Source organism: Streptomyces sp. NPDC085946, assembly GCF_044540485.1.
Lineage (GTDB): Bacteria > Actinomycetota > Actinomycetes > Streptomycetales > Streptomycetaceae > Streptomyces.
In genome coordinates, this window is the sequence record NZ_JBITSF010000003.1 from 181,246 (window position 1) to 292,296 (window position 111,051).

General features: G+C 73.9%; 105 protein-coding genes, 7 tRNA genes and 2 pseudogenes (1 of these 114 only partly in view). 34 read left to right on the forward strand and 80 right to left on the reverse strand.

Annotation, left to right across the window (positions count from 1 at the left end; all coding sequences use genetic code 11):
• Positions 1 to 92: 92 nt before the first annotated feature.
• The 9 genes from ACIF8T_RS08700 to ACIF8T_RS08740 all read right to left on the reverse strand — a co-directional run bounded on the left by ACIF8T_RS08700 (position 93) and on the right by ACIF8T_RS08740 (position 8,615).
• Positions 93 to 164: transfer RNA gene (locus ACIF8T_RS08700), tRNA-Val, on the reverse strand.
• Positions 165 to 203: 39 nt separating this feature from the next.
• On the reverse strand, positions 204 to 662 hold the full coding sequence (locus ACIF8T_RS08705) for an SRPBCC family protein (RefSeq protein WP_400032630.1): 459 nt from the start codon (positions 660 to 662) through the stop codon (positions 204 to 206).
• A gap of 38 nt (positions 663 to 700) precedes the next feature.
• The gene (locus ACIF8T_RS08710; RefSeq protein WP_400032632.1) at positions 701 to 3,436 is read right to left on the reverse strand and encodes a Tat pathway signal sequence domain protein; all 2,736 of its coding nucleotides are present in this window, start codon (positions 3,434 to 3,436) and stop codon (positions 701 to 703) included.
• A gap of 99 nt (positions 3,437 to 3,535) precedes the next feature.
• Positions 3,536 to 4,135 (reverse strand): hypothetical protein, encoded by a 600-nt coding sequence (locus ACIF8T_RS08715; protein ID WP_400032634.1) that lies wholly within the window; start codon positions 4,133 to 4,135, stop codon positions 3,536 to 3,538.
• 10 nt (positions 4,136 to 4,145) lie between these two features.
• Complete coding sequence (locus tag ACIF8T_RS08720) at positions 4,146 to 5,021, reverse strand: carbohydrate ABC transporter permease (RefSeq protein WP_400032636.1); 876 nt, start codon at positions 5,019 to 5,021, stop codon at positions 4,146 to 4,148.
• Complete coding sequence (locus ACIF8T_RS08725) at positions 5,018 to 5,974, reverse strand: carbohydrate ABC transporter permease (RefSeq protein ID WP_400032638.1); 957 nt, start codon at positions 5,972 to 5,974, stop codon at positions 5,018 to 5,020. The genes ACIF8T_RS08720 and ACIF8T_RS08725 overlap by 4 nt, the downstream gene beginning before the upstream one ends.
• Before the next feature lie 14 nt (positions 5,975 to 5,988).
• Positions 5,989 to 7,152 carry an extracellular solute-binding protein gene (locus tag ACIF8T_RS08730; protein WP_400033095.1) on the reverse strand — a complete coding sequence of 388 codons (1,164 nt, stop codon included), beginning with the start codon at positions 7,150 to 7,152 and terminating at the stop codon, positions 5,989 to 5,991.
• Positions 7,153 to 8,009: 857 nt separating this feature from the next.
• Positions 8,010 to 8,081, reverse strand: a tRNA-Val gene (locus tag ACIF8T_RS08735).
• A 78-nt stretch (positions 8,082 to 8,159) separates the two neighbouring features.
• Positions 8,160 to 8,615: a TIGR02611 family protein gene (locus ACIF8T_RS08740; RefSeq protein ID WP_400032640.1), complete on the reverse strand. Its 456-nt coding sequence runs from the start codon at positions 8,613 to 8,615 to the stop codon at positions 8,160 to 8,162.
• 191 nt (positions 8,616 to 8,806) lie between these two features.
• On the opposite strand from ACIF8T_RS08740, the gene ACIF8T_RS08745 reads away from it, so the two are divergent.
• Entirely contained in the window at positions 8,807 to 9,220 is a 414-nt protein-coding gene (locus tag ACIF8T_RS08745) for an SsgA family sporulation/cell division regulator (RefSeq protein WP_004002642.1), read from the forward strand.
• A 307-nt stretch (positions 9,221 to 9,527) separates the two neighbouring features.
• Entirely contained in the window at positions 9,528 to 10,088 is a 561-nt protein-coding gene (locus ACIF8T_RS08750; protein WP_400032642.1) for a CGNR zinc finger domain-containing protein, read from the forward strand.
• Between the two features lie 82 nt (positions 10,089 to 10,170).
• On the opposite strand, the gene ACIF8T_RS08755 is transcribed toward ACIF8T_RS08750, so the two are convergent.
• Both ACIF8T_RS08755 and ACIF8T_RS08760 read right to left on the reverse strand, forming a co-directional pair.
• Positions 10,171 to 10,323 (reverse strand): hypothetical protein, encoded by a 153-nt coding sequence (locus ACIF8T_RS08755; RefSeq protein WP_400032644.1) that lies wholly within the window; start codon positions 10,321 to 10,323, stop codon positions 10,171 to 10,173.
• Between the two features lie 172 nt (positions 10,324 to 10,495).
• Positions 10,496 to 10,933 (reverse strand): hypothetical protein, encoded by a 438-nt coding sequence (locus tag ACIF8T_RS08760; RefSeq protein ID WP_400033097.1) that lies wholly within the window; start codon positions 10,931 to 10,933, stop codon positions 10,496 to 10,498.
• Positions 10,934 to 11,128: 195 nt separating this feature from the next.
• Here ACIF8T_RS08760 and ACIF8T_RS08765 point away from each other — a divergent pair, with 195 nt between their 5' ends.
• Positions 11,129 to 11,653, forward strand: coding sequence for a DsbA family protein (locus tag ACIF8T_RS08765; RefSeq protein ID WP_400032646.1), 525 nt, complete (start codon positions 11,129 to 11,131; stop codon positions 11,651 to 11,653).
• A 10-nt stretch (positions 11,654 to 11,663) separates the two neighbouring features.
• On the opposite strand, the gene ACIF8T_RS08770 is transcribed toward ACIF8T_RS08765, so the two are convergent.
• Genes ACIF8T_RS08770 through ACIF8T_RS08780 form a run of 3 tightly spaced genes read right to left on the reverse strand, consistent with a single transcriptional unit; the run spans position 11,664 to position 14,405 of the window.
• Positions 11,664 to 12,488, reverse strand: a complete 825-nt coding sequence (locus tag ACIF8T_RS08770; RefSeq protein WP_400032648.1) for a GNAT family N-acetyltransferase — start codon at positions 12,486 to 12,488, stop codon at positions 11,664 to 11,666.
• Between the two features lie 55 nt (positions 12,489 to 12,543).
• Positions 12,544 to 13,365, reverse strand: a complete 822-nt coding sequence (locus ACIF8T_RS08775; RefSeq protein WP_400032650.1) for an aminotransferase class IV — start codon at positions 13,363 to 13,365, stop codon at positions 12,544 to 12,546.
• Complete coding sequence (locus ACIF8T_RS08780; protein WP_400032652.1) at positions 13,362 to 14,405, reverse strand: chorismate-binding protein; 1,044 nt, start codon at positions 14,403 to 14,405, stop codon at positions 13,362 to 13,364. Before ACIF8T_RS08780 ends, ACIF8T_RS08775 begins: the two co-directional genes overlap by 4 nt.
• A 177-nt stretch (positions 14,406 to 14,582) precedes the next feature.
• Here ACIF8T_RS08780 and ACIF8T_RS08785 point away from each other — a divergent pair.
• The 5 genes from ACIF8T_RS08785 to ACIF8T_RS08805 all read left to right on the forward strand — a co-directional run bounded on the left by ACIF8T_RS08785 (position 14,583) and on the right by ACIF8T_RS08805 (position 15,047).
• A tRNA-Gly gene (locus ACIF8T_RS08785) sits at positions 14,583 to 14,655 on the forward strand.
• A 38-nt stretch (positions 14,656 to 14,693) separates the two neighbouring features.
• Positions 14,694 to 14,767 (forward strand) — tRNA-Cys (locus ACIF8T_RS08790).
• Between the two features lies 1 nt (position 14,768).
• A tRNA-Val gene (locus ACIF8T_RS08795) sits at positions 14,769 to 14,840 on the forward strand.
• Between the two features lie 19 nt (positions 14,841 to 14,859).
• Positions 14,860 to 14,931 (forward strand) — tRNA-Val (locus tag ACIF8T_RS08800).
• A 44-nt stretch (positions 14,932 to 14,975) separates the two neighbouring features.
• Positions 14,976 to 15,047: transfer RNA gene (locus ACIF8T_RS08805), tRNA-Val, on the forward strand.
• Between the two features lie 62 nt (positions 15,048 to 15,109).
• Here ACIF8T_RS08805 and ACIF8T_RS08810 read toward each other — a convergent pair.
• The 4 genes from ACIF8T_RS08810 to ACIF8T_RS08825 all read right to left on the reverse strand — a co-directional run bounded on the left by ACIF8T_RS08810 (position 15,110) and on the right by ACIF8T_RS08825 (position 17,303).
• Entirely contained in the window at positions 15,110 to 15,382 is a 273-nt protein-coding gene (locus ACIF8T_RS08810) for a zf-TFIIB domain-containing protein (RefSeq protein ID WP_400032654.1), read from the reverse strand.
• A 79-nt stretch (positions 15,383 to 15,461) separates the two neighbouring features.
• On the reverse strand, positions 15,462 to 16,400 hold the full coding sequence (locus tag ACIF8T_RS08815) for a phosphotransferase family protein (protein ID WP_400032656.1): 939 nt from the start codon (positions 16,398 to 16,400) through the stop codon (positions 15,462 to 15,464).
• Between the two features lie 233 nt (positions 16,401 to 16,633).
• Positions 16,634 to 16,831 carry a hypothetical protein gene (locus ACIF8T_RS08820; protein WP_400032658.1) on the reverse strand — a complete coding sequence of 66 codons (198 nt, stop codon included), beginning with the start codon at positions 16,829 to 16,831 and terminating at the stop codon, positions 16,634 to 16,636.
• Positions 16,832 to 17,027: 196 nt separating this feature from the next.
• Entirely contained in the window at positions 17,028 to 17,303 is a 276-nt protein-coding gene (locus ACIF8T_RS08825; RefSeq protein WP_400032660.1) for a hypothetical protein, read from the reverse strand.
• 196 nt (positions 17,304 to 17,499) lie between these two features.
• Here ACIF8T_RS08825 and ACIF8T_RS08830 point away from each other — a divergent pair, with 196 nt between their 5' ends.
• Positions 17,500 to 18,990 (forward strand): protein kinase, encoded by a 1,491-nt coding sequence (locus ACIF8T_RS08830; RefSeq protein ID WP_400033099.1) that lies wholly within the window; start codon positions 17,500 to 17,502, stop codon positions 18,988 to 18,990.
• 87 nt (positions 18,991 to 19,077) lie between these two features.
• On the opposite strand, the gene ACIF8T_RS08835 is transcribed toward ACIF8T_RS08830, so the two are convergent.
• The 9 genes from ACIF8T_RS08835 to ACIF8T_RS08875 all read right to left on the reverse strand — a co-directional run bounded on the left by ACIF8T_RS08835 (position 19,078) and on the right by ACIF8T_RS08875 (position 31,988).
• A complete protein-coding gene (locus ACIF8T_RS08835) occupies positions 19,078 to 19,896 on the reverse strand; it encodes a TrmH family RNA methyltransferase (RefSeq protein ID WP_400032662.1) in 819 nt (272 codons plus the stop codon).
• 19 nt (positions 19,897 to 19,915) lie between these two features.
• Positions 19,916 to 21,163, reverse strand: a complete 1,248-nt coding sequence (cobA, locus tag ACIF8T_RS08840) for a uroporphyrinogen-III C-methyltransferase (RefSeq protein ID WP_400032664.1) — start codon at positions 21,161 to 21,163, stop codon at positions 19,916 to 19,918.
• Positions 21,164 to 21,321: 158 nt separating this feature from the next.
• Entirely contained in the window at positions 21,322 to 25,755 is a 4,434-nt protein-coding gene (cobT, locus tag ACIF8T_RS08845; protein WP_400032666.1) for a nicotinate-nucleotide--dimethylbenzimidazole phosphoribosyltransferase, read from the reverse strand.
• Positions 25,756 to 26,123: 368 nt separating this feature from the next.
• On the reverse strand, positions 26,124 to 27,335 hold the full coding sequence (cbiE, locus tag ACIF8T_RS08850) for a precorrin-6y C5,15-methyltransferase (decarboxylating) subunit CbiE (RefSeq protein WP_400032668.1): 1,212 nt from the start codon (positions 27,333 to 27,335) through the stop codon (positions 26,124 to 26,126).
• Between the two features lie 157 nt (positions 27,336 to 27,492).
• On the reverse strand, positions 27,493 to 28,125 hold the full coding sequence (locus tag ACIF8T_RS08855) for a GNAT family N-acetyltransferase (RefSeq protein ID WP_400032670.1): 633 nt from the start codon (positions 28,123 to 28,125) through the stop codon (positions 27,493 to 27,495).
• 143 nt (positions 28,126 to 28,268) lie between these two features.
• Entirely contained in the window at positions 28,269 to 29,102 is an 834-nt protein-coding gene (locus ACIF8T_RS08860) for a MetQ/NlpA family ABC transporter substrate-binding protein (RefSeq protein WP_400032672.1), read from the reverse strand.
• A 66-nt stretch (positions 29,103 to 29,168) separates the two neighbouring features.
• Positions 29,169 to 29,906, reverse strand: a complete 738-nt coding sequence (locus ACIF8T_RS08865) for a methionine ABC transporter permease (protein WP_400032674.1) — start codon at positions 29,904 to 29,906, stop codon at positions 29,169 to 29,171.
• Positions 29,903 to 30,940 carry a methionine ABC transporter ATP-binding protein gene (locus ACIF8T_RS08870; RefSeq protein WP_400032676.1) on the reverse strand — a complete coding sequence of 346 codons (1,038 nt, stop codon included), beginning with the start codon at positions 30,938 to 30,940 and terminating at the stop codon, positions 29,903 to 29,905. Before ACIF8T_RS08870 ends, ACIF8T_RS08865 begins: the two co-directional genes overlap by 4 nt.
• Before the next feature lie 400 nt (positions 30,941 to 31,340).
• Entirely contained in the window at positions 31,341 to 31,988 is a 648-nt protein-coding gene (locus ACIF8T_RS08875) for an HAD-IA family hydrolase (protein WP_400032678.1), read from the reverse strand.
• An 84-nt stretch (positions 31,989 to 32,072) separates the two neighbouring features.
• Between ACIF8T_RS08875 and ACIF8T_RS08880 the strand changes: the two genes are divergently transcribed.
• The gene (locus ACIF8T_RS08880; protein WP_400032680.1) at positions 32,073 to 32,432 is read left to right on the forward strand and encodes a hypothetical protein; all 360 of its coding nucleotides are present in this window, start codon (positions 32,073 to 32,075) and stop codon (positions 32,430 to 32,432) included.
• Positions 32,413 to 32,880 carry a hypothetical protein gene (locus ACIF8T_RS08885; RefSeq protein WP_400032682.1) on the forward strand — a complete coding sequence of 156 codons (468 nt, stop codon included), beginning with the start codon at positions 32,413 to 32,415 and terminating at the stop codon, positions 32,878 to 32,880. Before ACIF8T_RS08880 ends, ACIF8T_RS08885 begins: the two co-directional genes overlap by 20 nt.
• Here ACIF8T_RS08885 and ACIF8T_RS08890 read toward each other — a convergent pair.
• The 3 genes from ACIF8T_RS08890 to ACIF8T_RS08900 form a co-directional block, all read right to left on the reverse strand.
• Complete coding sequence (locus ACIF8T_RS08890) at positions 32,867 to 33,364, reverse strand: GNAT family N-acetyltransferase (protein ID WP_400033100.1); 498 nt, start codon at positions 33,362 to 33,364, stop codon at positions 32,867 to 32,869. The two genes, ACIF8T_RS08885 and ACIF8T_RS08890, sit on opposite strands and share 14 nt — an antisense overlap.
• Before the next feature lie 57 nt (positions 33,365 to 33,421).
• Positions 33,422 to 33,913: an RNA polymerase sigma factor gene (locus tag ACIF8T_RS08895; RefSeq protein ID WP_400032684.1), complete on the reverse strand. Its 492-nt coding sequence runs from the start codon at positions 33,911 to 33,913 to the stop codon at positions 33,422 to 33,424.
• 74 nt (positions 33,914 to 33,987) lie between these two features.
• Positions 33,988 to 35,151, reverse strand: coding sequence for a glycerophosphodiester phosphodiesterase (locus ACIF8T_RS08900; protein ID WP_400032686.1), 1,164 nt, complete (start codon positions 35,149 to 35,151; stop codon positions 33,988 to 33,990).
• Between the two features lie 472 nt (positions 35,152 to 35,623).
• Between ACIF8T_RS08900 and ACIF8T_RS08905 the strand changes: the two genes are divergently transcribed.
• Positions 35,624 to 36,298: a lysophospholipid acyltransferase family protein gene (locus tag ACIF8T_RS08905; protein ID WP_400032688.1), complete on the forward strand. Its 675-nt coding sequence runs from the start codon at positions 35,624 to 35,626 to the stop codon at positions 36,296 to 36,298.
• Positions 36,299 to 36,673: 375 nt separating this feature from the next.
• On the opposite strand, the gene ACIF8T_RS08910 is transcribed toward ACIF8T_RS08905, so the two are convergent.
• From ACIF8T_RS08910 to argH, 4 genes are all read right to left on the reverse strand, one after another.
• A complete protein-coding gene (locus ACIF8T_RS08910; RefSeq protein ID WP_400032690.1) occupies positions 36,674 to 38,206 on the reverse strand; it encodes an MFS transporter in 1,533 nt (510 codons plus the stop codon).
• A complete protein-coding gene (locus ACIF8T_RS08915; RefSeq protein WP_400032692.1) occupies positions 38,203 to 38,754 on the reverse strand; it encodes a TetR/AcrR family transcriptional regulator in 552 nt (183 codons plus the stop codon). Before ACIF8T_RS08915 ends, ACIF8T_RS08910 begins: the two co-directional genes overlap by 4 nt.
• A gap of 79 nt (positions 38,755 to 38,833) precedes the next feature.
• Positions 38,834 to 39,805, reverse strand: a complete 972-nt coding sequence (locus tag ACIF8T_RS08920; protein ID WP_400032694.1) for an aldo/keto reductase — start codon at positions 39,803 to 39,805, stop codon at positions 38,834 to 38,836.
• 173 nt (positions 39,806 to 39,978) lie between these two features.
• Positions 39,979 to 41,412, reverse strand: coding sequence for an argininosuccinate lyase (gene argH / locus ACIF8T_RS08925; RefSeq protein WP_400032696.1), 1,434 nt, complete (start codon positions 41,410 to 41,412; stop codon positions 39,979 to 39,981).
• A gap of 339 nt (positions 41,413 to 41,751) precedes the next feature.
• Here argH and ACIF8T_RS08930 point away from each other — a divergent pair, with 339 nt between their 5' ends.
• From ACIF8T_RS08930 to ACIF8T_RS08955, 6 genes are all read left to right on the forward strand, one after another.
• Positions 41,752 to 42,195 (forward strand): hypothetical protein, encoded by a 444-nt coding sequence (locus tag ACIF8T_RS08930; RefSeq protein WP_400032698.1) that lies wholly within the window; start codon positions 41,752 to 41,754, stop codon positions 42,193 to 42,195.
• A gap of 143 nt (positions 42,196 to 42,338) precedes the next feature.
• A complete protein-coding gene (locus tag ACIF8T_RS08935; RefSeq protein ID WP_400032700.1) occupies positions 42,339 to 42,926 on the forward strand; it encodes a pyridoxamine 5'-phosphate oxidase family protein in 588 nt (195 codons plus the stop codon).
• A gap of 3 nt (positions 42,927 to 42,929) precedes the next feature.
• On the forward strand, positions 42,930 to 43,622 hold the full coding sequence (locus ACIF8T_RS08940; RefSeq protein ID WP_400032702.1) for a L,D-transpeptidase: 693 nt from the start codon (positions 42,930 to 42,932) through the stop codon (positions 43,620 to 43,622).
• Positions 43,623 to 43,701: 79 nt separating this feature from the next.
• The gene (locus tag ACIF8T_RS08945; protein ID WP_400032704.1) at positions 43,702 to 45,084 is read left to right on the forward strand and encodes a ferric reductase-like transmembrane domain-containing protein; all 1,383 of its coding nucleotides are present in this window, start codon (positions 43,702 to 43,704) and stop codon (positions 45,082 to 45,084) included.
• Positions 45,085 to 45,126: 42 nt separating this feature from the next.
• Positions 45,127 to 45,927, forward strand: coding sequence for an FMN-binding protein (locus ACIF8T_RS08950; RefSeq protein WP_400032706.1), 801 nt, complete (start codon positions 45,127 to 45,129; stop codon positions 45,925 to 45,927).
• A complete protein-coding gene (locus tag ACIF8T_RS08955) occupies positions 45,920 to 46,720 on the forward strand; it encodes an FAD:protein FMN transferase (RefSeq protein ID WP_400032708.1) in 801 nt (266 codons plus the stop codon). Before ACIF8T_RS08950 ends, ACIF8T_RS08955 begins: the two co-directional genes overlap by 8 nt.
• An 81-nt stretch (positions 46,721 to 46,801) precedes the next feature.
• On the opposite strand, the gene ACIF8T_RS08960 is transcribed toward ACIF8T_RS08955, so the two are convergent.
• From ACIF8T_RS08960 to argC, 5 genes are read right to left on the reverse strand one after another with little or no spacing between them, the layout of a single operon-like run.
• Entirely contained in the window at positions 46,802 to 47,347 is a 546-nt protein-coding gene (locus ACIF8T_RS08960) for an arginine repressor (protein ID WP_400032710.1), read from the reverse strand.
• A 7-nt stretch (positions 47,348 to 47,354) separates the two neighbouring features.
• The gene (locus ACIF8T_RS08965) at positions 47,355 to 48,563 is read right to left on the reverse strand and encodes an acetylornithine transaminase (protein WP_400032712.1); all 1,209 of its coding nucleotides are present in this window, start codon (positions 48,561 to 48,563) and stop codon (positions 47,355 to 47,357) included.
• A complete protein-coding gene (argB, locus tag ACIF8T_RS08970) occupies positions 48,560 to 49,474 on the reverse strand; it encodes an acetylglutamate kinase (RefSeq protein WP_400032714.1) in 915 nt (304 codons plus the stop codon). Before argB ends, ACIF8T_RS08965 begins: the two co-directional genes overlap by 4 nt.
• Positions 49,471 to 50,622: a bifunctional glutamate N-acetyltransferase/amino-acid acetyltransferase ArgJ gene (gene argJ, locus ACIF8T_RS08975; RefSeq protein WP_400032716.1), complete on the reverse strand. Its 1,152-nt coding sequence runs from the start codon at positions 50,620 to 50,622 to the stop codon at positions 49,471 to 49,473. The genes argB and argJ overlap by 4 nt, the downstream gene beginning before the upstream one ends.
• Positions 50,619 to 51,647, reverse strand: a complete 1,029-nt coding sequence (argC, locus tag ACIF8T_RS08980; RefSeq protein WP_400032718.1) for an N-acetyl-gamma-glutamyl-phosphate reductase — start codon at positions 51,645 to 51,647, stop codon at positions 50,619 to 50,621. Before argC ends, argJ begins: the two co-directional genes overlap by 4 nt.
• Before the next feature lie 453 nt (positions 51,648 to 52,100).
• On the opposite strand from argC, the gene ACIF8T_RS08985 reads away from it, so the two are divergent.
• A complete protein-coding gene (locus ACIF8T_RS08985) occupies positions 52,101 to 52,745 on the forward strand; it encodes a hypothetical protein (protein ID WP_400032720.1) in 645 nt (214 codons plus the stop codon).
• Between the two features lie 77 nt (positions 52,746 to 52,822).
• Here ACIF8T_RS08985 and ACIF8T_RS08990 read toward each other — a convergent pair whose 3' ends face one another.
• Positions 52,823 to 55,297, reverse strand: a complete 2,475-nt coding sequence (locus ACIF8T_RS08990) for an alpha-L-arabinofuranosidase C-terminal domain-containing protein (protein ID WP_400032722.1) — start codon at positions 55,295 to 55,297, stop codon at positions 52,823 to 52,825.
• A 150-nt stretch (positions 55,298 to 55,447) separates the two neighbouring features.
• On the opposite strand from ACIF8T_RS08990, the gene ACIF8T_RS08995 reads away from it, so the two are divergent.
• Complete coding sequence (locus ACIF8T_RS08995; RefSeq protein ID WP_400032724.1) at positions 55,448 to 55,900, forward strand: DUF6314 family protein; 453 nt, start codon at positions 55,448 to 55,450, stop codon at positions 55,898 to 55,900.
• Positions 55,901 to 55,910: 10 nt separating this feature from the next.
• Here ACIF8T_RS08995 and ACIF8T_RS09000 read toward each other — a convergent pair whose 3' ends face one another.
• The 3 genes from ACIF8T_RS09000 to ACIF8T_RS09010 form a co-directional block, all read right to left on the reverse strand.
• Positions 55,911 to 56,507, reverse strand: coding sequence for a histidine phosphatase family protein (locus ACIF8T_RS09000; RefSeq protein WP_400032726.1), 597 nt, complete (start codon positions 56,505 to 56,507; stop codon positions 55,911 to 55,913).
• Positions 56,508 to 56,624: 117 nt separating this feature from the next.
• Positions 56,625 to 57,062, reverse strand: a complete 438-nt coding sequence (locus ACIF8T_RS09005; protein WP_400032728.1) for a GNAT family N-acetyltransferase — start codon at positions 57,060 to 57,062, stop codon at positions 56,625 to 56,627.
• A gap of 100 nt (positions 57,063 to 57,162) precedes the next feature.
• Positions 57,163 to 58,596, reverse strand: a complete 1,434-nt coding sequence (locus tag ACIF8T_RS09010; RefSeq protein ID WP_400032730.1) for a PLP-dependent aminotransferase family protein — start codon at positions 58,594 to 58,596, stop codon at positions 57,163 to 57,165.
• Here ACIF8T_RS09010 and ACIF8T_RS09015 point away from each other — a divergent pair.
• Positions 58,595 to 59,548 (forward strand): DMT family transporter, encoded by a 954-nt coding sequence (locus ACIF8T_RS09015; protein WP_400032732.1) that lies wholly within the window; start codon positions 58,595 to 58,597, stop codon positions 59,546 to 59,548. The genes ACIF8T_RS09010 and ACIF8T_RS09015 overlap by 2 nt on opposite strands.
• A 90-nt stretch (positions 59,549 to 59,638) precedes the next feature.
• Positions 59,639 to 59,842, forward strand: a complete 204-nt coding sequence (locus ACIF8T_RS09020; protein ID WP_400032734.1) for a DUF1918 domain-containing protein — start codon at positions 59,639 to 59,641, stop codon at positions 59,840 to 59,842.
• Position 59,843: 1 nt separating this feature from the next.
• Here ACIF8T_RS09020 and ACIF8T_RS09025 read toward each other — a convergent pair whose 3' ends face one another.
• Positions 59,844 to 61,067 (reverse strand): glycoside hydrolase family 10 protein, encoded by a 1,224-nt coding sequence (locus tag ACIF8T_RS09025; RefSeq protein ID WP_400032736.1) that lies wholly within the window; start codon positions 61,065 to 61,067, stop codon positions 59,844 to 59,846.
• 205 nt (positions 61,068 to 61,272) lie between these two features.
• Between ACIF8T_RS09025 and ACIF8T_RS09030 the strand changes: the two genes are divergently transcribed.
• Both ACIF8T_RS09030 and ACIF8T_RS09035 read left to right on the forward strand, forming a co-directional pair.
• Positions 61,273 to 62,133 carry a 3-hydroxybutyryl-CoA dehydrogenase gene (locus ACIF8T_RS09030; protein ID WP_400032738.1) on the forward strand — a complete coding sequence of 287 codons (861 nt, stop codon included), beginning with the start codon at positions 61,273 to 61,275 and terminating at the stop codon, positions 62,131 to 62,133.
• 428 nt (positions 62,134 to 62,561) lie between these two features.
• Positions 62,562 to 62,819 (forward strand): hypothetical protein, encoded by a 258-nt coding sequence (locus ACIF8T_RS09035; RefSeq protein ID WP_400032740.1) that lies wholly within the window; start codon positions 62,562 to 62,564, stop codon positions 62,817 to 62,819.
• An 11-nt stretch (positions 62,820 to 62,830) separates the two neighbouring features.
• On the opposite strand, the gene ACIF8T_RS09040 is transcribed toward ACIF8T_RS09035, so the two are convergent.
• From ACIF8T_RS09040 to infC, 10 genes are all read right to left on the reverse strand, one after another.
• Positions 62,831 to 63,367, reverse strand: coding sequence for an NUDIX hydrolase (locus ACIF8T_RS09040; protein WP_400032742.1), 537 nt, complete (start codon positions 63,365 to 63,367; stop codon positions 62,831 to 62,833).
• A gap of 75 nt (positions 63,368 to 63,442) precedes the next feature.
• Positions 63,443 to 64,783 carry a transcriptional regulator gene (locus tag ACIF8T_RS09045; protein ID WP_400032744.1) on the reverse strand — a complete coding sequence of 447 codons (1,341 nt, stop codon included), beginning with the start codon at positions 64,781 to 64,783 and terminating at the stop codon, positions 63,443 to 63,445.
• A gap of 254 nt (positions 64,784 to 65,037) precedes the next feature.
• Entirely contained in the window at positions 65,038 to 66,153 is a 1,116-nt protein-coding gene (locus ACIF8T_RS09050; protein WP_400032746.1) for a PP2C family protein-serine/threonine phosphatase, read from the reverse strand.
• Between the two features lie 335 nt (positions 66,154 to 66,488).
• Positions 66,489 to 69,002, reverse strand: coding sequence for a phenylalanine--tRNA ligase subunit beta (pheT, locus tag ACIF8T_RS09055; protein WP_400032748.1), 2,514 nt, complete (start codon positions 69,000 to 69,002; stop codon positions 66,489 to 66,491).
• Complete coding sequence (gene pheS, locus ACIF8T_RS09060) at positions 69,002 to 70,123, reverse strand: phenylalanine--tRNA ligase subunit alpha (protein ID WP_400032750.1); 1,122 nt, start codon at positions 70,121 to 70,123, stop codon at positions 69,002 to 69,004. The genes pheT and pheS overlap by 1 nt, the downstream gene beginning before the upstream one ends.
• A gap of 137 nt (positions 70,124 to 70,260) precedes the next feature.
• On the reverse strand, positions 70,261 to 71,397 hold the full coding sequence (locus ACIF8T_RS09065) for an ATP-binding protein (RefSeq protein ID WP_400032752.1): 1,137 nt from the start codon (positions 71,395 to 71,397) through the stop codon (positions 70,261 to 70,263).
• A 56-nt stretch (positions 71,398 to 71,453) separates the two neighbouring features.
• Positions 71,454 to 72,314: a TrmH family RNA methyltransferase gene (locus ACIF8T_RS09070; protein ID WP_400032753.1), complete on the reverse strand. Its 861-nt coding sequence runs from the start codon at positions 72,312 to 72,314 to the stop codon at positions 71,454 to 71,456.
• A 158-nt stretch (positions 72,315 to 72,472) separates the two neighbouring features.
• Entirely contained in the window at positions 72,473 to 72,856 is a 384-nt protein-coding gene (rplT, locus tag ACIF8T_RS09075) for a 50S ribosomal protein L20 (RefSeq protein WP_365828504.1), read from the reverse strand.
• Positions 72,857 to 72,974: 118 nt separating this feature from the next.
• Positions 72,975 to 73,169 carry a 50S ribosomal protein L35 gene (gene rpmI / locus ACIF8T_RS09080; protein ID WP_003977225.1) on the reverse strand — a complete coding sequence of 65 codons (195 nt, stop codon included), beginning with the start codon at positions 73,167 to 73,169 and terminating at the stop codon, positions 72,975 to 72,977.
• 112 nt (positions 73,170 to 73,281) lie between these two features.
• Entirely contained in the window at positions 73,282 to 73,956 is a 675-nt protein-coding gene (infC, locus tag ACIF8T_RS09085) for a translation initiation factor IF-3 (protein ID WP_400032754.1), read from the reverse strand.
• 373 nt (positions 73,957 to 74,329) lie between these two features.
• Here infC and ACIF8T_RS09090 point away from each other — a divergent pair, with 373 nt between their 5' ends.
• The gene (locus ACIF8T_RS09090) at positions 74,330 to 74,707 is read left to right on the forward strand and encodes a DUF1844 domain-containing protein (protein ID WP_400032755.1); all 378 of its coding nucleotides are present in this window, start codon (positions 74,330 to 74,332) and stop codon (positions 74,705 to 74,707) included.
• A gap of 1 nt (position 74,708) precedes the next feature.
• Here ACIF8T_RS09090 and ACIF8T_RS09095 read toward each other — a convergent pair whose 3' ends face one another.
• Positions 74,709 to 75,440: an SseB family protein gene (locus tag ACIF8T_RS09095; RefSeq protein ID WP_400032756.1), complete on the reverse strand. Its 732-nt coding sequence runs from the start codon at positions 75,438 to 75,440 to the stop codon at positions 74,709 to 74,711.
• A gap of 151 nt (positions 75,441 to 75,591) precedes the next feature.
• Between ACIF8T_RS09095 and ACIF8T_RS09100 the strand changes: the two genes are divergently transcribed.
• The gene (locus ACIF8T_RS09100) at positions 75,592 to 76,560 is read left to right on the forward strand and encodes a serine hydrolase (protein ID WP_400032758.1); all 969 of its coding nucleotides are present in this window, start codon (positions 75,592 to 75,594) and stop codon (positions 76,558 to 76,560) included.
• 296 nt (positions 76,561 to 76,856) lie between these two features.
• Here the strand turns inward: ACIF8T_RS09100 and mycP are convergent, their stop codons facing one another.
• Positions 76,857 to 77,993, reverse strand: a complete 1,137-nt coding sequence (gene mycP, locus ACIF8T_RS09105; RefSeq protein ID WP_400033102.1) for a type VII secretion-associated serine protease mycosin — start codon at positions 77,991 to 77,993, stop codon at positions 76,857 to 76,859.
• Between the two features lie 89 nt (positions 77,994 to 78,082).
• On the reverse strand, positions 78,083 to 78,895 hold the full coding sequence (locus tag ACIF8T_RS09110; RefSeq protein WP_400032760.1) for a hypothetical protein: 813 nt from the start codon (positions 78,893 to 78,895) through the stop codon (positions 78,083 to 78,085).
• 1,188 nt (positions 78,896 to 80,083) lie between these two features.
• Here ACIF8T_RS09110 and ACIF8T_RS09115 point away from each other — a divergent pair.
• Complete coding sequence (locus ACIF8T_RS09115) at positions 80,084 to 81,286, forward strand: amino acid deaminase/aldolase (protein ID WP_400032762.1); 1,203 nt, start codon at positions 80,084 to 80,086, stop codon at positions 81,284 to 81,286.
• Positions 81,287 to 81,325: 39 nt separating this feature from the next.
• Here the strand turns inward: ACIF8T_RS09115 and ACIF8T_RS09120 are convergent, their stop codons facing one another.
• Genes ACIF8T_RS09120 through ACIF8T_RS09135 form a run of 4 tightly spaced genes read right to left on the reverse strand, consistent with a single transcriptional unit; the run spans position 81,326 to position 85,813 of the window.
• A complete protein-coding gene (locus ACIF8T_RS09120; protein WP_400033104.1) occupies positions 81,326 to 82,225 on the reverse strand; it encodes a DUF2510 domain-containing protein in 900 nt (299 codons plus the stop codon).
• Between the two features lie 47 nt (positions 82,226 to 82,272).
• Positions 82,273 to 83,055 (reverse strand): 3-oxoacyl-ACP reductase, encoded by a 783-nt coding sequence (locus ACIF8T_RS09125; protein ID WP_400032764.1) that lies wholly within the window; start codon positions 83,053 to 83,055, stop codon positions 82,273 to 82,275.
• On the reverse strand, positions 83,052 to 84,443 hold the full coding sequence (locus ACIF8T_RS09130) for an aldehyde dehydrogenase family protein (RefSeq protein ID WP_400032766.1): 1,392 nt from the start codon (positions 84,441 to 84,443) through the stop codon (positions 83,052 to 83,054). Before ACIF8T_RS09130 ends, ACIF8T_RS09125 begins: the two co-directional genes overlap by 4 nt.
• A gap of 11 nt (positions 84,444 to 84,454) precedes the next feature.
• The gene (locus ACIF8T_RS09135; protein WP_400032768.1) at positions 84,455 to 85,813 is read right to left on the reverse strand and encodes a glutamine synthetase family protein; all 1,359 of its coding nucleotides are present in this window, start codon (positions 85,811 to 85,813) and stop codon (positions 84,455 to 84,457) included.
• 117 nt (positions 85,814 to 85,930) lie between these two features.
• Here ACIF8T_RS09135 and ACIF8T_RS09140 point away from each other — a divergent pair, with 117 nt between their 5' ends.
• Positions 85,931 to 86,668 (forward strand): FadR/GntR family transcriptional regulator, encoded by a 738-nt coding sequence (locus tag ACIF8T_RS09140; RefSeq protein WP_400032770.1) that lies wholly within the window; start codon positions 85,931 to 85,933, stop codon positions 86,666 to 86,668.
• Positions 86,669 to 86,741: 73 nt separating this feature from the next.
• A pseudogene (locus ACIF8T_RS09145) lies at positions 86,742 to 87,422 on the forward strand (gamma-glutamyl-gamma-aminobutyrate hydrolase family protein); the annotation flags it as partial.
• A 76-nt stretch (positions 87,423 to 87,498) separates the two neighbouring features.
• Here ACIF8T_RS09145 and ACIF8T_RS09150 read toward each other — a convergent pair.
• Complete coding sequence (locus ACIF8T_RS09150) at positions 87,499 to 88,446, reverse strand: LysR family transcriptional regulator (protein ID WP_400032772.1); 948 nt, start codon at positions 88,444 to 88,446, stop codon at positions 87,499 to 87,501.
• Positions 88,447 to 88,612: 166 nt separating this feature from the next.
• On the opposite strand from ACIF8T_RS09150, the pseudogene ACIF8T_RS09155 reads away from it, so the two are divergent.
• A pseudogene (locus ACIF8T_RS09155) lies at positions 88,613 to 89,527 on the forward strand (C4-dicarboxylate ABC transporter); the annotation flags it as partial.
• A gap of 37 nt (positions 89,528 to 89,564) precedes the next feature.
• On the opposite strand, the gene ACIF8T_RS09160 reads toward ACIF8T_RS09155, so the two are convergent.
• Together ACIF8T_RS09160 and ACIF8T_RS09165 are read right to left on the reverse strand one after the other, a co-directional pair.
• A complete protein-coding gene (locus ACIF8T_RS09160; protein WP_400033106.1) occupies positions 89,565 to 90,317 on the reverse strand; it encodes a helical backbone metal receptor in 753 nt (250 codons plus the stop codon).
• The gene (locus ACIF8T_RS09165; protein WP_400032774.1) at positions 90,314 to 90,943 is read right to left on the reverse strand and encodes a helix-turn-helix domain-containing protein; all 630 of its coding nucleotides are present in this window, start codon (positions 90,941 to 90,943) and stop codon (positions 90,314 to 90,316) included. Before ACIF8T_RS09165 ends, ACIF8T_RS09160 begins: the two co-directional genes overlap by 4 nt.
• Positions 90,944 to 91,344: 401 nt before the next feature.
• Between ACIF8T_RS09165 and ACIF8T_RS09170 the strand changes: the two genes are divergently transcribed.
• Together ACIF8T_RS09170 and ACIF8T_RS09175 are read left to right on the forward strand one after the other, a co-directional pair.
• Positions 91,345 to 92,274 carry a 5'-3' exonuclease H3TH domain-containing protein gene (locus ACIF8T_RS09170; RefSeq protein ID WP_400033108.1) on the forward strand — a complete coding sequence of 310 codons (930 nt, stop codon included), beginning with the start codon at positions 91,345 to 91,347 and terminating at the stop codon, positions 92,272 to 92,274.
• 85 nt (positions 92,275 to 92,359) lie between these two features.
• Positions 92,360 to 93,202: a siderophore-interacting protein gene (locus tag ACIF8T_RS09175; RefSeq protein ID WP_400032776.1), complete on the forward strand. Its 843-nt coding sequence runs from the start codon at positions 92,360 to 92,362 to the stop codon at positions 93,200 to 93,202.
• A gap of 124 nt (positions 93,203 to 93,326) precedes the next feature.
• Here ACIF8T_RS09175 and ACIF8T_RS09180 read toward each other — a convergent pair whose 3' ends face one another.
• Positions 93,327 to 93,527, reverse strand: a complete 201-nt coding sequence (locus tag ACIF8T_RS09180; RefSeq protein WP_400032778.1) for a hypothetical protein — start codon at positions 93,525 to 93,527, stop codon at positions 93,327 to 93,329.
• Positions 93,528 to 93,682: 155 nt separating this feature from the next.
• Here ACIF8T_RS09180 and ACIF8T_RS09185 point away from each other — a divergent pair, with 155 nt between their 5' ends.
• Positions 93,683 to 93,961, forward strand: a complete 279-nt coding sequence (locus tag ACIF8T_RS09185; protein ID WP_400032780.1) for a hypothetical protein — start codon at positions 93,683 to 93,685, stop codon at positions 93,959 to 93,961.
• A gap of 989 nt (positions 93,962 to 94,950) precedes the next feature.
• Entirely contained in the window at positions 94,951 to 95,898 is a 948-nt protein-coding gene (locus ACIF8T_RS09190) for an RluA family pseudouridine synthase (protein WP_400032782.1), read from the forward strand.
• Between the two features lie 247 nt (positions 95,899 to 96,145).
• On the opposite strand, the gene ACIF8T_RS09195 is transcribed toward ACIF8T_RS09190, so the two are convergent.
• The 15 genes from ACIF8T_RS09195 to pafA all read right to left on the reverse strand — a co-directional run.
• Positions 96,146 to 97,699, reverse strand: coding sequence for a cytochrome P450 (locus ACIF8T_RS09195; RefSeq protein ID WP_400032784.1), 1,554 nt, complete (start codon positions 97,697 to 97,699; stop codon positions 96,146 to 96,148).
• Positions 97,700 to 97,755: 56 nt separating this feature from the next.
• Positions 97,756 to 98,376, reverse strand: a complete 621-nt coding sequence (locus tag ACIF8T_RS09200) for a GTP-binding protein (protein ID WP_400032786.1) — start codon at positions 98,374 to 98,376, stop codon at positions 97,756 to 97,758.
• Positions 98,357 to 98,755, reverse strand: a complete 399-nt coding sequence (locus ACIF8T_RS09205) for a DUF742 domain-containing protein (protein ID WP_400032788.1) — start codon at positions 98,753 to 98,755, stop codon at positions 98,357 to 98,359. The genes ACIF8T_RS09200 and ACIF8T_RS09205 overlap by 20 nt, the downstream gene beginning before the upstream one ends.
• Positions 98,752 to 99,159 (reverse strand): roadblock/LC7 domain-containing protein, encoded by a 408-nt coding sequence (locus ACIF8T_RS09210; protein ID WP_400032790.1) that lies wholly within the window; start codon positions 99,157 to 99,159, stop codon positions 98,752 to 98,754. The genes ACIF8T_RS09205 and ACIF8T_RS09210 overlap by 4 nt, the downstream gene beginning before the upstream one ends.
• The gene (locus ACIF8T_RS09215) at positions 99,156 to 100,796 is read right to left on the reverse strand and encodes a sensor histidine kinase (RefSeq protein WP_400032792.1); all 1,641 of its coding nucleotides are present in this window, start codon (positions 100,794 to 100,796) and stop codon (positions 99,156 to 99,158) included. The genes ACIF8T_RS09210 and ACIF8T_RS09215 overlap by 4 nt, the downstream gene beginning before the upstream one ends.
• A 504-nt stretch (positions 100,797 to 101,300) precedes the next feature.
• Complete coding sequence (locus ACIF8T_RS09220) at positions 101,301 to 104,150, reverse strand: DEAD/DEAH box helicase (protein ID WP_400032794.1); 2,850 nt, start codon at positions 104,148 to 104,150, stop codon at positions 101,301 to 101,303.
• Between the two features lie 181 nt (positions 104,151 to 104,331).
• Entirely contained in the window at positions 104,332 to 105,279 is a 948-nt protein-coding gene (tatC, locus tag ACIF8T_RS09225) for a twin-arginine translocase subunit TatC (RefSeq protein ID WP_400032796.1), read from the reverse strand.
• Between the two features lie 47 nt (positions 105,280 to 105,326).
• On the reverse strand, positions 105,327 to 105,608 hold the full coding sequence (tatA, locus tag ACIF8T_RS09230; RefSeq protein WP_400032798.1) for a Sec-independent protein translocase subunit TatA: 282 nt from the start codon (positions 105,606 to 105,608) through the stop codon (positions 105,327 to 105,329).
• A 260-nt stretch (positions 105,609 to 105,868) separates the two neighbouring features.
• Positions 105,869 to 106,063: a hypothetical protein gene (locus ACIF8T_RS09235; RefSeq protein ID WP_400032800.1), complete on the reverse strand. Its 195-nt coding sequence runs from the start codon at positions 106,061 to 106,063 to the stop codon at positions 105,869 to 105,871.
• A gap of 41 nt (positions 106,064 to 106,104) precedes the next feature.
• The gene (locus ACIF8T_RS09240) at positions 106,105 to 106,398 is read right to left on the reverse strand and encodes a hypothetical protein (RefSeq protein WP_400032802.1); all 294 of its coding nucleotides are present in this window, start codon (positions 106,396 to 106,398) and stop codon (positions 106,105 to 106,107) included.
• Between the two features lie 101 nt (positions 106,399 to 106,499).
• Entirely contained in the window at positions 106,500 to 107,522 is a 1,023-nt protein-coding gene (locus ACIF8T_RS09245; RefSeq protein WP_400032804.1) for a helix-turn-helix transcriptional regulator, read from the reverse strand.
• 18 nt (positions 107,523 to 107,540) lie between these two features.
• Positions 107,541 to 108,518 carry a helix-turn-helix transcriptional regulator gene (locus ACIF8T_RS09250; RefSeq protein WP_400032806.1) on the reverse strand — a complete coding sequence of 326 codons (978 nt, stop codon included), beginning with the start codon at positions 108,516 to 108,518 and terminating at the stop codon, positions 107,541 to 107,543.
• A 129-nt stretch (positions 108,519 to 108,647) separates the two neighbouring features.
• Complete coding sequence (locus ACIF8T_RS09255) at positions 108,648 to 109,019, reverse strand: FKBP-type peptidyl-prolyl cis-trans isomerase (protein WP_004002537.1); 372 nt, start codon at positions 109,017 to 109,019, stop codon at positions 108,648 to 108,650.
• 60 nt (positions 109,020 to 109,079) lie between these two features.
• Complete coding sequence (locus ACIF8T_RS09260; protein WP_400033110.1) at positions 109,080 to 110,081, reverse strand: FKBP-type peptidyl-prolyl cis-trans isomerase; 1,002 nt, start codon at positions 110,079 to 110,081, stop codon at positions 109,080 to 109,082.
• 129 nt (positions 110,082 to 110,210) lie between these two features.
• A protein-coding gene (gene pafA, locus ACIF8T_RS09265; protein WP_400032808.1) for a Pup--protein ligase crosses the window boundary here: on the reverse strand, positions 110,211 to 111,051 show its 3' portion. The gene runs 521 nt beyond the window's last position; 841 of the gene's 1,362 nt are visible here — the last part of the coding sequence; the start codon falls outside the window, past its right edge; the stop codon is at positions 110,211 to 110,213.

The window sequence follows — 111,051 nt, forward strand, 5'->3', positions numbered from 1 at the left end:
GGGGGGGGGGGGCCCCCCCCCCGGCGGGGGGGGCCCCCCCCGGCGGGGGCGGGGCCCCCCGGGGGGGGGCGGGGGGCCCCCCGTCGACAATGTGGGCGATACTGGGATCGAACCAGTGACCTCTTCGGTGTGAACGAAGCGCTCTCCCGCTGAGCTAATCGCCCGGGAACGCACTGAACAATACAGGCCCCGGCGCGCTTCCATCAAACCGCTCGGCGGCCACCGCTCAGGCGGGCGGCCAGCCCGCGCCGCCCCGCCCGCATCATCAGCGCGTGGTTGGCGTGGAAGAACGGCCGGCCGGGCACGGCGAGCCGCCGCAGCAGCGGCTTGCGGACGTCGACCTCCTGGTCGTAGCGGGCGAGGGTGCCGGAGCCCTCGGCGGTGATCGTCCAGCGCGCCCAGCCGTCGATGTCCCCGGACAGGCCGACCTCCAGGACCCCGGCCACCGGATCGCGCCGCCCCTCGTGCACGGTCTGCGTCAGGTCGTACGGCAGGAGGGAGCGGATCCGGACGACCCCGCCGGTGGCGTCGAGCCGGGTGACCTCCCGGACCTGGGGCCACCAGAGGGGGTAGTCCTCGATCCGCTCCAGCGCCGCGTACACGACCGGGACGGGTGCGGGCAGGGTCCACCGACTGCGGAAGCGGTAGTGGTTCCAGTCCATGGGCGGAGTGTGCCCGGCCCGTCCCGGTGCTCACGCGGTCACGGCATCCGGTCCCCGAGCAGGGCCAGGTTCTCGATGGCGGCGAGGCCGTACAGCGAGGTGTCGTTCGTGGACACCCAGGCCGCCTCGCTGCCCGGGACCAGCGTGAGCGGGCCGCTCAGCTTCTCCGTCCTCCAGGGCGCGGACTCCTTGTAGCCGTCGGAGTTGTAGAACTTGTCCCACGCGCGCCTGGCGAGCTTCTCGTCGCCGGTCTGGACGGCGGCGTACGCGTCGAGGCGCGAGTGGCCCTGGAAGAGGATCAGGGAGCCGAAGTTGCTGCCGTAGCGGGCCGCCTGCTCGGCCTTGGTGGCGTTGAAGTAGCGGCAGTAGTCGAGGTACGCCTCCTTGAACGCCGGCATGTCGACGAGGTCGATGAGCTCGGCGCACAGCTCGTTGAGGCCGAAGACCGCCGACAGGTGCGAGACGCCGACCACGGGCGTCTCCGCGACGGCGAACCTCCCGGTGTCGAGGTCGTACAGGCCGGTGCCCTGCACGAAGCCGTTGGGCTGGGCGGCGATGGTCTCCATCGTGGACAGCACGCGCGCCCTGGCCTTCTCCCACTTGGGGCCCCTGCGCTCCCACTCGGTGAGCCAGGCCGAGACCAGACCGCTCCAGTCCGTGCCGAAGCCGATCGACAGGGCGTGCCGATCGGGCGTGTACGGCTCGGTGCGGATCTTGCGGATCGGGTCGAGGACGAGGAACGTCTCGTCGGAGTCGACGTTGGCGTGCATGAGGTCGCCGACGCGTTCGTCGGCGGTGAGGAAGTAGTAGTAGCGGCGGTACGTGGTGTTGGCGATGCGCTGCTGCTTGGCGCTGTCGGCCCAGTGCTGCACGCCGTGCCGGGTGCCGAGGCCGGCCCACTTGCCCAGGTGGTAGACGTCGACCTCGCCGGTGTGCCGGGTCATCGCCTCGGCGAAGCGGAAGATGTCGGCGCGGCCGGAGCGCAGGTAGGCGTACCAGAGCCACAGGTCCGGGGAGAGTTCGGAGTTGTCCCAGGCGTAGCCGCCGACGTCGTAGCGCCACTGGTGCCGGACGGTGTCGTAGGTGTGCATGATGTCGCCGTAGTCCCAGAAGCCGTACCACCGGCGCATCTCCACCTGGTCCTTGTAGTAGGTGAAGAGGAAGTCGAGGTGGTCCTCGATCTTCGCCTTGGCCGGGGTGGACCGGTCGGGTTCGGCGAACAGGCCCTTGCCGAAGACGCCCGCCGCGATGAGCTGCTTCGGCGGGGCGGCGAGCTGCGGCAGCACGCGGACGGCCTCGACCTGCTCGGCGAGCGTCTCGGCGCTCGGGGTGGCGGCGTTGGCCCAGAAGAGCAGCTCGGAGGTGCGGGCGATGCCGTACGGGGTGCCGAACTCCGGCTCGTAGTCCTCGTAGGTGATGTTGAGGCCTTCGAGCTGCTCGGGGAAGGTGTCCTGGCCCATGCCGTCGTGGTAGAAGCGCAGGTCCATGGGCTGCGCCTCGGGCGACCAGAGCCAGAGGGTGACCTCGGCCTCCTCGGTGTGGGCGCCCCGGATGTCGAGCTGGGCGGGGAACTTCTCCCAGAAGTCGCGCAGGCCGAAGGAGAGGCCGCCGCTGACGCCGCCGACGTAGCCGAAGCCGGAGGCGCGCCGGCCGCCGCCCGCGGGGATCCAGCCGTAGCCCTTCTTGGTGCGCTTGCGCAGGGTGAAGCCGTCGGCGGAGAGCTGGGAGAGGGTGTAGTCGCCCCACTCGGGGATGTACTGGAGGCGGGTGGTGACCCGCTGGTCCCAGGTGGCCGGGTCGGGCAGCTTCCTGCCCTCGTACTGGGCCGCCTGGACGGCCGCGCCCGGGTCGCGGCGCAGGCCGGTGATGCCCTTGACGGCCTCGCGCAGCAGGCCGGTGCCCTCGCCGCCGATGCGGATGTGGCGGTCGTAGGACGCGTCGCGCATCGGCACGGTGAAGCGGACGCCGAGGCCGCGGATGAAGTCGCCGCTCGCCTTGCCGGGCTCCTGGGTGCCGTCGTAGGTGATGGTGTGCACCATGCGGAAGGAGTCGGCGCCCGCGTAGAAGTACAGGCGGACGGAGAACGGCAGCCAGCCGCGGTCGCCCTTGCGGTGCTTGCCGTCGATGCGGACCACCGCGCGGACCGGGCCCTCCTGCTCGACCTCGACCTTGGCGATGGCGCCGTCGAAGCGCTCGGTCTTCACCGCGGTCTGGTCGCCGTCCTCGAACTCGGGCTGGCGCAGCAGGACGAGCCGTCCGTTGCGGGCGATCTCGGTGGAGCCCCGGGTGACGGACTTGACGAGGGTGGCCCCGGAGGTGCCGATCCTGGCGGTGATGACGCCGGTGGAGACGTCGATGGTGCCGCCGCTCCTGTCGACGGTGACCTTCTTCTCGGGCGCGGCGGGCGTGCCGGCGGTCAGCGTGAGCCTGCCGTCGCCGGAACCGACGGCGTGCGCGGTCCACTTGAGCGAGCCGTCCGGCCAGTAGGCGATCGGCCAGGACTGCACGGGGACGGCCTTGCCGTCCGCGTCCGTCAGCGCGAAGTCCTGGTCCTGCCGGTACACGCCCTTCGGCCAGGGGACGCCGACGGTGGAGCCGGGCGCGGCGCCGAGGCCGCCGTCCTCCAGCCAGTCCAGGACCACCGGTTCGGCGCCGGCGGTCTCGGCTCCGGGTGCCGCCGCGGCGTTCTGCGCCCCCAGCGCCCAGCTGAACTGGGCGGCGGCGCCGGCGACGGCGGCCGCCTTGAGGAGGGACCTGCGGGGGATGGGGGACATGGCCTTTCCTTTCCGTACGGGTACGGTTTGCCAAGGGCATGACAGATGGAGGGGCGGCGCGCGGGGCGCCGGCCCGGTGGGGGGAAGGGGCACCACGGGTCAGCGGTGCCGGTAGCGCTCCTCCACGGCGACGGCGGCCGCCGCGACGGCCCCCAGCACGGGCACCGCCAGCGGCGGGACGAACCAGCCCGAGCAGACGACGACGGCGAACCCGCCGACCAGCAGCAGGGACCCGGCGGGGTCCAGGACCGTCCGGCGGACCGCCCGGGCGAACAGCGGACGCCAGGCCGCGCCCGGCGTCCAGGTCGCCGCCGCCCGTGTCCCGGCGACGGCGGCGGCGATGAGCGCGAGCAGGCCGACCGCTCCGACCAGCGGCCCGCCGGGAAGCCCGGCCCGCGCGGCATGGACGTCCACCCAGACCGCGGCCGCCACGGCCCAGCCGGCCAGGCCCACGAGCCAGCCGCCGCGCAGGGCCGCGCGGAAGTCGGCGGCGAACTCCCGCACTCCGCCGGCCGTGTGCGCGGTACGGCGGCGCAGGTGCCGCGCGCCAGCGGCGAACGCGGCGGGGTAGGTGACGACCCCGAGACAGGCCACGGCGATCCACACGCCGGTGAGCAGGCACTCGGCGAAGACACTGAACCGCTCGCCGAGGACCGGTTCCCTGCGCGGAGACCGGGCTTTCACGCGTGCTTGCGCCATGGTGACCGCCTCAGCCCTTCAGTCCGGACGTCGCCATGCCGTCGATGAGGTGGCGCTGGAAGGCCATGAAGAAGGCGATGACCGGCACCAGCGCCACCAGCGACATCGCGATCATGCTGCCGTAGTTGGAGATGCCCTCCTGGTCGCGGAACATCATCAGGCCGAGCGAGACGGTGTACTTCTCGGGGGTGTTGAGGTAGATCAACGGCCCCATGAAGTCGTTCCAGGCGTTGATGAAGGTGAAGATGGCGCTGGTGATGATGGCGGGGCGGCTCAGCGGCAGCACGATGGCCCAGTAGGTGCGCAAGTGCCCGCAGCCGTCGAGCTTGGCGGCCTCGTCCAGCTCACGCGGCAGTCCGCGCATGAACTGCACCATCAGGAAGACGAAGAACGCCTCCGTGGCCAGGAACTTGCCCGCGACGAGCGGCACCAGGGTGTCGGTGAGCTCCAGGTTCCGGAAGAGCACGTACTGCGGGATGAGCAGGACGTGGTACGGCAGCAGCAGCGTGCCGATCATCAGCGTGAACAGCAGGTTCCGCCCGGCGAACCGGATCTTGGCGAAGGCGTACGCGGTCAGCGAGCTGGACAGCACGACCCCGACGACGGCGAGGACCGCGTAGACCAGCGAGTTCCAGAAGAAGCTGCTGATGGCGATGCCGGAGATGCCGTCGGCGAGTCCGGAGAAGTTCGACCAGACCGGCTCGGTGGGCAGCAGGTCGAGGCTGGCGATGATGTCCTTGCTCGGCTTGAACGAGGCACCGACCACCCAGATCACGGGGTAGAGGACGACCGCGAGGACGACCAGCGCGCCCGCGTGCCAGGCGATCGATCCGGTGTGCCGCCGCTCGTCGGCGGCGCGCACGGCAGGGGTGGTGGCAGTGGTCACTTGGCGGCCTCCTCGTAGTGCACCCACTTCTTCTGCGACCAGAACAGGACCGCCGTGACGAGCGCCACCGCGATCACCAGCGTCCAGGCCATGGCGGAGGCGAAGCCCATCTGGGCCTCCTTGAAGCCCTTCTGGTAGAGGTAGCAGGTGTAGACGAGCGTGGCGTCGGCCGGACCGCAGCGGGTGTCGGAGACGACGTACGCGGAGCCGAACACCTGGAACGCGTGGATGGACTCCAGCAGCACGTTGAAGAACAGCACCGGGGAGATCATCGGCAGCGTGATGTTCCAGAACCGGCGCAGCGGGCCGGCGCCGTCCACCTCGGCGGCCTCGTACAACTCCTGCGGGACCTGCTTGAGACCGGCCAGGAAGATGACCATCGGCGCGCCGAACTGCCAGATGCTCAGGGCCACCAGGGAGTAGAGGACGTAGTCCGGGTTGCCGATCCAGCCTCCGACGTCGAACCCGAAGACCGTCTGCGTGCGATCCACGATCGCGTCGTCCGAGAACAGCGCCCGCCACACGAAGCCCACGGAGACGCTGGCGCCGATCAGCGAGGGCATGTAGAACGCGGCCCGGTACAGGCCCTGTCCGCGCCGTTTCTGCGCGAGCAGCAGCGCGACGCCGAGCGCGAGCAGCAGCTTCAGCGGCGTGGCCACGACGACGTACTTCAGCGTGACCTCGACCGACTTCTGCCAGCGCGGGTCCTGGAACATCGTCGTGAAGTTGTCCAGCCCAACCCACTTGGGCGGCGTGAACAGGTTGTAGCTGGTGAACGCGTAGTACAGCGACGCGATCATCGGCCCCGCCGTGAGCAGCAGGAATCCCACGATCCACGGCGACATGAAGAGGTAACCGGCGAGGTTCTCGCGGCGCCGCCCGCGCCGCCCCGCGGCGGGGGCGGCGGGCCGCTTCCCGGCCGGGCGCGCGGGCGCTTCCTTGACGAGCGTCATGGTGGTACGTCCCCTCAGCCCGCGAACGCGGCCTTGGCCTCGCTGAACAGCGCCTTGGCGGCGGCGGCCGGCTTGGTCTTGCCCTGGGCGACCTCACCGCCGAGACGCAGGAACGCCGCCTCGATGACGTCGGCGCCGGACGGGTGCGGGGTGATCTTCCCGAGCACGCCGGCCGCGGCGACCTCCTCCTCGTACGCCTTGACGCCCTTGTTGGTGTCGTCGGTGGGCGCGAACGCCTCGTACTGCTCGGTGGTGGCGAGGATGCCGCGGTCGTAGCCCATGATCTTGCCGACTTCGGGGTCGTGGACCATGAAGGAGATGAACTGGGCGACTTCCTTGGGGTGCTTGGTCCCGGAGAAGGCGCTGAGCATCAGCGAACCGAGATACTGGCCGGTGTCCTTGCCGTTGGTGGTGGGGATCGGCGCGAGGCCGTAGTCCGACTCGCCCTCGCCCTCGTAACGGATGGAGAAGTTGTCCCAGGTGAACTCGGAGGCGGCGAGGCCCGCCGACAGACCGGACTTGGGCGCGACCTGCTCGATCTTCTTGGGGTCGGCGACGAGCCCGGAGCGCACGCGCTTGTAGCCGTCCTCCCACCACTGCGTCAGGTCGTCCTCGGTGAAGCCGAGATCGGTCTCGGTGAAGAAGGCCTTGCCGTTCTGGCGCAGGTACAGGTCGTAGAGGTACATGATGCCGAAGTAACCGGTGTCACCGGCGATCTTCAGCTTGTCCTGGATCGTCTGGAGCGCGTCGAAGTACTCGTCCCAGGTCCAGCCGAACTTCGCCTCGACACCCGCCTTCTCGAAGGCCTTGAGGTCGACGACGAGCGCCATGGTGTTGGCGCCGACGGGGACGCCGAGCTGCTTGCCGTCGACCTGACCGTTCGCCAGAACGCCGTTGCGGAAGTTCTGCAGGTCCAGATTCCCGGCGTCCGCCTGCGTCTTGAGGTCCATGAGAACGCCGCGCTTGTCGTACTTGCGCAGGAAGCCGACCGCATTCTGGAAAACGTCCGGCGGATTTCCACCGGAGGCCTGGGTCTGGAACTTCTCCCAGAACGCCGCGTAGTCGGTGAATTCAGGCTTGACCTTGATCTTCGGGTGCTTCTTCTCGAAGAGCGCGATGGCCTTCTTCATGGCGATGGTGCGCGGCTCGCCGCCCCACCACGCGTAACGGATCGTCACGGTTCCGTCGGCCGACGCACCGCTGCCGCCACCACAGCCGGTCGCCGCGGCGAGCCCGAGAGTGGCCGCCGAGGCTCCCGCCACCTTGAGGACCGTACGCCTCTCCACATTTCTGCCTGCCACCGTCAGACCCCTCCCCGCGGCGTCCTTGCCGCTGCATGAATCGTTTCAAGTAAGCGCTTGCTGGCACAAGTTACGGAGGGCCCGAGAGTGCGTCAATGATTCGGACAGGAATTTCTTGCGGGAGCCTTCGGCCGGGAAGCGGCGGCCGGGCTCCGGGCGGTGGGCCCGGCGCGGTGAATTCGCAGGTGGAGGGCGGTGTGACCGAAGGGCCGAACAGGGGCGGGCGGGTGCGGCCGGGGATCGTTCGGCCGGAAGTGGTCGGGGTGGCGGGTGGCCGACACGCGTCGGGACGGGCGGGCGGAGGGGTGGGACGGGGTGACGGGCCGGGGGCTTCACGGCCGGCGGGCCGGGGGTGCCCGTCCCGGCGGAGGGGCGGGGCGGGCCTCGTGCCCGCGGACGCGCCACGGCACCCGCGTACGAGTGTGCGGGCGGCACAGGAGGCGAGGAGTGCGGGCCGGGCCTCCGCCGGCACCACCGCCAAGCGGCTCCGCCGCCCGGCGGCCCTGGGACGGCGCGTGACTCGCGCGCCCTCGCGGCACGGCCTCGAACTCCTTCGGCACGCCTTCTGCCCGGCCGGGCGGCGGAGCCGCGCAGGCACCTTCCTGCCGGGGCGCGCGGGGGCTGCCCCGGACCGGCCGCACGCCGAGGCGCCGCAGCCGCACCGCGGCGCCTCGGCAGCACGCGCAAAAACGGCGGCCCACCTGCTTGCCAGCAGATGGGCCGCCGTATCCGGGTGGGCGATACTGGGTTCGAACCAGTGACCTCTTCGGTGTGAACGAAGCGCTCTCCCACTGAGCTAATCGCCCGGGCGCAGGAAGAACATTACCCCATGTCAGGGGGTGCCTGTGACGGGCGCCGGACGGGTCCCGCGCCCGGCCCGCCGCTCACTGGTCCTCGATCTTCCACGGCATGACGATGCCGAACTTCCACAGGTAGATCCCGGCCAGGACACCGATGATCACCAGGCCGACCGTGGTCAGGATGATGTTGCGGCGCCGCACCTTCGGGTCGAGGGCCCGCTGGGCCGCCTCGGTGACCTTGCGCTTGGTCCAGCGCAGCACCAGCTGGGCCCAGACGAACTCGGTCGCCCAGATCGCCATGCCCCCGAAGATCACGACCCAGCCCGGCCCGGGCAGCGGCAGCATCACGATGCCGGCCGCCACGACCGCGAGCCCGATGACGAAGACCCCGACCTGCCAGCTCAGGTGCAGCACCCGGCGTGCCTTGACGAACTCCGGCGCCCGCGAGCCGAGCCCCCGCTGCTCGCTGCGCGCCCCTTCCGACCTGGTGTTGTCCGACGCCACGGCCACCTCACCCGGCCTGTTACTCCCCGTATTCATACGGCCAAACACTACCGGAGCGAAACCAGTCACCGGAATGGCGGCACAACCCGGACGATCTCTCGGCCGGAAGAGTTACGTAAACACACGCAAAACACTCAGAGGGGTTTACAACGGCACCGTAGGTGGCATGTCGATTTCGCCGACGTGCGAATCCCCGAGCGCACACTGAGCGAAAGGCCCTGGCGCTTATGAACACCACGGTCAGCTGCGAGCTGCACCTGCGCCTCGTTGTGTCGAGCGAGTCCTCCCTGCCTGTCCCCGCAGGCCTGCGGTACGACACGGCCGACCCCTACGCCGTGCACGCCACCTTCCACACCGGAGCCGAGGAGACCGTCGAGTGGGTGTTCGCCCGCGACCTCCTCGCCGAGGGACTTCACCGCCCCACGGGCACCGGCGACGTCCGCGTCTGGCCGTCGCGCAGTCACGGTCAGGGCGTCGTCTGCATCGCCCTGAGCTCTCCGGAGGGCGAAGCCCTGCTCGAGGCCCCCGCACGGGCCCTGGAGTCCTTCCTGAAGCGCACCGACGCCGCCGTGCCGCCCGGCACGGAGCACCGGCACTTCGACCTGGATCAGGAGCTCTCGCACATCCTGGCGGAAAGCTAGGTCGCGCCCCACGAAGCCGCCCGGCGCCGTCGACTCGGGGAGACGGCTCGGGCCAGGACAACCGCATACGGTACGCAAGCCGGTGCCACCCGCCCCGCGGGTGGCACCGGCTTGCGTGTGCGCCGGCTCGCGGGAGCCGGCGGCGCCGACCGGTCACGGCGGGTGACGGGGCGGGAACCACAGCGCGCCGCACGGCGTTGTATTCGAAGCCGTGTGCGGGCGGAAGGCGGTGCCGGGCCCCCGGGAGCCGTTACCATCGGCCAGCATCGGCGGGCGCCCGCCCGACCCCCAGGCCAGGGAGCGAAACGTGCTGATCACCCACGACACCCGGTGCGCCCTCGACACCGTGGTGGATCTGGTGAACACCGCCCCGGAGGACGACACCACTCCGGACGCGCTGCCGGACGTCGCGGCTCTCGAGGATTTCGTACGAAGCCACAAGATGAGCGATGTCGGCGTGCTCTCGGAGTTCGACCTCTCGGCGGTGCGCCGGGTGCGCGGACGGTTCGCGTCGGTCTTCGCGGCCCCCGACGCCCGCACGGCCGCGGGGCTGATCAACGACCTGGTCGCCGCGGCGGGCACGACGCCCCGCCTCACGGACCACGACGGTTACGACTGGCACGTGCACTACTTCGCCCCCGGTGCCTCCGTCGCCGACCACCTGGCCGCCGACTGCGGCATGGCGCTGGCGTTCTTCGTGGTCGCCGGGGAGCAGGAGCGGCTGCGGCGCTGCGAGGCGCCCGACTGCCGGCGCGCCTTCGTCGACCTCTCCCGCAACCGCTCACGGCGGTACTGCGACAGCCGCACCTGCGGGAACCGCCTGCACGTGGCCGCGTACCGGGCGCGCCGCAAGGAGGCGGCCGGCTGATCCCCGGCCGTGGCGGAGCGCCTCGGCAGGCCCGGGTGCCGACGCGGCCCCGGCGGGTGGCGCCGGGGACCGCGGGTACGGCTCACAGCAACAGCAGGTCGTGCAACGCCGCGATGAGCAGCAGACACCCGATCACCGCAAGGAAGATCATCAGCGGTGGCTGGGAAAGGGCGAAGAGGCAGCCGCGCGGCTCGTCCTGCGGCGGTGCGGCGTTGCTCTGTCTCGTGTCCAGCATCTCGCCGCGATGATGGCGCATGCGGCGCGCACCACGCGATCAGCACCCTCGGAACGAACGGGCCGTCACCGAAACCGTGATCTCCGGTTCGGATTGTGATCACTTCGGTGCGTCCAGGGACGCACTGTGTCGTTTCAGCCGATTCCGGCTGGACCCGTCATATCCGGACCCGTCATATGCCGTGCTTCTTGAGGATGGCCTCGATGTCGCTGAAGTCGTCGTCGCCCCGGGGCTGGGCGGGGGGCCGGGTCGCCGGGCTCGTACCGCCCCGGCCGAGGGAGGGCGCGGGGGCCGCCGGGGCGACCGCGTCCCGCTCGGCCGCCCGGGCCGCCCGGCGCTCCTTGCGGGTGCCGCCGCGCCGGCGCTCCACGGTGCGCGTGGTCGCGAAGAGCACCCAGGACAGGCCGAGCAGGCCGAAGCCCGCCCAGGCCGTCGGGCTGAACGCGGTACCGGCGAGCCAGTCGACGACCCCGGTCAGCACCAGGCCCAGGGGCACGAGGGCGTAGGCGGCGATGCGGGCCGCCGTGAGGAGGCGTTTGCGGTAGGCCGTCACCGCCGCGATGCCCAGGCCTGCCGCGGACACGGCGGAACAGACTGTCTCGGCGATCATCCGGTCCTCCAGCGGGCTCGAGCGGCGCGGCACGTCCGTCCCCTCCATCGTGCACCCCCTCCCGCTCCACGGGCCACGCCCGGGCCCGACATCAGGGACATCTCCGGGTCGCCTCCTCCGCGGGTGCCGGACGCGGGGCCGTGACCTGCGAGGTCGGATTGGGCCGCGCGGGGCGGGGCTGGAAGACTTGGGGGCATGAGCGACTCCTCCCCCGTCCGTCCCGCCGCGCCCGTCCTCGACGTCTGGTGCGAGCTCCAGTGCCCGGACTGCCGCAGCGCCCTGGGCGACCTGCGTGCCCTGCGCGCCCGCTACGGCGACCGTCTGGAGCTGCGCCTGCGGCACTTCCCGCTGGAGAAGCACCGGCACTCCTTCGCCGCTGCGCAGGCCGCCGAGGAGGCGTGGGAGCAGGGGCGGGGCTGGCCGTACGTGGAGACCGTGCTGGAGCGGGTCGAGGAGCTGGACCGCGGGGGCGAAGCCTTCCTGGTCGAGGTCGCGCGCGAACTCGGCCTGGACGCCGAGGAGTTCGACACGGCGCTGATCGACGGCCGGCACATCCTGATCGTGGACGCCGACCAGGCCGAGGGCAAGGCCATCGGCGTGACGGGGACGCCGACGTACGTCATCGGCGGCGAGCGGCTGGACGGCGGCAAGAGCCAGGAGGGGCTGCGCGAGCGCGTCGAGGAGATCGCCGACCGGCTGCTCGCCGAGCGGCGGGACTGACCGCCGTCCGCTAGAGCAGCGGCTTGTACAGGGTGTACTGCGTCGTCTCGTAGCCGAGCGACGCGTAGAGCCGCTCGGCCGGGGTGTTGCCCGCGAAGACGTTGAGACCGAGGGTCCGCTTGCCCTCGGCCAGGGTCTGCACCTCGGCCAGCAGCATCAGCGTGCGCCCGTGCCCCTTGCCGCGGTGGCCGGCGTGGGCCTCGACGTCGAACACGAAGGCGCCGTCGTCGCGCACCGCCAGCCACAGGGTTCCCACGGGTGTGCCCGCGTGCTCCAGGACGCTGAGGAACATGCCGGGGGTGGTGCGGCCCTCCGGCAGCAGGGTCGCGTGGTCCCGCTCCGACTTGGCCCGTGCCTCGTCCTCCGGGACCCCGCGCTCGGCCCAGTCCCTGGCGTAGTCCCGCCGGGCCTGGTCGAGCCACGGACCGAACTCCGCCTCCGTCATGGGCCGCGCCGCGCTGCCCGCGGGCAGGACCGGCGGGACGTCGCCGAGCGTCTTCTCCATGGTGCGGTTGCGGACGACGTAGCCGAGCGCCGTGGCCAGGCGCAGTGCCGCCTCCGCGGTGGCGGGGACGGTCGCCTCGATGCGCCGGCAGCCCCAGGCGCGCGCCACCTCCTCGGCGGCGAGCGCGGCCACGGTGCCCCGGCCGCGGCGGCGGTCCGGCTCCTCGATGCGCAGGTCCAGGACGCGGGCCACGGCGGCGCCGAAGACGGGATGGGTGGCGAGGTGGACGGCGCCCACGGGACGGCTGTTGACGCACACCTGGTAGCGGCGCGAGCGCGTCCCGTCGGCGTTGGTCTGAAGCGGCTCGGCCGGCCGCAGGGTCGTGGTCATCACGGGTGTTCTACCCGCTGCCGCGCCCCGGGTCAGCCCGATTTCCGCAACCCGGTCACGGATCGAGGTCGTCCGCGGACCGCTCGGCGAAGATCTGCATGGCCTTGGCGGTCACCGGCCCCGGCGTGCCCGGCAGCTCGCGCCCGTCGACGCGGTGCACGGCCTGGACGTCCCGCAGCGTGGAGGTGAGGAAGACCTCCTCGGCGCGCTCCAGGACGTCGAGCGGCAGGTCGGTCTCCTGGGCGCCGGTCCATTCCACGGTCAGCGCGCGGGTGATGCCCGCGAGGCAGCCGGAGGCGAGCGGCGGGGTGTGGATCTCGCCGTCCAGGACGACGAAGACGTTCGAGCCGGTGCCCTCGCAGAGCCGGCCGACCGTGTTGCCGAACAGCGCCTCGGAGGCGCCCCGTTCGTGGGCACGGGCGAGCGCGACGACGTTCTCGGCGTACGAGGTCGTCTTCAGGCCGGTGAGCGCGCCGCGCTCGTTACGGGTCCAGGGCACCGTGATCACGGCCGTGGAGTCGGGGCGGCGGGTGGTCCCACCGAGGGCCACCACCAGGGTCGGGCCGTGCTCGCCGCGGTCGGAGCCGAGCGGGCCGTGGCCTCCGGTGTAGGTGATCCGCAGCCGGCCGAGCGGCATCGGGTTGGCCTCCAGCACGGCGGCGCAGGCGCGGCGCACCTCGTCGAGGTCCGGGTCGGGCAGGCCGAGGCCGCGGGCCGAGCGGGTCAGCCGGTCGAGGTGGCGGGTCAGGGCGAACGGCCGGCCGTCCACGGCCTTCACCGTCTCGAAGATGCCGTCGCCCACGGTCAGTCCGTGGTCGAAGACGGAGACGCGGGCGGACTCGGTGTCCTGCAGCCCGCCGTCGAGCCAGATCTTCACGTCAGGGTCCCTTCACTCACCTCGTACGTCCCCGACGCTACCGCGAGCAGCCGCGACGCCTTCAGCTCGGTCTCGCGCCACTCCCCCTCGGGGTCCGACCCCCAGGTGATCCCCGCGCCCGTGCCGAAGCGCAGCACGCCCTCGGACCGGTCGATCCAGAAGGTGCGGATGCCGACGGCCAGCTCGCCCGTGCCCCGGTCGGCGTCGACCCAGCCGACGCCTCCGCAGTACGGGCCCCGGGGCGCCGTCTCCAGCGCGTCGATGATCCGCAGGGCGCTCGTCTTGGGCGCCCCGGTGACGGAGCCGGGCGGGAAGGCGGCGCCGAGCAGCTCGGGCCAGCCGGCGCCGGCGCGCAGCTCGCCGCGGACCGCCGAGACGAGGTGGACGAGCCCGGGGTGCTTCTCGACGACGCACAGGTCGGGGACGGTGACGCTGCCGGTGGCGCACACGCGCCCGATGTCGTTGCGGACCAGGTCCACGATCATCACGTTCTCGGCGTAGTCCTTCTCCAGCAGGTCCGCCTCGGTGCGCCCGGTGCCCTTGATCGGCCCGGACTCGACGACCCGCCCGTCCCGCCGCAGGAACAGCTCCGGGGAGGCGGTGGAGACCTCCACACCGTGCTCCGGGAGGCGGATCGTTCCTGCATACGGCGCGGGGTTGCCGCGGGCCAGCAGCGCGGTGAGGGCGTCGACGTCGGCGCCGGGCGCCACGGGTGCGGAGAGCACACGGCAGAGGTTCGCCTGGTAGACCTCGCCGGCCGCGATGTGCGCGCGGATCCGGCGCACGGCCGCCGTGTACGCGGAGCGGTCGAGGGAGGACGTCCAGTCACCGACGGCGGGCCCGTGCCAGGCGCCCGGCACGGGCAGCGGTACGGGCTCCTCCCGCACGTCCCGGAAGCGGGCGCAGGTCAGACGGCCCTCGAAGTCCGCGCAGACGGCCCAGAAGCCGGTGGAGTCCAGGGCCGCGGGATCGTCGGTGACGTCGAGGAGCCCGGTGGCGACGCGGTCGCCGAAACGGGCGAGAGGAGGGAGGTCGAGCACGCTGCCGAGTCTATGGCGGGCGTCCGCCGGGCGGCCGGGCCGTGTCCGCGCGGGGACCCCGGCGGGCCCCTGAGCAGGCGCAGCGCAGCACGCTGCACAAACGCGTTTTTGTACTGGCCCCGGAATCCGCTAGAGTTCAACACGTCGCCGGGCCGCGGGAGCGGAACGAAACGACAAGCGGACGTAGCTCAGTTGGTAGAGCGCAACCTTGCCAAGGTTGAGGTCGCGAGTTCGAGCCTCGTCGTCCGCTCGAAGGAAGTAGAGGATCTTTCGCTCCTCTACACTCCTGGTGGAGTGGCCGAGAGGCGAGGCAACGGCCTGCAAAGCCGTCTACACGGGTTCAAATCCCGTCTCCACCTCCAAGGACGATTAGCTCAGCGGGAGAGCGCTTCCCTGACACGGAAGAGGTCACTGGTTCAATCCCAGTATCGTCCACTGGATCTTCGGATCCCCCGCGCGATTAGCTCAGCGGGAGAGCGCTTCCCTGACACGGAAGAGGTCACTGGTTCAATCCCAGTATCGCGCACGCAGTGCCCATGATCCGCTCCTCGGCGTGGTCGTGGGTCCCGAGGACGATTAGCTCAGCGGGAGAGCGCTTCCCTGACACGGAAGAGGTCACTGGTTCAATCCCAGTATCGTCCACATCACACCGGAGCCCCCGGCCGTCTCGTGCGGCCGGGGGCTCCGTCGTGGGGTCGCGTGCGTCAGGACGAGAACAGCATGCGCCCGAAGCTCTTCTGACGGTGGTGACCGTGGCCGCCGTGCGGGGCGCCCCAGGCGGGGGCCGGCGGGGCCGGGTAGGCCTGCGGGGCGGGCGGGGGCGGCGGGGCGGGCTGGGACCACTGGGCCTCCAGGCGGGTCAGCGCCTCTAGCTCGCCGTAGTCCAGGAAGATCCCGCGGCAGTTGCTGCACTGCTCGATCTGGACGCCGTTGCGGTTGTAGGTGTGCATCGCTGCGCGGCACTTCGGACACTGCATGGCCGTTCAACTCCTCGTGCGTCGGTCCTGCTTCGCGTGTCGCCAGGACAGACTCCGTCCGGCTGCGGTCGGTTGCACCCTACGTCGCGGCGCTGTGCGCGGGGCGCGGTGGCACGGCGGGCATGCGCCGGCAGGCGTCGACGAGGGACTCCTCCGCCTCGTCCAGCGGGCGGCCGGCCGCGGCGGCCTTGGTGATCGCCCGCGCGGCGGTCTGCACGGTGAGCGCACGGGCGGGGACGTCCAGGGCGGGCCAGGGGTCGCCGTCCCGGGGGACGGCCGGGCCGCCCGCCGCCCGGTAGGCGGTGAGGAAGCGGGTCCACTCCTCGGGGGCGAGCAGTCCGCAGGCGTACCAGGCCGCCGGGCGGGCCAGGTCCCAGGCCGGGACGCCGGTGCCGAGGTCGTCGACGTCGATCAGCAGCCAGGGGCCGCCGGGGGCGGGGTGGCGGACGAGCTGGCCGAGGTGGAGGTCGCCGTGGCAGAGGGTGGCGGTGTCCGGCATCGGGGCCTCGGCCCGGGCCCAGGCGGGCAGCGCGGACCAGGCGCTCAGGACCGGGCCGGCCGCGGGGTGGGGGCCGGCGGCCCGGAGGCGGGCGACGGCCCGGGCCGCCTTGGCCGGGCCGCGCATGGCGGGCAGCGCCGCCGGCGCGGGGGTGCGGTGGAGGCGCGCCAGGAGGGTGGCCGCGGCCTCCCAGGGGGCGGCGTCGGGGTCGGCCGGGTCCACGGGGGTGCCGTACGGCCAGCAGGTGACCGGGCGGCCGTGCAGGGTGAGGGGTGCCGGGGTGAGCGGGGGCAGGAGGACACCGGGCAGGGCCGCGGCGACGGCGAGGCGGCGGGTCAGCTCCGCCGGGTCGGTGTCCGGGGCGTGGGCCTTGGCCACGGTGCCGGCGTGCCGGACGACCGTGCCGTCGGGGCGGTCCGCGAGGGTGGCCGCGCCGCAGGGGCAGGCCGCGGTGCGGGCGTGGGCCGCCCGTCCGGCCTGGGCGGTCAGGTCCGAAACGAGGCGGGAGGGGCGGGTCACGGGGCTCCCTGGGCGGCGGGGCGGGACGGTGACGAGCGTAGACGTGGTCCCGGGCGCGCGGGGTGCCGGGCGGGTGGCCCGGGGTGCTCCCCGCCCGCCCCGAGGGCAGAGCAATGCCGGCGCAGCTCCCCAGCTGCGCCGGCATCTGTGCCGTCCGCCGCACCCCCGTCCCCACGGGGTTTCATGGGTGGATGTCCCCGCCCGGACCGCTCTTCCGGGCCTGGGGTCGCCGCTCAGCGCCCCAGCATCACGCCCACGGACGACGCCTGTGTGGCCACCGTCTCCCAGCCGTCGAAGACGACGAGGAGCAGGGCCGCCAGGGGAAGGGCCATCAGCGTCGCCACCAGGGGGTGGCGGCGGCCCTGGCGGCGGGGGCGGAGCGCCGTGTGCTGCCGCGTGCGAACCAGCGTCCGCGGTGCCGTGTGGGCCATGGTCCCTCTCCTGACCGTTCTGTTGTGGTGGGCAGCGGCGGGCGTCCGACCTCGGGGGACGAGTGCTGCACCCGCCGCTTGACCTCAAATCTAGGTGTCCGGCGGGTGCCGGGCGTCATGCCCTCGTACCGCTTGCCGGGCCTCCCGGAGGATGAGCCGTGACCTGCGGTGTACTCCCCTGGGTGGAGACGGCGCCCTAGGTCTCGGGGTCTTCCCGGAAGGGACGCCCGCCCTGTCCCGTTTTCTCCGAGCTGTCCTCCCGGGGGACCGGCTGCTCGACCAGCGCCAGCACCCGGTTCGCCATGAAACGGGCCGTCCGCACGACGGTGCCGCTGCGGGTGACTTCGCTCACTTCCACCACGCCCCGGCGCACCGCCGTCTCCACGCGCCGGCCCGCCCTGCTCGCCACCACCTCGTACGTGCGCGTCGTGTCCCCGGCGTCCACGACGATCTCCACGCGATCACCCTTCACAGGACCAATCCCCCTTCCGCGACGGGTGGTTGGGGTCGCCCAGGGCGCGAACCCGCCCTGTTCGCGCGCTCCCTGACCACTCTTCAAGTGTCCCACCCACCACTGACAATCCGTCGGTCCGAGAGGGCGCGGCCTCTGCGCGCAGGCGGCCGTGGAAACGTAAGCTGTGCCACGTCACACGGACCGGGCAGCGGGGATGAACATGGCGATGATGCGCCTGAGGCGCGAGGACCCGCGCGTCGTCGGCTCGTTCAAGCTTCACCGACGGCTCGGCGCGGGCGGGATGGGTGTCGTCTACCTGGGCTCCGACAAGAAGGGGCAGCGGGTCGCACTGAAGGTCATCCGGCCCGATCTCGCGGAGGACCAGGAGTTCCGCTCGCGGTTCGCGCGCGAGGTGTCGGCGGCCCGGCGGATCCGCGGGGGCTGCACGGCGCGGCTGGTCGCCGCCGACCTGGAGGCGGACCGCCCCTGGTTCGCCACGCAGTACGTGCCCGGCCCCTCGCTGCACGACAAGGTCGCCGACGAGGGGCCGCTCGGCGCGGCCGAGGCCGCCGCCATCGGGGCCGCCCTGTCGGAGGGGCTGGTCGCCGTGCACGAGGCGGGTGTGGTGCACCGGGACCTGAAGCCGTCCAACATCCTGCTGTCCCCGAAGGGGCCGCGGATCATCGACTTCGGCATCGCCTGGGCGACCGGCGCCTCGACGCTCACGCACGTCGGCACGGCGGTCGGCTCGCCCGGCTTCCTCGCCCCCGAGCAGGTGCGGGGCGCGGCGGTCACGCCGGCCACCGACGTGTTCTCGCTCGGTGCCACGCTCGCCTACGCGTCGATGGGCGACTCGCCGTTCGGGCACGGCAGTTCCGAGGTGATGCTGTACCGCGTGGTGCACGAGGAGCCCCAGCTGCACGGCGTGCCGGACGCGCTGGCCCCGCTGATCCAGGCGTGCCTGGCGAAGGACCCCGAGGAGCGGCCCAGCACGCTCCAGCTGTCGCTGCGGCTCAAGGAGATCGCGGCCCGGGAGGCCCAGGGCCTCGCCGACGTACGGCCGCCGGCGCCGCGGGCCGCGGAGGCGGACCGGCCCACCGGGCGGCTCGCCGACACCTATCCGGACCGTGCCCAGCGGCGGCCGCAGGGCGGGCCGGGGACGGGTCCGCAGGGAGTGCCGGGGACTCCCCCGCCGCGCGGTGCGACCCCGGCGCGGGGGCAGACGGTTCCCCGGGGCGGTTCGCGGGGTGCGACTCCGTCGCGCGGGGGCGAGGCCCTCCGCGGCGGCTCGCGGGGGGCCGGGGCCTCGCGCGGCGGCGGGACGCCGTCGCGGTCCGGGGGGCGGCCGACTCCCTCCCCGCGCAGCACGACGGGGTCCCGCCGGCCGCGCGGCGGCAGCCGTCCCGCCCCGCGCGGCACCGGGCGTCCGGCGCCCCGGAACACCGGGACCGGCCTGCGGCCCGCCAATCCGCGGCTGCTGCGGCAGCGCCTCTTCGTGTTCGTCGTGGTGACCCTGCTGGTGGCGCTGGGCATCGCGCTCGTGCAGGGCTGCCAGGGGCCGTCGCGCGGTCTCGGGGGCGAGGGGAACGGCGTGCGGGAGCGTCAGGGGCAGCAGGCGGGGACCGGGCAGGGGGTGCGGGGGGCGACGCCCTCGGCCGCTCCGCACGGAGGTGCCGGCGGGGTCGCGGGCGGTGCCGCGAGCTGACGCCCGTCAGGGGCGGTCGCCGCACGGGGCCGCGAGCCGACGCCGGCCGGGGACACCCGCGGGGCGAGGAGAGGGCGCGGGCCCTCCTCAGGCCTGCGGCCGGCCCGTCGTCACCGCGTAGAAGGCGACCGCGGCCGCCGCGCCCACGTTGAGGGAGTCCACGCCGTGGGACATCGGGATGCGGACCCACGTGTCGGCGGCCTTCAGGGCCCTCGCGGACAGGCCGTCGCCCTCGGCGCCGAGCATCAGGGCCACGCGGTCCATCCGGTGCGGAGCGGCCTCGTCCAGGCTCACGGCGCGCTCGTCGGGGGTGAGGGCGAGGAGGGCGAAGCCCGCCTCGCGGACCTGTTGGAGATCCCCGGGCCAGGTGTCCAGACGGGCGTACGGCACCGAGAAGACGGCGCCCATGGAGACCTTGACGCTGCGGCGGTAGAGGGGGTCGGCGCAGTCCGGGGAGAGCAGGACCGCGTCCATGCCGAGGGCCGCGGCGGAGCGGAAGATCGCGCCGATGTTGGTGTGGTCGTTGACCGACTCCATGATCACCACCCGGCGGGCGGTGTCCAGCAGCCCGGCGGCCGTGGGCAGCGGCTTGCGCTGCATGGAGGCGAGCGCGCCGCGGTGCACGTGGTAGCCGGTGACCTGCTCGGCGAGGTCCGGGGTGACCACGTACACCGGGGTCCGGAGCGCGTCGACGACGTCGCGCATCGCGTCGACCCACTTGGGCGACAGCAGCATCGAGCGCATCGCGTAGCCGGCTTCCGCGGCCCGCCGGATGACCTTCTCGCCCTCGGCGATGAACAGGCCCTCGGCCGGCTCGCGCCTGCGGCGCAGCTCGACGTCGGTCAGGCCCGTGTAGTCGCGCAGGCGCGGGTCGTCGGGGTCGTCGACGGTGATGAGATCGGCCACGGGGTGTTACTGCCTCGTCCTAGGAGGGGTGGGGGGTCGCTCCGGGCACCGTGCCCACGCGCACGACCTCGCCGACGACGATGACCGCCGGCGGCTTGACCTCCTGCGCGCGGACCGTCTCGGCGACCGTGGCGAGGGTGGCGTCGACGCGGCGCTGGGCGGCCGTCGTGCCCTCCTGGACCAGGGCGACCGGGGTGTCGGGGGACTTGCCGTGCGCGACCAGGGTCTCGGCGATCCTGCCGATCTTGTCGACGCCCATGAGGATCACCAGCGTGCCGGTGAGCTTGGCGAGGGACGCCCAGTCGACGAGCGAACGGTCGTCGTCGGGGGCGACGTGGCCGCTGACCACGGTGAACTCGTGGGCGACACCGCGGTGGGTGACCGGGATGCCCGCCGCGCCCGGGACGGAGATGGAGCTGGAGATGCCGGGGACGACCGTGCAGGGGATCCCGGCCTCGGCGAGGGCGTGGAGCTCCTCCATGCCGCGGCCGAAGACGTAGGGGTCGCCGCCCTTGAGGCGTACCACCGACTTGCCCTGCTTGGCGTGCTCGATCAGGGCGTTGTTGATGGCCTCCTGGGCCATGAAACGGCCGTACGGGATCTTCGCCGCGTCGATCACCTCGACGTGCGGCGGGAGTTCGGCGAGCAGGTCGCGCGGGCCGAGGCGGTCGGCGATGACGACGTCGGCCTCGGCGAGCAGGCGGCGGCCGCGCACGGTGATCAGGTCCGGGTCGCCGGGGCCGCCGCCGACCAGGGCGACGCCCGGGGTGCGGGTGCGGTGGTGGGGGGCGACCAGGGTGCCGTCGCGCAGGCCCTCGACGACCGCGTCGCGGATGGCGGCGGTGTGGCGCGGGTCGCGGCCGCGGGCGTCCGTGGTCAGGACGGCGACCGTGACGCCCTCGCTGGTGCCGGTGGCCGGGGTCCAGGCGGTGGCCGCGTCGGCGTCGTCGGCGCGGACGCACCAGACCCGGTGGCGTTCGGCCTCCGCGGAGGCGGCGCGGTTGGCCTCGGTGTCGCTGGTGGCGATGAGCGCGTACCAGGCGTCCGCCAGGTCGCCTTCCGCGTACGGGCGCCGCTCCCAGGTGATCTCGCCCGCGTCGGCCATCGCCTCGACGGAGGGGGTCGCCTCCGGGGACACCAGGCGGACGTCCGCGCCCGCCGCGACGAGGGCCGGGAGGCGGCGCTGCGCCACCTGGCCGCCGCCGAGGACGACCACGGTGCGGCCGGTGAGGCGGAGGCCTACGGGGTAGGCGGGGTGTTCGGCCATGAGGTGCGGCTCCTCGTACGGGCGTCGTGCGATGGGCGCTGCGGCACTGGAGCGGCCCTGACGTGCGGATCTTAGACGTGGGTTCAGCGTACGGCGGGGGTGGGGTGGGAGCGGCGGACGCCGCCCGGCCCTCCCCCGCCGGATGCCGTGCGCGGGTGCTACTTCTCGGTGACGCCCGCCGAGTCGAACGTCGCCACCTCGTGCATCGCCCGTGCCGTGCTCTGCACCAGCGGCAGGGCGAGCAGCGCGCCCGTCCCCTCGCCGAGGCGCAGGTCCAGGTCGACCAGCGGGCGCAGGCCCAGCTTGTTCAGCGCGGCCACGTGGCCGGGCTCGGCGCTGCGGTGGCCGGCGATGCAGGCCGCCAGGACCTCGGGGGCGATCGCGCGGGCCACCAGGGCGGCGGCGCCGGCGCTGACGCCGTCCAGGATCACCGGGGTGCGCAGCGAGGCGCCGCCGAGGAGCAGGCCGACCATGGCGGCGTGCTCGAAACCGCCGATGGCGGCGAGGACGCCGACCGGGTCGGCCGGGTCCGGGCGGTGCAGCTCGATCGCGCGGCGGACGACCTCCGTCTTGCGGGCGAGGGTCTCGTCGTTGATGCCGGTGCCCCGGCCCGTGACCTCGGCCGGGTCCGCGCCCGTGTAGACGGAGATGAGGGCGGCGGACGCGGTGGTGTTGGCGATGCCCATCTCTCCGGTGAGCAGCGCCTTGTTGCCGGCGGCGACGAGGTCGCGGGCCGTCTCGATGCCGACCTCGATGGCCTTCTTGGCCTCCTCGCGGGTCATCGCGGGGCCGGTCGTCATGTCGGACGTGCCCGCGCGGATCTTGCGGGGCAGCAGGCCGGGCGTCGCGGGCAGGTCGCCGGCGACGCCGACGTCCACGACGCAGACCTCCGCGCCGACCTGGGCGGCGAACGCGTTGCAGACCGCTCCCCCGCCGAGGAAGTTGGCCACCATCTGGGCGGTGACCTCCTGCGGCCAGGGGGTGACGCCCTGGGCGTGCACGCCGTGGTCGCCGGCGAAGATCGCGACGGCCGCGGGCTCCGGGACGGGCGGCGGGCACTGCCGGGACAGCCCGGACAACTGGGCGGAGATGATCTCCAGCATGCCGAGCGCCCCGGCGGGCTTCGTCATGCGCTTCTGCCGCTCCCACGCCTCGCCGAGCGCCTTGGCGTCGAGCGGGCGGATCTGTGCGACGGTCTCGGCGAGCAGGTCGTGGGGTTCCTCTCCGGGCAGGGCGCGGCGGCCGTACGTCTCCTCGTGCACCACCCAGGACAGGGGGCGGCGCTTGGACCAGCCGGCCTGCATCAGCTCGGGCTCGTCCGGGAACTCGTCGACGTACCCGACGCACAGGTACGCGATGATCTCCAGGTGTTCGGGCAGGCCGAGGGCGCGGACCATCTCCCGCTCGTCGAAGAAGCTGACCCAGCCGACGCCGAGGCCCTCGGCGCGGGCGGCGAGCCACAGGTTCTCGACCGCGAGCGCGGCGGAGTACGGCGCCATCTGCGGCTGGGTGTGGCGGCCGAGGGTGTGGCGGCCGCCGCGGGTGGGGTCGGCGGTGACGACGATGTTCACCGGGGTGTCGAGGATGGCCTCGATCTTCAGTTCCTTGAACTGCTTCGCCCGGCCCTTCGGCAGGGACTTCGCGTACGCCTCGCGCTGGCGCATGGCCAGTTCGTGCATGGCGCGCCGGGTGTCGGCGGAGCGGATGACGACGAAGTCCCAGGGCTGCGAGTGGCCGACGGAGGGCGCGGTGTGGGCGGCCTCCAGGACGCGGAGCAGGACCTCGTGCGGGATGGGGTCGCTGCGGAAGCCGTTGCGGATGTCGCGGCGTTCGCGCATGACCTTGAGCACGGCCTCGCGCTCGGCGTCGTCGTAGGGGGGCGCGGCCGGGCCGGCGGACCGCCGCGCTTCTGCCACGGGGGCCGTGCCCTCTTCCGCCGGGTCCTGCTGGTCGTGCGCGGCGTCCGGGTCGTCCTGGTCGGCGGCCCGGGTGTCCAGGTCGTCCGCGTTCTGCACGACGCCGGGGTCCGGCTCGGGGGGTGCGGGGACGGCGGCGGCCTGCGGGGCGACGGCCGGTGCGAGGTGCGCGGCGGTCGGCACCGAGCCCTCGGCCGGGACGAACCGGCCGAGGGGCTGCTCCGGCTGGGGTTCCGGGGCGCCTTCGGGGTGCGGGCCGGGCCGGGCGGGTGTCTCGGGAGCCGATGCCGGGAGGGCTCCGGCCGCGGGGTCGGCCGGCGCGGTGCGGGCCGCTTCGTCGGTGGCGGGGGTCTCGGCAGCGGCGGCGGGCGCCGCTTCCTCCGGGACGGCGGCCGGGGCCGGCGCCGCGTCCGTGCCGTCGGCCTCGGCGTCCACGGGGCCCGGCTGCACGGGCAGGGAGGCCTGCGCGGCCGGGACGGCCTGTGCCTGCTGCGGGCCCTGGACGGGCTGCGGCTGCACGGGCTGCGGGTCGTGCGCGAGCTGCGGGTCGTGCGCGGGCTGCGTCCCCGGGGCGGGCTGTTCGCCCGGCTGCTGGGGGGTGGGTGCCGCCGTCTGGGGGGCGGGCGCGGTGGCCACGGGGGCGGCGGCCGGCTCTGCGGCCGCGGCGGGGGCGGTCTCCGCGACGGCCTCGGCGGACGCGGGAACGTCCTCGGCGGTCACGGGGGCGTCCTCCGCGGGCTGCGGCGCGTCGGCCGCGGCCGGAGCGGCGGGGAACGGGGTGGCCTGGACGGTCTCGGGGCTCGACGGCTGGGGGGCCGACGGCTCGGGAGCCGGGGCGGGCACGGGGGCCTCGGCGGCCGGAGGGAACGCGGTGACGGCCGCGGGGACCTGGGCGTTCTCCGGTTCGGCGGCCTCAGGCGCCGGGGCACCGGCCTCGGCGGCGGCCGGCTCGTGGGCGGCTGGCTCGTGGGCGGCCGGCTCGTGGAGGGTCGGCTCGTGGAGGGTCGGCGCAGTGACCGGCGTCTCCATGGCGGGCGTCTCGGCGACCGGAGTCTCCGGGGCGGCCGGCTCGGCGACCGGAGTTTCCGGGACGGGCGTCTCGGCGACCGGTGTCTCGGCCGCAACCGCTTCGGGAGAGACCGCCGCCGGAGCGACCGCTTCCGGAGCGACCGGCTCGGGGGCGTGCGCGGCGGCGTCGGGGGTCTCCGCCCCCGGAACCTGGGCGACGGCCTGCGGCGCGCCACCGTCCGCGACCGGCACGACGGCCTCCGGGGCGCCCGCCTCCGGGGCCTGCGGGACAGCCTGCGGGGCGACGGCCTCCGGCGCGCCCGCCTCCGGGGCCTGCGCGACAGCCTGCGGGGCGGGCGCATCCGCGTCCACGGCCGGTGCGGCGGCCTCAGGGCTGCTCACCTCGGGCGCGGGCGCCCCCGCCTCCGGGGCCGGGGCCGGAGCCGCTTCCGCGACACCCGCCTCGGGCACCTGGGCAACCGCCCCCGGAACACCGGCCTCCGCAGCGGGCGCGCCGATCCCGGGTTCGTTCACCTCGGCCTGCGGAACGGTCCCCGGACCATCGGCGACCACGGGCTCGGCCGGCCCCGGGACGGGAACCTGGACGCCCTCGGCCGTCTGCGGCAGCCCGGCGCCGCCCGGCACCTCCACGGGCACCTGGGCGTGCCCGGGAGCGACAGCAGCGGTCTCGGCCCCCTGACCGGCGTTCTCCTGCCCGGCGGGCGTAACCGGCGTCACGGCCTCGGGCCCCTGCTCAGGGGCCTGGCCCGCGGCGTCCACCGGTGCCTGTCCGGGTACGGGCGGAACGCCGGCGACGGCCTGCGCCGGTCCGGGCTCCCCGGCGGGAACCGGGGCCTGACCGGCAGCGGCGGCGGCCGCGTGCTCGGGTGCGGTCTCGGGCGCCTGCCCCGCCTGGGGCTCGTACGCCGGTCCGGTCTGCTCGCCGGCGGGACCGCCGTCCTGCGCCTGCGCGGCCGGGACGGCCGGGGCGCCCTGCGCGGCCTCGGGAGCGCTCGGCTCCGGCACGGCGACGGCCTCCGTCGCCGCGACCGCCTCCGTGGCGACCCGTGCGACCACGGCCTGCGCCGCGCCCACCGGCTCGCCCGCCGGAACAACCGTTTCGGCAGGCGCCGCCCCGGCGCCCACCTGGACCTGCGCCGCGGCCTGCGCGCCCCAGGGCGCCGCCTGCGGGGGCACCCGCGGGGCCGCCTCCGGCGTCCGCGGGACGTCGAGGTACTCGGGACCGGCGGTCGGCGGCGCGGGCTGCCGTACCGGCGCGTCCGCGGGGCCGCGGTCGGCGAGGGAGCGCACCGGGCTGGCGGAGGTGTCGGGGAGGGGCGGGCCGAGGTGCAGCGGCCGGCGCGGGGTGATCGGCGGGATCGGCGGCGGGTCGGGCAGGCGGACGCCGCCGAGGTCGACCGAGCCGCTGTCGCGGCCGGAGAGCTCGTGCGGGCCCGGCTCGTGGACGGCCTCGACGACCGGCTCGGGCGCGGGCGGGGCGACCTCGGTGCCCCAGGCCCCCTGGTGGCCGGGCAGCAGCAGGTCTTCGTCCTGGGCGGTGGTCTCGGAGAGGTAGGCGTACTCGCCGTGCGCGGGGGCGCCCGGCTGCTCCACCATGCCTGCGTTCTCCGGCAGCCCCTCGCCCGGGACCTGGCCGGTGTCGGTCATGCGTACCCCTCGCCCATCGGTTAGTGCTCCTACGACCAGCTCACCCGGAACGGCGCACCGACCGTCCCGCAGTGAAGAACGAGCGTGCGTCCTCAGCGGCACGAACGGCCGGCGCCGAAAAGGCGACAAAGCCATTCACTGGCATTGTCGCGGCCGTACGGCCGTCGCGACAGCATGATCCGCGACGGTTCCGCTGTGGACTGCGCCACGTTGCGCGTCCTCCGGTTCTGCCGTACCACACCCACCCCAAAAGGGTCGGGTTTTCCGGACATTGACCGACGAACCGCCGGGCGCCCGAGTGCGGTGCAGCGATCGGCCAGCCTACCGCGCGCGGTACGACAAGCGGATCACGGGGACGGCTCGAAGGGTCAGGGGCTGCGCTCGGGCAGCACCCCGCTGAGCAGGAACGCGACGCTCCGTTCCTTCTCCGTCCAGGCCCGGGTGTCGAGTTCGACGGACTGCAGCAGCGCGCACTCCACGCGGTAGCCGTGTTCCGTCAGGTCGCGGCCGACGCGTTCGGCGGCGTCGCGGGTGGCGGCGTGGGTGACGATGCGCTGCGGGCGGCGGTCGGCGACCGCGGAGACCACGGCCGCTCCCCCGCCGCCGACCCGCACGACGTCCGGTTCGTGGAGGTTCTCCAGGACGTGCGGGGCGGTGCCGTGCACGACCTGGAGCTGGACACCGAAGCGGCGGGCGGTGGCCTCGGTGCGGGCGCAGGCGTCCGGGTCGCGGTCGACGGCGATGACGGCGGCGCCCAGCCGCGCGGCCTCGGTGGCGAACGCGCCGCCGCCGCAGCCGATGTCCCACACGAGGTCGCCGGGACGGGGCCCCAGCCGGGCGAGTTGGGCCGTGCGCAGCAGCTCGGTCTCGCCCTCACCGAGTTCGCCGCCGTACGCCTCGGCGGGCAGGGACCAGCCGCGGGGGCCGGTGGCCGGGTCGCGGCCGGCGATCCAGCCGCCGGACTCGGCCGCGCCGACCGGGCCGCCGATGACGATGACGACGTTGGGGTCGCGCCAGGTGTGGTCGGCGGCCTTGTCGGAGGTGACGACGGACACCTGCTCGCGGTCGGTGCCGAGTTCCTCGCAGATGACGAAGGTGCGGTGGACGCCCTCCAGGAGCAGGCCCAGTTCGGCGGGGCCGGCGCCGGGCGAGGTGAGGACCGCCACCTTGGCGTGGGCCCGGCACACGTTCACCGCGCGGCGCAGGGTGCGGGGGTGGGCGACGACCACCTGGGCGTCGTCCCAGGGCATGCCGGCGCGGGCGAAGGCGGCGGCGACGGAGGAGACGGCGGGGACCACCTCGACCTCCAGGCCGAACTCCGGTGCGCGCAGGGTGCGGACGACGCCGAAGAAGCCGGGGTCGCCGTCGGCGAGCACGACCGCGGTGCCGCGGTGGGCGGCGATGCGGCGGGCGGCGAGGGCGACGCTGCCGAGGCGGACGCGTTCGGCGGCGGGCGGCACTTCGGGAAGCGCCAGGTGGTGGGCGGCGCCGGCCACCAGGGTGGCGGCTCCCAGGGCGGAGCGTGCCGCGGCGGTCAGCGGCGAGCCGTCCCAGCCGATCACCGTGACGCGGTCGGCCATCGTCGTCAGTCTCCAGAGGTGTGCGCGGGTCGTCGGTACGGGATGGGCGGCCCGGTCGGGCGGGCCGTGCGGGTGGGGCCGGCGGGCGGGCCTGGTGAGGGTACCCGGTGGAGCCGGCGGGCGCGGTGGCGGACCGCCGTCGGCGCGGTCGTCCGCCTCAGTTCCAGTCGTCGAACGACGTGAAACCGCCGTCCAGCTGGTCGCCGACGCCCTCCAGGTCCTCGGGCAGCAGGCTCCAGACGATGAGGTCGGTGCGGACGTCGGTCCACGTGCCGGCCTCGGTTCTGGCCCGTGCTATCCAGGCGCCGCGCAGCACGCCCTCGCTGATGCAGCCGATCTTCTGGGCGACCTGCTGGGAGGCGGTGTTGTCGGCGGCGGTGCGCAGTTCCAGCCGCTCGAACTTCTGGTCCTGGAAGAGCCACCGGGCGGTGGCGAGGGCGGCTTCGGAGGCGTAGCCCTCGCCGCGGGCCCACGGCGCCACGACGTAGGCGATCTCGGTGGAGCGGACGCGCCAGTCGGTGTGGGTGAGGTGCACGGTGCCGACGAGGCGCTGGGTGAGGAACTCGGTGACCGCGAAGACGATGCCGCGGCCCTCGGTGCGCTCGGCGGGGGCGCGTTCGGTGATCCAGGCGCGGGCGTCGGCGGCGGTGTAGGGGTGCGGGACGGAGGTCCAGGCGGTGACGAGCTCGTCGTTCATCATGTCGGTGAACGCCTCGGTGTCCGACTCCTCCAGGGGGCGCAGGACCAACCGCTCCGTGCTGAGGGAGACGTTGGGGAAGGTGCCAGTCATGCGCCACTCCGTAACCTTCGGAAAAAACCTTCAGGGCCTGCTGAACTGCCCAGCATGCAGCATGAAAGCACCGGACCGCACCACGGGGTCCGCTCCTTCGGAAGGAGCGGACCCCAGGGGTGGTGTACGGGCCGGAACGGGCCTCAGAAGGAGGCGATCACCGAGCCGGCGTACTTCTCCTCGATGAACTTCTTGACCTCGGGCGAGGTGAGGAGCTCGGCGAGCTTCTTCACGCGCGGGTCGTCCTCGTTGCCCTCCTTGACCGCGAGGAAGTTGCCGTACGGGTTGTTCTTCGCGGACTCCAGGACGAGGGCGTCCTCGGCGGGCTTCAGGTCGGACTCGATGGCGTAGTTGCCGTTGATGACGGCGGCGTCCACGTCGTCGAGGGAGCGCGGGGTCTGGGCCGCCTCCAGCTCCTTGAACTTGAGGTTCTTCGGGTTCTCGGTGATGTCCGAGGGGGTGGCCTCGTTGCCGACGCCGTCCTTGAGCGTGATGATTCCGTTGGCGTCGAGCAGCTTCAGCGCGCGGGCCTCGTTGACGGTGTCGTTGGGGATGGCGACGGTCGCACCGCTCTTCAGCTCGTCGGCCTTCTTCACCTTGCGGGAGTACAGGCCGAGCGGCTCCAGGTGCACCGTGACGACGGGCACGATGTGGGTGCCGTTCTTCTTGTTGAAGTCGTCGAGGTACGGCTGGTTCTGGAAGTAGTTGGCCCCCACCGAGCCGTCCTCCGTCGCCGTGTTCGGCGTGACGTAGTCGGTGAACTCCTTGACCTCCAGGTCGAGACCGGCGTCCTTGGCGAGGTTGTCCTTGACGTAGGTCAGGATCTCGGCGTGCGGGACGGGGCTCGCGGCGACGATCAGCGGAGCGGAGGCGTCGGCGGAGGCGGACTCCTTGTCGTCGGCGCCGCAGGCGGTGAGCCCGAGGGTGAGGGCTCCGGCGGCGAGGACGGCAGTGGTGATCTTGGCGGTGTTACGCACGAAAAGTGCCTTTCCTTATGGGTGGTGCGACCCCGTCCTGGGTGTACGGGGAGTCTGGGTGGGGGGTCAGACGGCCTTGCTCACGTCGGCCGCGGCGGGCTCCTTGGCCTTGAGCAGGCGGAGCTTGGGCGCGGGGCCGGAGCGGCCGCCGCGGCGGTGCAGGGTGCGGGCCGCGTGGTCGCCGGCGAACTGGATGAGCGAGATGACCACGGCGAGGACCGCGACGGTGATCCACATCAGGCCGGTCTCGAAGCGCTGGTAGCCGTAGCGGACGGCGAGGTCGCCGAGGCCGCCGCCGCCGACGGTGCCTGCCATGGCCGAGTAGCCGATGAGCGCGATGACCGTGGTCGTGGTGCTGGCGATCAGCGACGGCAGCGCCTCGGGGACGAGGACCTTGCGCACGATCGTCCAGGTGTTGCCGCCCATGGCCTGCACGGCCTCGACGAGCCCGTGGTCGACCTCGCGGACGGCCGTCTCGACCAGGCGCGCGAAGAAGGGGATGCCGCCGATGGCGAGCGGCACGATCGCGGCCTCGCTGCCGATGGTCGTGCCGGTCACCCAGCGGGTGAAGTTCATGAGGGCGACCATGAGGATGATGAACGGCATCGAGCGGCCGACGTTCACGACCTGCCCGACGACCTTGTTCACCACGGTGTTCTGCAGCAGGCCGCCCTTGTCGGTGAGGACGAGCAGGATGCCGAGCGGGAGGCCGCCGAGCACGGCGATCAGGGTCGACCAGCCGACCATGACCAGCGTCTCCCGACACGCCTGCTCCAGCAGGGGCTGCATCTCGGACCAGGTCACTTGGCACCTTCCTTCACCAGCAGCGGCTGGTCCCGGTTCACGACGTCGATCTGGAGGCCCTGTTCGCGCAGGAAGCCGATCGGCACGACGTTGTCCTCGTAGCGGCCGGGCAGTTCGATGCGCATGCGGCCGACCTGGAGGCCGCCGACGGTGTCGATGGCCGCGCCGAGGATCGATATGTCGATGTTGTAGGTGCGGGCGAGCTGGGAGATGACCGGCTGGGTCGCGCTCTCGCCCTGGAAGGTGACGTCGACGACGGTGCGGTCCTCGGCGGAGGCCTCGCCGCCGACCGGGAAGAGCGCCGCGGCCAGCTCGGAGCCGGGGGTCGCGAGGAGTTCGCTGACGGTGCCGGACTCCACGATGCGGCCCCGCTCCATCAGGGCGGCCGAGTCGCAGATCGACTTCACGACGTCCATCTCGTGCGTGATGAGCAGGACGGTGAGCCCGAGCTGCCGGTTCAGGTCGCGCAGCAGCCCCAGGATCGAGCGGGTGGTCTCCGGGTCGAGGGCGCTGGTGGCCTCGTCGGACAGCAGCACCTTGGGGTCGCCGGCCAGGGCGCGGGCGATGCCGACGCGCTGCTTCTGGCCGCCGGACAGCTGGGCGGGGTAGGCCTTCGCCTTGTCGGCGAGCCCCACCAGGTCGAGCAGTTCCAGCGCCTTACGGGAACGTTCCTTCCCCGTCTTCCCGAGGATCTCCAGCGGCAGTTCGACGTTGTCCTGCACGGTCCGGGAGGAGAGCAGGTTGAAGTGCTGGAAGACCATGCCGATCCGGCTGCGCGCCCGCCGCAGCTCCCGGCCCGCGCGCGGCCCCCGGCCGGCGAGCGCGGTGAGGTCCTGTCCGTCGACGGCCACCGTGCCCGAGGTGGGGCGTTCCAGCAGGTTGACGCAGCGGATGAGCGAGGACTTGCCGGCGCCGGACTGGCCGATGACGCCGTACACCTCGCCTTCGCGGACGTGCAGGTCGACGCCGTCCAGGGCGGTGACCTCGCGGCCGCGTGAGCGGTAGACCTTGGTGAGGCCCGATGTGGTGATCACGTGGGTTTCCGTCACTGTCGAGTGCGCGGCACGTCGTGGGCGCCGGGCACGGGGCATTCATGGTCGAAGGCAGCCTGGACGCGGCACGGTTCTCGCGGGCGCGGTGGAACCGTGGAGAAACGTGCGCGCGGGGCGGCGGCTCGGTCGCGCGTGCGGGGCACGCGGGCGAACGCGAGCGGGCTCTCGCTTCGGGGCGCGAGGCTCAGGTGGTGCAGGGGCCCTCTAGAAGGCGCACATTCGGCGCATGGGACACATACAACGAGCACCGGGCGTCGTGGTCGCCTCGGTCGCAAGGGTGCGGCAGCTCGTCGTGGTCATGCGATCAGTAAAGCAGAGGTTCGCTCCTGACCGGACACCGCTGTCCGCATGCTGGACAGCGGTGGACAGCCGGTGGACGGGATCAGGCACGCGCGGAGATTTCGACTCCCCCGTCGGTGACCAGGACGGACAAGGCCGACAGGTCGGTCACCACCAGGTCGGCGTCGAGTTCGTCGGCCCGGTGGGTTGTGGCCAACGCCACGGTGGCCATGCCGGCGGCGCGGCCGGCCGCGAGACCCGCGGGGGCGTCCTCGAAGACCACGCAGCGGGCCGGGTCGACGCCGAGCGTGCGGGCGGCGAGCAGGTAGGGCTCGGGGTCGGGCTTGCCGCGGGTGACGTCGTCGGCGGCGACCAGCGTCTTGGGCAGGATGCCGACGGCGTCGAGGCGGGCCTCGGCCAGCCGCCGGGTGGCGGAGGTGACGACGGCCCAGCGGTCGGCCGGGAGCGCGTCGAGCAGGGCGCGGGTGCCGGGCAGCAGGTGCACACCGCCCGGCACGTCCTCCACCTCCAGGTCCTCGATCCGCGCGACGGCCTGCGGCACCACGTCGGCGGGCAGCAGGTCGGCGGCTATCTCGGCGGCCGGCCGGCCGTGCAGTTCGACCCGCGCGAACTCCTCGGCCGTGATCCCGTACTCGCCGGCCCACCGTGCCCAGCAGCGGTCCACGGAGGCGAGGGAGGAGACGAGGGTTCCGTCGTTGTCGAACAGCAGGGCGTGTGCGTGGATCGTCATGCCCCCGACCCTACGAGGCCGCCGCGCCGCTCCCGGCCGGGGTCGGCCGCATCGGGTCTTTTCGGCCGTAATAAGGTCGCTGCCATGCTTGATGCCCTGACGCTGGCGACCGGCGTCGCCGCGCTGCTCCTCGCCGCCTGGTGCGGCTGGGCCGCCTACCGCGATCAGCCGACGAAGGACTGGCACTTCATCGGGATGGCCGTGGTCACGCTGCTGGCGCTGGTCCAGCTGGTGGTCGGGGTCGTGCAGCTGGCGCGGGGCGAGAAGCCGGCACAGGGCACGACGATCTTCGTGGCGTACCTGCTGGGCGCGTTCGCGTGCGTGCCGGCGGCGGGGTTCATGTCGCTGGCGGAGCGCACCCGGTGGGGCTCGGTGACGGTGGCGGCGGGCGGTGTCGTGCTGGCCGTGCTGGAGGTGCGGCTCTATGACATCTGGGGAGGCTGAGGTGACCGCGACGCGGCGGGGACCGGAGCGGAAGCGGCTCGTCGGCGGGCCCGGCATCCTTCTGGTCTGGCTGTACGGCGTGATGGTCGTCGGGGCGGTGTCGCGGTCGGCCTACCAGATCGCCACCGAGTTCGACCGCGCGCCGCTCGCCTACACGCTCTCGGCGGCGGCCGGGCTGGTGTACGGCTTCATCACCTACTCGCTCGTGCGCGGCGGCGAGACGGCCCGCAGGGCGGCGCTGGTGTGCTGCGCCGCCGAGCTGGTGGGCGTGCTGGTCGTCGGCACCTGGACCCTGGCCGACCCGTCGGCGTTCCCCGACGCGACGGTGTGGTCCGACTACGGCATGGGGTACCTCTTCATCCCGGTGCTGCTGCCGCTGTCGGCCCTGTTCTGGCTCCGCAGGGCCCGCACCGGGCAGGGCGGCGCCGGGGGTGTCAGGCCGTGGTGACGTACGCCTGGGCCGGCTTCTCCAGGACGATCATGGGGACGCCGTCGGTGCCCTGGGACGTGCCCACCGTCTCGTAGCCGACCCGGCGGTACAGCCGCAGGTTGCCCTCGCTGCGGTGGCCGGTGTGCAGGCGGAAGCGCGTGGCGCCGTGCTCGTCGGCCAGGGCGGCCTCGGCGGCGCGCAGCAGCCGGGCGCCGATGCCGTGGCCCTGGAGGCGGGGGTGGACGCAGAGCTTGCCGATGGAGGCGGCGCCGTCCTCGGTGACCCGGCCGCGCACCGAACCGACGACCTCGTCGCCGAGGCGCGCCACGATGACGCAGTCCCGCGCGACCTCCTGCCGGACGCTGTCGAGGGTCTGCACGAGCGGGTCGATGCGGTAGTTGCCGTAGAGCGCCGCCTCGCTCTGGAAGCAGAGGTACTGCAACCTGAAGATCTGCTCCGCGTCCTGCTCGGCCGCCGCAGAGATGGTCACGCTCATGCCCATGTGCGCACGCCTCCCGCTCACCTGATCACCTGTCGTCCCTCACACCTATCCCCGTCCTCAGCGGGACGCAACCTCCGGTGTGAGCAATCGGCGCAGACATCCCAGGCATCTGGAACGTTCCGGCCCAAGGCTCCCCTGTGACATACCCAACTCCCCTGCGATTTCCCGGTATGTCAGGTCCTTCTCGGAGAGCAGCGCCTCCATGAGGCGGGGGCAGCGCCCCGGGAGACGGCGGACCGCCTCGCGCAGGGCGCGGTGGCGGGCGGCGGCGAGGGCGGCCCGCTCGGGACCGGGTTCGTCGTCCACGGGCTCGGCGGCGTACGGCCGTTCGAGACGGGCCGTACGGCGCGTGCGGCGCGCCTCGGAGCGGACGGCGCGGCGCAGCCAGCCCTGCGGGTCGTGCGGCGGGTCCTGGGCGTCGAGGCGCTCCAGGAGACGGAGCCAGACCGCCTGTTCCAGGTCGCCCGGCTCACCCCCCGAGGCATATGCCTCGGCGGAGGCCTCGGCGGTGAGCAGCGGGCGCAGCGTGGTGACCAGGTCGTGCGTCATATGCGGAGCGACGCGGCCGCCCGGGCGGCGGGTTGCCCGGGCGGCCGGAGCTCACCCCGACAGGTGAGCGCGGGTCAGCCGTTGACGAAGTCCTCGCGGGCCAGCAGGCCGGTGTCCGGGTGGTCGGTGAAGATGCCGTCGATGCCCGTCGCGAAGTACGCCCGGTAGGCGCCGAAGACGTCGCCGTAGGCGTCGGCGCCGGTGCCCTCGCGGAAGTCCGCGGGCAGGAAGGGGTTCTCGTTGCGCAGCGTCCAGGGGTGCAGGACGAGGCCCGCCTCGTGGGCGTCGGCGACGAGGGTGGTGGGACGGGTGAGCCGGCCGGCGGCGTCCCTCGGGACGACCAGGTCGAGGGTGGGTCCGATGCCCTGGGCGTAGGAGGCGATCTCCCGCAGGCCCTCGGGGGTGACCAGGTCGGCGACCGTGCGCGGGTCACCGGTCTCGACGAAGTCCCAGGGGCGGGTGGTCGCGCCGGACAGCAGCACGACGAGCGGGTTGTCGACCAGCTTGTTCAGCCGCCGGATGCTGGTCGGTTCGAACGACTGGAGGATCACCGGCGCGTTCCACCGGTCCTTGCGGTACTTGCGCAGGAGCCCGGCGACCCGCTCCTCCAGGGCGAGGCCCTGCTTGCGGAAGTAGGTGGGGTGCTTGAGCTCGGGGTAGATCCAGACCTGCCTGCCGCGCCTGCGGGTCTGCTCGTCCTGCCACTTCAGGACCTCCTCGAAGGTGGGGATGTCCCAGCGGCCGTCGTAGAGGGTGTTGTGGGGGCGGTTGGCCGGGATGCGCTCGACCGCGCGCAGGGTCTTGAGCTCGGCGAGGGTGAAGTCCTCGGTGAACCAGCCGGTGGTGGAGACGCCGTCGAGGAGCTTGGTCTTCTTGCGGTCGGCGAACTCGGGGTGGCCGGCGACGTCCGTGGTGCCGCCGATCTCCGGCTCGTGGCGGCAGACGAGGTGGCCGTCCTTGGTGGGGACGAGGTCACCGGCCTCGACGATGTCCGCGCCCATGTCGAGGGCCAGCTCGTAGGAGCCGAAGGTGTGCTCCGGCCGGTAGCCGCTGGCGCCGCGGTGCGCGACGACCGTCGGCACCGGCAGGCCCTTCAGGCCGCCGCCGGGCCGGCCGCCGGCGGCCGACGCCGTGCCGGTCAGGCCGAGGGCCGTCCCGCCCGCGCCGAGCACGGCCGCGCCGAGCAGCGCCCGCCGTCCGGTCCCGCGTGCCTGCTCGTTCGACCCCTGCGTTCCCATGAGCGCCTCCTGCGTCGGCTCGGCTTTCTGCGCGCGGGTCCGCGGCGGGCGGCGCCCGGCTCGCGGTGACGGGCCGGGACGCGCCCGGCGGGGTCCGCGCCGTCGGTGCGGGCCGATCGTAGGGGCGTGTTCATGACGGACGGGAGACGTCCGGCGGAACACGCGGGTGACGGCGGACGGCGCACGGGACGCAAGGGGACGAAGACATGACGATCCGTCGATTTCCGTTCGATTCGGTGCGGCCGTTCGGGGAACGCGTCCGGTGTGTCCCGGGCGATGTCCGTCACATCATGACGGTCGCGTTACGCGCCGTCATCGGTGCGCCACCGCAGGTGAACGTGCGTCAACAGTGCGTAATACCTCGGTGAATCCGTTCTGCCCGATGTGCGGGATCCCCGGGGCCACGAGTAATGTCCTCACCTGCACAGACTCATACGCATCCATCGAGATCCCCTTGACACCGGAGGGCACGTTGTCCCGCTTCGCGCTCATCAAGGCAGTGCTCGGCCCGATCATGCGCCTGATGTTCCGCCCCCGGGTGGAAGGCGTGGAGCACATCCCGGCCGACGGCCCGGTCATCCTGGCCGGCAACCACCTGACGTTCATCGACTCGATGATCCTGCCGCTCGTCTGCGACCGGCAGGTCTTCTTCATCGGCAAGGACGAGTACGTCACCGGCAAGGGCCTCAAGGGCCGGCTGATGGCCTGGTTCTTCACCGGCGTCGGCATGATCCCCGTCGACCGCGACGGCGGCCGGGGCGGGGTCGCGGCGCTGATGACCGGCCGCCGCGTCCTGGAGGAGGGCAAGGTCTTCGGCATCTACCCGGAGGGCACCCGCTCCCCCGACGGCCGCCTGTACCGCGGCCGCACCGGCATCGCCCGGCTCACCCTGATGACCGGCGCGCCGGTCGTGCCGTTCGCGATGATCGGCACCGACAAGCTCCAGCCGGGCGGCGCGGGCCTGCCCCGGCCCGGCCGGGTCACCGTCCGCTTCGGCGAGGCGATGGAGTTCTCCCGCTACGACGGCATGGACCGCGACCGCTACGTGCTGCGCGCCGTCACCGACTCGGTGATGACCGAGGTGATGCGGCTGTCCGGGCAGGAGTACGTGGACATGTACGCCAGCAAGGCGAAGGAAGCCGCGTAGCCGCGCCGGGCGCGTCACGCACACCCCCGCACGGCGGGCCGTCCTCGGGCGGCCCGCCGTTCGCTTGTCCGGCGGCGGGGGTACGGGCGTGGCGGCACGGGCGTCCGGGAGCACGGGCGTCCGGGCTCGCTCGGCCGGCCGGGTCCGGCGCCGGGACCACGGGCGTCGAGGCTCCGCCCGTCCGGCCGGGCCGGTCACCGGTGGCCGGCCCGGCCCGGCCCGCCGCAACGGATCCGTGAGCCCGGCCCGTTCGCGGGCCCCGGCCCTCCCGGCCGCCGGGGCCGTCGCGACCGGCGTGGGGAGCGGCGGCGCGGTCCGCCGGAACGGGGCGACGGGCCGGGCCCGTTCGGGGCCCGGCGGGCCGGGGCCGGACGGCTACGGGTGCTCCGCCCCGCCCTCCAGCCGCTGCCCGCGCAGCAGGAACCAGGCCGCGGCCGACGCGGCCAGCAGGACGGCCGCGCCCAGGCCCGCCGCCAGCGCCAGTCCGTCGACGAAGGCCTGGCGGGCCGCGTCCAGCAGCGCCGCGGAGGTGGGCGCGGGCAGGTGCGCGGCCGCCTCGACCGCCCCGCCCAGCGATTCGTGCGCGGCGGCGGGGGTGCCGGCCGGGCCGGTGAAGCCGCGGTAGACGCCGGTCACGACCGAGCCGAGCAGCGCGATGCCGAGGGCCGCGCCGAGTTCGTACGCCGTCTCGGACACCGCGGACGCGGCGCCCGCCTGCTCGCGCGGGACGCCGGAGAGGATGACGTCGGCGGTGACGGTGAACGAGAACCCGGCGCCCGTGCCGACGACCAGCAGGGCCGCGCCCAGCAGCGGATAGCCGGTGGACCGGTCGATGACGGTCAGCGCCGCGAGCGCGAGACCGACGGCGGCGAGGCCGCCGGAGACCACGGCGCGCACGGAGAGGCGGCGCGCGGCCCGGCCCGCGACCAGGCCGGCCGCCACCGCGCCGACGGCGGCGGGGAGTTCGGCCAGTCCCGCCTCCAGCGGGCGGCGTCCCTGGACGAGTTGCAGGTACTGCGAGAGGAAGAACACCAGCCCGGACAGCCCCAGGATGGTCAGCAGGTCGGCCAGCACCGCGCCGCTGAAGCCGCGGCGGCGGAACAGCCGCACGTCCAGCAGCGGCTTCGGGAGCGTGAGCTGACGGCGTACGAACCCGTACAGGGCGGCCGCGCCCAGCAGGCCGGCGGCCGCCGCGTCCCACGCGGCTCCGTGCGCGGCGGTCTCCTTGACCGCGTACACGATCCCGACCATGCCGGCCAGCGACAGCAGGACGCCGGGCAGGTCCCAGGGGCCGGGGTCCGGGTTGCGGGACTCGGGCAGCAGCCGGGCGCCGACGAGGACCAGGACGGCCATCACGGGCAGGTTGATCAGGAAGACCGAGCCCCACCAGAAGTGTTCGAGCAGCGCGCCGCCGGCGATCGGGCCGACGGCGGCGCCGGCCGAGGCGGTGGCGCCCCAGATGCCGACGGCGAGGCTGCGTTCGCGCGGGTCGTGGAAGAGGTTGCGGATGAGGGCGAGCGTGGCGGGCATCAGGGTCGCGCCGGCGACACCGAGCAGCGCCCGTGCCGCGATCATCAGCTCGGGCGTGGTGGCGTAGGCGTTCAGCACGGACAGCGCGCCGAACGCGGTGGCGCCGGCCAGCAGGATCCGCTTGCGGCCGATGCGGTCGCCGAGGCTGCCCATGGAGACGAGCAGGCCGGCGATGACGAACGAGTAGACGTCGCCGATCCACAGCAGCTGTGTGCCCGACGGTTCGAGGTCCTCGGTGATGTACGGGGTCGCCAGGCCGAGGACGGTCGCGTCGACGGCCACCAGCAGCACGGCGAGGACGAGGACGGACAGCGCGAGCCAGCGGCCCGGGCGCTTCACCGCCTCGGTCGTCCCGTCCGGCCGCAGGGTGCTGGTCATGATTCCTTCCTTCGTCGGGCTCCGCCGAGCAACAGCTCGACGATCATGTGGGTGAAGTCCTTGGAGGCCACGCGGCCCTCGGAGACGGCCCAGGCGCCGGAGGCCAGCAGGCCGTAGAGGGCCTCGGTGAGCCAGGCCGGGGTGAGGTCGATGCGGAACTCCCCGCTCGCCTGGCCGCGCCGGAACAGGGCGGCGACCCGCTCGTCGATCCGGGCCCAGCCGGCGTTCTGCTCCTCGCCCTCGAAGAGCTGGTTCTCGGTGTAGAGGAAGGCCAGGAGGCCGGCCTGGGGCTCGATCTCGCGCACCAGCCGGTGCACGGCGTCCCCGGCGGGGCCCTCGTCCAGCCGGGCCGCGTCCAGGGCGGCCTCGCACTGCGCGATGCCGAGCGACTCCAGCGCCCGCACCAGCGCGTCGCGTCCGGCGAACTGGCGGTGCAGGGTCGCCCGGCTGATGCCGGCCGCTTTGGCGACCTCGTCCATGGTCGCGGTGGACTTGCGGGTCAGCAGGGCTGCGGCAGAGCGCAGTACGTGGTCACGATCGACAGCCATGAGACAAGCATAGACCACATGAGACAATGATGTCTCATCCTGGGCGTGCGTGACTCATCAGTGCCGGTCGGGCGGGGGTTCAGTGCCAGGGCAGCTGTCCGCGCCGCTCCCAGTAGGCGCGGGGCTCCTCGGCCAGAGCGGCGAGGCGGTCCAACTGGTCGTCGTCGAGGTCGACGGCGGCGGCGTGCAGGTTGGAGGCGAGCTGGCCGGTCGTCGCGGCGCCGGAGAGCACCACCCCGGCCCAGGGCTGCCGCAGGACCGCGGCGAGGGCGACCGCGTCGCAGCCCAGCCCCGCCTCCTCGGCGACCGCCGCCAGCTCGCGCGGCGCGTGCGGCGCGGCGAGCCGCCCGTTGGCCATGCCCTCCTTGACGATCACGGTGAGCCCGGCGTCGTGCGCCTCGGCGAGCGCGGGCGCGGCGGAGGTCTCCAGGACGTTGTAGGTGGACTGGACGGTGCGGAAGAGGGGCTCGCCGTCGACGGTCACGGCGAGCGCGGCCCGGACGGCGTCGGCCTGGGCGGGGCCGCTGGTGGAGAAGCCGAGGGTGAGGCCCTGGGCGGCGGCCTCGGCCAGCCGGGCGTGCAGTTCCTTGTCGGTGAGGGCCGGGCTGTCCGGGGTCACCGAGTGGATCTGGTAGAGGTCGAGCCGGTCGCCGAGCAGGGCGTCGCTCTCGGCGCGCTGCCGTTCGTACGTGGCGAGGCCGTGGTCCTTGACCTCGTGCGTGTCGGCGTCGGTGGACCACCCGGCGGTGTAGGTGTAACCCCACTTGCTGCCGACGACGACGTCGTCGGCGTCCGGCCGGGCCCGCAGCCACTCGGCGAGGAACTCCTCGGAGCGGCCGTAGGAGCGGGCGGCGTCGAAGTAGCGGACGCCCTGGGCGTAGGCGGCGTCGAGGAGCTCGTGGGTGCGGGCGCGGAGCGCTTCGACGCCGCGGTCGCTCCCGAGGTCCTCGTCCCGGCCGAGGTTGATGTAGCCGGGACGCCCCACGGCGGCGAGGCCCAGACCGATGTGGCAGGTGGGGGTGGTCGCCGTGGCCAGGCGGGCGAAGGGCATCGAGGGCTCCGTTCGGTCGGCTGCTGACGACCAACGTAACGCGCGACGGCCTCCGCCCCGGGGCTCGGACGCGGGGTGTTCCGGCGGGTGCGGGCGGCGGGCCCGCCGCGCGGCTCCCCGCCGCCCCTCCTGGGCCCGGGCCGCCCCTTCCAAGCCTGGGTGGGCCGCCCCTCCTAGGCCTGGCGGCGGGCCGTCGCCCAGGCGTGCTGGGCCGCCAGGTCCTGCTTCACCTCCGCCAGCTGCACGGCGACCGCGCTCGGCGCCGTGCCGCCGCGGCCGTCGCGGGAGGCGAGGGCGCCGGGGACGTTGAGGACGGAGCGGACCTGCGGCGTCAGGTGCTCGGAGATCTTCGCGAACTGCTCGTCCGTCAGGTCGTCCAGCTCCTTGCCCTCGGCCTCGGCGGCCTTCACGCACTCACCGGCGACCTCGTGCGCCACCCGGAACGGCACGCCCTGCCTGACCAGCCACTCGGCGATGTCGGTGGCCAGCGAGAACCCGGCCGGGGCCAGCTCCTCCAGGCGCTCGCGGTGCACGGTGAGCGTGGCCATCATGCCGGTGAAGGCGGGGAGCAGGACCTCCAGCTGGTCGATGGAGTCGAAGACCGGCTCCTTGTCCTCCTGGAGGTCGCGGTTGTACGCGAGCGGGAGGGCCTTGAGGGTCGCCAGCAGACCGGTCAGGTTGCCGATCAGACGGCCGGACTTGCCGCGCGCCAGCTCCGCGATGTCCGGGTTCTTCTTCTGCGGCATGATCGACGAGCCGGTGGAGAAGGCGTCGTGCAGGGTCACGAAGGAGAACTCCTTCGTGTTCCAGAGGATGACCTCCTCGGCGATCCGGGAGAGGTTGACGCCGATCATCGCGGTGATGAAGGCGAACTCGGCGACGAAGTCGCGGGAGGCCGTGCCGTCGATGGAGTTGGCCGAGCTGCCGCGCTCGAAGCCGAGGTCCTTCGCGACCGCCTCCGGGTCCAGCCCGAGGGAGGAGCCGGCCAGGGCGCCGGAGCCGTACGGCGAGACCGCCGTGCGCTCGTCCCACTGGCGCAGCCGCTCGGCGTCCCGGGAGAGCGCCTGGACGTGGGCGAGCACGTGGTGGGCGAAGAGCACCGGCTGGGCGTGCTGGAGGTGGGTGCGGCCGGGCATCGCCACGTCCGGGTGGGCCTCGGCCAGGCCGACCAGCGCGTCCTGGAGCTCGGCGATCAGGCCGCCGATGATCCGGGCGTGGTCGCGCAGGTACATGCGGAAGAGGGTCGCGACCTGGTCGTTGCGGGACCGGCCGGCGCGCAGCTTGCCGCCGAGGTCGGGGCCGAGGCGCTCCAGCAGGCCGCGCTCCAGGGCCGTGTGCACGTCCTCGTCGGCGACGGTGCCCACGAAGGCGCCGGACGCCACGTCGGCCTCCAGCCGGTCCAGCCCGGCGATCATCCGGGTCAGTTCGTCCTCGGTGAGGAGGCCCGCCTTGTGCAGCACGCGCGCGTGCGCCCGGGAACCGGCGATGTCGTACGGCGCGAGCCGCCAGTCGAAGTGGACGGAGGCGGACAGCTTGGCCAGGGCCTCGGCGGGACCGTCGGCGAAACGGCCGCCCCAGAGGCGTACGTCACCGCTGTTGCTGCTCACTTGCGTTGCTCCTCGGGTGGTGGCGATGTGCGGCCGCCGCCCCGCTCCGGACGGGTGGGGAGGCGGCCGCCGGGCTGGTGCGGGCCGGGTGTCGTGCGGCGCCCTGCGCGTGGCCGCGCTCGGTCACGGGTTCCCTCACGCTGCATCCACTGGCATGCATGAGTATGCAGTGTTCTGCATGAATCGTCAAAGCGGGTCGGGATGCGGTGGTTTTTCGGCCATCACGAAGTGATCCGGCGCCGTGTTGAACGCGCGAAACCGCTTTCCCGTACCTCTCGCCGAGCGCAGGCGCCGCGTTCGCACCCCGCACCACACCCCCGACCCAAGTGAGGCACAGGCATGTCCAGGGCTCTTCCGAAGTACGACAAGCGCCGCGTGGCGTTCCTCGGCGGCGCCGCCGCGGTGGCACTGTCCGGCGCGGTGATCGCCGGCTCCGCCCTCGCCGGGGAGACACCCGGGGACGACGGCGGCGCCCGGACGCTGGCGAGCCCCGGCGCCATCACCTGCCCGGACGTCGCCTCGCGGCTCCCGGAGATCCCCGCCTCCGCCCGGGCGGAGGTCGACCGCAACCTCGCCCTCCTCGACACCCAGATCCAGGAGGCAAACAAACGCCTCAACGACACCGTCGGCCAGGGCGGGCCCAACTTCGTCCAGAACGCCATCCTCGGCCCCCTGGAGGACAAGCGGATCGCCACCGTCAACCGCATCGCCACCGCCATCGGCCGCACCGCCGAACGCCCCGCCGGCCTCGACTCCCTGGCCGCCTGCACCCTCACCCCGTGAGGTGACAGGCACCGTGGCCGCCCCGTACCAGCGCCGGCCGGGGCGGCCACGGGTCACGGCGGCGCGGTCCGCCGCGGGCCGCGCGCAACCGGACCCCGTAATTCCTTAGACAGGCGAAAGACTTGCGCCCATAATCGTTAGACATGGGAAAGACCTATGAGCGCATCGACGGCCGGCTCCGCGCCTTCATCGAGGACCAGCCCCTCTTCTTCACCGCCACCGCCCCCCTCTCCGCCGACGGCACGGTCAACCTCTCGCCCAAGGGCCTGAAGGGCTCCTGGGCGGTCCTCGACGACCGCACGGTGGCCTACCTCGACTTCGCCGGGTCCAACGCGGAGACCGTCGCGCACCTGCGCGAGAACGGCCGCATCACGCTGATGTGGTGCGCCTTCCAGGGCCCGCCGAACATCGTCCGCGTGCACGGCCGCGGGGAGCCGGTCTTCCGGGACGACCCGCGCTTCCCGGAGCTCCTCGCCCGCTTCCCCGGCATCGACCCGGGCGCGCACGGCCTGCGCGCGATCATCGTCGTCACGGCGGACCTGGTCCGGGACACCTGCGGGTACGCGGTGCCCCACATGGCGTACGAGACGGACCGGGACCTGCACGGCAGGCGGTTCGCGCGCGAGGACGACGCGTCCCTCAGCGCGTACTTCACCAAGAAGGAGCACGTCGCGACGAGCCTGGACGGACTTCCCGGGCTGCCGCTGCCGCTGCCGCCCTCTACGGTCTGAGCCATGCGCCCCGGTGTCGTCGCCCTCGCCGTCTGCGGCCTCCTCGTGCCCGGCGGCGGCCCGCCGTCCGCCCCGCTGCCGGAGCGGATGGCGGACACCGGGGGCGGCACCCAGCTCATCACCGCGGTGGCCCCGCGGACCGGCTCGACGTCCGGCACGCTGACCTGGTGGGACCGCACGGGCGGGCGGTGGGTGAAGGCCGGTTCCGCCCCCGCCCGCTTCGGGGCGGGGGGCCTCGTCGAGGGCGCGGCCCGCCGGCAGGGCACGAACACCACTCCGACCGGACTGTACGACCTGCCGTACGCGTTCGGCGTCGAGGCGGCGCCGCCCGGCACGGCCTACCCGTACCGGCGGGTGCACCGGGACTCCTGGTGGTGCCAGGACGGCGGCTCCCGGGCCTACAACCGCTGGAGCGAGCCCCGGGCCGCCGACTGCCGGGCCGCGCGGGCCGAGCACCTGATCACCTACCGGGCCCCGTACGCGCACGCGCTCGTCGTCGGCTTCAACTACGCCCGGCCCGTGCGGGGCCGGGGCGCCGGGATCTTCCTGCACGTCGACGGGCGCGGCGCGACGGCCGGTTGCGTGTCGGTGCCCGGGGAGGCGATGCGGCGGATCCTGACGTGGGCCGAGCCCGCCCGCCGGCCGCACCTGGCGATCGGCACGGCCGGCGGCGCCACCGCCGTCACCCGGTACTGAGCGACCGCCGGGAGGGGCTGAACGCTCCCGCGGTCCGGCACGTATCTGTGGGCCAAGGGTCAAGTCCCCCGGAGGAACCGTGACCACCACGCTCGCAGGCGGCCGTGCCGCCCGCCGCCAGACGATGCGCCGCATCCGTCCGCGCCGCTCCCCCGCCGTCCCGCTGCTGGTCGCCGTCGGGGCCGGTGCCGCGGGCGTGCTGTGGCTGTGGTGGGACAACACCCCGTCCCTCGCCGACGACACCAGCAGGATCCTCGCCGCGGGCCGGATCACCGGCCTGCTCGCCGGGTACCTGATGGCGCTCGTGGTGCTCCAGATGGCCCGGGTGCCCGCGCTGGAGCGGCGGGTGGGGTCCGACCGGGTGGCGCGCTGGCACGCGATGAGCGGCCGGTACACCCTCTGCCTGGTCCTCGCCCACGTCTTCCTGACGATGTGGGGCTACGCGCTCCAGGCGGGCCGGTCGCTGAGCGGGGTGGTCCAGCAGACGGTCGACTCCGTCGGCCAACTGCCGGACATGGGCAAGGCGGCCGTCGGCACCGGCCTGCTGGTCCTCATCGGGCTGCTCTCGGTCGGCGGGGTGCGCCGCCTGATCGGGTACGACACCTGGTACCACGTGCACCTGCTCACCTACGCGGCGGTGTACCTGACGTTCTGGCACCAGATCACCACCGGCAACGAGTTCGCCGTCGAGCCGTCCGCCAGGACCTTCTGGTACGGGCTGTACGGCGCGGTCACCGCGCTGGTCCTCTGGTACCGGATCATCACCCCGGTCCGGCTGAACCTGCGGCACCGGATGCGGGTCGAGGCGGTGATCGAGGAGACGCCGGGGATCGTGTCGGTGCTGATCGGCGGGCGCAGGCTGCACCGGATGGGCGCGGAGGCCGGGCAGTTCTTCCGCTGGCGGTTCCTGGCGCCCGGCATGCGGTTCAGCTCGCACCCCTACTCGCTGTCGGCGGCGCCCCGCCCGGACATGCTGCGGATCACGGTCAAGGCGATCGGCGACCACAGCTCCCGGCTGCGCGAACTGGAGCCCGGCACCCGCGTCTGGGCGGAGGGCCCGTACGGCGCGCTGACCGCCCAGCGGCGCAGCCGCGGCAAGGTGCTGCTGGTGGCCGGCGGGGTCGGCATCACGCCGATGCGGGCGCTGTTCGAGACCCTGCCGGGCGCGTCCGGCGACATCACCCTGCTCTACCGGGCCAACAGCACCCAGGACCTGGCGCTGTGGGGCGAGCTCGCCAAGATCGCCGACGAGCGCGGGGCGCGGCTGATGTACGCGGTCAACAGCCCGGACGGCGAGCGGCCCGACATCTCCGCGGAGTCGTTGCAGCGCAAGATCCCGGACATCGACCGCCACGACGTCTTCCTGTGCGGCCCGCCCGGGTTCGCCCGGTCGGTGTACGAGGCACTGCGCGGAGCGGGTGTGCCCGCCCGCCGTATCCATCACGAGTCGTTCGAGATGTGAGCGACGGGACATCCACCGGACTCCCAGAGAGCTTGAGGAACGATGAGGAAGAGCCACCCCGTCCGGCGTGCCGTGCTCGCCGGAGCCGCCACGGTCGGCGGGATCGTGCTGCTGCTGTCGCTGAAGCCGGCGTCCGATCCGGGCGCCGCCCAGGCGGTGGGCGGCCAGGCCCCGCCCGCCGCGGCGCAGTCCCCGCAGGGCGGCGCCCAGGCCGCCGGGACCGGCACGGTCACCGGAGACGCGGCGCAGACCCAGTACGGCGCGGTGCAGGTGCGCCTGACCGTGAGCGGCGGGAAGATCACCCGGGCCGAGGCCGTGCAGGCGCCCGAGGGCGGCCGCAGCGGCCAGCTCACGCAGAGCGCGGTGCCCCGGCTCAACCGGGCGGCGGTCGCGGCGCAGAGCGCGGACATCGACGCGGTGTCCGGGGCCACGTACACCAGCGACGGCTACAAGCGGTCCCTGCAGTCGGCGCTGGACAAGGCGCGGACCGCCGGGTCCGGACCGGGCGCCGGGCAGGGGCCGGGCGCGGAGCCGGGGGCCGGCGCCGGGCAGGGGCCGGGCGGCGCCGAGGCCAGGACCGTCACCGGGAGCGCCGTGCAGACCCAGTACGGGCCGGTGCAGGTCCGCATCACCGTCAGCGGCGGGAAGATCACCCGGGCCGAGGCCGTGCAGGCCCCCGGCGGCGGGCGCAGCGGCCAGCTCACGCAGAGCGCGGTGCCCCGGCTCAACCGGGCGGCGGTGGCGACCGGGAGCGCCGACATCGACGCGGTGTCCGGGGCCACGTACACCAGCGACGGCTACAGGCGGTCCCTGCAGTCGGCGCTGGACCGGGCCGGTGGCTGACACGGTGGCCGGGCCGGCCGGGGCTCCCGCCGCGGTGCGTCACGCGGAGGAGGCGATGGGGACCGTCTTCTCGCTCGACGTCCGCGGCGGGGAACCCGGCGCGGTGCGGACCGCGCTGGACGAGGCGGTCGCCGGGCTGCACCGGGTCGACGAGGTGTTCAGCACCTACCGCGACGACAGCCAGGTCTCCCGGCTGGCGCGCGGCGAGCTGACCGTCGGGGAGTGTGACCCCGAGGTCGCCGAGGTGCTGGAGCTGGCGGCGGAGGCGGAGCGGGTGAGCGGCGGCTGGTTCAGCACGGCGTACCAGGGCCGTCTGGACCCGACCGGCATCGTGAAGGGCTGGGCCGTGGAGCGGGCCGCGCGGCACCTCGCGGCGGCCGGCGCGGCCGGCGTCAGCGTCAACGGCGGGGGCGACGTCCAGCTGCTCGGCGCTCCGGGTGCGCGGCGCCCCTGGCGGGTCGGGATCGCGGACCCGCTGCGCCCGGGCGGCCTCGCCGCCGTCATCTCCGCCGCCGGCGCGGACGAGCTGGCGGTGGCCACCTCCGGCACCGCCGAGCGCGGCGACCACATCGTCGATCCCCGCACCGGCCGCTCCGCCGTGACGGACCTGGTGGCGGTCACCGTGGTGGCGCCCCGCCTGACCTGGGCGGACTGCTGGGCGACGGCGGCCTTCGCGATGGGGTCGCGGCAGGCCCTGGCCTGGCTGGAGTCCCTCCCGGACGTGGAGGCCCTGCTGATCACGGCGGGCGACGAGGTCCGCTGCACAGGGGGCCTGGCCGCCCGTCTGGGCTGAGGCGGACGCCCTCGGGAGGCGCGGGGGACCGCGCGTCGAGCCACGGCGCGCCCGCACCCCACGGACCGGGGTCCGGCCTCCTCACTGCCCGTTCTGCGCCAGCCGCAGCAGGTGGTCGGCCAGCGCCTGTCCCCCGTCCGGCCGACGCGAGATCAGCAGCAGCGTGTCGTCCCCGGCGATGGTCCCGAGGATGTCGTGCAGCTCGGCCTGGTCGATGGCCGACGCCAGGAACTGCGCGGCCCCCGGAGGCGTCCGCAGGACCACGAGGTTCGCCGAGGCCTCCGCGGAGATCAGCAGCTCCTGCGACAGCCGCCGCATCCGCTCCTCCTTGGCCGACTCCCCGAGCGGCGCGCGGGGGGTGCGGAAACCCCCCTCGCTCGGCACCGCGTAGATCAGGTCGCCGTCGGTGTTGCGGATCTTCACCGCGTTCAGCTCGTCGAGGTCGCGGGAGAGCGTCGCCTGCGTGACGCTCAGCCCGTCGTCGGCGAGCAGTTTCGCCAACTGGCTCTGCGAGCGCACCGGTTGCCGGTTGAGGATGTCCACGATCCGGCGGTGGCGTGCGGTGCGGGTCTGCGGCACGGCAGGTCCGGCGGTGCCGTTGTGCCCCTGGTCCTGCGCCTGGCTCATCGTCGTCTCATTCCCCGGATCGTCCGTCCCCGTCGGCCTCGGCGGCCTTGTCAAGGATGCCGGGCAGCGCCCCGAGGAAGGCGTCCACCGCGTCGTCGCCGAGGTTCAGCGGCGGCATGAGCCGTACGACGTCGGGAGCGGGCGCGTTCACGAGGAGGCCGGCGTCCTGAGCCGCCTGTTGCACCTGGGGCGCGAGCGGCTCGGTGAGCACGATACCCAGGAGGAGCCCCGCGCCCCGGACGTGGTCGACGAGCGCGTGGCCGAGGGACTCCACGCCGTCGCGCAGCTTCTCGCCCTGCCGCTTGACGTTCTCCAGCAGTCCCTCGTTCGCGAGGGTGTCGAGGACGGCCAGTCCGGCGGCGCAGGCGACCGGGTTCCCGCCGAAGGTGGTGCCGTGCTGGCCGGGCCGGAGCAGCTCCGCCGCCCGTCCGAACGCCACGGTCGCGCCGAGCGGCAGGCCGCCGCCGAGCTGCTTGGCCAGCGTGACGACGTCGGGCAGCACGCCCTCGTGGGCCTGGTACGCGAACCAGTGCCCGGTGCGGCCGATGCCGGTCTGCACCTCGTCCAGGACGAGGAGCGCGCCGGTGGCGGCGGTGATCGCCCGGGCCGCCTTGAGGTAGCCGGCCGGGGGCACCACGACCCCGTTCTCGCCCTGCACCGGCTCGATGATCACGAGCGCGGTCTCCTCGGTCACCGCGGCGGCCAGGGCCTGGGCGTCGCCGTAGGGGACGTGGGTGACGTCGCCGGGCAGCGGCAGGAAGGGCTGCTGCTTGGCGGGCTGCCCGGTGAGCGCGAGGGCGCCCATGGTGCGGCCGTGGAAGCCGCCCTGCGTGGCGACCATGTGGGTCCGCCCGGTCAGCCGGCCGATCTTGAAGGCGGCCTCGTTGGCCTCGGCCCCGGAGTTGCAGAAGAAGACCCGGCCGTCCCGGCCGAAGAGCTCCAGCAGCCGTTCGGCGAGGGCGACGGTCGGCTCGGCCATGAAGAAGTTGGAGATGTGGCCGAGGGAGGAGATCTGCGCGGTCACGGCCTCGACGATCGCGGGGTGGGCGTGACCGAGGGCGTTGGTGGCGATGCCGCCGACGAAGTCGAGGTACGCGCGGCCCTCGGCGTCCCACACCGTGGTGCCCTCGCCGCGGACGAGCGGCAGGCGCGGCGTGCCGTAGTTGTTCATGAGCGAGCCCTGCCACCGCGCGGCCAGCTCCTGGTTGCCGGTCATGCGGCGTCCCCCTCGTGCTCGTCGGGCACGACCATCGTGCCGATGCCCTCGTCGGTGAAGATCTCCAGCAGGATCGAGTGCTGCACCCGGCCGTCGATGACGCGGGCGGTGGTGACGCCGTTGCGCACGGCGTGCAGGCAGCCCTCCATCTTCGGCACCATGCCGGAGGACAGCTCCGGCAGCAGTTTCTCCAGCTGGGAGGCGGTGAGGCGGCTGATCACCTCGTCGGAGTGCGGCCAGTCCTCGTAGAGTCCCTCGACGTCCGTGAGGACCATGAGGGTTTCGGCGCCCAGTGCAGCAGCGAGTGCCGCAGCCGCCGTATCAGCATTGACGTTGTAGACATGGTGGTCGTCCTGGGAACGGGCGATGGAGGAGACGACCGGGATGCGGCCGTCGGCCAGCAGGGCCTCGATGGCGCCCGTGTCGATCTCGGTGATCTCCCCGACCCGGCCGATGTCGACGGGCTCGCCGTCGATCTCGGGCCGGTGCCGGGTGGCGGTGAGGGTGTGCGCGTCCTCGCCGGTGAGGCCGACGGCGAACGGCCCGTGCTGGTTGAGCAGCCCGACCAGCTCGCGCTGCACCTGCCCGGCCAGCACCATCCGGACGACGTCCATGGCGTCCTCGGTGGTGACGCGCAGGCCGGCCCTGAACTCGCTGACGATGCCGTGCCGGTCGAGGGCGGCGCTGATCTGCGGGCCGCCGCCGTGCACCACGACCGGCTTGAGGCCGGCGTGCCGCAGGAAGACGACGTCCTGGGCGAAGGCGGCCTTCAGCTCCTCGTTCACCATGGCGTTGCCGCCGAACTTGATGACGACGGTCTTGCCGTGGTGGCGGGTCAGCCAGGGCAGCGCCTCGATGAGGATCTGGGCCTTGGGGAGGGCGGTGTGCTTCCGCGTGGTTCCGTTGCTCATGAGGAGTAGGCGCTGTTCTCGTGGACGTAGTCGGCGGTGAGGTCGTTGGTCCAGATGGTGGCGGTCTCGGAGCCCGCGGCGAGGTCGGCGACGATGTGCACCTCGCGGTAGCGCATGTCGACCTTCTCGCGGTCCTCGCCGACGGAGCCGTTCTTGCAGACCCAGACGCCGTTGATGGCGACGTTCAGCCGGTCCGGCTCGAAGGCGGCCGACGTGGTGCCGATGGCGGAGAGCACACGGCCCCAGTTGGGGTCCTCGCCGTGGATGGCGCACTTGAGGAGGTTGTTGCGGGCGATGGAGCGGCCCACCTCGACGGCGTCGTCCTCGGTCGCGGCGCCCACCACCTCGACCTTGATGTCCTTGCTGGCGCCCTCGGCGTCCCGGATCAGCTGCTGGCCGAGGTCGTCGCAGACGGCCCGTACGGCCTCGGCGAACTCGTCGTACGCCGGGGTGACGCCGGAGGCGCCGGAGGCGAGCAGCAGGACGGTGTCGTTGGTGGACATGCAGCCGTCGGAGTCGACGCGGTCGAAGGTCGTGCGGGTCGCCGCCCGCAGGGCCCGGTCCAGGTCCTCGTCGCCGAGGTCGGCGTCGGTGGTGAGGACGACCAGCATGGTGGCGAGGCCGGGGGCGAGCATGCCGGCGCCCTTGGCCATGCCGCCCACCGTCCAGCCGTCCTTCGTCACGACGGACGTCTTGTGCACGGTGTCGGTGGTCTTGATGGCGATGGCGGCCTTCTCGCCGCCGTGCTCGGAGAGCTGGGCGGCGGCGGTCTCGACGCCCGCGAGCAGCTTGTCCATGGGCAGCAGGACGCCGATGAGGCCGGTGGAGCAGACGGCGACCTCGATCGCGCCGCGGCCGAGGACCTCGGCGGCCTTCTCGGCGGTGGCGTGGGTGTCCTGGAAGCCCTTGGGCCCGGTGCAGGCGTTGGCGCCGCCGGAGTTGAGGACGACGGCGGAGACCTGACCGCTCTTGAGGACCTGCTCGGACCAGAGCACCGGCGCGGCCTTGACGCGGTTGGAGGTGAAGACGCCCGCGGCGGCGCGGCGGGGCCCGTTGTTGACCACGAGGGCCAGGTCCGGGTTGCCGTTCTCCTTGATCCCGGCGGCGATGCCCGCCGCCGTGAATCCCTTGGCTGCCGTGACGCTCACGGTGCGACTCCGATCGTGGAAAGTCCGGTGGTCTCGTCGAGACCCAGGGCGATGTTCATGCTCTGGACGGCACCGCCCGCGGTGCCCTTGGTCAGGTTGTCGATGGCGCTGATCGCGATGATCCGTCCCGCGGCCTCGTCGTACGCGACCTGCAGCTGAACGGCGTTCGAACCCTGCACGGACGCCGTGGCGGGCCACTGGCCCTCGGGGAGCAGGTGGACGAAGGGCTCGTCGGCGAAGGCCTTGTCGTAGGCGGCGCGGACGGACTCGGCGGTGACCCCCGGCCGGGCCTTGGCGCTGCACGTGGCGAGGATGCCGCGCGGCATCGGGGCGAGGGTCGGTGTGAAGGAGACGGTCACCCGCTCGCCGGCCGCCGCGCTGAGGTTCTGGATCATCTCGGGGGTGTGCCGGTGGACACCGCCGACGCCGTACGGGGACATGGAGCCCATGACCTCGCTGCCCAGCAGGTGCGGCTTGGGCGCCTTGCCCGCGCCGGAGGTGCCGGACGCGGCGACGACCACGGCCTCGGGCTCGGCGAGGGCCGCCGCGTACGTCGGGAACAGCGCCAGCGAGACGGCGGTCGGGTAGCAGCCGGGCACCGCGATGCGCTTGGACCCCTCCAGCGCGGCGCGGCCGCCCGGCAGTTCGGGGAGCCCGTAGGGCCAGGTCCCGGCGTGCGGGGAGCCGTAGAACCGCTCCCAGTCGGCGGCGTCCGCCAGCCGGAAGTCGGCGCCCATGTCGACCACCAGCACGTCCGGGCCGAGCTGCTCGGCGACGGCGGCGGACTGCCCGTGCGGCAGCGCCAGGAAGACGACGTCGTGCCCGGCGAGGACCTCGGCGGTGGTGTCCTGGAGCACCCGGCCGGCCAGCGGCAGCAGGTGCGGCTGGAGCGCGCCGAGCCGCTGGCCCGCGTTGGAGTTGCCGGTCAGGGCACCGATCTCGACCTCCGGGTGGGCCAGCAGCAGGCGCAGCAGCTCTCCGCCCGCGTATCCGCTCGCTCCGGCCACCGCCGCACGTACCGCCATGGAAATCCTCCTCCTAGACGGCATGACTATACGTTTCGTTGCACGTTTATGCAACGCGGTGCGGGGCGGCGCGGATCACCCGGCCCTTCCGCCCGTCTCCCGGCCGGGCGGTGGGGTCGCGCGCAGGAGGAAGGACCGGAGGCGGTCGACCGGGCGGGGCCGGAGCACCGCCACGGGTCCGCCGAGGACGTGCCGGGCCCGCCGCGCCGGTGCGCGAGACCGGACCGGGCGGACGCGCGGGACGCCGCGCGCGAGTCGTCCGGCCTGCTCCGCCACCGGGGCGGCCGGATCCGCCCGGCCGCCCCGGCCGTACGGCCCTTCCCGCTCCGTCCGGCCGCCGGCCCGCGGGTGCCGAGCCGGCGCGCGGTGCTGGAACCGGCGGCGGGGCCGGCCGGAGCGCTCGGCCGCCCCCGGGCCGGCCCGACGGTCCCCCGCCCCGGCATGATGATCGTCATGACTCCGATCACCGGCCTGGACCTGACCGGCTTCACCGAGCGCGAGCCGGGGGTGTGGACCGACGCGTGGGGACTGGTGCTGTCCGTGCACTTCTTCCCGCTCGTGCCGGACCTGCCCGCCCGGCTCGACGAACCCGAGCGGCTGCGGGCCGGTCTCGCCCGGGGCGCGGCCGGGGCCGGCGGCGGGCTGATCGAGGCGGAGCCCGGTGCCGTGGACGGCGTGCCGGCGGTCCGCCAGCTGATCAAGGTGCCCCGGCCCCAGGGGCAGGGGCAGGTGTTCCTCGGCTCCTGGACGGTGCCGAAGGCCGCGTGCAGCACGGTCCTGAAGGTGCAGGCGGCCGAGGGCGCGACGACGGGCGTGCGCGAGGCGACGGTCATGGCGCGGGTGGGGCCGGCCGCGTACTTCCGGCCCCACCCCTACGCGCCCGGGCTGGACGGCGGGCTGCCCTCCCACGTGGCCGACGACCCGCAGTGGGACGCGCACTTCCCCGACCACCCGCTCACCCGCGTCCGTGCCGTGCTGCACCGGCTCACGCCCACGGTGCGGCTCGACGAGCGGTTCAAGGCCCTGCCGCCGTTCGGGGGCGCGGCCCCCGAGGAGCCGGGCGGGCGCGGCTGGTTCGGCCGCCGCAGGAACCGCTGAGCCCGCCGTCCGGCGACGCGCGGGCCGCCGTCCCCCGGGGGACGGCGGCCCGCGCCACCGGCACGCCGCTCCGCCGGCTACCTCTGCTTGATCCGCAGGAACGTGACGGAGTGCGCCGGGAAGGTGTACGAGAACCTGTCGGCGACACCGCGGACGGTGGACGTGACCGGGGTGACCGGCGTGTCCGTCTCGGTGTTCACCGCGTCCGCGTCGGCGGCGAGCGTCGTCACGCGGGCCGTCGAGGCGACCTTCGCACCGCCGAGGTCGACGGCCGTGCGGGCCTCGGCCGGCTGGGCGTTGACGACCTTGACGATCAGCTCGCCCGTCGCGGCGTCGCGCGTGACGACCTGGCGGAACGGCTCGGCCGGCTTGTCGTCGGTGAAGCTGCCCCACTGCTGCCCGTCGAGGAAGAGGGTGACCTGGCGGCCCCGCACCTTGACGTCGATGTCGTAGGCGCGGCCCGTCTCGATCGAACCGGCCTTGGAGAGGAGCGTCGACTTGCCGCCGTCCGAGGCCTGCTCGACGGCGGACTGGGTGTTGTTCCAGCCGCCGAGGTTCCACCAGTAGTAGTTCCCGGTGTCCTTGACGCCGAAGGCGACGAGGAAGCCCTCCTTGCCGGACTTCTTGGTGGCCCTCACGTGCAGGTCGTAGTCCTTCCAGGCCGGGTCGCCGGCCGTGACCAGGGTGTTCTCGGCGGCGGCGTCGGTCTGGACGTACTGGCCGTCCTGGACGCTCCAGCTGCCCGCGCCGACGTGCTCCCACCGCGAGGCGTCACCGGAGAAGTCGTCGCTCAGCAGCGTCGAGCCGTCCGCGGCGGTGACCCGCACGTCGTCGTACGCGGCGCTCGTCGCCCAGGTCGACAGTCCGACGGCACCCGTGATCGGGCCGCTGACGTCCGGCGTGGTGGTGGCGCGGGAGGGGACCACCCGGTCGCCGACGTTGGTCATGAACAGCTTCTGGACCTCGTAGTTAGCCGAGTTCCAGGAGGCGCGGTTGTTGAACCAGATCATGTCCGGCCGCCACTGCACGTAGTCCTCGTTGGCGAGCAGCGGGGCGTAGGAGGCGAGCTTGACGACGTCGGCGTTGCGCTCCAGGCCGGTCATGAAGGCGGCTTCCGCCAGGCCGTTCTTCCAGGTGTTGCCCTGGGAGGCGTACTCGCCGAGGAAGACCTTCGGGCCGTTCCTGTCGTAGGAGTCGTAGCGGTCGTTGTTCTGCAGGAACCACTGCGGGCTGTTGTAGTAGTGCTCGTCGACCATGTCGACGTCGCCCTCGCGGTTGAGCTTCCAGGCGGTGTCGAAGATGGTGCCGGAGTCGTCGGGGCCGGAGTTGGAGACGACGGTGATGTCCGGGTACTCCGCCTCGATGGCGGCCCGGAACTTCTGGAAGCGGGCGAAGAACTCGTTCGGCAGGTTCTCCTCGTTGCCGACGCCGAGGTGGGTGAGGCGGAAGGGACGGGGGTGGCCCATCTCGGCGCGGACCTTGCCCCAGGTGGAGGTGGCCGGGCCGTTGGCGAACTCGATGAGGTCGAGGGTGTCCTGGATGTGCCGCTCGAGCAGGGCCTCGTCGTCGGTGGCCCTGTTCTGGCCGCAGCCGGTCACCAGGGCGGGGACGACGGGCAGCGGCATCGCGCCGATGTCCTCGGCGAAGCGGAAGTACTCGTAGTAGCCGAGGCCGTAACTCTGGTTGTAGCCCCAGAAGTTGGCGTTGGTGGCGCGCTCCTCGACGGGCCCGACGGTGTCCTTCCACTGGTAGCTGCGCCGGCGCTCCCAGCCGGAGGCCTCGCTGTAGTCCTCCATGGAGCCGGTGTTGACCAGGCAGCCGCCGGGGAAGCGCACGAAGCCCGGCTTCAGGGCGGCGATCTTCTCGGCGAGGTCCTTGCGCAGCCCGTTGGGCTGGTTCTTGTAGGTGTCGCGCGGGAACAGCGAGACCATGTCGAGCGCCGCCGCGGCGGAGGAGGCGACGGCCAGGCGCCCGCGGTTGCTGGTGCGGGTCGCGGTGAACGCGGCCCTGTACTTGGCCCAGCCGCCCTCGACGGCCACCTGGCGGGCGGTCGCCAGGGTCCCGGCGGTGTCCTTGAGGGTGACGGTGAGGGTCGTGCCGCTCTCCGCGCGGGCCCAGACCGAGAAGTCGTACCGCTTGCCCTGCTCGACCCGGATGCCGGTGTTGTAGCCGGCGTTGGTGACGGACGAACCCGCGCCTAGGGAGAGGTAGTTGCGGTTGCGCTCGTTGAGGCGGCCGGAGTCGTCCACCACGTCGCCGGTGCCCGCGACCGTCCAGGAGGTCAGCGGGGTGTAGGAGCCGTTGTCGGCGGTGGAGTACTCGAAGGACCGGTTCTGCACGAGCTCGGCGTACAGGCCGCCGTCGGCGGCGCGGTTGATGTCCTCGAAGAAGACGCCGTACATCGTGTCGTCGATGGCCGCGCCCCCGGCGGCCGGGTCGACGGTGATCGTGTAGTCGGTGACGTCCTCGGCGTGCGCGGGGGCGGGCAGGACGGCCGTGGCCGTCAGGAGGGCGGTGACGCTGAGACCAAGTCTCCAGCGGGTGCGTGACATGGATACTCCGCGGCTCGGGTCCAGGGGGTCTCCACCCCTGTTCGTTCGAGATACCGGACATTGATCAGCACTTCGAACGGCAAGATAGGGAGGGGGCCGGTGCGCGTCAATGGGTCGCGCAGCAACGGACGGGACGGAGGGCAGGACGGGATGGGCGAGTTCTGGCCAGTGCCGGACGCACTGGCGTACCTGGGCGGGAGCTGGCGGGTGCGGCGTTCGGTGCGGGACCTGGCGAGCGGCGCGACGGGCGAGTTCGGCGGGACCACCCGCTTCGAGCCACTGGCCGGGGACGGGCCGCCCGGGGGCCTGCTGCACCACGAGTCCGGCACCTTCGTCTGGCAGGGCGTCGCCCGGCCCGCCGAGCGGACGCTGCGCTTCCTGCCCGGTCCGGGCGGCACGGCCGACGTGCGGTTCGCGGACGGCCGCCCCTTCCACGACCTGGACCTGACCTCGGGGCGCCACATCGCCGACCACCCCTGCGCGGCGGACCTCTACCGCGGCGAGTTCACCGTCCGCGACGCCGACCACTGGCGCACGGTGTGGCGGGTGCGGGGCCCGGCCAAGGACCTCGTCCTGACGACGGAGTACGCCCGCGAGCCCTGAGGACGGCCCCTCACACCCGCAGGGGCTGCTGCGCGGCCGGGCTGTCCAGGCGGAGGTTCCAGCGGCCGGAGCGGCCGGTGACGGCGGTCGTCGACAGGGGGCGGACGTCGATGTTCCAGTAGGCCTGCGGCGGGGCGTTGAGCACGTACACCAGGGCCGCGCGGATCACGGACGGCTCGGCCACCGCGACGATCCGGCAGCCGTTCTCGCCGGGCCGGGTGTCGAGCCAGCCGCCGACCCGGGAGATGAAGGCGTGCAGCGACTCGCCGCCGTGCGGAGTGGCGCGCGGGTCGGTCAGCCAGGCGTCCACGAGGTCCGGCTCCCGGGCCATCGCCTCGCCCATCGTCAGCCCGCGCCAGCGGCCCATGTCGCACTCCCGCAGCGCCAGTTGGGCGAGCGGGGCGTAGCCCAGCGCGTCACCGGTGGCCCGGCTGCGCAGGGTCGGCGAGCAGTACCGCAGCTCGGCCGCCGCGAGGGGCAGCAGGTCGCCGACGGCGCGCTCCACCTCGGCCCAGCCGGCCTGGTCCAGCGGCCGGTCGTCCTCGAAGCGCTCGGCGAGCGGCGGGCAGCCGCGCGCCGCGGCGACGAACGTGACCCGAAGCGACATGCGGTGATGGTGAGCCCCGGGAGTCGGCGGGTCAAGGGGGTGTCACCGGGAAGTTACCGAGGGTCCGTCAGACCTGACCGGAAGGTCAGGATCCGCCTGATACCACCCCCGGGCGCCTCACTCGAAGAAGAGCGCCATCCACTGGTCGGGCCGCTCCAGCGGCCGGAAGCCGAGCTTCCCGTAGACCTCGTGCGCGTCGTGCGTGGCGAGCAGGACGCGGCGCAGCCCGGTGGGCCGCAGGTGCTCGCGGACGGCCGCCACCAGGGCCGTGCCGATGCCCTTGCCGCGCACCGAGGGGTCGACGTACACGTCGCACAGCCAGGCGAAGGTCGCGCGGTCGGTCACGACCCGGGCGTACGCCACCTGCTCCCCCGACACCGTCTCGTACACACCGAAGTTGAGCGAGCCCGCGATCGCCCGGTCCTGCTGGTCGCGCGTCCGGCCGAGCGCCCAGTACGCGTCGGTGGACAGCCAGCGGTGCACCCGCCCGGCGTCGACGCGGGCGGGGTCGGCGGAGAACTCGTAGCCCTCGGGGGGCCTCGGCGTGTCGGTCATGCCCGGAGGGTCGCAGGCCGCGGGCGCCGGCGTCGAGCCGATTTCGGCGCCCGGGGCGGCAAGCGCCCCGGCCGGTCCCGGCCCGCCGCCCTCCCCCGGGTCACAGCACCTCGTCGCAGGCCCCGCGCAGCCGCCGTACGCCCTCCGCGATCTCCCCGGTCCCCGCGACCGCCGCGAAGCTCAGCCGGACGTGCCCGGCGGGCGGTTCGGCGCTGAAGTACGGGCGTCCCGGGGTGATCGCGACGCCCGCGCGCAGGGCGGCCGCCGTCAGGGCGGGCTCGTCGGCGCCGTCGGGCAGCCGCAGCCACAGGTGGTAGCCGCCCGACGGGACGTGCGGCAGGGCGAGTTCGGGCAGCCGGAGCCGGAGCGCGGCGGTCATCGCGTCCCGGCGCAGCCGCAACTCGGCCGAGACGGCCCGCAGATGGCGGGGCCAGGCGGGCGAGCCGACGAGTTCGAGGGCGGCCTCCTGCAACGGCCGGGGCACGAAGAAGGTGTCGACCACCTGGATCGCGCGCAGCCGCTCCAGGACCGGGCCGCGCGCGGCCAGCGCGCTCACCCGGAAGCTCGGCGAGGTCGCCTTGGTCAGCGAGCCGACGTGGACGACGACGCCGTCGACGTCGTCGGCGGCCAGCGGACGCGGCAGGGGCCCCGCGTCCTCGTGCACGAGCCGCCGCACGAAGTCGTCCTCGACGACGAACCCGCCCGCCTCGCGCGCGATGCGCAGCACCTCGCCGCGCCGCTCGGGCGCGAGCACGGCCCCGGTGGGGTTCTGGAACAGGGGCTGGCAGATGAAGACCCGGGCGCCGGTGGCCCGGAACGCGTCGGCGAGCAGCGCCGGTCTGACGCCGTCCGCGTCGACGGGGACGGGAACGGGGCGCAGCCCGGCGGCGCGGGCGATGGCCAGCATGCCGGGGTAGGTGGGCGACTCGACGAGGACGGGCGCGCCGGGCGGGGCGAGCGCGCGCAGCGCGGTGGTCAGCGCCGACTGGCCGCCGGAGGTGACCAGCACCTCGGCGGCGGTGACGGCCCCGCCGATGCCGCGCGCGAACCACTCGCGCAGCTCGGGCAGCCCCTCCATGGGCGGCCGCCCCCACGCGCCGGGCCGGCGTCCCGCCCGGGACAGGGCGGCGGCCATCGCCCGCTCGGGCTGCAGGGACGGGTGCAGGTAGCCGCCGTTGAACTCGATCACCCCGGGCGGCGGCGCGGCCAGCGAGACCAGCACGCCGGAGGCGTCCACCGAGCGGGGCACGAGGTCGCCGGCGCCGTCCGCGCTCAGCGCGACCTCCTGCCAGGAGGTGTCCCCCGCGGCGGCGGCCGTCGTCCGGGGGCGGGCGCGGAACGCACCGGCGCCGGGCCGGGTCACCACCAGCCCCTCGGCGGCCAACTGCGCCAGCGCCCGGGACACCGTCACGGGGCTCACCCGGAACCGCTCGACGAGGGCCCGACTCGACGGGAGCTTTCCACCGGGTGAGTAGCGGTCCAGCTCCTGTCGCAGTCTGCCTGCCAGTTCAGTGACGCTGCTACGCTCTTGCATGAGAGCACAGAGTAGCGCTACCGCCCCACCTCCGATAGCAGTCACCGCCCCCGGCCGGGAGCGCCCCGGCTTCGGCACCCTCCAGGCCGCCCTCGGGGTCACCGCGTTCTCCCTCACCTTCCCCGCCACCGCGTGGGGGCTGGAGGGCTTCGGCCCCTGGTCCCTCGTCGCCGTGCGCAGCGTGCTCGCCGCCCTCATCGCGGGTGTCTGCCTGCTGGCCGTGGGGGCGGGGCCGGGCGGGCGGGGCCGGGCGCGGCGCGTGCCGCTGCCCGACCGCCGCCACCTGCCGGGGCTGGCGGTCGTCGCCGCGGGCGTGGTCCTCGGCTTCCCGCTCCTGACCACGCTCGCCCTGCAGACGTCGACCACCGCGCACGCGGCCGTCGTGGTGGGCCTGCTGCCGCTGACCACGGCCCTGCTGTCCGCCCTGCGGGTCGGCGCCCGCCCCTCGCGCACCTTCTGGGCGGCGGCGCTCGTGGGCGCCGCGGCGGTGGCGGCGTTCACGGTCCGGCAGAGCGGCGGCGCCCTCACCACGGCGGACCTGTACCTCTTCGGCGCGCTGCTGGTCTGCGCGGCCGGCTACACCGAGGGCGGCCGGCTGGCCCGGGTCATGCCGGGCTGGCAGGTCATCGGCTGGGCACTGGTGCTGTGCCTGCCGCTGACCGTGCCGGCCGCCGCGCTGGCGCTGGCGTACGAGCCGGTGGAGCTGACCGGGCACGCCGTGACCGGGCTGCTGTGGGTGGCGGCGGGCTCGCAGTTCCTCGGCCTGGTCGTCTGGTACCGGGGCATGGCCGCCATCGGCATCCCGCGGGCCAGCCAGGTGCAGCTCGCCCAGCCGCTGCTCACACTGGTGTGGTCGGTGCTGCTGCTGGGCGAGCACCTCACGGCGGCCGCCCCGCTGACGGCCGCGGCGGTGCTGGTCTGCATCGCCGTCACCCAGCGGGCGCGCGGCTGAGCGGGCCGCGTGGCCCTGCCGGCCGGCGCCCGCCACCGTAGACTCGATGCGACGGCCCGCTGCTCCCACACCGTGAGGAGGCCCCACACGATGCGTGCAACCGTGGGCGACCAGCTTGTCCAGCACGGCAGGGTGGTCGGTCAACACGACAAGGTCGGCGAGATCGTCGAAGTCCTGGGCCAGGAGGGCAACCCGCCCTATCGGGTGCGCTTCCAGGACGGGCACGAAGGCGTGTGCTCGCCCGGCCCCGACTCCGAGATCCGTCACAGGACGACCCACCAGGAGATGCGGTAGATCAGCGCGGGGGGTCCGCCGGTCCCCCGTAGTGGCCGGAGACCACCCGCGCCATCGCCCCGATGCGGTCCGCCGCCACGTCCTTGGCGGCGAAGAAGACGTGCCCGCGCACCTGCGGGTGCTCCCGGGCCAGGGTGAGGTGCCGGGACAGCTCGGCCGGGTCCTGCCAGGCCGCGGGCTGTGCCGGGTCGCCGGCCTTGTACAGCGCCTCCCCCACGTACAGCCTGGTGGTGCTCCCCCGGGCGACCTGCGCCCACCAGGAGAGCAGCTCGGCGTAGTCGGCCGCGGCGAAGCCGATGTTCCAGTACAGCTGCGGGCAGATGTAGTCGATCCAGCCTTCCCGCACCCACGTCCGGGTGTCGGCGTGCAGGTCGTCGTACGTCTGCACCCCGGCCCGCGTGTCCGAGCCGAGCGGGTCGGTGGCGGCGTTGCGCCAGACGCCGAACGGGCTGATGCCGAAGCGGGCGGCGGGGCGGATCTCCTTGATGCCGGCGGCCGTCTCGCGCACCAGCCGGTCGATGTTGTCGCGCCGCCAGGCCGCGCGGTCCGGGAAGCCGGCGCCGTACGCGGCGTAGGTGCTGTCGTCGTCGAAGCGCTGGCCCGCCACCGGGTACGGGTAGAAGTAGTCGTCGAAGTGCACGGCGTCGACCGGGTAGCGGCGCACCGCGTCGAGCATCGCCTCCTGCACGAAGGCGCGGACCTCGGGCAGCCCCGGGTCGTAGTAGAGCTTCCCGCCGTACGGCACCACCCAGGACGGGTTGCGGCGGGCGGGGTGCGAGGCGACCAGCCGCGACGGGTCGGTGTGGTTCGCGATCCGGTACGGGTTGAACCAGGCGTGCAGCTCCAGCCCCCGGGCGTGGGCCTCGGCGACGGCGGTGCCGAGCGGGTCCCAGCCGGGCGACCTGCCCTGGGTCCCCGTGAGGTACTGCGACCACGGCTCGTACGGCGAGGGCCACAGCGCGTCGGCGGTGGGCCGCACCTGGAAGACCACGGTGTTGAGCCGGTCGCGGACCGCCAGGTCCAGCAGGGAGAGCAGCTCGGCGCGCTGCTGCGCGGCGGTCAGTCCCGGCCGGGACGGCCAGTCGCGGTTGGCGACGGTCGCCACCCACATCCCCCGCATCTCGGTGTTCCCCCGCCGCCGCCCCGGCGCGGCCGACGCCCGCGGCATCGTCGTGAGAGCCGACAGCGCCGCCACGGCCAGCGCCCTGCGTGACACTCGTCCCATCTGTGTGCCCCTCGACACCGCGGATCCGCCCCGTTGCGGATCGCTCCGCGCCCAGCATGCCGGACCCCGGCGATCGATCATCGATACTTGGCGGTAACGTGCTCGAACGGAGCAGGCACCGGAACCCGGCGGACCTGCCACAGCCGTAGATCAGGGCCAGCGGGTGAGCCGAAACGGCGCGCCGGATGGCACGGAAAGGGACGATGTGACGGACATCGAACGCGTCGGAGTGGTGGGCTGCGGTCAGATGGGCGCGGGGATCGCCGAGGTGTGCGCCCGGGCCGGCCTGGACGTGAAGGTCGCCGAGACCACCGGCGAGGCCCTGGAGATCGGCCGGACCCGGCTGTTCAACTCCCTGTCGAAGGCGGCCGAGCGCGGCAAGATCACCGAGGCGGAGCGGGCGGCCACCCAGGACCGGCTGAGCTTCACCACCGACCTCGGCGAGTTCGCCGACCGGGACCTGGTGATCGAGGCCGTCGTGGAGAACGAGCAGGTCAAGACCGAGATCTTCCAGGTGCTCGACCAGGTCGTGACCCGGCCGGACGCCATCCTGGCCTCCAACACCTCCTCCATCCCGCTGGTGAAGCTGGCGGTCGCCACCTCGCGGCCCGACCAGGTCATCGGCATCCACTTCTTCAACCCGGCCCCGGTGCAGAAGCTCGTCGAGCTGATCCCGGCGCTCACCACCTCCGAGGGCACCATCGGCCGCGCCCAGCTGTTCACCGAGAAGGTGCTGGGCAAGCACTCCATCCGCGCCGTGGACCGCTCCGGCTTCGTGGTCAACGCGCTGCTGATCCCGTACCTGCTCTCCGCGATCCGGATGTTCGAGACGGGCATCGCCAGCCGCGAGGACATCGACAACGGCATGGAGATGGGCTGCGCCCACCCGATGGGCCCCCTCAAGCTGTCCGACCTGATCGGCCTGGACACGGTCGCCTCGGTGGCGCAGTCGATGTACGAGGAGTACAAGGAGCCGCTGTACGCCGCTCCCCCGCTGCTCCAGCGCATGGTCGACGCCGGCCGCCTGGGCCGCAAGACCGGCTCGGGCTTCTACACCTACGGCTGAGCCGCACGGGACGCACCGCCCCCTTCACGTCCCGACGGGAGCCGTCGCCCACGAACGGGTGACGGCTCCTTCCGCGTTCCGCTCACGTCGTACGTGCGCACGTCACGACCGTCCGCAGGGGGACCCATGACTCAGGAGCGCCTGCCGTAGCCCGGGAAGGGCGGCGTCGGGAAGGAGGCGCCCGCCGCCCGGGACGGCGAGGGGGCGGCCGCCGGGGGAGGTCCGTCGGCGAGGGTTACGGACCGTATGGAATCGGCCATGCAGAGGGCCCGGCGCCGGAAAAGGCGCCGGGCCCGTACCGTTCACACGGTGTGTGCGCGCCGGGCTCGCATATGCCACTCACACACTCTCCCCACGCGCCCACCAGGCGAGTTGACTCATCATGCGCATGCAAGGGATGTGAGCCGACTACGGAAAGGAGCGGACTCGTGACCATCGATCCCGAGCATCCCGTCGCCCAAGGAGAACTCGCAGAGTTACGACGCCGCCTCGACGTGGCGTACGCCCGCGTCGAGGGCGGGCTGGCCCTGCTCACGCACCGCACCGAGGAGACCGCCAGGGAACTCGACGAGCTCAACACCCGGATCCACACACTCGAACACGCGCGCTGGCCCCTGCCCGCGGTCGCCGCCCTCACCGCCGTGGGTGCCCTCGTCGTGACGGTCTGGCAGGCCCTGGGACGCTAGGCCGGGGCGCCTCAGTCCTGTCCGAGCCTGAGGTGGTGCAGCAGCAGTAACGCGGCCGCCATGTTGGCGGCCGGGACCTCCCCGCGGGCGACCAGGTCGGGAACGACCTTGAGCGGGACCCACTCCCTGCGGTCCGACTCGAAGTCGTCCACGGGGTGTCCGACGTACTCCCCCTCGTCGGCCCAGTAGATGTGGTGCCGGGCGTCGGTGAGGCCGTTGGACGGCTCCACGCTCATCAGGTGGCGCAGGGGTCCCGGCCGCCAGCCGGTCTCCTCCTCCAGCTCCCGGGCCGCCGCGACGGCGATGTCCTCGCCGTCCTCCACCACCCCGGCCGCGAGCTCCCACCCCCAGCTGTCGGTGATGAAGCGGTGCCGCCACAGCAGCAGCACCTCGTTGGCCTCGTTCACCACCGTGGCCACGGCGACCGGCCGCAGCCGGATGAGGAAGTGGTCGAGGTGCCGGCCGTCCGGCAGCTCGACATCCGCGAGATTGACGCTGAACCAGCGGTTCGAGTACACGACTTGTTCGTTCTGTTTCGTCCACTGCACGGTTCTGCCACCTTCCGTCGAGTAAGTGGCAATATGGCAGGGCCAACCGTGAGCGGGCGGGGCACGGGCGCCGGTCTACAGCGGTACGCGCAGCGCCCCGTCGATGAGTTCGGCCGCCTCGGCGGTGCCCGCGCAGCCGTTGCGCACCAGGTGCTCGCGGACCGCGCGCAGGCGGTCGCGCAGCCGCTGGGACTCCATGCCCCGGGCCTGCTCGGCCATCTGCACCGCGATGGCCGCCGCCTTGTCGGCGTTGCCCTGCCGCAGCTCGATCGTGCTGAGCATGGCCAGCCGGTGCACCCGGCCCCGGTCGTGCGCGGGGGTGTCCACGGCCGCCGCCGCGTGCTCCCCCGCCGCCGCGATCTCGCCGAGGCTCAGCAGCGCCTCCGCCACCTGGACGTTGACCAGGCCCGGCTGGACATAGCCGGTCTCGTCCGGCTCGTGGCCGCGCCGGATGCGTTCGGCGGCCTGCTCGGCCCGCCGGATGCAGGACAGGGCGCTCGTCCCGTCGCCGAGGTGCGCGTACGCCTTCGCCTGCATCGCGTACAGGTCGGAGGCGAGCGCCGGGGTGATGTCCCGGCCGGCAGTGCGCAGCGCGGCCTCCGCGAAGGCGACGGCCTGCCGGTACTCCCGCATGAACAGGGACTGGTTGACCAGCAGCGCGATCACGTAGGCGCCCAGCCCGCGGTCGCCGCTCGCCTTCGCCAGCCGCAGCGCCTGGTGGAAGTAGCGCTGGGCGAGGCCGTGCGCGTCGGAGTCGTACGCGCAGATGCCGGCGATCGCCACCAACCCGCCGGTGGCACGGTGCAGTTGGCGGCCCGTGGCGTCGGTGTAGCCGCCGCGCAGCAGCGGGGCGGCCTCGGCGTTGAGGAAGCCGACGATGCGGGCGCGGGTCGCGACGCCGCCGGCCTTGCGGTACATCTGCTCGTAGTGGGTGCGGGCGGCGCGCAGCATCTGGATGTCGGACGGGGTGACCCGGTGCCGGCCGCCGCGGGAGACGTCCACGTCCTCCGGCGGGTTCTCCCACTCCCACACGGGCATCACGGCGGGCGTGCCGGTGAGCGCGGGGGCGCCCAGGATGTGCGGGCGCTGCTGCTGGTCGGAGCGCCACAGGGCGGTGGCCCGCTCCACGAACCCGGACAGCGACCCGGTGTGCGGCACGGCCGGCTCGCCGGGCACGCCGAGGCCGATGTCGTCCAGGGTCACCGGCCGGCGCAGCCGCGCGGCGAGCACCTCGCAGATCAGGTCGGGCACCTGCCCGCGGGGCCGCTGCCCCTTCAGCCACCGCGCCACGGCGGTGTGCTCGTAGCGCAGGGCCAGACCGCGTCTGCGGCCCGCCTGGTTGACGTGCGCGGCCAGGCCCGCGTGCGAGATGCCCGCCTCGTCGAGGATCGCGTCGAGCAGTGTGTTGGGCTCCATGGTGCCCCCCGGGTGGCTCGGTGCCGACAGATTAGTGGGTCCGCGTTCACACGGGGTGTGAACGGAGTGCGCGAATCCGTACCGTGCGCGCGCTGTCGCGCAGAGTTTCCAGCCGGTTGACTGAAATGCCTCGCAAGAGGCCGGCCGGGCCGCCGGCTCCCCCTCATACAGTTGCGGCGGCCCGGCCCTGCGCCGTCCGCCCGGCAGCCTGCCCGACACTCCGCGGCCGGGCGGACGGCCCGCCGGCGGAGCGGCTAGTCGCCGAGCGGCTGGAGGTGCAGCGCCGACCGCGGGTGGCCGGCCGGCCGCGCGGTGCCCCGCTCCCCGGAGGGAGTGCGCCGCCCGTCGGCGAGGACCAGCAGGGCGATGTCGTCCGCGGGGGTGCCCCGCGTGTGGTGCAGCAGGGCGGTGAAGACGCCGTGGAGCACGGCCTGCGGGGAGAGCGGTTCATCCCGTACGAGGGCGGCCAGCACGGCCGGCAGCGGGAAGAACCGGCCGTCCGCGTTCCGGGCGTCCTCCACCCCGTCCGTGTAGAGCACCAGCGCGTCGCCCGGCAGCAGCCGCCCCAGGGGGACGGCGGGCAGGTCGGCCGGCAGCGGGAACGGCCCGAGGGGCGGCAGCGGGTCGGCACGGGCCAGCTGCTCCACCCGCGTACCGCTCAGCAGGTACGGCCACGGATGGCCGCAGTTGAGGGCGCGCACCTCGCCGTCCGTGCCGATCTCCACCAGCAGCAGGGTGACGAACTCCTCGGCCACCGGGTCGAGGAGCAGCGGGCTGCCCGCCGACGGGTGCTCGGCGCGGGCCCGTTCGCGCAGGTGCCGGGCCAGGGCCCGCTCCAGCCGGCGCAGCACCCCGTCGAGGTCGGTCTCGTCGTGGACGGCCTCGCGGAAACTGCCGAGGACGGCGGCGACGGTGGCGAGGGCGCCGAGCCCGTGCCCGCGGACGTCGCCCATGACGGCCCGCACGCCGTGCTCGGTGGCGACGACCTCGTACAGGTCGCCGCCGACCGCCGCCTCGCGGTCGGCGGAGAGCTGGGCGGCGGCGGTGTTCAGCCAGGCGACGCGCGGGGGCGGCGGCCGCAGCAGCACGCTCTGCGCGGCACCCGCGATCCGGCGCGCCTGGCGCAGCTCGCGCAGCAGCGCCCGCCGTATGTGCAGGACGATCCCGGTGCCGACCGCGAGGAAGACGGCGCTGGTGGCGATGCGTGCGCCGAGGCCGGCCTGGTGGGCGAGCGGGCAGGTCAGCTTGAAGCTGACGGCCGTGGCCCCCCAGATCGCGGGGAGGCCGAAGGTGAGGATCCGGCGCAGCGGCCGGGAGGTCGTCCGGAGCCGCCCTGTCCTACGGGGAACCCCAGCCCTGATGCGGATCATGCCAATGGCCCCCCATATAGGCCCTGACAGCACAGAACGGACCGGCCCAGAAAGGCCGGTCCGATTCTGTCGACCATGGGCCCGGCAGGGGACGGATCATCCGGACATCTCACCCGAACGAGTGAGGTGACCGGGATGCCCCCGGGGCCTAGGGGCTGTCGTTCGGATCAGGTCGCGGGGAATCGACTGTGTGTCGTCGGCGCCGGTGAGCGGGGCCCGGTGCGTGTAGCCGCAAGGCGGAGGAGGGCGGCGATGCGGAGCATCGGCAACCGACGACAACGCCGCGGACGCGCGGGCCGGGCCCCGCGTCCGCGGCGTGATCCGAACGACAGCCCCTAGCTGCGCAGTGCCGCCCCGGTCCGCTCGGCGGCCAGCGCGACGGCTGCGTCCCGGGCCGCCGACGCCTCGTCCACCGTCAGCGTCCGGTCGGCCGCCCGGAAGCGCAGCGCGTACGCCAGCGACTTCCGGCCGTCGCCCAGCTGCTCGGCGTTCTCGTACACGTCGAACAGGCGGATGGACTCCAGGAGTTCACCGGCTCCCTCGCGCAGCGCCGCCTCGACGTCCGCCGCCGGGACGAACGCGTCGACGACGAGGGCGACGTCCTGCGTGGCGACGGGGAAGGTCGAGATGCCCGGCGCCTTCACGGTGTCGCCGCCGGCCTGCTCCAGGGCGTCCAGGTCCAGCTCCATCGCGCAGGTGCGGGACGGCAGGCCGAGGGCCTTGAGCACCCGCGGGTGCAGCTCACCGGCGTGCCCCACGACCCGCTCCGCACCGTCGACGGTGATCGCCAGCTCGGCGCACCGTCCCGGGTGCCACGGCCCGTACTGCCCCTTGCGGACGACCAGTTCGGCGCCCGCCTCGCGGGCGACGGTGCGCGCGGCCTCGACCGCGTCGGCCCAGTCGCCCGGCCGGCCCTTGCCCCACCAGCCGGCCTGCTCGCGGGCACCGGCGAGGACGACGGCGACGTGGCGCGGCTGCTCGGGCAGCGCCGCGTCGAGCTCCGCGATCTCCTCGGCGGTGGGACGCCGGTCGACGGGCAGCCGCGGGGCGGCCTTCCGCTCCTCGCGCGGGTGGAAGACCAGGCCGGTCTCGAACAGCGCGAGGTCGTGCGAGCCCCGGCCGTCGTTGCGGCGCAGCGCGCCGAGCAGGCCCGGCAGCAGCGAGGTCCGCAGCGCGGGCTCCTCGTCGCTGAGCGGGTTGGTGAGCCGCACGACGCGGCGGGCCGGGTCGTCGGCCTCCAGGCCGAGCTGGTCGAAGACCTGCTCGCTGACGAACGGGTAGTTCGGCGCCTCGACGTACCCGGCGCCGGCCAGCGCCCGGCCGACGCGGCGGTGCAGCCGCTGCCGGTGGGTCAGGCCGCGGCCCGCGGGGGGCCTGGGCAGCGTGGAGGGCAGGTTCTCGTAGCCCTCCAGGCGGATGACCTCTTCGGCCAGGTCGTTCGGGTCGGTGAGGTCGGGCCGCCAGGACGGCACGGTGACGATCAGCTCGTCCTGCCCGTAGACGTCGCAGCCGACCTCCTGGAGCCGCCGGACGACGGTCTCGCGGCCGTACGCGACGCCCGCGACCCTGTCCGGGTGGTCGGCCGGGATGGTGATGGTGCGCGGCGCGGACGGGGCGATGACCTCGGTGACGCCGGCCTCGGCGGTACCGCCCGCGAGCAGCACCAGCAGGTCCACCGTGCGCTGGGCGGCGGCCGCGGCGGCCTGCGGGTCGACGCCGCGCTCGAAGCGGCGGGACGCCTCGGAGGACAGCCTGTGGCGGCGGGCCGTGCGCGCGATGGAGACCGCGTCGAAGTGCGCGGCCTCGATCACCACGTCGGTGGTGGCGTTCTCGAGGTCGTCGTGGTCGGCGATCTCGGTGTCGGCGCCGCCCATCACACCGGCGAGGCCGATCGGGCCGCGCTCGTCGGTGATGACCAGGTCCTCGGCGTCCAGGGTGCGCACCACGCCGTCGAGGGTGGTGAGCTTCTCCCCCGGCTCGGCCCGGCGTACGCCGATGGCGCCCTGGACCAGGGTGCGGTCGTAGGCGTGCAGCGGCTGGCCGAGCTCCATCATCACGTAGTTGGTGACGTCGACGGCGAGCGAGATCGGGCGCATGCCGACCTTCTGCAGCCGGCGCTGGAGCCAGATCGGGGAGCGTGCCTCGGGGCTCAGGCCGGTCACCGTGCGGGCGGTGAAGCGGTCGCAGCCGATCGGGTCGGCGACGCGCACCGGGTAGCCGAACGCGTTCGGGGCGGGCACGTCGAGCAGCGCCGGGTCGCGCAGCGGCAGGCCGTAGGCGGTGGCGGTCTCGCGGGCGACGCCGCGGATCGACAGGCAGTAGCCGCGGTCGGGCGTGACGGCGATGTCGAGGACCTCGTCGACCAGCTCCAGCAGTTCGATCGCGTCCTTGCCGATCTCGGTCTCCGGCGGCAGCACGATGATGCCCTTGGTGCCGTCGTCGCCCATGCCCAGCTCGTCGCTGGAGCAGATCATGCCGCGCGACATCCGGCCGTACGTCTTGCGCTCGGCGATCTGGAAGTCGCCCGGCAGGACGGCGCCCGGGAGTGCCACGACGACCTTGTCGCCGACGGCGAAGTTGCGGGCGCCGCAGATGATCTCCTGGGGCTCGCCGGTGCCGTTGGCCCGGCCGACGTCGACCGTGCAGTGCCGGATCGGCTTCTTGAAGCCCTCCAGCTCCTCGATGGTGGCCACCTGGCCCACCACGAGCGGGCCCTTCAGGTCGGCGCCGAGCTGCTCGACGGTCTCGACCTCCAGACCGGCCGACACCAGCTTGGCCTGCACGTCACGGCCGGTCTCCGTCGCCGGCAGGTCGACGTACTCCCGCAGCCAGGAAAGCGGGACCCGCATCAGATCTCCATCCCGAACGGCCGGGTGAACCGGACGTCACCCTCGACCATGTCTCGCATGTCTTCGACGTTGTGGCGGAACATCAGCATCCGCTCGATGCCGAACCCGAAGGCGAAGCCGCTGTACTTCTCGGGGTCGACGCCGCAGGCGGTGAGCACCCGCGGGTTGACCATGCCGCAGCCGCCGAGCTCGATCCAGCCCTCGGACGAGCAGGTGCGGCAGGGCCGGTCGGGGTTGCCGACGGACTCGCCCTTGCACACGTAGCAGAGCATGTCCATCTCGGCGCTCGGCTCGGTGAAGGGGAAGAAGTTCGGCCGCAGCCGGGTCTTCATGCCCTCGCCGAACAGCGACTGGACCATGTGGTCCAGGGTGCCCTTGAGGTCGGCCATGGTGAGGCCCTCGTCGACGGCGAGCAGCTCGACCTGGTGGAAGACCGGGGTGTGGGTGGCGTCCAGCTCGTCGGTGCGGTACACGCGGCCGGGGCAGATCACGTAGACCGGCAGCTCGCGGTCGAGCAGGGAGCGGATCTGGACGGGCGAGGTGTGGGTGCGCAGCACGACGCCGGACTCGGTGCCGCCCTTCTCCCCCTGCACGAAGAACGTGTCGTGCTCACCGCGGGCCGGGTGGTCCGGGCCGATGTTCAGGGCGTCGAAGTTGAACCACTCGGCCTCGGCCTGCGGGCCCTCGGCGACCTCGTAGCCCATGGCCACGAAGATGTCCTCGATGCGCTCCGACAGCGTCGTCAGCGGGTGCCGCGCACCCGCCGGCACCCGGTCGTGGGGCAGCGTGACGTCCACCGCCTCCTCGACCAGCACGCGTGCGTCGCGCTCGGCCTCCAGTTCTTCCTGGCGGGTGGCGAGCGCCTTGTTGACCGCGCCGCGGGCCTGGCCGACACGCTTGCCGGCCTCGGCCTTGGCGTGCGGGGGCAGGGCGCCGATCTCGCGGTTGGCGAGGGCCAGCGGAGAGGCGGGGCCGGTGTGGGCGACCTTGGCCTCGTGGAGCGCGTCGAGGGAGTCCGCGGCGGCGAAGGCGGCGAGCGCCTCGTCCCGCATGCGCTCGATCTCTTCCGGTTTCAACGCCTCGACCTCGACAGGGTCGTACGACTTATTGGGTGCCGACATCTCTTCCCGTGCTTCCGATTGGCTGGCTGGAGGTCCCCGTCACCGACTCAAGGACGGCTCGTCACGGTTTTCGGGACACAAAGGTGCCAAAGGCCGAGTCTAACGGGGTGCTGGTGGGCGAATGCGCCCGTGGTGCCTCAGGCGAGATACGCCGGGGCCGCCACGGGCAGCGTAAATCGGAACTCGGCGCCGCCGCCGGGGGCGCGGCCGACCGTGATGGTGCCGCCGTGGGCCTCCACGATGCCCTTGACGATGTAGAGCCCGAGGCCCGTGCCGCCGCGCTTGCTGCCCCGCCAGAAGCGGGTGAAGACGCGGTTCATGGACTCCTCCGGGATGCCGGGCCCCTCGTCGCTCACCGTGACCGACGTGCCGGCGTCCTCTCCCTCGCGGGGCGACGCCGTGGCCGTGATGTCGATGGTGACGGTTCCCTCGCCGTGCCGCACGGCATTTTCGATCAGGTTGCTGAGCACCTGGTCGATCTTGTCGGGGTCGGCCCACAGCATGGGCAGCGGCTGTTCGAGGCGCAGCAGGAACCGGTCGGCGGGCTGGCCGGCCGCGACGTAGGCCTGGATGTGGCGCCCGACGGCCGCCCCGATGTCCACGGGCTGGCGGCGCACCTCCAGCCGCCCGGAGTCGATGCGGGAGATGTCCAGCAGCTCGGCGATGAGGCGGGTGACCCGGTCGGCGTCGGCGTCGACGGTCTCCAGCATGAGCCGCTTCTGGTCGTCGGTGAACCGCTCCCACTTGGCGAGCAGGGTCGCGGTGAAGCCCTTGACGGAGGTCAGCGGGGAGCGCAGCTCGTGGGCGACGGTGGCGATGAGCTCGGCGTGGCTGCGCTCGGTGCGGCGCCGGGCCTCGGTGTCGCGCAGGGTGACGACGACGCGGCGGACGGGGCCGGTGGGCTCGGTGCGGACGTACCGCGCCGAGACGAGCACCTCCCGTCCGCCGGGGAGCAGCAGATTGCGTTCGGGCTGGCGGACCCGGATGGCGAGTCCGCCGTAGGGGTCGGTCAGCTGCCACCAGCGCCGGCCCTCCAGGTCCTCTAACGGCAGGGCCTTCTCCAGCGGCTGTCCGAGGGCCTCGGCGGCGGGGAGGGCGGTGATGCGCTCGGCGGCCGCGTTGAAGCAGACGACGTGCCCGTGCTCGTCGGCGACGACGAGGCCGTCGGGCAGCTCGTCGGGACCGACGCCGAGGCCGGCGAGGTCACCGGGCCGGGACGCGGGCGCCCGCCGCACGTCCTGTGCTCCCGGTGCCCTGCTCGTGCCGACGCTCATCCCCGTACCCCACCTCTCGTACTGGCGCAGTGGGTGTCCCCGAGCTGGTCACCCTACTAGGCATCGGTGACGGAACGGCACCCCGCGTCGGCGCGCTGCGCGCGGGCCGACGCGTAGAGACATACGGCCGCGGCGGTGGCGAGGTTCAGGCTCTCGGCCTTTCCGTGGATGGGGACGCGGACCACGGCGTCGGTGAGCGCGCGGGTCTCCTCCGGCAGGCCCCAGGCCTCGTTGCCGAACACCCAGGCGGTCGGTCCGCCCATGGTGCCCTTGTCCAGCTCGTCGTCGAGGTCGCGGTCGCCGGCCCCGTCGGCGGCCAGCACCCGCACCCCGGTCTCCCGCAGCCCGGCCACGGCCCGCTCGACGGGCACGCCGACGGCGACGGGCAGGTGGAACAGGGAACCGACGGAGGCGCGCACGGCCTTGGGGTTGTACAGGTCGACGGAGGCGTCGGTGAGGACGACGGCCTCGGCGCCGGCGGCGTCGGCGCAGCGCAGCACGGTCCCCGCGTTGCCGGGGTCGCGGACGTGGGCGAGGACGGCGACGAGCCGGGGCCGGGCGGCGAGGATCTCCTCGAAGGGCGTGTCGAGGAAGCGGCAGACCCCGACCAGTCCCTGCGGGGTGACGGTGGTGGAGACGTCCTCGATGACCTGCTCGGCGGCGAGGTGCACCCGGGCGCCGGCGTCCCGGGCCTCGCCGACGATGTCGGCGTACCGGTCGGCGGCCTCCGGCGTGACGAAGAGCTCGACGAGCGTGGGCGTGCCCCCGGCACGGTGCCCGGCGGCCTCCCGCACGGCCTGCGGGCCCTCGGCGAGGAACAGCCGCTCCTTCCCCCGGAAGTTCCGCCTGGCCAGCCGGCGCGCGGCGGAGACGCGCGGGGAACGCGGGGAGATCAGTTCGGGGGCAACCGGGGACATGCACTTCACCTTCAGCTACTTTTCCGCCGCAACGGCGAACGACCACGACGGCGGGCAACGGCGGTGCCGGACCCGTCCGCACCACTCAAGGCAACGGACCCGCGGGCTGAGAAGCCCGCGGGTCCGTCCAGTCACGTCGGCCTACGGCCTGCGCGGCGTCACGCGGCCTTGGGCGCGTTCACGTCCGCCGGCAGCGCCTTCTGGGCGACCTCGACCAGGGCGGCGAAGGCACCCGGGTCGTTGACGGCCAGCTCGGCCAGGATCTTGCGGTCGACCTCGACGTTCGCGGCCTTCAGACCCTGGATGAAGCGGTTGTAGGTGATGCCGTTGGCGCGGGCAGCGGCGTTGATGCGCTGGATCCACAGCTGGCGGAAGTCACCCTTGCGCTTCTTGCGGTCGTTGTAGTTGTAGACCAGCGAGTGGGTGACCTGCTCCTTGGCCTTGCGGTACAGGCGCGAACGCTGACCGCGGTAGCCGGAGGCCTGCTCGAGGATCGCCCGGCGCTTCTTGTGGGCGTTGACTGCCCGCTTGACGCGTGCCACTTGTTAACTCCTTGTAGCGGGGCCGTGGTGGTCTTCACACGGCCCGAAATCGATTGGGTCCCGGTCCTGACGTGCGTGCGGCGCTCGGTGCGCGGGGGGCGCTACGGGCGCCGGGGCGTCACTTGCCGAGAAGCTTCTTGATCTTCGCGGCGTCGCCCGGGGCCATCTCGGCGTTGCCGGTGAGGCGACGCGTCACGCGGGACGACTTGTGCTCGAGCAGGTGGCGCTTGCCGGCGCGCTCGCGGAGCACCTTGCCGGAGCCGGTGATCTTGAAGCGCTTGCTGGCACCGCTGTGCGACTTGTTCTTCGGCATAGCGCCGTTCTCTCCTCGTCGGTGGCGCTCCGGTGCCCGGTCGCGAGAACCGGGCACGGTGGAGCGTCGCTCTTGTTTCGGTTAACTGCCTGGGACCCGGGGGTCCCCGGGATCACGCCTCGGCAGGTTCCTCGGCGGACTCCTCGGCGGTCGCCTCGGCGTCGGCGGGGTTCTGCGAGCGGCCGGGGTTGGCCTTCGCCTCGGCCTTGCGGGCCTCCTGCGCCTGGCGAGCCTCGGCCATCGCCTCGGTCTTCTTCTTGTGCGGACCGAGAACCATGATCATGTTGCGGCCGTCCTGCTTCGGGTTCGACTCGACGAAACCGAGGTCCTGGACGTCCTCCGCGAGGCGCTGCAGCAGCCGGTAGCCCAGCTCGGGCCGGGACTGCTCGCGACCACGGAACATGATCGTGATCTTGACCTTGTCGCCCTGCTTGAGGAACCGGACGACGTGACCCTTCTTGGTGTCATAGTCGTGCGGGTCGATCTTCGGCCGGAGCTTCATCTCCTTGATGACCGTGTGCGCCTGGTTCTTGCGCGCCTCACGGGCCTTCATGGCCGACTCGTACTTGAACTTCCCGTAGTCCATGAGCTTGCACACGGGCGGACGGGCGTTCGCCGCGACCTCGACCAGGTCCAGGTCGTACTCCTGCGCAAGCTCCAGTGCCTTGGCCAGCGGGACGATGCCCACCTGCTCGCCACTGGGACCGACAAGTCGCACCTCGGGAACGCGAATCCGGTCGTTGATGCGGGGCTCGGCGCTGATGGATCCTCCTCGGTAGCACCACACGGCGGTCTGGCGGACAGCCGCGTAACGTCTGTGTTCGTTAGACCTAACCGCGCCGAAGCAGCAAAAATGCCCCGGACGATCACAGGCGGGGCTCCTCGAACTGCTACCGGAGCACCGCCGCGGTGACCGCGGGGCGCGATTTCGGGCGGCTCACCGTCGCTGACGGCGCCGCCTGACCGGTGACCCGCCGCCCGTGAGGGCGGTCAGGTGGGAGTTCGAAAGCCTCCACTTGTGGGCCGGGCCGCGTGCCGCGTGGCATACGTGTCCGACCGGTCGTTACACAAGGTTAGCAGCTCTCCCGAGCCGGTGCGAACCGGTGTGCACCGGCCTCCCGCGGACGAGCCCGCCCGCCGCTCGCCCTATGGTGTGGGACATGAGTGAGACCTCCCCTTCGGGCAGCCCCGAGAACTCCGGCGACCCCGACTTCGACGCCATGGCCCGCGACATCGCCGAGGTCCCGGCGGTCGAGGTGATCGTGACGGTCGCCGTCAACCTGATGAGCGCCGCCGCCGTGAAGCTCGGCCTGACCGAGGAGGGCGACCAGCACAAGGACCTCGACGAGGCCCGCAAGCTGGTGCACGCGCTGGCCGGTCTGCTGGACGCGTCCACGACCGAGATCAGCTCGTTCCACGCGGCGCCGCTGCGCGACGGCCTGAAGTCGCTGCAGCTGGCGTTCCGCGAGGCCTCGCTCGTCCCGGACGAGCCGGGCCAGGGCCCGGGCGAGAAGTACACGGGCCCGGTCTACGGCTGACTCACGCGCGGACGTACAGGGGCTCGCCGGGCGGCGTGGTCCCGGCCGGCAGCAGCGCCAGGTCGAGGCCGCGCACCAGGCGGGCCCGCAGCGTCTCGTCGGCGGCGAGGCGCCCGGCGACGGCGCGGGCGGCCTCGGCCGGGGGCGCGGCGGGGTCGAGGACGAGGGCCAGGGTGCCGTCGGCCCGCCCCGGACCCAGGTGGGCGCGGAGCACGGCGGGCTCGGCGGCGACCGCCGCGCGGACGGCCTCGACCACGGCCGGATCGGCGAGCGGGTCGGTCGTCGTACGGCCCTCGGCCAGCGCGAGCAGCGCGGGCCGGTTCAGCTCGAAGGGCACCGGACCGGCCAGGTCCAGCACGATGGTGTCCGCCTTCTCGTGCGCGGCGGCCTGCAGCGCCTGGTGCAGCGGTACGGCGACGGGGCGGGCCGCCGGGTCCCAGCGGGCGAGCGAGTCGGTCGAGGTGAAGGCCGGCAGGGCCGTGCGGTGGCCCGCCTTCAGGGTCGGCACGGCCATGTCGCTGGTCTTCTCGCGGCGCAGCCCGTTCTCGTCCTCCTCCACCTCGCCGAGCACGGCCACGACGGGGACGAGCAGCCGGGCCCCCTTGAGCGCCTCCAGGACCGGGCCGACGGCGGTGCGGTCCTCGGCCCAGGCGGCGAGCGCCGCGCTCAGCCGGGGATCGGCCGAGCCGTCGTCGTCGGAGAAGCCGGGGTCGGGAATGTTCTTGTTCGCCACGGTCCCCGACCCTATCGGGGGGACGCCGCCGCGCTCGTGCGGGCCCGGCGACCCGGGCGTCACGCCGCTCACGGGTTTCTCAGACACCGTTGACGCGCCTTTCACGCGCGTCTGACGGTCCGCACAGCCGGCGCCTCCAGCATCGCTGGGCATGGAGTCCCCCAGAGGCCGCTCTGCCCGGGCCCGCCGAGGCCGTCGTGTCCCTCCCGCCCGCCGCCGTGCGCTCCTGTACGGCGTGCTGGCCGCGGTCGCCGTCGTGGGCGGCGCGGCCGCCGGGACGGTGTACGTGACGGCGGGGGCGCACTCCGCCGCGCCGGACGTGTCGTCGGCGGCGTCGGCCGCGGTGACGGGGCCGGCCGGGTCGAGCGGGGAGGCGGGGGTGGAACGGGTGGCCGGGTCCGGTGCGGACCGTGACGCGCTGCTCGCCGGGGCCATGGAGGCGGTGGCGGTGGCGGACGGCCAGGAGGTGTCGGTGGCCGTGCTCGACCCGGAGTCCGGCGCGACCGCCGTGTACGGCGACGGGACCTTCGACACGGCGAGCATCGTCAAGGTCGACATCCTGGCGGCGCTGCTGCTCCAGGCGCAGGACGCGGGCCGCGAACTCACCGCGGCGGAACGGGCGTACGCCGCCGCGATGATCCGGAACAGCGACAACGCCTCCGCGTCGGCCCTGTGGCGGGCCATCGGGCGGGCGGCGGGCCTGGACGCGGCGAACGAGCGGTTCGGTCTGACGCGGACCGAGGGGGGCGACGGGATGCTGTGGGGGCTGACCCGGACCACGGCCGCCGACCAACTGGAGCTGCTGAGGACCGTGTTCGGGACGGACTCGGAGCTGGACGCGGCCTCGCGGGCGTATCTCCAGGAGCTGATGGGACACGTCGCGGCGGACCAGGACTGGGGCGTGTCGGCGGCGGGGTCCGCGTTCGCCCTGAAGAACGGCTGGCTGCCGCGGAGCACCACCGGCCTGTGGGACGTCAACAGCATCGGGCGGGTGACGGCCGGCGGCCGCGCCTGCCTGGTGGCGGTCCTCTCGCACGGCAGCGCCACGAAGGCCGAGGGGATCGCCCTGGTCGAGGCGGCGGCGAAGGCGGCGGTGCCGGTGGTCGCCACGTCCGCGTAGGGGCGGTCCCGGCCGGCCCGCCCCACGTCCGTCGCCCGCGGGGCGGGCTGCGAGGACAAGGGCCCGGCGCGGGGTCTGCGGGACGGGGCGGACGGAGGCCGGTGCCTGCCGCGGGCGGGCCCAGGGGCTGTCCGACCCTTCCCGTCGTCGCCCGGAGGGCGGTCCCGCGGCGTCAGGTGCGTGCTCTCGGCGTGCCGGGCACAGAGCCTCGTACGGGACCGTACTCGGCTCTGCGCCCGGTGCGGCGAGAGTGCGCGCAGGGCGTCGCGAGACAGGCGGGGATGGTCGGACAGCCCCTAGCGGTCGTCGTGGCGGGCGCGGCGGCCGCGCCACAGGACCACCGCCGCGACCAGCAGGACGGCGCCGGCGCTGCCCGCGAGGGGGGCCGCCCAGCCGGCGGTGCCGTCGTCGGAGGCGGAGGTGTCCGGGCCGGGCCCGAAGTACCGTTCGCCGTACGCCGCCGGGCGCAGGCCCTCGGGTCTCAGCCGCTCCGCGGCCTCGATGGCGGCGGCCGGGTCGACGAAGCCGAAGCCTCGGGAGTCGTCGCGGCCGCCGGCCGGGGCGTCGCGGGCGGTGTCCTCCAGGAGCTTCTTGACCTGTGCCGGGGTCAGGTCCGGACGGGCCGCCTTGACCAGGGCGACGGCACCGGAGACGAAGGCGGCGGCGGCGCTGGTGCCCCAGCCCTCGTAGTACTTGCGGTCGGGGTCGGCGATGACGACGTCGACGCCGGGCGCGCTGACCGTGGCGTACCAGCGGCGGGTGGAGAAGGAGGCGCGGGTGCCGTAGCGGTCGACGGCCGCCGCGGCGATGACGCCCGGGTAGGCGGCCGGGTAGGAGATGTGGTCGCCCTTCTCGCCGCCGTTGCCCGCGGAGGCGACGACGGCCACGCCCTTCTTCAGGGCGTACTGGATGGCCTGGTCCTCGGTGGGTTCGGGGTGCGCGGAGGCCGAGTCGTCGCCGAGGGAGAGGTTGATGACGTCGGCGCCGTGGTCGGCGGCCCAGCGGATGCCCTCGGCGAGGGCGTTGCCGCGGGTGGTGCGGGCCTTGGCCCGGGACCGGTCGCCGTCCTCCAGGATCACGCGGACGGGCAGGATCTTCGCCTCGGGGGCGATGCCCATGACACCGTCGGCGTTGCCCGGGCCGTGTCCGTGGCCGGCGATGATGCCGGCCATGGCGGTGCCGTGGCGGGCCCAGGCGCGGTCGCCGCGCTTGGCTCCGAAGCGGACCAGGTCGGTGCCCGCGAGGACGTTCCCGGCGAGGTCGGGGTGGTCGGCGTCGACGCCGGTGTCCAGGACGGCGACGGTGACGCCCGCGCCCTTGGTGGTGCGCCAGGCCTGCTCGGTGCGCATGGCCTCCAGCGCCCACTGCTGGGCGCGGATGCCGTCGGCGTACGCGGTGGCCGGCGACACGAGGGCGAGGGTCGCGGCGAGCAGGACGCCGAGGGCGCCGCGGCGGCGGGCGGGACCGGTCCGCGTCCCGGCGCGTGCGGAGTCGGCGGGGCCGGCTGTCCCGGCGGCTGGTTTCACGACGGCTGCTCCGTGGCCGAGCGGACGTTCTTGCGCAGGGCCCGCTCGACGCGGTCGGCGAGGCCCTGGGCCTCGTGGCCGAGGCCCGCCTGGGCGGGGGCCGTGGTGGCGCCGGTGGCCATGGCGTCCTCGGCGGGCTGCGGCTCGTCGACCGTGCGGCCGTCGGCCCAGCCGGAGACGGCGTAGACGACGACCGGCGCGTCGGTGAGGACGGAGACGGTCCAGGAGGCGCGCTGCCCGGCGCCGAAGCGTGCGGCGGCGGTGTCCGGCGCGGCGTACGGCAGCGGCATCAGGTCGCCGCGGCGGTCCAGACGCTCCTTGTCGAAGCGGCTCGCCAACGAGGTCATGGCGGCGGCGTCGGCCTTGGTGAAGAGCAGGCCGACGGTGGTGACGTGGCTCTGGGTGGCGTCGGTGTAGGTGGCGCGCAGCAGGCGCCGGCAGCCGACCGGGGCGAGGGCCTTGCGCAGCAGGGGGTCGAAGGCCTCCTGGCAGCCGCTGTCCGGGGCCACGGCGATACGGGTCCAGGTGCGGTCGGCGCCGCCGGGGCCCGCGCCCTGTCCCGCCACGGTGGGCGGGAACAGCCGGTCGACCGGGACGCTGTGCCACAGGCCCCCGGCCGCGGCGAAGGTGCCGCGGCCCTCGGTCCCGCCGGGGTCCCCGACGAGCCAGCTCCCGGTGACGGCACCGCCGAGGAGCCCCAGTCCGAGGACGAGGCAGACGGCGGCCGCGACGGCCTGGGACCGTCCCCGCCGCCCGAGCGGACGCGGCCGCGCGTGCGCGTCGTACCCCTCGGGCTCCCCGAACGACACGACGGGCCGCCCCCCGCCCGGCGCCGGGGGCGCGCTCCAGGAGAAGGCGGGGTCGGGGACGGAGACCGGGGGCGGCTGTTCCCTCCGGGCGGCCGGGACGGCGGACCGGGGGAAGGCGTCACCGGCGCCGGCCGCGGGGCGTGCGCCGGTCGCGGGGCGTGCGCCGCTCCCGGGACCTGTGCCGGTGCCGAATCCTGCGCCGCTCCCGGGACCTGCGCCGGTCCCGGGCCCCGTGCCGGTGCCGAATCCTGCGCCGGCCCCAGGACCTGCACCGGTCCCGAGTCCTGTGCCGGTCCCGGGACCCGTACCGGTCCCGGGCCCCGCGGGGGACCCGGGCCCGCCGGGTGCCTCGGCAGGGCGGGCTCCCGCCGCGGAAGGCGGAGCCGCCGACGCGTGGGGGCCGGCGGACGCAGCAGGGGTGCCACCGGGCCCGGGGACCCGCTCGGCCGGGGTGCCGGCGGGGAAGGGCCGCAGGCGCGCGGCCGTCTCCGGGGCGGCCTCGGCGGGAGCGCCCGCGGGGCGCGGGCCGGGGAGCCGGTCCGGGCGCGGGGGCACGGCGCGCCCGGCCGTCGGCGGCGCGTCGGGGAACCGGGCGGAGGGCCGGGGCGGGGGCGGGCTCGCGGGCGCGGGACCCGCCGGGGCGGCGGTCCGCGGCGCGCCGGCGTCCGGTGGTGCGGGGCGGCCGGGCGTCGGAGGGCCGGATGCCGCGGGCGGTGCGCCGGCGGGACCGGGCCGCGCCGGTCCCGTGCGGGGCGGCCAGGTGCTCTGCGCGGACTCCGGCCGCTCGCCGGTCTGCTGTGCCGCCGGCGTCCGGCGGTCCGGTTCCCCGGCATCTTGGTGCGCGGTCCGCGGGGGGTGCGGCGGACGCGGCGGGGTGGCCGGGCGTGGAGGGACGGAGGCACGCCGCGCTTCCGTGCTCATGCACCCCCCGTTTCCTCGACCCGGGCTGTTCCTCCTGCGCGGGCGGGAGTTCTCCTGCCCGGGCCCGGTACGGAGTCGTCCCGGGCAGACATACCCGTACGGGCGGACCGTCATCCGGCGCGGAATCCCGGCCGGTGCCGTGCCACCGTACGTGCGCGTCACTCTACGGCGTGCCGCCGCCCGGACGGGAACCGGTCCACGCCCCCCGGGGCATCTGCCCGGAACGTCCCCCTACCCTGCGGTAATCGGGTCTGGCAGGCTGCGTCCATGACTGCGCGCGCCGCCGACCGGACCCGTTACGACCGGGCCACCGCCCACCTCGACGCCCCCCTGGCGATCGTGGACCTGGAGGCCTTCGACGCCAACGCGGACGACCTCGTGCGCCGGGCCGGCGGCAAGCCGGTGCGGGTCGCCAGCAAGTCCGTGCGCTGCCGGGCGCTGCTGGAGCGGGTCCTGGCGAGGGACGGTTTCGCGGGCGTCATGTCGTTCACGCTGGCCGAGTCGCTGTGGCTGGCCCGGTCCGGGTTCGACGACGTCCTGCTCGCGTACCCGTCCGCCGACCGCGCCGGGTACGCCGAACTCGCCGCGGACCCCAAGCTGGCCGCCGCGGTCACCGTCATGGTCGACGACCCGGCCCAGCTCGACCTGATCGACGCCGCGCGCGGCGACGGCGGCGAAGTCGTGCGCGTGTGCCTGGAGTTGGACACCTCGCTGCGGCTGCTCGGCGGCCGGGTGCGCGTCGGGGCCCGCCGCTCGCCGCTGCACTCGGCGGCCCAGGTCGCCGACCTGGCCCGCGCGGTGTCCCGGCGGCCCGGGTTCCGGGTGGTGGGGATCATGGCGTACGAGGGCCATGTCGCCGGGGTGGGCGACGCGGTCGCCGGGCGGCCGCTGCGGTCGCGGGCCGTGCGGCTGATGCAGGCCGCGGCGCGCCGGGAACTCGCCGAGCGGCGCGCCGCGGTGGTGCGCGCGGTGCGGGCCGTCGTCCCGGACCTGGAGTTCGTCAACGGCGGCGGCACGGGCAGTGTGCAGCACACCGCGGCGGAGGACGCGGTGACCGAGATCGCGGCCGGGTCCGGGCTGTACGTGCCGCGGCTGTTCGACAACTACACGTCGTTCCGGGGGCGTCCGGCCGCCCTGTTCGCCCAGCCCGTCGTACGGCGGCCGGGCGTGGGCGTGGTGACGGTCCTCGGCGGCGGCTACCCGGCGTCCGGGGCCGCGGGCCGCGACCGGCTGCCGGTGCCGTACCTGCCCGAGGGGCTGCGGTACGACCCGCAGGAGGGGGCGGGCGAGGTGCAGACGCCGCTGCTCGGCCCGCCCGCCGACGACCTGCTGATCGGGGACAAGGTGTGGTTCCGGCACGCCAAGGCGGGCGAGCTGTGCGAGCGGTTCGACGTGCTGCACCTGGTCGAGGGCGACGCGGTGACGGCGACCGTGCCGACGTACCGCGGCGAGGGCCGGACGTTCCTGTAGCCGCCGGACGGCCCGGGCCTCAGCCGGACGGTCCGGGCCTCAGTCGGAAGGGCCGATGCTGCTGCCCACGCCGCCGCCGGTGGCCGCGTCGCCGGCCGGGCGGATGCCCTCGGTGATGCGGTCCATGTCGGACAGCGGCGGCCCGTCCTCGCCCGCGTCGAAGACGTACCGCACCAGGACGGGCGCCCCGGTGCCCACGCTGGAGGGGAAGACCAGGGACTGCACGTAGCCGCCGGGCCCCTCGGCGGTCGTCACGCGCCAGCGCACGAAGTACCCGGCGCGGCCCGCCACCGCGACCGGCCCGGACTTCACGAGCCGGTGGGACTCGATGCCGCCGTACGGCCTGGCGCCGACGGCGTCGCGGTCGTACGCCTCGTCGGCCGCGTCGGAGATGTCCGCCTCGGCGAGGGCCTCGGGGGACGTCTCGTCGTTCTCGGTGACCGTGCGGGAGATGACCAGGCCGTGCCGGCACACGCCGCCGTCGGCGGGGCAGTCGTAGGTGCCGTCGGTGGTCATGACGACGTCGTCCTGGGCGACGTGCTGCGGCCGCACCCAGCCGTCGAGCAGCGGGAAGGTGACGCCGTTGAGCTGGTCCTCGACGACGGCCGGGTCGCCGGACGGCGCGGAGGCGGTGGGCGAGGGGGCCGGCGCCCCGCTCGCCGGCGCGGCGGGGCTCGTCGCGGCCTCCGGGCCGGTCCCCGCCGCCGCCCCGCCGTCCTCGCCGAGGAGGACGGCACCGGTGACGACGGCGGCGGCGAGGACGGCGCCGGCGGCGGTGAGGGCGACGGCCCTGGCGCGGCCGGCGCCGCCCGGGGCCGCGGGGACCGGTCCGCCGGGGGCACCGGGGGCGCGCCGGTGTTCGGTCCAGGCCGCGCCGTCCCACCAGCGTTCCAGGTGGGGGGCCGACGGATCGGGGTACCAGCCGGGCGGGGGCGTCATGCTCATCCCGGCACTGTAGGACGGGACCCGGCCCGGGTGGACGCGTCCTACAGCGGTGTGACGTACGCCCCGGCGATGCCGCCGTCGACCAGGAAGTCGGTGGCGTTGACGAAGGAGGAGTCGTCGCTGGCGAGGAAGGCGACGGCGGCGGCGATCTCCTCGGCCCGGGCGAACCGGCCGACCGGGATGTGCACCAGGCGGCGCGCGGCCCGCTCGGGGTCCTTGGCGAACAGCTCCCGCAGCAGCGGGGTGTCGACCGGGCCGGGGCACAGGGCGTTGACGCGGATGCCCTCCCGTGCGAACTGCACGCCCAGTTCCCGGGACAGGGCGAGGACGCCGCCCTTGGATGCGGTGTACGAGATCTGGCTGGTGGCCGCGCCCAGCCGTGCCACGAAGGACGCCGTGTTGATGATCGACCCCTTGCCCTGGCGCCGCATGTGGGGCAGGGCCGCCTTGCAGCACAGGTAGACGGAGGTGAGGTTGACCTCCTGGACGCGCTTCCAGGCCTCCAGGCCGGTCTCCAGGATGGAGTCGTCGTCGGGCGGGGAGATGCCGGCGTTGTTGAAGGCGATGTCGACGGAGCCGTAGGTGTCGTACGCGGTCCGGAACAGGTGCTCGACCTGGTCGGGATCGGTGACGTCGGTCCTGGTGAAGAGGCCGCCGGTCTCCTCGGCGGCGGCCTTGCCGCGCTCCTCGTCGATGTCGGCGCAGACCACGTGCGCGCCTTCGGAGGCGAGGCGCCGGGCACTGGCCAGGCCGATGCCGCTGCCGGCTCCGGTGACGACGGCGGTGCGGCCGGCCAGGCGGCGGCAGATGATCTCTTCGGTCACTGTGCGGGGCCCTCCGTGCTGATGAAGACGTTCTTGGTCTCGGTGAAGGCGGTCAGGGCGTCGGGGCCGAGTTCGCGGCCGATGCCGGACTGCTTGAAGCCGCCGAACGGGGTCCAGTAGCGGACGCTGGAGTGGGAGTTGACGGACAGGTTGCCGGCGCGGACGGCCTGGGAGACGCGCAGGGCGCGGCCGACGTCACGGGTCCAGATCGAGCCGGACAGGCCGTAGTCGGTGGCGTTGGCGAGGCGGACGGCGTCGGCCTCGTCGTCGAAGGGCAGGACGACGGCGACCGGGCCGAAGACCTCCTCGACGGCCACCCGCGCGCCCGGGTCGACCCCGGTGAGGACGGTGGGCGGGAACCAGAAGCCGGGGCCCTCGGGGGCCTTGCCGCGGATGCCGTCGGCGCCCTCGGGGACGTAGGAGCGGACGCGGTCCAGCTGGGCCCGGGAGATCAGCGGGCCCATGTCGGTGCGCTCGTCGGCCGGGTCGCCGACGACGACGGACTCGATCGCGGGGGCGAGCAGGTCCAGGAAGCGGTCGTGGACGGAGTGCTGGACGAGGATGCGGGTGCGGGCGCAGCAGTCCTGGCCGGAGTTGTCCAGGAAGGACATCGGGGCGGCGGCCGCGGCGGCTTCGAGGTCGGCGTCGGCGAAGACGATGTTGGGGCTCTTGCCGCCGAGTTCGAGGGTGACGCGCTTGAGCAGGGCCGAGCCCCTGGCCAGGACCTGCCGGCCCACGGCGGTCGACCCGGTGAACACGATCTTGGCGACGCCCGGGTGGTCGACCAGGGCGGCGCCCGCGACGGGTCCGTGGCCGGGCAGCACCTGGAACAGGCCCTCGGGGAGGCCGGCGTCCAGGGCGAGTCCGGCCAGCCGCAGGGCGGTGAGCGGGGTGGTCTCGGCGGGCTTGAGGAGGACCGCGTTGCCGGCCGCGAGCGCGGGGGCGGTGCCCCAGGCGGCGATCGGCAGGGGGAAGTTCCAGGGGGCGATCACGCCGACGACCCCGAGCGGTTCGGGGAAGGTGACGTCGATGCCGCCGGCGACCGGGATCTGCCGCCCGGTCAGCCGTTCCACTCCCCCGGCCGCGTAGTCCAGCAGGTCGCGGACGTTGCCCGCCTCCCAGCGGGCGTTGCCGAGGGTGTGGCCGGCCTCGCGGACCTCCAGCCGGGCCAGCTCCTCGGCGTGCTCGTCCACGGTGGCGGCGAAGCGGCGCAGCAGCCGGGCGCGGTCGCCGGGCGGGAGGGCGGCCCAGCGGGTCTGCGCGCGGGCGGCGCGCGCGACGGCCGCGTCGACGTCGGCCGCGGTGGCGGCGGGGACGGTGGCGACGACCTCCTCGGTGGCCGGGTTGAGGACCTGGAGCTCACGCTCGTGGGACTGCTCGTGCGACACGGAAGGACCTCTCACATGCGTTCGAAGGAGCGGCGCAGCTCCCAGTCGGTGACCGCGGCGTCGAAGGCGTCCAGTTCGACCCGCGCCATGGTGCGGTAGTGCGCGACGACCTCGTCGCCGAAGGCGGCCCGGGCGATCTCGCTGTGCTCCCAGAGCTCGGCGGCCTCGCGCAGGGTGGTCGGGACGTGCGCGAGGCCGGCGGTGTAGGCGTTCCCGGCGCAGGGGTCGGGCAGCGGGAGCTCGTGCTCGACGCCGTACAGGCCGGCCGCGACCATGCCCGCCACGGCGAGGTACGGGTTGACGTCGCCGCCGGGCAGCCGGTTCTCGAAGCGCAGGGAGCGGCCGTGGCCGACGACCCGCAGCGCGCAGGTGCGGTTGTCGTGGCCCCAGGCGACGGCCGTGGGGGCGAAGGAGCCCGGCTGGAAGCGCTTGTACGAGTTGATGTGGGGGGCGTACAGGAGGGAGAAGTCGCGCAGGGCGGCCAGCTGGCCGGCGAGGAAGTGGCGCATGACGCCGGACATCCCGTCGGGACCGGCCATGGCGCTGGTGCCGTCGGCGTCGGCGAGCGAGAGGTGGATGTGGCAGGAGTTGCCCTCGCGCTCGTTGTACTTGGCCATGAAGGTGAGCGACATGCCCTCCTGGGCGGCGATCTCCTTGGCGCCGGTCTTGTAGACGGCGTGCTGGTCGCAGGTGACCAGGGCCTCGTCGTAGCGGAAGACGATCTCGTGCTGGCCGGGGTTGCACTCGCCCTTGGCGGACTCGACGGTGAGGCCGGCGCCGGCCATCTCGTTGCGGATGCGGCGCAGCAGGGGCTCGATGCGGCCGGTGCCGAGCACCGAGTAGTCGATGTTGTACCGGTTGGCCGGTGTGAGCCCCCGGTAGTGCGCGTCCCAGGCCTGCTCGTAGGTGTCCTTGAAGACGATGAACTCCAGCTCGGTGCCGACCCGGGCGGTGTAGCCGAGGCCGGCGAGGCGTTCCAGCTGGCGGCGCAGGATCTGGCGGGGCGCGGCGACGACCGGGGAGCCGTCGTGCCAGGCGAGGTCGGCGACGACCAGGGCGGTGCCCTCGTTCCAGGGCACGCGGCGCAGTGTGGCCAGGTCCGGGTGCATGGCGAAGTCGCCGTAGCCGCGGTCCCAGGAGGACATCGCGTACCCGTCGACGGGGTTCATCTCGGCGTCGACGGCGAGGAGGTAGGTGCAGCCCTCGGTGCCGTGCTGGAGGACCTCGTCGAGGAAGAAGCGCGCGGCGAACCGCTTGCCCTGGAGGCGGCCCTGCATGTCCGGGAAGGCCAGGACGACGGTGTCGATCTCACCGCCCGCGACGAGGGCGTGCAGCTCCTCGACACCGAGCGGGGCTGTGCGGTCTGCCACGGGAGGGCCTCCTTCGGGCTGCTGCGCGGCACCGCGCACGCCTGGGCGCTTCTTGGGCCACGCCGGGAGCCCTAAGGTATTGCTGAGAACCATTGCTTGGGAAGGGGGCGCGGCCACATGCCGGACGAAGCGGACGGCCCGGTGGAGGACCGGCTGGCGCCGGTGCTGCGCCCGGTGCGCGCGGGCAACGGTTTCGAGGAGGCGCTGGAGCAGATCCTGCAGGTGGTCCGGCTGGGCCTGGTGCCGGGGGGCGGGCGGCTGCCGGCCGAGCGGGAGCTGGCGGAGCGGCTCGGGATCAGCCGGGTGACGCTGCGCGAGGTGCTGAAGGTGCTCCAGGACCAGGGCCTGGTCGTCTCCCGGCGCGGCCGCTACGGCGGAACGTTTGTGCTGCCCCGCCGGCCCGACCCGGCCGGCGAGGACGAGCTGCGGCGGCGGGTCGCCGGGGTCGACATCGAGGACGTGCTGCGCTTCCGGGAGGTGCTGGAGGTCGGCGCGGCCGGCCTGTGCGCCTCCCACGGCCTGACGCGGGAGCAGGCGGGGCGGCTGCGGGAGGCGCTGGCCCGTACGCACGACGCGCCGCTGGCCGACTACCGGCGCCAGGACACGCTGCTGCACCTGACGCTCGCCGAGCTGTGCGGCTCGCCGTCGCTGACCGCGCGGTACGCGGCGGTGCGGGCGACGGTGAACGACCTGCTCGACTGCATCCCGCTGCTGGTGCGCAACCTGGAGCACTCGCAGCGGCAGCACACCGCCCTGGTCGGGGCGGTGCTCGACGGGGACGCGGACGCGGCGCGGGAGACGATGCGGGAGCACTGCGCGGGGACGGCGGCGCTGCTGCGGGGTTTCCTGGCGTGAACGCCGCGCCGTCCGGGGATGATCCTTCCCGTGTCTTCAATGGTCCGGACGCAGTCCATTGCGGGGAGGTCGCATGGCGGGCAGGCCGCTGATCGGTGTCAGTACGTACCTGGAGGCCGGGGCGCGCTGGGGGGTGTGGGAGCTGGAGGCGGCCCTGCTGCCGGCCGGGTATCCGCGGCTCGTCCAGGCGGCCGGCGGGCTGGCCGCGATGCTGCCGCCGGACGCGCCGGAGCACGCCGCCGGGGCGGTGGCCCGGCTCGACGGGCTGGTGATCGCGGGCGGCCCGGACGTCGAGCCGGTCCGCTACGGCGCCGCCACCGACCCGCGCACCGGACCGCCGGACCGGGCCCGGGACGCCTGGGAACTCGCCCTGATCGGGGCGGCGCTGGCGGCGGGCGTGCCGCTGCTGGGCATCTGCCGGGGCATGCAGCTGCTGAACGTCGCGCTGGGCGGCACCCTCGTGCAGCACGTCGAGGGCCACGCCGAGGTGGTGGGGGTCTTCGGCCGGCACACGGTCAAGCCGGTCCCGGGGACGCGGTACGCCGGTGTCGTCCCGGAGGCGACGTCCGTACCGGCGTACCACCACCAGGCGGTGGACCGCCTCGGCGAGGGACTGGTCGCCTCCGCCTACGCCGAGGACGGCACGGTGGAGGCCGTCGAACTCCCCTCCGCCCCCTGGACCCTGGGCGTGCAGTGGCACCCGGAGATGGGCGAGGACGTGCGGGTGATGCGGGGGTTGGTGGAGGCGGCTTCCGGACGGGCGGCCGGGGCGCGCCGGTGCCCGGCGGCGCCGCCCGGCGGTGAGGGGGCCCCCGGGGGCGCCCTGGTCCCTACCCCCGGGTCAACGACAGCAGATCCCGCGCCGGGCCCGTCGGACGGTGCCCCGTCGGCCACACCGCGCGCAGGTCACGGGCGAGGGTGACGCCGTCCAGCGGGACCCGGACCAGGCGGCGCATGGCCAGTTCCTCGCCCACCGCCAGTTCGCTGAGGACCGCGGGCCCGGCGCCGCCGACCGCCGCGGCCTTCACCGCCGTGGTGGACGACAGCTCGATCAGGGGACGGGCCAGTCCCCCGAGGGCCGCGTCCAGGACCTGGCGGGTGCCCGAGCCCTTCTCCCGCAGGATGAGCGGGGTCGCGGCCAGCTCCCCGGCCGCCAGGGGGCGCCGGCGGCGGGCCCAGGGATGGGCCGGGGCGGTCACCACGATGAGACGGTCGTGGGCGACGACCGCGGAGTCGAGGCCGGGCGGCACCGTCAGCCCCTCCACGAACCCCAGGTCCGCCTCGCCCGACAGCAGGCGCTCCGCGACCGCCGCCGAGTTCCCCGCGAGCAGGGACACCGCGGTGTCGGGCCGCTGCGCGCGCAGCGCGAGCAGCCAGCCCGGCAGCAGGTACTCGGCGATGGTCATGCTGGCCGCCACCCGCAGCCGGGAGTCGCGGCGGTCGCGCAGCGCCTGCGCCCCCGCGTCGAAGGCCTCCGCCGCCTCGACGATCCGCCGCGCCCAGTCCGTCACCAGCGCACCGGCGTCCGTGAGCCGCGACCCCCGCGGCGAACGGTCGACCAGCGCCACCCCCAGCTGCCGTTCCATCGACCGGACCCGGCTGCTGGCCGCCGGCTGCGTGATGCCGAGTTCCCGCGCCGCCCCGCCGAGGCTCCCCAGCCGCGCCACCGCCAGCAGCAGCTCCAGCGCCCCGAGGTCGGGGACCCGGTGGGCCAGCGAACCGGTCACCGCGGCGCGGGCGCCGGCCGGGTCGTGCGTCGTGCCGTCCGTCCTGCTCATAAATCCAGCTTATGCCGCCATAGAGGCGGACTCCCTGGTGGCGGCCGTCGGCCCCGACGACGGTGGAGCCATGGTCACCGCAGCCCGGCCCCTCCCCCGTGCCACCGCACGCGCTCCGCGCGCCGGATCGGTCCGTCACCTCGGCCCGAACTGGTACGCCTCCGTCATGGGCACCGCCGTCGTCGCGACCGCCGGAGCCGGACTCCCCGTGCGCGTCCCCGGACTGCGCACCGTCCTCGCCGCCGTCTGGGCGCTGTCCCTGGCCCTGCTCGTGGCGCTGCTCACCGCCCGGGCACTGCACTGGGCCCGCCACCGCGACCGGGCCCGCGCCGGGCTGCGCGATCCGGCGACGGCCCCGTTCTACGGCTGCCTGGCCATGGCCCTGCTGGCCGTGGGCGGCGCCACGCTCGCCGTCGGCCGGGACTGGATCGGCGTGCGCGCCGCCGTCGCGCTGGACGCCGTGCTGTTCGGCGCCGGCACGGCCGTGGGGCTGGCGGCCGCCGTGGCCGTGCCGTACCTGCTGACCGTGCGCGGGGCCGGGCCGGGGCGGGCCACGCCCGTCTGGCTGCTGCCGCTGGTCGCGCCGATGGTGTCCGCCGCGACCGGGCCGCCGCTCGCGACGCACCTGCCGGCCGGGCAGCCCCGGCAGGCCCTGCTGCTGGCCTGTCTCGCGCTGTTCGGGCTGAGCCTGCTGGCGACCCTGCTCGTGCTGCCGGTGGTCTTCGGGCGGCTGGTCACCGGCGGGCCGCTGCCCCTCGCGCTCACGCCGACGCTCTTCCTGGTGCTGGGGCCGCTCGGCCAGTCCACCACCGCCGTCGGCCACTTCGCCGACGCGGCGCCGGGGACCGTACCGGCGCCGTACGGTCAAGGGCTCGGTCTGCTCGCCGTGTTGTACGGCGTGCCCGTGACGGGGTTCGCGCTGCTGTGGCTGTGCCTCGCCACCGCCCACGCGGTGCACGCCCGGCGGCTCGGGATGCGGTTCTCGATGGCCTGGTGGGCGTTCACCTTCCCGGTCGGCACCTGCGTCACCGGCGCGCAGGCGCTGGCCCGGCACACCGGTCTCGCGGCCTACGGGTGGCTGGCCCTCGCGCTGTACGCCGTGCTCGTCACCGCCTGGCTCACCGTCGCCGCGCGGACCGTGCGCGGGCTGGCCGGGGCCGAGCTGCTCGCAGGGCCTCGCCCAGCACCCGCGGTGCCTCGGCCAGCGACGGCCCGTACCACGTCAGGTGCCGTCCGCTGACGAGCGCGCAGGCCAGGCCCGGGAAGGCCTCGGGGCCGTCGTCGGCGGTGAAGCGGTACGGCTCGTCGGGGAGCACGACGACGTCCGGGGCCGCCGCGCGCAGTTCCTCCAGCGGGACGCGGGGGTAGCGCTCGGGGTGCGCGGCGTGGACGTGGTCGACGCCCAGGCGGGCCAGCACGTCACCGGCGAAGGTGTCGCGGCCCAGGACCATCCAGGGGCGGCGCCAGATCGGCACGACCGCCGTCGTACGGGTCTCCGGGGCCGGGAGCGCCGACCAGGTCCGCTCGGCCTCGTCCAGCCAGCGGGGCCGGGCGGCCGCTCCGCAGGCGTCCAGGACCCGCGCCAGCTCCCGGAAGGCCTGGGGGACGTCGCGGACCTCCGTCAGCAGCACCTCGGCACCGGCCGCGCGCAGGGCGGCCAGGTCCACCGCGCGGTTCTCCTCCTCGTTGGCGATCACCAGGTCGGGGGCGAGGGAGACGATCCGGCCGACGTCCGGGTTCTTGGTGCCGCCGACGCGGACGGCGCCCAGACCGGCGGGGTGCGTGCACCAGTCGGTGACCCCGGCCAGGGCGTCGGGGACGGTCCGGGCCACGGCCTCCGTCAGGGACGGGACGAGCGAGACGACCCTCACCACGGCGGTCCGGTCGTCCCCCGGCCCGGCCGGTCGCGGTCGCGGACCGCCTCGATGTGCTCGGCGACGGCGACGACGATGACCCGGGTGTCCGACTCCGTCGCCCGCCACCGGTGCCGCACGCCCCCGGTGAGGTAGAGGGTGTCGCCGCGGCCGAGCCGGTAGGCGCGGCCCTCCGCCTCGATCTCCACGACGCCGTCGGCCACGTACATCAACTGGTCGTTGCGGTACTGGAACTCGCGGCCCGGGTCGTGGTCGCCGGTGAACTCGGAGGCGTGCATCTGGTGGTGGCCGCGGACGAGGGAGCGCACCCGGGAGTCCAGGAGCGGCGGCTCGACGGGACCCCCCGCGCCCCCGGCGCCCTGCGGGCCCTCCGACCGCACGACGTCCACGCTGCACGCCGGGTCGGCCGCGGCGAGGAGCTCCACGGCCGTCGTGCGCAGCGCGTCGGCGACCTTCTCCAGCGAACTGCGGCTGGGGCGGGCCCGTTCGTTCTCGATCTGGCTCAGGAAGGGCACCGACAGGCCGCTGCGCTCGGCCACGACGGCGAGGGTGAGGTCCAGGGCGCGACGGCGCCGCCGCACGGCCGCACCCACCCGAAGGGGCTGCTCTTTGTGGTCGCCCATCGCTCCGGCTCCCTCCCTCGCCTCTCGATCCGCTCCGTCGGGGGTTCCTTGCACCCTACGCATGTTCGGCAAACCGTTTCATGCGCCCGTCACATCGACGACACACGCCGTTGGGCACGACCCCCCACTTCGCGCCAGTGGATCACCTCGTCCCACCGCGCCGGACACGGCCCCCTCCCCCGGGAGGAACGACCCGCTCGTGCTCTTCTGTTCAATGCGCCCGCGGTCCTCCGTGTTCCCCCGCAGCGCCGCGGCCGGACCCGGTGGCGCTTCGTGGTTGTCCGAATCCTTACCGGACGCGTGTGCCGCCCGGGGCGGGTCCGGCCCCGCCCCCTCGCCCGCGGTACGCGCGGGCCGCCCCCGGTCGCGCGGCCGGAGCGCTGTCGGTGCCGTACGGCATGATGCCTCGGGTGACCGGACGACTGATGCTCCTCGACACCGCCTCCCTCTACTTCCGGGCCTACTTCGGCGTCCCGGACTCGATCAAGGCCCCGGACGGCACGCCCGTGAACGCCGTGCGCGGCCTGCTCGACTTCATCGACCGCCTGGTCAAGGACCACCGGCCGGACCACCTGGTGGCCTGCATGGACGCCGACTGGCGCCCGCGGTGGCGGGTGGAGCTGATCCCCTCGTACAAGGCGCACCGCGTCGCCGAGGAGCACGCGGCGGGCCCGGACGAGGAGGAGGTGCCCGACACGCTGTCCCCGCAGGTGCCGGTCATCGAGGCCGTCCTCGACGCCCTGGGCATCGCGCGCGTGGGGGTGGCGGGGTACGAGGCCGACGACGTGATCGGCACGTACACCGCGCGGGCGGCCGGCCCGGTGGACATCGTCACCGGCGACCGGGACCTGTACCAGCTGGTGGACGACGCGCGCGGGGTGCGCGTGCTGTACCCGCTCAAGGGCGTCGGCACCCTCCAGACCACCGATGAGGCGGTGCTGCGTGAGAAGTATGGGGTCGGCGGTGCCGGGTACGCGGATCTGGCGCTGCTGCGCGGCGACCCGAGCGACGGCCTGCCGGGCGTGCCGGGCATCGGCGAGAAGACGGCGGCCAAGCTGCTCGCGGAGTTCGGCGACCTGGCGGGGATCCTCGCCGCGGTCGACGACCCGCGGGCGAAGCTGACGCCGTCGCAGCGCAGGCGGCTGGACGAGGCGCGGCCGTACCTCGCGGTCGCCCCGAAGGTGGTCAGGGTCGCGTCCGACGTACCGCTGCCGGACGTCGGCACGGCACTGCCGCGCGCTCCGCACGACCCCGTCGCGCTGGAGGCGCTGGCGACCCGCTGGGGCCTGGGCGGATCGCTGGAGCGTCTGGTGGCGACGCTCACGGCCTGAGGGGCGTTGACCTGGCGTCCGGGGAGTGTGGGGCAGGAGGGGATGCTAACTTAGGTATACCTAACCAAGCGACAGGGAGGTCCTCATGGCAGAGCGACCGGGACGCCAGCCGCGCAGGCCGCACTCCGCGCAGGTCGTGCGCACCGAGCGGCTGACCCCCCACATGCAGCGTGTGGTGCTCGGTGGCGAGGGCCTCGCCGACTTCGCGGCGGACACCTGCACGGACCACTACGTGAAACTCCTGTTCCCCGCCGAGGGCGTGACCTACCCGGAGCCCTTCGACGTGCAGCGCATCCGCGAGGAGTTCCCGCGCGAGCACTGGCCGGTGACCCGGACGTACACGGTGCGCCAGTGGGACGCCGAGCACCGGGAGCTGACCCTGGACTTCGTGATCCACGGCGACGAGGGCCTGGCCGGCCCGTGGGCCATGCGCGTCCGGCCGGGCGAGACGGTGTGGTTCATGGGTCCCGGCGGCGCCTACGCCCCCGACCCGGACGCCGACTGGCACCTGCTGGTCGGCGACGAGAGCGCCCTGCCCGCGATCGCCCGCTCCCTGGAGGCGCTGCCGCGCGGCGCCCGGGTGCACGCGTTCGTCGAGATCGCCGGCCCGGAGGAGGAGCAGAAGATCGACTCCGACGCGGAGGTCGGCTGGCTGCACCGCGGCGACCGCCCGCACGGCCAGGCCCTGATCGAGGCCGTGCGCGCCCTGGACTTCCCCGAGGGCCGGGTGCACGCCTTCGTGCACGGCGAGGCGCACTTCGTGAAGGAGCTGCGCCGGCTGCTGCGGGTCGACCGCCAGGTGCCGCGCGAGGACCTGTCGATCTCCGGGTACTGGCGGCTCGGCCACACCGAGGACGGCTGGCAGGCCTCCAAGCGGGAGTGGAACGCGCGGATCGAGGCGGAGCAGGAGGGCGCGACCGCCGCGTGAGACGGGCGGTGGCCCGCGGCGGGCACCGGCACGGCCGGCCCGGTCCCGCGCCCGCCTGCCGTGCGGGACGCACGCGAAGAGGGACGCGCGGCGCCACGGGCTCCGAGCGTCCCCCGGGGTCGGTTCAGCAGTAGTAGTCCGGGACGATGAGTTCGAGCAGGGGCAGGCCGAGCAGGTTCAGCCCCAGGTCGTTGTCGAGGCACTTGTCGTCGGAGAGGCCGCTGGTGGCCGGGAGGAGCCGGGGCTGCTCGTCGGCGGCCGCGGTGCCGCCGAAGACGGCGGCGCTGAGGGCGAGGGCGGAAAGCACCGTTGCGGTGCGCTTCATGTGCTTCATGGTCACAAACTAGACATTTGTCTACGCGACACGCGCACCTCCGCCGCGCCGGTCGGGTGAACACCCGGCGCCGGGAGTCACCCGCGGGGAGGGACCGGCACGCTTCGCCGCGCATGTCGGGATTCCGCCGCTTAGGATCCCTATGCGTGGCACACACCTTCGATGAACTGGTCGCGATGCAGCGCGCGGCGGACCAGGCGCACAACAGGGTCGAGGAGCTGCGCAACCAGTACGGGTCACCCGCCCACACGTCGTGGACCAAGGGCCAGTCCGCCACCTACGAGACCGCCTGGCGGGCCTGGCGCGACCTCGACCGCGACGCCCGGCTCGCGGTGACCGAGTACGCAAAGGACCAGGGCACGTCCCGGCGCGAGGTCGAGGACGCCCTGCGCCAGGCCGTACGCCATCCCGAGGCGGAGACCTGAGCCGCCCGGACCCGCGCGAGCCACCCACGGGCCGGAAGCGGACGCGCCTGCACGGCCGCACCGGCCTCCGCCGGCCGCACCGTCGCCGCCCGGCGGGTGTCCCTCGAGACGGAGCCCGGCGGCGGCGTCACCCGCGCCGACCGCCGGGGCCTGTGCGTCGGCGAGCGGGCGCCCGCCTTCTTCGGCCTCGGTCTCGCGCTCTCCCCTCCGGACAGCACGACGGCACCCTCACCGCCCCCGCCGGCCGGCTCCACCGCGTCGGGACGCCCGGCTGACGTCCGCCCGCCCGTCCGCGGACCCCGCCGGCTCCGGCCCGTGCCCGCGGGCCCGTCGGTCGTCCCGGACGCGGACGTGCAGGTGCCTGTCGCGCCGGCCGCGCGGATGCGGCACGGCGTTGCGCCCCGTGTCCTCCGGGGCGAAGCCACCCGGGGCGGCGACCCGGCAGGACGTCTCGTTGCGGACGGCGTGCCGGAGGCCGGGCCGGTGGACGCCGCGCTCGTCCAGGACCCGGCGGGTGAGCGCGGTGGTGGCGCGGGCCGCGCCCCCCTGTCCGCGGGCCTCCGGTACGGTCCGTGGGCCGTCTCGGCCGCGCCGTCCTCCCGCACGGTGTCCCGCAGGGCCACCCGCCCGGGCAGGCGGCCGGTCCCCGCGCCGACGGCCGCCCGCCGGGCCTCGCGCTCGGCGTTCCGGGCCCGCCGCCACTCGGCGATCCGGCCGCGGACCTCCTCCCCGGAACCGGCGGCGGGGCGTGCCCCCGGTGGAGCGCCGGGCGGTGGGACGCCCGGTGCGCCGCGGGCGCGTCCGCCCCGCGCCGGGAACGCGGGACGAGCCCGCCCCCCGTGGGGATCGTGGGCTGCGGGGCACCGGGGAGCGCGCCCGCGGGAAGGACCGGGCCGGTGGGGTCCGGCGCGGGTCCCGTCCTGCCGGTGCGCACGGGCCGCGACCACCGGTTTTCCCCCGCCGCGCACGGCCTCGTACGCTGGCTCGCGATGAGACGCCGCACCCCGCCCCCGCCGTCCCCCCTCCCCCAGCGCGACGGGGTCGATCCGGTGCGGGTGCGGCTGCCCGCCACGGAGGGCTGGGCCACGGTCCGCGAGCACCTGGTGGAGCGGCTCGCGGCGGGTCCGGGCGTCATCGACGCGATGTTCGGCGCCGGGCTGATCGTCGGGGCGGACGGACGGGCGGTGGCACCGGACGCGCCGTACGCGCCGGGGATGTTCGTGTGGTTCCACCGGGACCTGCCCGAGGAGGTGCCGGTGCCCTTCCCGCTGGAGGTCGTGCACCGGGACGAGCACATCGTGGTCGTGGACAAGCCGCACTTCCTGGCCACCACCCCGCGCGGCGGTCACGTCGCCCAGACCGCGCTGGCCCGGCTGCGCCGGGAGCTGGGCGTCCCCACGCTCACCGCCGCGCACCGCCTCGACCGGCTCACCGCCGGGCTCGTCCTGTTCACCGTGCGGCCCGAGGAGCGCGGCGCGTACCAGACGCTGTTCCGCGACCGGCGGGTGGCCAAGGAGTACGAGGCCGTCGCCCCCTGCGACCCGGCGCTCGCCCTGCCCCGGACCGTGCGCAGCCGGATCGTCAAGGAACGCGGGGTGCTGACCGCCCGGGAGGTCGAGGGCGAGCCGAACGCGGTCAGCCGCGTCGAGCTGGCCGAGCGCCGCGGCGACGGGCTGGGCCGCTACCGGCTGGTGCCCGCCACCGGGCAGACGCACCAGCTGCGCGTCCACATGGCCTCGCTCGGCGTGCCGATCCTCGGCGACCCGCTCTACCCGGAGGTGACCGGTCCGGTGCCGGCCGGCGACTTCCGGCGTCCGCTCCAACTCCTGGCGCGCTCGCTGGAGTTCACCGACCCGGTCACGGGCGAGGCGCACCGGTTCCGCAGCACCCGGGTCCTGGACGCATGGGCGTCGTACGACACCTGGGCCGGCGGCTGAGCGCACACCGGCCCCCGGGCACCGTGGCGTCGGCCGATCGCCGGCTCACCGAGGGGCCCCGCGGACAGCCGTCCGCGTCCCACGGAGCCACCGCGAACACCCGCCGTCGCCCGGCGGGCGCGGGCGGCCGCCGGAGGCGGGGGGGCAGCGGCCCGGGCCCCACGCCTCCGGCATGCGGGCCGCACGGGTCGGCGGGGGCGGCACCCCCGCGGCACCGGGCCGCGCCGCCCCCGCTCCGCGCCGGCGGTCAGTGGCCGCGCCACCACCGCACGAGACGCCCCCAGGCCCCCCGTGGACGGGCAGGTCCCGCAGCGGCGGCGGGCTCCGCTTCCGGCCGTGTCTCGGGCCGGGGCTGCGGCTGCGGCTGCGGCTGTGGCTGCGGCTGCGGCACGACCGGCTCGGGCAGCGGACCGGCCGGCGCGGACTCCGCCGGCGAGGGCGAGTGCTGCGCCTGCGGTGCCGTGCCGATGAGCCAGGTACTGCGCTGCGGCGGCACCGGCGTGGGGTGCGGCACCTCCTTGACGTCCTGCGGCGGCTGGGGGGCGAACCGGACCGGCAGCGACACCAGGTGTCGGGAGGCGATCGACGCCGTCCAGCTCAACTCGTCCTCGTCGCAGTCGAGTTCCACGTCCGGCAGCCGCAGGAGCAGCGCGTCGACGCCGACGTCGGCGATGGAGCGCCCGATGTCCTGGCCGGGGCACTCGTGCGGGCCGCCGCCGAAGGCGAGGTGGGAGCGGTTGCCCATCATGTTGGCGCTCAGGTCCGGGCGCACGCGCGGGTCGACGTTGGCCGGGGCCGGCGCGAACAGCAGGCCGTCGCCCCTGCGGATGCGCTGGCCGCCCAGCTCGGTGTCCTGCTTGGCGAAGTAGCCGAGGACGGTGCTGAAGGGCGGCTCGTCCCACAGGGACTGCTCGACCGCCTCCGGCACCGTCATGTTGCCGCCGCTGAGCTGGGCGCGGAAGCGCTCGTCGGTCAGCACCGTGCGCAGCACGTTGGACAGCAGGTTGGTGGTGGCCTCGTAGGCGGCGAAGAGCACGAGGCGCAGGTGCTCCCGGACCTCCTCGTCGGTCAGCCGCGCGGGGTGGTTGATGAGGTGGCTGGCGAAGTCCTCGGCCGGATCCGCCAGGCGGCGGGCGGTGAGCCTGCTGAGCGCCTCCATGACGTAGCCGTGGCTGGCGATCGCGGTCTCGGTGCCCTTGAGCGCGTCGCGCGCCGACTCGACGAGGCGGTCGTTGTACTCCTCCGGCATGCCGAAGATCTCGCACAGCACGGCCATCGGCAGGTGCTCGGTGAACTGGCCGACGAGATCGGCCTCCCCCTCCTCGCAGAACCGGTTGACGATGACCTGGGTGCTGCGGTTGATGTACCGGCGCAGCAGGCGGAAGTCGATGGTCGACATGGCGCCCATGACCGCGCCGCGCAGCCGCTTGTGCTCGTCGCCCTCGGCGTGGGAGGCGATCGGCTGCCAGGCGATGTGCGGCATCAGCGGGTGGTCGGGCTTGACCAGGCCGTCCCTGAGCGGGGTCCAGAGACGGCTGTCCCGGCAGAACTGCGTCGGGGTGCGCACCATGTGCAGGTTCTCGGCGTGCCCGAGGACCACCCAGATCGGTACGTCGTCGTGGAGCAGCGCGGGCGCCACGGGGCCGTGCTCGGCCCGCAGGTCCTCGTACAGCTCCCGCAGGTCCGGTGCCTCGTGCAGCCGGTGCAGTCCCCCGGGCCCGAGGCCGTGCGCGGGGCAGCCGGGGGGCGGGCCGGCCCGGAGGGCGTCCGAGTCGGCGAGGGAGTGGGAATCAGGCGTCACAGTGGTCGCTCCGAAACTGAAGGGGTCCCGGATCCAGGGGTCCGGACAGGGAAGGGTCAGGTGAGCGCGCCGCGCATGGCGAGCGAGTGCAGGAAGCGCATCAGCGTCAGCAGGACGTCGCGGCTGGAGGCCCGGCGCCGCACGTCGCACTCCATGATCGGGATCTCGGGGGGCAGGTCGAGCGCCGTGCGCAGCTCCTCGACGGGGTAACGGGGCGCGTCGGGGAAGGTGTTGACGGCGACCACGAACGGCACGCCGCGCTCCTCCAGCCGCCCCATGACCTCGAAGCTGACCTCCAGGCGGCGGGTGTCGACCAGCACCACCGCGCCGAGCGCGCCCTCGAACAGCCCGTTCCACAGGAACCAGAAGCGCTGCTGACCGGGGGTGCCGAAGAGGTACAGCACCAGTTGCTCGGTGATGCTGATGCGGCCGAAGTCCATGGCCACGGTGGTGGCCGTCTTGGTGTCGGAGCCGAAGTTGTCGTCGACACCGATGCCGGCCTGGGTCATGGTCTCCTCGGTGGTCAGCGGTTTGATCTCGCTGACCGACCCGACCATGGTCGTCTTGCCGACCCCGAACCCGCCCACGATCACGATCTTGGCCGCGGCCTGCGCCGTGTGCGGCAGTTGGTCCTCGGTCCGTGGGCCCGGGACGGTGTCAGAGCCGTTGAAGTCCATGCATCACCGCTTCGAGGAGGGAACGGTCGGGGAGCGCCTGGCGGACGATCGGGGCGCGCGCCTGCACCAGTTCCGCCGTCAGCATCTCGGTGAGCAGTACGGTCACCACGCTGCACGGCAGGTTGAGGTAGGCCGACAGCTCGGCCACGGACAAGGGGGCACTGCAGAGCCGGAGCAGCGCCGCCTGCTCGGGCGTGGCGGAGGGCGGGGGGTCCTCGACGCACGCCACGATCAACGTCACCAGGTCGAGGGCCGCGCGCTCGCCGTCCGGCCCGGCCACCACGTACAGCCGCTCGGGGTTCTTGCGCTCGCCCTCCTGGGGCGGCTGCGGCGGGGGGTCCTGCTGCGGTTGGCGCCTCTGCCGTCGCGGAGGAGTCATACGGTCTGCCCGTTCCGCCGGGGCGGACTGGTCAGGTGGGAGCCGATGCGGACGATGAGGTCGCGCATCATGGCGCTCATGCGGCCGGGTTCGCACCGCACGTCGGACAGGACCGCGAGGTAGGCGTTGGCGCCGGCCGACATGAGGTAGAAGTAGCCGCGGTCGATCTCGATGACGACCAGCTTCATCTCGCCGTCGCTGCCCGGGAGTTCCTGGGCGACCGCGGTCGACAGGCTCTGCACGCCGGCGCAGGCCGCGGCGAGGCGGTCGGCGGCGTCGGGATCACCGCCGTACCGGGCGATGCGCAGGCCGTCGGCCGACAGCACGACGATCATCTCGATGCCCGGGACGCCGTCGTAGAGCTGCTTGAGAATCCAGTCGAAGTTGCCTCGCTGCTGGATCACTTGAGGTCCCCCTCGTCCTCGGCCTCGGGGTAGGCCGGATCGTCTTTGAGCAGGTGCAGGTATGCGGTCGGGTTGCGCGTGAAGTCGGTCGGGTGGACGCCCGGTTCGAGACCCTCCTTGAGTCCCTCCCAGAAGGCCTCGAAGCCCACGCCGGGTGGGAGGTCGTCCTCCTTCCTCACGGGCTCGGGCTCCGGTTCGGGCGCCCGCCGGCCCTGCCGGGCCCTGGCCCGCTCGGCGGCCTCGCGCTCGGCCTTCTCGAAGGCGGCCTGCTCGGCTAGCCGCTGGCTGAGCGGCATCTTCACCTTGCTGCGGCGCTGCGGCAGGCCGCCCGCCGTCCACTCGGTGACCACCGGGACGTCGTCGTCCTCCAGCGAGACCGTGGCGGGGATCTTCGGGCTGGTGGGGCGGCGCTTCTTCGGCGTGCGCTTGGGGCCTTCGACGCCGCCGATCTGCTGGGGCACGCCGGTGGCGCCGATGCCGTGGGCGAGGCCGACACCGGGCTCGTCGGTCATCATGTCGCTCGGCACGATGAGGACGGCACGGACTCCGCCGTACGCGGAGGACCGCAGCGCGACCTGCATGTTGTACGCGGTGCAGAGCCGGCCGACGACGGCGAGGCCGAGGCGCGGGTGCTCGCCGAGGTCGTCCAGGGCGGCGCCGGCCTTGGCGCGCTCCAGCATGCCCTCGATCCTGGCGCGGTTCTCCTCGTTGAGGCTGACGCCGGCGTCCTCGATCTCGATGGCCACGCCGGTCTGCACCTCGGCGGCGGTGACGTGCACCTTGCTCTGCGGCGGCGAGTAGCGCGTGGAGTTGTCGAGGAGCTCGGCGAGCGCGTGGATGACCGGCTCGACGTAGATGCCCTTGATGTTGACCTTGGCGATGTTGTCCAGCGAGATGCGCCGGTACTCCAGGATCCGGGACATGGCGCCGCGCAGCACGCTGTAGAGCGCGACGGGCTCGGGCCACTGACGGCCGGGCCGGCCGCCGCCGAGGACGGAGACGGAGTCGGCCAGGCGGCCGATCAGCGCGTTGCCGTGGTCGATGCGCAGCAGGTCGTCGAAGACCTCGGGGTTGCGGCCGTGGTCCTCCTCCATCTCGCGGAGTTCCTTGGCCTGCTGGTGGACGATCGCCTGGACGCGGCGGGCGACACTGACGAAGGAGCGCGCGTTGGAGTCCCGCAGGGTCTCCTCGTAGTTGATGATCTTGAGCAGCATCTTCAGCAGGTCGATCTGCGGCTTGCGCAGGTCCCGGTAGGCGTCGCGCTCGCGCAGCTGGCGAATCGCCTCCTGGGGGGACCCCACGCGGTGCAGCAGGTTGACGGCGGTGGGCACCACGTCCTCCGCGAAGCGGAGCGTCTCCTGCTCGTGGGTGGCGATCCGCGCTTCCAGATACGCCGTGTGACGGGCGTGCTCGGCCCGCGCGTCCCGCAGGGCCCGGCTGCGGCGCACCGCCTCGGCCGCCGCCGCGGTGACCAGGAGGGTGGCGACGCCGCCGCACCAGCCGACGGCGACCCGGGCGGGGTCCGTCACCAGGGCGACGGCGGCTCCGGTCGCCGCGGCCATCAGTATCGCCGGGATCAACAGCACGCGCGTGTAGGGGAGTTCGCGGCGGCCGGGAGGAGATTGAACACTCACCATGTAGGCCCTCTGAAAGGAGTCGGCTGGGGTTCGGGGAGACATGCAGGGGGGTGCGTCATGGGGTTTTTCTGGATCGTCCGCGCATACGGGAACAAGCGCGCGAATTCATCCCAACTCGGCGCGCTGCGGGCGAGCTTAGTCCGACCGGATCATCGCCGTGTCATATTCAGCGAGTGCCGGAAACGGGACCCGCGAGAGGGGTACGCTCGGGCTTATTTATACACACCGACACTGTTCGAACACGCAGCGTCACGTCGTACGGGCATACGAATGCCACTCACCGTGACAGCGGAGAGCCGACCCCGGAACCCTGCCCAGAATCCCCTGAACGATGCCCCACCCCGTCATCACGGAGTGGGGCAGTCCCTGAAGGGGCGCGGGGAACCGCGCGATCCGGCGGCGCGGGGAACTATGCGCTCAAGGCGCGGGGAACCGCGCGGTCAGGGGTGCGGGGAACCGCGCGAAACCCCGCCACGCCCCCGCACCCGCACCCGCCCCACGGCCTCACCCCACGGACGAGTAGGCGACCACGCCCCGCAGCAGCCCTTCGACGGCCTTGCGCGCGGCCTTCGGCACACCGGACCCCTCCGGCGCCGCCGCCTGGATCTGCCCCAGCACGTCGATCACCTGCTTGCACCACCGCACGAAGTCCCCGGCCGGCATCTCCGCCTCGCGCAGCACCTCGTCCAGCCCCTTGCCCGACGCCCACGTGTACGCGGCCCAGGCGAACCCGAGGTCGGGCTCCCGCTGCCCGACCCCCTCGGTCTGCGTGATCCGGAACTCCTCCTCCAGGGCGTCCAGCCGCCCCCAGATCCGCACCATCTCGCCCAGCGCGGCCTTGGCCTTCCCGGACGGCAGCTTCGGCGCCATCGCGTCGTCGCCGACCCGCGCCTCGTACACCAGCGCCGAGACGCAGGCGGCCAGCTCGGGGGGCGTCAGCCCTTCCCAGACCCCCGCGCGCAGGCACTCGCTGGCGAGCAGGTCCAGCTCCCCGTACAGCCGGGCGAGCCGCTTGCCGTGCTCGGTGACCTCGTTGCCGCGCAGGTAGTCCAGCTCGGTCAGCAGGGCCACGATCCGGTCGAAGGTCCGCGCGATGGTGTTCGTGCGGCCCTCGATCCGCCGCTCCAGCTGCGAGGTGTCCCGCAGCAGCCGGTAGTAGCGCTCGGCCCAGCGGGCGTGGTCCTCCCGGTCGCTGCACCCGTGGCAGGGGTGGGCGCGCAGCGCCTTGCGCAGCCGCGCGATCTCCCGGTCGTCGGCCGCCTCGGAGCGGCGCTTGCGGTGCCGGTCGGGCTCGATGTGCCCGGCCTTGGTGCGCAGCGCCGACGCCAGGTCCCGGCGGGACTGCGGCGAGCGCGGGTTGAAGGACTTGGGGATGCGCATCCGCTCCAGCGGCTGGACCGGCACCGGGAAGTCGATGGCCGCGAGCCGCTTGACCTGCCGCTCCGCGGTGAGCACCAGCGGGCGCGGCCCGTCGTGGTGCTCCAGACCGCGGTGGCCGTTGGACCGCCCGGCGGGCAGGCCCGGGTCCAGCACCAGCGCCAGCCCGGCGTACTTGCCGGTGGGCACGTGGATGACGTCACCGGGCTTCAGCTTCTCCAGCGCCACGGCCGACTCCGCGCGGCGCTGCGACGCGCCCTGCCGGGCCAGTTCCGTCTCGCGGTCCTTGAGCTCGCGGCGCAGCCGCGCGTACTCCTCGAAGTCGCCGAGGTGGCAGGTCATGGAGGCCTTGTAGCCCTCCAGGCCCTCCTCGTTGCGCTGCACCTGACGGGAGATCCCGACCACCGACTTGTCGGCCTGGAACTGGGCGAACGAGGTCTCCAGCAGCTCGCGCGACCGGTGCCGCCCGAACTGCTCCACCAGGTTGACCGCCATGTTGTACGACGGCTTGAAGCTGGACCGCAGCGGGTACGTGCGCGTGCCGGCCAGCCCGGCGAGGTGCTCGGGGTTCATGCCGCGCTGCCACAGCACGACGGCGTGGCCCTCGACGTCGATGCCCCGCCGGCCGGCGCGGCCGGTCAGCTGCGTGTACTCGCCGGGGGTGATGTCGGCGTGCTGCTCGCCGTTCCACTTGACGAGCTTCTCCAGCACCACCGAGCGGGCGGGCATGTTGATGCCGAGCGCGAGGGTCTCGGTGGCGAAGACCGCCTTGACCAGGCCGCGCACGAAGAGCTCCTCGACGACCTCCTTGAAGGTCGGCAGCATGCCCGCGTGGTGGGCGGCGATCCCGCGCTCCAGGCCCTCCAGCCACTCGTAGTAGCCCAGGACGTGCAGGTCCTCGTGCGGGATGGAGGCCGTGCGCTCCTCGACCAGGGCGCGGACCTTCTCCCGGGCCTCCTCGTCGTTCAGCCGCAGGCCCGCGTACAGGCACTGCTGGACGGCGGCCTCGCAGGCGGCGCGGCTGAAGATGAACGTGATCGCGGGCAGCAGGCCCTCGGCGTCCAGCCGCTCGATGACCTCGGGCCGGCTCGGCGTCCACACCCGGGACCGCTGCCGCCGCTCCCGCTCGCGGTCGGCCTCGCGCAGGGAGCGGCCCCGCCGGCGGTCCGCGAAGGACGGGCGGCTGGCCTCCATGCGCGCCATCCGCGTGAGGTCGGGGTTGACCGCCCTGCGGTGGCCCTCGCCCTCCTCGAACAGGTCGTACATCCGCCGCCCGGCCAGCACGTGCTGGAACAGCGGCACCGGCCGGTGCTCGGAGACGATCACCTCGGTGTCGCCGCGGACGGTGTCGAGCCAGTCGCCGAACTCCTCGGCGTTCGACACGGTCGCCGACAGCGAGACCAGGGTCACCGACTCGGGGAGGTGGATGATCACTTCCTCCCACACGGCACCGCGGAAGCGGTCGGAGAGGTAGTGCACCTCGTCCATGACCACGTAGCCGAGGCCGAGGAGGGTCTGCGAGCCCGCGTAGAGCATGTTGCGCAGCACCTCGGTGGTCATGACGACCACCGGGGCCTCGGAGTTCACGCTGTTGTCGCCGGTGAGCAGGCCCACCCGCTCCGTGCCGTAGCGGCGGCACAGGTCGGCGTACTTCTGGTTCGACAGCGCCTTGATGGGCGTCGTGTAGAAGCACTTCTTGCCCTGCTGCAGGGCGAGGTGGACGGCGAACTCGCCCACGATCGTCTTGCCGGAGCCGGTGGGAGCGGCGACGAGCACGCCCTTGCCCGACTCCAGCGCCCGGCAGGCCTCGATCTGGAAGGGGTCGAGACCGAAGTCGTACATCTCGCGGAAGGAGGCGAGCGCGGTGGCCTGCTCGGCAGCGCGCCTGCGTGCTGCCGCGTACCGCTCGGCCGGTGAGAGGTCCTCTGTCATCGTGCTTTCGAGCGTACCGGGCCGCACTGACAACAGGACGATCATTATCCGGATACCGCTGGGCGAAACCTCGGATCCGCGCAGCTCACGGCCCCGGGGCCGCCGCCGCGCGCACGCACACAGCGGAAGCGGCCGGCCGCGCCGCTCGGGCGCCCCGGCCGCGGCCCGCGGTGGGAGGAGTGAGGAGGGTGGTCGCGCGCGGGCCCCGCGGGCCGCGCCCCGGTCCTCAGGTCACGTCGTCGTACCCGTTGACCCGGTCCCTGGTCGCCTGCTCGGGCAGCGCGGGAGCGGCCGGCACGGGCTCGATCTCGCCGATGTCCTCGGGGGTCAGGTCCAGCTCGGAGGCCTCGTCGTCGGCGGGTCCGGCGGCGTCCCGGCGGGCCCGGCGCCGGTCGTTGAGCAGCGAGACGGCCGTCGCCGCGAAGTACAGGACCCAGATGGGTCCGGCCAGCGCCAGCATGGAGATGGGGTCGGTGCTGGGCGTGGCGATCGCCGCGAAGAGGGTGATCCCCAGGATCATGCCGCGCCACCAGCCGGCCATCCGCGCGCCGGTCAGCACTCCGCCGAAGTTGAGCATCACCAGCAGCAGCGGCAGCTCGAAGGAGAGGCCGAAGACGAGGATCATCCTCATGATCAGCTGCAGCAGATCGTCGAGGGGAAGCTGGTTGTCGCTTCCGATGATGGCGAACTCGAGCATCACCGAGGCCATCTTGGGCAGCGACCAGTACGCGAAGTAGGCCCCCATGACGAAGAGGGGGAAGCCGGCGGCCACGAAGGCGAGACCGTACTTCTTCTCGTGGCGGTGGAGCCCCGGCGCGACGAAGGCCCAGAGCTGGTACAGCCAGACCGGGGTGGCCAGGACCACGCCCGACGACAGCGCGACGGTGAGAGCGAGGGTGAACGGGCTCAGCAGGCCGTTCTGCACGATGCGCGCGCACTTGGTCTCGCTGGTGTCCTTCGCCAGTTCGGCGAAGCTGTAATCGCACCCCACCGCGGCCAGGATGGGGTCCGTGAAGAACTCGATGATGTCCTTGTAGAAGAAGGCCGTGATCACGGTCGCGACGACGATCGCCGCGAGACTCTTCACGAGCCGGTTGCGAAGCTCGCGAAGATGCTCCGCGAGGGGCATCCGCCCCTCGGGATCCTTCTCCGTCTTGCGGGCAGACTTCAGCAACCCACGTCCTCATCTCGTGCGGTGGGCCGGAACCGTCCGGCCCTGCATCAGCGCTTGGTCGTGTCCGTCGGCTCGTTGACCGGGCGGGAGCTGGTCACGTCGCCGGGGGCGGCCTGGATGACGCGCTGCGCGGGCTGCTCGTCGGTCTTGTGCGGCGGGTCGGCCGGCGCGGAGGACTTGTCGTCCTCCTTCATCGCCTTGGCCTCGCTCTTCAGGATGCGGGCCGACTTGCCGAGCGAGCGGGCCATGTCCGGCAGCTTCTTCGCACCGAACAGCAGAATGATGACGACGAGGATCAGAATGATCTCGGTGGGTCCGAGCCGTCCCATAAGTCTTTACCTTCTCACCGAGGCGGGTGGGTGGGTGGCTGTCCGACCGGTCGGACAGGTGTCCGAACGACCGGGCCGGCAGCGATCGTAACGCTCAGGGGTGAACGTCCGGCAATCCCCGTGCGTACTCCCGGTTCGCGGACCGGGCCTCGTATTCCGGACCGCGACCAGCAGCGTACCTGCCGAAAGCGGCAAGTTGACAGGGCGAAGCGGCCCAAACCGCCGTCCGTGCGGGACTCACAGGAGACACCCGGCGGCACTCACAGCGCGTCCACGGAGCGGGCCGCGCTCTCCGCCGCCCGTTCCAGGTCCTCGGCGGCCCGGTTGATGCGGCGCGCGGACTCGGTGACCTGCCGGCCCAGGCGCTCGGCCTCCAGGAAGACCCGTACGGCGAACACCCCGAGCACGACCAGACCCAGGAAACCCACAGCTACCGCGAACATCGGCCAGAACATGACGCCGAGCCTAGACCGTCCCGGCCGGTGGCCCGGCCGCCCTACACCGTCTGGTGCAGCCGCAGCGTCCTGACCCCGCCCCCGGTGAGCAGTTCCACGATCCGCTCCCCCGCCGGCTTGCGGACGGCGGCCCCGCACTCGGGACAGGTGAAGGAGTAGAACGTCGTCCGGCTCGTGGCACCGATGGCGAGGCGCAGCGCGCTCGCGGCGAGCTCGAAACGACCCCGGCAGTCCGGGCAGCCGGCCCGGAACACCACCGGGGCCACGCCTCTCATCCCGGCGAACGCCGACGCCACCGTCATGACCCGTACTCCAGACATCGCCGACTCGCTCAATGCCCTCGCTCCCCTTTTCCGGTTCTTCCGGTCCTCCGGCCGCCGGCCGCTCGCCGGCGGGGCGTCCCCGCCCGGGCCGGAAGGGCTGTCCCGTCCGCCGCTCAGGCCACCGGCGTGTGCGCCGTGCCGGTCCCGGCCGCCTCGACCCCGTCGTACGCCGCCAGTGCCTCGCGGGCCGCCTGCCGGGCGCTGTCGGCGAGATCGTGCGGCGAGACGATCCGGCCGTCGGCCCCGAGCCGCAGCGCCAGGCGTCTGAGCGACGCCGGGTCGGGGGTCCGCAGGGTGATCCGCAGGCCGCCGTCGGGCAGCTCCTCCGCGCTGTCGTGCGGGTAGTACTCGGCGACCCAGCGCCCGCCCGGTCCGACCTCCACGACGACCTCGGGGTCCTCGGCGGCGGGCTGCACCAGCGCCTCCGACAGGTCGCGCAGCTCGATCTCCGGGGGCGCGGACGGCTCGTCCAGGATCTTGATCTCGGCGACCCGGTCGAGCCGGAAGGTGCGGCGCGCCTCGGAGCGGCGGCACCAGGCCTCGACGTAGGTGTGACCGACGCTGACCAGGCGGATCGGGTCGATCTCGCGCTCGGTGACCTCGTCGCGCGCGGGCGAGTAGTAGCGGATCCACAGCCGGCGGCGCTCGGAGATCGCCCGGTCGACGTCGGCGAAGACCCCGCCCTCGGACTCGAAGGTCACCGACAGCCGGGAGCTGGCGCCGGCCGCCTCGCCGGCCGCGGCCTCCACCTTGGCGGTGGCCCGCAGCAGCGCCTGCCGGTCGCTCTCGCGCAGCCCCGGCAGGGTCGCCACGGCGCGCGCGGCGACCAGCAGGGCGGTGGCCTCGTCGGCGGCGAGTCTGAGCGGCTCGGCCGCCTCCGCCCCGAGCGCGGCCGCGTTGTGCCACCAGATGCGCTCGCCGTCGGTGTCGATGTCGAGCAGGTCGCCGCCGCGGAAGCTGGTGCCGCACATGGGCAGCACGTCGAGGTCGGAGACCAGCTCGTCCTCGGTGATGCCGAAGGCGCGCGCCACGTCGGCGATCCGCGCCCCGGGGCGCTCCTTGAGGTACGTCACCAGGGAGAGCATCCGCCGGGTCTGGTCGATGGCGTTCACGGGCCTGACCGGTTTGCCTGCCACTGTCTTCTTCCGCTCTCCTCAGCCCTTGGCGACGGCGCGCAGCCGGTCCACCACGTCCGCCCGCAGCTCGGCCGGCTCCAGCACCACCACGTCGGGTCCGAACTCCACCAGCCAGGCGTCCAGGCCGTGCCCGTACGGGATCTCCAACTCGTCCCAGCCGTCGCCGAGTTCCCGCACCGCGGTGGCCTTCGCCCGAAGGGGGTACCCCGCGCCCTGGCGCAGCCGGATCAGCGCGCTGCGGTCCGCGGTCTCCCCGGCCCAGCCCGCGACGGTCTCCCGGACGGTGACGACGTCCGGCACGGGGGCGGTGAACCGCCCGGCGCGCGAGCGCACCCTGCCCGTGATCCGGGACAGCCGGAACACCCGCTCGGCGCCCCGGTCGCGGTCCCAGCCCGCCAGGTACCAGTGGCCGCGCCAGCACTCCAGCGCCCACGGCTCCACGTGCCGGGGCTCGGGCTGGGCGGCGTTGGCCTTGCGGTAGTCGAAGACGACCGGGCGGCGGTCGCGGCAGGCCAGCATCAGCGGCTCGAAGGCGGCCTCGTGCACGGGGATGCGCGGCTCCAGCGCGCTGTGCGCGCCGTAGGGGTCGACGTCCTCCGGCAGCCCGGCCGCGCGCAGCTTCTGCAGGGCGCCGCTGGCCGCGCCGGCGAGCCGGGCCTGCTGCCACACCTTGGCGGCGAGGCCGAGCGCGGCGGCCTCCTCGGCGTCCAGGGTGATCGGCGGGAGGCGGTTGCTGTCGCGGCGGGCCAGGTAGCCGACCTCGCCGTCGAGGCTCTCGACGGTCTCGATGACCAGCCCGAGTTCCCGCAGGTCGTCCTTGTCACGCTCGAACATGCGGTTGAAGGAGTCGTCGCTGCCCGCCGTACCCCGGTCCGGCCCGAAGGCCTCGACGTACGCCTCGATGGACTCGCGCAGCTCGCGCTTGCTGAGCGGCCGCCGCGTCCCCAGCAGACACAGCGCCAGGTTCATCAGCCGCTCGGCCTTGGCAATGGCCATCGACGCCTTTCGCCTCCCTATGGTGCTTACGAACGACGACCGTACCGCCCCGCGGGGGCGTGGCAAAAGCCGAAGGCCCATGCCCGGACAGGCATGGGCCCCAGGTGGTCGGGTCCGGTCGGGACTCGCTCAGACCCCGAGCAGGTCGACCACGAAGATCAGGGTCTCACCGGGCTTGATCGCCGGGGTCGGGCTCTGGTTGCCGTAGGCGAGGTGGGCGGGGATGGTCAGCTGGCGGCGGCCGCCGACCTTCATGCCCTGCACGCCCTGGTCCCAGCCCTTGATGACCCGGCCGGCGCCCAGCGGGAAGCGGAAGGGGGTGCCCCGGTTCCAGCTGGCGTCGAACTCCTCGCCGGTGCTGAAGGCGACGCCCACGTAGTGGACGGTGACGGTCTGGCCGGCCTGCGCGACCGGGCCGTCGCCTTCCCAGATGTCCTTGATCTCGAGGTCCGCCGGGGGCTCGCCGCCCGGGAAGTCGATCTCGGGCTTGTCGATGCTCACGTCTCTAGCTCCTGCTTGTCTGCGGAAAGGCGAACACACACAGTCTTACATCCCCGGCGATCACAGTTTGGCCAGGATGTCGACCGAGAAGACCAGCGTCGAGTCCTTCTTGATGGGACTGCCGGCCGGCGGGTTGTCGCCGTAGCCGAGGTCCGGCGGGATGACGATGAGGACGCGGCTGCCGACCTTCTTGCCGGTCAGGCCCTGCGCCCACCCCTTGACGACCTGCTGGAGCGAGAACGACGTCAGCTGCCCGCGGGAGTACGTCGAGTCGAACTCCTTGCCGTCGCTCCACAGCACGCCCTTGTACTGCACGAGGACGCTGTCGGCCTCGCCGACCTCCTCGCCGTCGCCCTCGATGACGTACTCCGCCACGAGCTCCTTCGGCGCGTCGGCCTTCGGGATCTCGATGGAGGGCGCCTTGCCGTCGGTGTTGGTGCCGACCTCGGGCACGTCGGCGGAGTCCTGGGCGACCTCGGTGCCCCGCGCGGAGCTCTTCGCGTTGAAGGTGTCCTGCACGTCGACCACGAACACCAGCGTGTCGGTGCCCTTGATGCCCGCCTGCGCGTTGCCCTGCGTGCCGTAGCCCCAGGTGGGCGGCACAGCCATCTCGACGCGGCTGCCGGTCTTCTTGCCGGCCAGCGCGTACCGCCAGCCGTCGATGATGCTGCCCTGGGCGAGCTGGATGACCAGCCGCGTCTTGCGGTCGTAGGAGTTGTCGAAGACCTTGCCGGTGCTCCAGATCTGGCCGAGGTAGTTCGCCAGGACGAAGTCGCCTTCGGCGACCGTCTTGCCGCCGCCCGCGATGACCGTCTTCACCGCGAGGTCCTTCGACGGCTCCCCGCTGCCCTTGGCGACGGTCGGCTTCTCGTCGAACTTCGTCCCCGCGGTGATCGCCGGCAGCGGACCGTCGACGATCTTCGGCGGCGGTGCGGCGGACGTGCCCGACGCGGAGGGCGAGGCGCTGTCGCTGGCCTTGCTCGAGTCGGACTTGTCGTCGCCGCACGCGGCGAGCGTGACCAGTCCGGCGGGTACGGCGATCAGAAGGGAGCGTCGGCGCACGGTGGGGGCCTCGTAATCGGTCGTCGATCTCATGGATGGCGTGCGCAACTCTACGGCGTGAGAAGGGCGCCGCACTCATAACGTGCGGCGCCCGTGTTGCGTTCCGGCTCTCTCACCGGAACGTGTCGCTCACATACCGGCGATGAGTTTCTCCACCCGGTCGTCCACCGAACGGAACGGGTCCTTGCACAACACCGTGCGCTGGGCCTGGTCGTTGAGCTTGAGGTGGACCCAGTCGACGGTGAAGTCGCGGCGCTGCTCCTGGGCCCGCCGGATGAAGTCGCCGCGCAGCCGGGCCCGAGTGGTCTGCGGCGGGACGGACTTGCCCTCGAAGATCTTCAAGTCGTTGCAGACCCGGGCCGCTTGGCCCTTCTTCTCGAGCAGGTAGTACAGGCCACGACGCCGGTGGATGTCGTGGTAGGCGAGGTCTATCTGCGCGACCCGCGGATGCGACATGGTCATGTTGTGCTTGGCCCGGTACCGCTCGATGAGCTTGTACTTCATGACCCAGTCGATCTCGGTGCCGATGCGGTCGAGGTCCTCGGCCTCGATCGCGTCGAGCGTACGGCCCCACAGCTCCAGCACCCGCTCCACGGTGCCGGTGCGGATGCCGCGCCGCTCGCAGAAGTCCAGGGCCTTCTCGTAGTACTCGCGCTGCACCTCCAGGGCGGAGGCCTCCCGGCCGCTGGCCAGGCGGACCTTGCGGCGGCCGGTGATGTCGTGGCTGACCTCGCGGATCGCCCGGATGGGGTTCTCCAGGGTGAGGTCCCGCATCACCGTGCCCGCCTCGATCATGCGGAGCACCAGGTCGGTGGCGCCGACCTTGAGCAGGTTGGTGGTCTCGGACATGTTCGAGTCGCCCACGATGACGTGCAGGCGGCGGTAGCGCTCGGCGTCCGCGTGCGGCTCGTCACGCGTGTTGATGATGGGCCGGGAACGGGTCGTCGCCGAGGAGACGCCCTCCCAGATG

Coding starts and splice junctions, on each gene's coding strand:
- ACIF8T_RS08705 (WP_400032630.1), bottom strand. CDS start 662: ATGGACTGGAACCACTACCGCTTCCGCAGTCGGTGGACCCTGCCCGCA.
- ACIF8T_RS08710 (WP_400032632.1), bottom strand. CDS start 3,436: ATGTCCCCCATCCCCCGCAGGTCCCTCCTCAAGGCGGCCGCCGTCGCC.
- ACIF8T_RS08715 (WP_400032634.1), bottom strand. CDS start 4,135: ATGGCGCAAGCACGCGTGAAAGCCCGGTCTCCGCGCAGGGAACCGGTC.
- ACIF8T_RS08725 (WP_400032638.1), bottom strand. CDS start 5,974: ATGACGCTCGTCAAGGAAGCGCCCGCGCGCCCGGCCGGGAAGCGGCCC.
- ACIF8T_RS08740 (WP_400032640.1), bottom strand. CDS start 8,615: ATGAATACGGGGAGTAACAGGCCGGGTGAGGTGGCCGTGGCGTCGGAC.
- ACIF8T_RS08745 (WP_004002642.1), top strand. CDS start 8,807: ATGAACACCACGGTCAGCTGCGAGCTGCACCTGCGCCTCGTTGTGTCG.
- ACIF8T_RS08755 (WP_400032644.1), bottom strand. CDS start 10,323: ATGCTGGACACGAGACAGAGCAACGCCGCACCGCCGCAGGACGAGCCG.
- ACIF8T_RS08760 (WP_400033097.1), bottom strand. CDS start 10,933: ATGATCGCCGAGACAGTCTGTTCCGCCGTGTCCGCGGCAGGCCTGGGC.
- ACIF8T_RS08765 (WP_400032646.1), top strand. CDS start 11,129: ATGAGCGACTCCTCCCCCGTCCGTCCCGCCGCGCCCGTCCTCGACGTC.
- ACIF8T_RS08770 (WP_400032648.1), bottom strand. CDS start 12,488: ATGACCACGACCCTGCGGCCGGCCGAGCCGCTTCAGACCAACGCCGAC.
- ACIF8T_RS08810 (WP_400032654.1), bottom strand. CDS start 15,382: ATGCAGTGTCCGAAGTGCCGCGCAGCGATGCACACCTACAACCGCAAC.
- ACIF8T_RS08820 (WP_400032658.1), bottom strand. CDS start 16,831: ATGGCCCACACGGCACCGCGGACGCTGGTTCGCACGCGGCAGCACACG.
- ACIF8T_RS08830 (WP_400033099.1), top strand. CDS start 17,500: ATGAACATGGCGATGATGCGCCTGAGGCGCGAGGACCCGCGCGTCGTC.
- cobA (WP_400032664.1), bottom strand. CDS start 21,163: ATGGCCGAACACCCCGCCTACCCCGTAGGCCTCCGCCTCACCGGCCGC.
- cobT (WP_400032666.1), bottom strand. CDS start 25,755: ATGACCGACACCGGCCAGGTCCCGGGCGAGGGGCTGCCGGAGAACGCA.
- cbiE (WP_400032668.1), bottom strand. CDS start 27,335: ATGGCCGACCGCGTCACGGTGATCGGCTGGGACGGCTCGCCGCTGACC.
- ACIF8T_RS08855 (WP_400032670.1), bottom strand. CDS start 28,125: ATGACTGGCACCTTCCCCAACGTCTCCCTCAGCACGGAGCGGTTGGTC.
- ACIF8T_RS08875 (WP_400032678.1), bottom strand. CDS start 31,988: ATGACGATCCACGCACACGCCCTGCTGTTCGACAACGACGGAACCCTC.
- ACIF8T_RS08880 (WP_400032680.1), top strand. CDS start 32,073: ATGCTTGATGCCCTGACGCTGGCGACCGGCGTCGCCGCGCTGCTCCTC.
- ACIF8T_RS08885 (WP_400032682.1), top strand. CDS start 32,413: ATGACATCTGGGGAGGCTGAGGTGACCGCGACGCGGCGGGGACCGGAG.
- ACIF8T_RS08890 (WP_400033100.1), bottom strand. CDS start 33,364: ATGGGCATGAGCGTGACCATCTCTGCGGCGGCCGAGCAGGACGCGGAG.
- ACIF8T_RS08895 (WP_400032684.1), bottom strand. CDS start 33,913: ATGACGCACGACCTGGTCACCACGCTGCGCCCGCTGCTCACCGCCGAG.
- ACIF8T_RS08900 (WP_400032686.1), bottom strand. CDS start 35,151: ATGGGAACGCAGGGGTCGAACGAGCAGGCACGCGGGACCGGACGGCGG.
- ACIF8T_RS08910 (WP_400032690.1), bottom strand. CDS start 38,206: ATGACCAGCACCCTGCGGCCGGACGGGACGACCGAGGCGGTGAAGCGC.
- ACIF8T_RS08915 (WP_400032692.1), bottom strand. CDS start 38,754: ATGGCTGTCGATCGTGACCACGTACTGCGCTCTGCCGCAGCCCTGCTG.
- ACIF8T_RS08920 (WP_400032694.1), bottom strand. CDS start 39,805: ATGCCCTTCGCCCGCCTGGCCACGGCGACCACCCCCACCTGCCACATC.
- ACIF8T_RS08930 (WP_400032698.1), top strand. CDS start 41,752: ATGTCCAGGGCTCTTCCGAAGTACGACAAGCGCCGCGTGGCGTTCCTC.
- ACIF8T_RS08935 (WP_400032700.1), top strand. CDS start 42,339: ATGGGAAAGACCTATGAGCGCATCGACGGCCGGCTCCGCGCCTTCATC.
- ACIF8T_RS08940 (WP_400032702.1), top strand. CDS start 42,930: ATGCGCCCCGGTGTCGTCGCCCTCGCCGTCTGCGGCCTCCTCGTGCCC.
- ACIF8T_RS08950 (WP_400032706.1), top strand. CDS start 45,127: ATGAGGAAGAGCCACCCCGTCCGGCGTGCCGTGCTCGCCGGAGCCGCC.
- ACIF8T_RS08960 (WP_400032710.1), bottom strand. CDS start 47,347: ATGAGCCAGGCGCAGGACCAGGGGCACAACGGCACCGCCGGACCTGCC.
- ACIF8T_RS08965 (WP_400032712.1), bottom strand. CDS start 48,563: ATGACCGGCAACCAGGAGCTGGCCGCGCGGTGGCAGGGCTCGCTCATG.
- argB (WP_400032714.1), bottom strand. CDS start 49,474: ATGAGCAACGGAACCACGCGGAAGCACACCGCCCTCCCCAAGGCCCAG.
- argC (WP_400032718.1), bottom strand. CDS start 51,647: ATGGCGGTACGTGCGGCGGTGGCCGGAGCGAGCGGATACGCGGGCGGA.
- ACIF8T_RS08985 (WP_400032720.1), top strand. CDS start 52,101: ATGACTCCGATCACCGGCCTGGACCTGACCGGCTTCACCGAGCGCGAG.
- ACIF8T_RS08990 (WP_400032722.1), bottom strand. CDS start 55,297: ATGTCACGCACCCGCTGGAGACTTGGTCTCAGCGTCACCGCCCTCCTG.
- ACIF8T_RS08995 (WP_400032724.1), top strand. CDS start 55,448: ATGGGCGAGTTCTGGCCAGTGCCGGACGCACTGGCGTACCTGGGCGGG.
- ACIF8T_RS09000 (WP_400032726.1), bottom strand. CDS start 56,507: ATGTCGCTTCGGGTCACGTTCGTCGCCGCGGCGCGCGGCTGCCCGCCG.
- ACIF8T_RS09005 (WP_400032728.1), bottom strand. CDS start 57,062: ATGACCGACACGCCGAGGCCCCCCGAGGGCTACGAGTTCTCCGCCGAC.
- ACIF8T_RS09015 (WP_400032732.1), top strand. CDS start 58,595: ATGAGAGCACAGAGTAGCGCTACCGCCCCACCTCCGATAGCAGTCACC.
- ACIF8T_RS09010 (WP_400032730.1), bottom strand. CDS start 58,596: ATGCAAGAGCGTAGCAGCGTCACTGAACTGGCAGGCAGACTGCGACAG.
- ACIF8T_RS09020 (WP_400032734.1), top strand. CDS start 59,639: ATGCGTGCAACCGTGGGCGACCAGCTTGTCCAGCACGGCAGGGTGGTC.
- ACIF8T_RS09025 (WP_400032736.1), bottom strand. CDS start 61,067: ATGGGACGAGTGTCACGCAGGGCGCTGGCCGTGGCGGCGCTGTCGGCT.
- ACIF8T_RS09045 (WP_400032744.1), bottom strand. CDS start 64,783: ATGGAGCCCAACACACTGCTCGACGCGATCCTCGACGAGGCGGGCATC.
- ACIF8T_RS09050 (WP_400032746.1), bottom strand. CDS start 66,153: ATGATCCGCATCAGGGCTGGGGTTCCCCGTAGGACAGGGCGGCTCCGG.
- pheT (WP_400032748.1), bottom strand. CDS start 69,002: ATGCGGGTCCCGCTTTCCTGGCTGCGGGAGTACGTCGACCTGCCGGCG.
- pheS (WP_400032750.1), bottom strand. CDS start 70,123: ATGTCGGCACCCAATAAGTCGTACGACCCTGTCGAGGTCGAGGCGTTG.
- ACIF8T_RS09065 (WP_400032752.1), bottom strand. CDS start 71,397: ATGAGCGTCGGCACGAGCAGGGCACCGGGAGCACAGGACGTGCGGCGG.
- ACIF8T_RS09070 (WP_400032753.1), bottom strand. CDS start 72,314: ATGTCCCCGGTTGCCCCCGAACTGATCTCCCCGCGTTCCCCGCGCGTC.
- rpmI (WP_003977225.1), bottom strand. CDS start 73,169: ATGCCGAAGAACAAGTCGCACAGCGGTGCCAGCAAGCGCTTCAAGATC.
- ACIF8T_RS09090 (WP_400032755.1), top strand. CDS start 74,330: ATGAGTGAGACCTCCCCTTCGGGCAGCCCCGAGAACTCCGGCGACCCC.
- ACIF8T_RS09100 (WP_400032758.1), top strand. CDS start 75,592: ATGGAGTCCCCCAGAGGCCGCTCTGCCCGGGCCCGCCGAGGCCGTCGT.
- ACIF8T_RS09115 (WP_400032762.1), top strand. CDS start 80,084: ATGACTGCGCGCGCCGCCGACCGGACCCGTTACGACCGGGCCACCGCC.
- ACIF8T_RS09120 (WP_400033104.1), bottom strand. CDS start 82,225: ATGACGCCCCCGCCCGGCTGGTACCCCGATCCGTCGGCCCCCCACCTG.
- ACIF8T_RS09140 (WP_400032770.1), top strand. CDS start 85,931: ATGCCGGACGAAGCGGACGGCCCGGTGGAGGACCGGCTGGCGCCGGTG.
- ACIF8T_RS09150 (WP_400032772.1), bottom strand. CDS start 88,446: ATGAGCAGGACGGACGGCACGACGCACGACCCGGCCGGCGCCCGCGCC.
- ACIF8T_RS09165 (WP_400032774.1), bottom strand. CDS start 90,943: ATGGGCGACCACAAAGAGCAGCCCCTTCGGGTGGGTGCGGCCGTGCGG.
- ACIF8T_RS09170 (WP_400033108.1), top strand. CDS start 91,345: ATGCCTCGGGTGACCGGACGACTGATGCTCCTCGACACCGCCTCCCTC.
- ACIF8T_RS09175 (WP_400032776.1), top strand. CDS start 92,360: ATGGCAGAGCGACCGGGACGCCAGCCGCGCAGGCCGCACTCCGCGCAG.
- ACIF8T_RS09180 (WP_400032778.1), bottom strand. CDS start 93,527: ATGAAGCGCACCGCAACGGTGCTTTCCGCCCTCGCCCTCAGCGCCGCC.
- ACIF8T_RS09190 (WP_400032782.1), top strand. CDS start 94,951: ATGAGACGCCGCACCCCGCCCCCGCCGTCCCCCCTCCCCCAGCGCGAC.
- ACIF8T_RS09200 (WP_400032786.1), bottom strand. CDS start 98,376: ATGGACTTCAACGGCTCTGACACCGTCCCGGGCCCACGGACCGAGGAC.
- ACIF8T_RS09205 (WP_400032788.1), bottom strand. CDS start 98,755: ATGACTCCTCCGCGACGGCAGAGGCGCCAACCGCAGCAGGACCCCCCG.
- ACIF8T_RS09215 (WP_400032792.1), bottom strand. CDS start 100,796: ATGGTGAGTGTTCAATCTCCTCCCGGCCGCCGCGAACTCCCCTACACG.
- ACIF8T_RS09220 (WP_400032794.1), bottom strand. CDS start 104,150: ATGATCGTCCTGTTGTCAGTGCGGCCCGGTACGCTCGAAAGCACGATG.
- tatA (WP_400032798.1), bottom strand. CDS start 105,608: ATGGGACGGCTCGGACCCACCGAGATCATTCTGATCCTCGTCGTCATC.
- ACIF8T_RS09235 (WP_400032800.1), bottom strand. CDS start 106,063: ATGTTCTGGCCGATGTTCGCGGTAGCTGTGGGTTTCCTGGGTCTGGTC.
- ACIF8T_RS09250 (WP_400032806.1), bottom strand. CDS start 108,518: ATGGCCATTGCCAAGGCCGAGCGGCTGATGAACCTGGCGCTGTGTCTG.